The sequence below is a fragment of the Streptomyces sp. NBC_00400 genome (assembly GCF_036048035.1).
In the GTDB taxonomy this organism is placed as follows: domain Bacteria; phylum Actinomycetota; class Actinomycetes; order Streptomycetales; family Streptomycetaceae; genus Streptomyces.
Genome location: NZ_CP107940.1, coordinates 970,363 through 1,084,691 on the forward strand (window position 1 = coordinate 970,363; position 114,329 = coordinate 1,084,691).

The 114,329-nt window shown below is 71.5% G+C and carries 100 protein-coding genes, 1 tRNA gene and 2 pseudogenes (2 of these 103 only partly in view); 51 read left to right on the forward strand and 52 right to left on the reverse strand.

Going from position 1 to position 114,329, the window contains the following annotated elements; genetic code table 11:
• From egtB to OHS81_RS04365, 5 genes are all read left to right on the forward strand, one after another.
• Positions 1-1,162, forward strand: the 3' portion of a protein-coding gene (gene egtB, locus OHS81_RS04345; protein WP_328382587.1) for an ergothioneine biosynthesis protein EgtB. 161 nt of this gene lie to the left of the window's left edge; 1,162 of the gene's 1,323 nt are visible here — the last part of the coding sequence; the start codon falls outside the window, past its left edge; it ends in the stop codon at positions 1,160-1,162.
• Between the two features lie 37 nt (positions 1,163-1,199).
• Complete coding sequence (egtC, locus tag OHS81_RS04350) at positions 1,200-1,955, forward strand: ergothioneine biosynthesis protein EgtC (RefSeq protein WP_328382589.1); 756 nt, start codon at positions 1,200-1,202, stop codon at positions 1,953-1,955.
• The gene (egtD, locus tag OHS81_RS04355) at positions 1,952-2,914 is read left to right on the forward strand and encodes an L-histidine N(alpha)-methyltransferase (protein ID WP_328382591.1); all 963 of its coding nucleotides are present in this window, start codon (positions 1,952-1,954) and stop codon (positions 2,912-2,914) included. Before egtC ends, egtD begins: the two co-directional genes overlap by 4 nt.
• Before the next feature lie 147 nt (positions 2,915-3,061).
• Positions 3,062-3,991, forward strand: coding sequence for a phosphatidylinositol-specific phospholipase C (locus OHS81_RS04360; RefSeq protein ID WP_328382593.1), 930 nt, complete (start codon positions 3,062-3,064; stop codon positions 3,989-3,991).
• 346 nt (positions 3,992-4,337) lie between these two features.
• Positions 4,338-5,477: a trypsin-like serine peptidase gene (locus tag OHS81_RS04365; protein ID WP_328382595.1), complete on the forward strand. Its 1,140-nt coding sequence runs from the start codon at positions 4,338-4,340 to the stop codon at positions 5,475-5,477.
• On the opposite strand, the gene OHS81_RS04370 is transcribed toward OHS81_RS04365, so the two are convergent.
• Positions 5,449-6,483 carry a phosphatidylinositol-specific phospholipase C domain-containing protein gene (locus OHS81_RS04370; protein ID WP_328382597.1) on the reverse strand — a complete coding sequence of 345 codons (1,035 nt, stop codon included), beginning with the start codon at positions 6,481-6,483 and terminating at the stop codon, positions 5,449-5,451. The two genes, OHS81_RS04365 and OHS81_RS04370, sit on opposite strands and share 29 nt — an antisense overlap.
• A gap of 174 nt (positions 6,484-6,657) precedes the next feature.
• On the opposite strand from OHS81_RS04370, the gene OHS81_RS04375 reads away from it, so the two are divergent.
• Complete coding sequence (locus OHS81_RS04375) at positions 6,658-7,197, forward strand: DUF2165 domain-containing protein (protein ID WP_328382599.1); 540 nt, start codon at positions 6,658-6,660, stop codon at positions 7,195-7,197.
• 98 nt (positions 7,198-7,295) lie between these two features.
• Here OHS81_RS04375 and OHS81_RS04380 read toward each other — a convergent pair whose 3' ends face one another.
• On the reverse strand, positions 7,296-10,475 hold the full coding sequence (locus OHS81_RS04380; RefSeq protein WP_328382601.1) for a bifunctional cytochrome P450/NADPH--P450 reductase: 3,180 nt from the start codon (positions 10,473-10,475) through the stop codon (positions 7,296-7,298).
• Between the two features lie 104 nt (positions 10,476-10,579).
• On the opposite strand from OHS81_RS04380, the gene OHS81_RS04385 reads away from it, so the two are divergent.
• The 4 genes from OHS81_RS04385 to OHS81_RS04400 all read left to right on the forward strand — a co-directional run bounded on the left by OHS81_RS04385 (position 10,580) and on the right by OHS81_RS04400 (position 13,736).
• Positions 10,580-11,293: a PAS domain-containing protein gene (locus OHS81_RS04385; protein WP_328382603.1), complete on the forward strand. Its 714-nt coding sequence runs from the start codon at positions 10,580-10,582 to the stop codon at positions 11,291-11,293.
• A 93-nt stretch (positions 11,294-11,386) separates the two neighbouring features.
• The gene (locus tag OHS81_RS04390) at positions 11,387-11,848 is read left to right on the forward strand and encodes a universal stress protein (RefSeq protein WP_328382604.1); all 462 of its coding nucleotides are present in this window, start codon (positions 11,387-11,389) and stop codon (positions 11,846-11,848) included.
• A gap of 107 nt (positions 11,849-11,955) precedes the next feature.
• Entirely contained in the window at positions 11,956-12,171 is a 216-nt protein-coding gene (locus OHS81_RS04395) for a dodecin (protein ID WP_328382606.1), read from the forward strand.
• Between the two features lie 125 nt (positions 12,172-12,296).
• Entirely contained in the window at positions 12,297-13,736 is a 1,440-nt protein-coding gene (locus OHS81_RS04400; RefSeq protein ID WP_328382609.1) for an amino acid permease, read from the forward strand.
• A 59-nt stretch (positions 13,737-13,795) separates the two neighbouring features.
• Here OHS81_RS04400 and OHS81_RS04405 read toward each other — a convergent pair whose 3' ends face one another.
• Together OHS81_RS04405 and OHS81_RS04410 are read right to left on the reverse strand one after the other, a co-directional pair.
• Complete coding sequence (locus OHS81_RS04405; RefSeq protein ID WP_328382611.1) at positions 13,796-14,272, reverse strand: hypothetical protein; 477 nt, start codon at positions 14,270-14,272, stop codon at positions 13,796-13,798.
• Positions 14,273-14,587: 315 nt separating this feature from the next.
• The gene (locus tag OHS81_RS04410; RefSeq protein WP_328382613.1) at positions 14,588-14,977 is read right to left on the reverse strand and encodes a VOC family protein; all 390 of its coding nucleotides are present in this window, start codon (positions 14,975-14,977) and stop codon (positions 14,588-14,590) included.
• A 204-nt stretch (positions 14,978-15,181) separates the two neighbouring features.
• On the opposite strand from OHS81_RS04410, the gene OHS81_RS04415 reads away from it, so the two are divergent.
• Positions 15,182-16,039 (forward strand): maleylpyruvate isomerase family mycothiol-dependent enzyme, encoded by an 858-nt coding sequence (locus OHS81_RS04415; protein WP_328382615.1) that lies wholly within the window; start codon positions 15,182-15,184, stop codon positions 16,037-16,039.
• Positions 16,040-16,089: 50 nt separating this feature from the next.
• Here the strand turns inward: OHS81_RS04415 and OHS81_RS04420 are convergent, their stop codons facing one another.
• Complete coding sequence (locus OHS81_RS04420; protein ID WP_328382617.1) at positions 16,090-16,971, reverse strand: alpha/beta hydrolase; 882 nt, start codon at positions 16,969-16,971, stop codon at positions 16,090-16,092.
• Positions 16,972-17,364: 393 nt separating this feature from the next.
• Here OHS81_RS04420 and OHS81_RS04425 point away from each other — a divergent pair, with 393 nt between their 5' ends.
• Entirely contained in the window at positions 17,365-18,156 is a 792-nt protein-coding gene (locus OHS81_RS04425) for a bestrophin-like domain (protein WP_328382619.1), read from the forward strand.
• 34 nt (positions 18,157-18,190) lie between these two features.
• Here OHS81_RS04425 and OHS81_RS04430 read toward each other — a convergent pair.
• A pseudogene (locus OHS81_RS04430) lies at positions 18,191-19,470 on the reverse strand (RNA-guided endonuclease InsQ/TnpB family protein).
• 124 nt (positions 19,471-19,594) lie between these two features.
• On the opposite strand from OHS81_RS04430, the pseudogene OHS81_RS04435 reads away from it, so the two are divergent.
• Positions 19,595-19,684: pseudogene (locus tag OHS81_RS04435) on the forward strand (transposase); the annotation flags it as partial.
• Between the two features lie 162 nt (positions 19,685-19,846).
• Here the strand turns inward: OHS81_RS04435 and OHS81_RS04440 are convergent.
• Entirely contained in the window at positions 19,847-20,269 is a 423-nt protein-coding gene (locus tag OHS81_RS04440) for a hypothetical protein (protein ID WP_328382620.1), read from the reverse strand.
• Between the two features lie 637 nt (positions 20,270-20,906).
• On the opposite strand from OHS81_RS04440, the gene OHS81_RS04445 reads away from it, so the two are divergent.
• Complete coding sequence (locus tag OHS81_RS04445) at positions 20,907-23,291, forward strand: GH92 family glycosyl hydrolase (RefSeq protein ID WP_328382622.1); 2,385 nt, start codon at positions 20,907-20,909, stop codon at positions 23,289-23,291.
• Here the strand turns inward: OHS81_RS04445 and OHS81_RS04450 are convergent.
• Positions 23,256-23,894 (reverse strand): LysE family transporter, encoded by a 639-nt coding sequence (locus OHS81_RS04450; protein ID WP_328382624.1) that lies wholly within the window; start codon positions 23,892-23,894, stop codon positions 23,256-23,258. The two genes, OHS81_RS04445 and OHS81_RS04450, sit on opposite strands and share 36 nt — an antisense overlap.
• Before the next feature lie 97 nt (positions 23,895-23,991).
• Between OHS81_RS04450 and OHS81_RS04455 the strand changes: the two genes are divergently transcribed.
• Positions 23,992-24,915 (forward strand): LysR family transcriptional regulator, encoded by a 924-nt coding sequence (locus OHS81_RS04455; RefSeq protein ID WP_328382626.1) that lies wholly within the window; start codon positions 23,992-23,994, stop codon positions 24,913-24,915.
• Positions 24,916-24,934: 19 nt separating this feature from the next.
• Here the strand turns inward: OHS81_RS04455 and OHS81_RS04460 are convergent, their stop codons facing one another.
• The 7 genes from OHS81_RS04460 to OHS81_RS04490 all read right to left on the reverse strand — a co-directional run bounded on the left by OHS81_RS04460 (position 24,935) and on the right by OHS81_RS04490 (position 33,188).
• Positions 24,935-25,147, reverse strand: coding sequence for an EF-hand domain-containing protein (locus tag OHS81_RS04460; RefSeq protein WP_086719256.1), 213 nt, complete (start codon positions 25,145-25,147; stop codon positions 24,935-24,937).
• 82 nt (positions 25,148-25,229) lie between these two features.
• Positions 25,230-27,686: an excinuclease ABC subunit UvrA gene (uvrA, locus tag OHS81_RS04465; RefSeq protein ID WP_328382631.1), complete on the reverse strand. Its 2,457-nt coding sequence runs from the start codon at positions 27,684-27,686 to the stop codon at positions 25,230-25,232.
• A 102-nt stretch (positions 27,687-27,788) separates the two neighbouring features.
• On the reverse strand, positions 27,789-29,213 hold the full coding sequence (locus OHS81_RS04470) for an NAD(P)/FAD-dependent oxidoreductase (RefSeq protein ID WP_328382633.1): 1,425 nt from the start codon (positions 29,211-29,213) through the stop codon (positions 27,789-27,791).
• Positions 29,210-29,404 (reverse strand): ferredoxin, encoded by a 195-nt coding sequence (locus OHS81_RS04475; RefSeq protein ID WP_328390895.1) that lies wholly within the window; start codon positions 29,402-29,404, stop codon positions 29,210-29,212. Before OHS81_RS04475 ends, OHS81_RS04470 begins: the two co-directional genes overlap by 4 nt.
• Before the next feature lie 132 nt (positions 29,405-29,536).
• Positions 29,537-30,601, reverse strand: coding sequence for a protein kinase family protein (locus OHS81_RS04480; protein ID WP_328382635.1), 1,065 nt, complete (start codon positions 30,599-30,601; stop codon positions 29,537-29,539).
• 17 nt (positions 30,602-30,618) lie between these two features.
• Positions 30,619-32,697 (reverse strand): restriction endonuclease, encoded by a 2,079-nt coding sequence (locus tag OHS81_RS04485; RefSeq protein ID WP_328382637.1) that lies wholly within the window; start codon positions 32,695-32,697, stop codon positions 30,619-30,621.
• A gap of 104 nt (positions 32,698-32,801) precedes the next feature.
• Positions 32,802-33,188, reverse strand: a complete 387-nt coding sequence (locus OHS81_RS04490) for a DUF1330 domain-containing protein (protein ID WP_328382639.1) — start codon at positions 33,186-33,188, stop codon at positions 32,802-32,804.
• 241 nt (positions 33,189-33,429) lie between these two features.
• Here OHS81_RS04490 and OHS81_RS04495 point away from each other — a divergent pair, with 241 nt between their 5' ends.
• Together OHS81_RS04495 and OHS81_RS04500 are read left to right on the forward strand one after the other, a co-directional pair.
• Entirely contained in the window at positions 33,430-33,633 is a 204-nt protein-coding gene (locus OHS81_RS04495) for an SCO3870 family protein (RefSeq protein WP_328382641.1), read from the forward strand.
• 164 nt (positions 33,634-33,797) lie between these two features.
• Positions 33,798-34,232 carry a VOC family protein gene (locus OHS81_RS04500; protein WP_328382643.1) on the forward strand — a complete coding sequence of 145 codons (435 nt, stop codon included), beginning with the start codon at positions 33,798-33,800 and terminating at the stop codon, positions 34,230-34,232.
• 24 nt (positions 34,233-34,256) lie between these two features.
• Here the strand turns inward: OHS81_RS04500 and OHS81_RS04505 are convergent, their stop codons facing one another.
• On the reverse strand, positions 34,257-35,819 hold the full coding sequence (locus OHS81_RS04505; RefSeq protein WP_328382645.1) for an AMP-binding protein: 1,563 nt from the start codon (positions 35,817-35,819) through the stop codon (positions 34,257-34,259).
• Positions 35,820-36,130: 311 nt separating this feature from the next.
• Here OHS81_RS04505 and OHS81_RS04510 point away from each other — a divergent pair, with 311 nt between their 5' ends.
• Positions 36,131-37,960 carry an alpha-L-fucosidase gene (locus OHS81_RS04510; protein WP_328382647.1) on the forward strand — a complete coding sequence of 610 codons (1,830 nt, stop codon included), beginning with the start codon at positions 36,131-36,133 and terminating at the stop codon, positions 37,958-37,960.
• Positions 37,961-38,214: 254 nt separating this feature from the next.
• Here the strand turns inward: OHS81_RS04510 and OHS81_RS04515 are convergent, their stop codons facing one another.
• Positions 38,215-38,385: a hypothetical protein gene (locus tag OHS81_RS04515; protein WP_158686011.1), complete on the reverse strand. Its 171-nt coding sequence runs from the start codon at positions 38,383-38,385 to the stop codon at positions 38,215-38,217.
• A 390-nt stretch (positions 38,386-38,775) separates the two neighbouring features.
• Here OHS81_RS04515 and OHS81_RS04520 point away from each other — a divergent pair, with 390 nt between their 5' ends.
• On the forward strand, positions 38,776-40,200 hold the full coding sequence (locus tag OHS81_RS04520) for a lipase maturation factor family protein (RefSeq protein ID WP_328382649.1): 1,425 nt from the start codon (positions 38,776-38,778) through the stop codon (positions 40,198-40,200).
• Here the strand turns inward: OHS81_RS04520 and OHS81_RS04525 are convergent.
• Complete coding sequence (locus OHS81_RS04525; protein ID WP_328382651.1) at positions 40,094-41,182, reverse strand: tetratricopeptide repeat protein; 1,089 nt, start codon at positions 41,180-41,182, stop codon at positions 40,094-40,096. The two genes, OHS81_RS04520 and OHS81_RS04525, sit on opposite strands and share 107 nt — an antisense overlap.
• 299 nt (positions 41,183-41,481) lie before the next feature.
• Between OHS81_RS04525 and OHS81_RS04530 the strand changes: the two genes are divergently transcribed.
• Together OHS81_RS04530 and OHS81_RS04535 are read left to right on the forward strand one after the other, a co-directional pair.
• Entirely contained in the window at positions 41,482-42,717 is a 1,236-nt protein-coding gene (locus tag OHS81_RS04530; protein WP_328382653.1) for a lactonase family protein, read from the forward strand.
• 155 nt (positions 42,718-42,872) lie between these two features.
• Positions 42,873-44,324 carry an amino acid permease gene (locus OHS81_RS04535; RefSeq protein ID WP_328382655.1) on the forward strand — a complete coding sequence of 484 codons (1,452 nt, stop codon included), beginning with the start codon at positions 42,873-42,875 and terminating at the stop codon, positions 44,322-44,324.
• A 94-nt stretch (positions 44,325-44,418) separates the two neighbouring features.
• On the opposite strand, the gene OHS81_RS04540 is transcribed toward OHS81_RS04535, so the two are convergent.
• Both OHS81_RS04540 and OHS81_RS04545 read right to left on the reverse strand, forming a co-directional pair.
• The gene (locus tag OHS81_RS04540) at positions 44,419-45,567 is read right to left on the reverse strand and encodes an ABC transporter substrate-binding protein (RefSeq protein WP_328382657.1); all 1,149 of its coding nucleotides are present in this window, start codon (positions 45,565-45,567) and stop codon (positions 44,419-44,421) included.
• Between the two features lie 325 nt (positions 45,568-45,892).
• Entirely contained in the window at positions 45,893-46,684 is a 792-nt protein-coding gene (locus OHS81_RS04545) for a PaaX family transcriptional regulator C-terminal domain-containing protein (RefSeq protein ID WP_328382659.1), read from the reverse strand.
• Between the two features lie 128 nt (positions 46,685-46,812).
• Between OHS81_RS04545 and OHS81_RS04550 the strand changes: the two genes are divergently transcribed.
• Positions 46,813-48,483 carry an acyl-CoA dehydrogenase family protein gene (locus tag OHS81_RS04550; protein WP_328382661.1) on the forward strand — a complete coding sequence of 557 codons (1,671 nt, stop codon included), beginning with the start codon at positions 46,813-46,815 and terminating at the stop codon, positions 48,481-48,483.
• Positions 48,483-49,298: a crotonase/enoyl-CoA hydratase family protein gene (locus tag OHS81_RS04555; RefSeq protein WP_328382663.1), complete on the forward strand. Its 816-nt coding sequence runs from the start codon at positions 48,483-48,485 to the stop codon at positions 49,296-49,298. Before OHS81_RS04550 ends, OHS81_RS04555 begins: the two co-directional genes overlap by 1 nt.
• 303 nt (positions 49,299-49,601) lie before the next feature.
• Here OHS81_RS04555 and OHS81_RS04560 read toward each other — a convergent pair whose 3' ends face one another.
• Positions 49,602-50,498, reverse strand: coding sequence for a hypothetical protein (locus OHS81_RS04560; protein ID WP_328382665.1), 897 nt, complete (start codon positions 50,496-50,498; stop codon positions 49,602-49,604).
• Between the two features lie 137 nt (positions 50,499-50,635).
• Between OHS81_RS04560 and OHS81_RS04565 the strand changes: the two genes are divergently transcribed.
• From OHS81_RS04565 to OHS81_RS04600, 8 genes are all read left to right on the forward strand, one after another.
• The gene (locus OHS81_RS04565) at positions 50,636-51,802 is read left to right on the forward strand and encodes a CapA family protein (RefSeq protein WP_443058830.1); all 1,167 of its coding nucleotides are present in this window, start codon (positions 50,636-50,638) and stop codon (positions 51,800-51,802) included.
• Positions 51,803-51,982: 180 nt separating this feature from the next.
• Positions 51,983-54,223, forward strand: coding sequence for a HAMP domain-containing protein (locus tag OHS81_RS04570; RefSeq protein ID WP_328382669.1), 2,241 nt, complete (start codon positions 51,983-51,985; stop codon positions 54,221-54,223).
• Positions 54,224-54,229: 6 nt separating this feature from the next.
• Positions 54,230-55,594: a poly-gamma-glutamate synthase PgsB gene (gene pgsB, locus OHS81_RS04575; protein WP_328382671.1), complete on the forward strand. Its 1,365-nt coding sequence runs from the start codon at positions 54,230-54,232 to the stop codon at positions 55,592-55,594.
• Positions 55,591-56,073 (forward strand): poly-gamma-glutamate biosynthesis protein PgsC/CapC, encoded by a 483-nt coding sequence (locus OHS81_RS04580; RefSeq protein WP_328382672.1) that lies wholly within the window; start codon positions 55,591-55,593, stop codon positions 56,071-56,073. The genes pgsB and OHS81_RS04580 overlap by 4 nt, the downstream gene beginning before the upstream one ends.
• A gap of 23 nt (positions 56,074-56,096) precedes the next feature.
• On the forward strand, positions 56,097-57,182 hold the full coding sequence (locus OHS81_RS04585) for a C40 family peptidase (protein ID WP_328382674.1): 1,086 nt from the start codon (positions 56,097-56,099) through the stop codon (positions 57,180-57,182).
• Between the two features lie 95 nt (positions 57,183-57,277).
• Positions 57,278-57,784 (forward strand): DUF1990 family protein, encoded by a 507-nt coding sequence (locus tag OHS81_RS04590; protein ID WP_328382676.1) that lies wholly within the window; start codon positions 57,278-57,280, stop codon positions 57,782-57,784.
• Positions 57,785-58,008: 224 nt separating this feature from the next.
• Positions 58,009-59,229, forward strand: coding sequence for a metallophosphoesterase (locus OHS81_RS04595; protein ID WP_328382678.1), 1,221 nt, complete (start codon positions 58,009-58,011; stop codon positions 59,227-59,229).
• A gap of 700 nt (positions 59,230-59,929) precedes the next feature.
• A complete protein-coding gene (locus OHS81_RS04600; RefSeq protein ID WP_328382680.1) occupies positions 59,930-62,080 on the forward strand; it encodes a SpoIIE family protein phosphatase in 2,151 nt (716 codons plus the stop codon).
• A gap of 185 nt (positions 62,081-62,265) precedes the next feature.
• Here the strand turns inward: OHS81_RS04600 and OHS81_RS04605 are convergent, their stop codons facing one another.
• Positions 62,266-63,663, reverse strand: coding sequence for an NADP-dependent succinic semialdehyde dehydrogenase (locus OHS81_RS04605; protein WP_328382682.1), 1,398 nt, complete (start codon positions 63,661-63,663; stop codon positions 62,266-62,268).
• A 601-nt stretch (positions 63,664-64,264) separates the two neighbouring features.
• Between OHS81_RS04605 and OHS81_RS04610 the strand changes: the two genes are divergently transcribed.
• The 4 genes from OHS81_RS04610 to OHS81_RS04625 all read left to right on the forward strand — a co-directional run bounded on the left by OHS81_RS04610 (position 64,265) and on the right by OHS81_RS04625 (position 66,136).
• On the forward strand, positions 64,265-65,059 hold the full coding sequence (locus OHS81_RS04610; RefSeq protein WP_328382684.1) for a L,D-transpeptidase family protein: 795 nt from the start codon (positions 64,265-64,267) through the stop codon (positions 65,057-65,059).
• 69 nt (positions 65,060-65,128) lie between these two features.
• Positions 65,129-65,455, forward strand: coding sequence for a PadR family transcriptional regulator (locus OHS81_RS04615; protein ID WP_328382686.1), 327 nt, complete (start codon positions 65,129-65,131; stop codon positions 65,453-65,455).
• Positions 65,452-65,808, forward strand: a complete 357-nt coding sequence (locus OHS81_RS04620; protein WP_328382688.1) for a DUF1048 domain-containing protein — start codon at positions 65,452-65,454, stop codon at positions 65,806-65,808. Before OHS81_RS04615 ends, OHS81_RS04620 begins: the two co-directional genes overlap by 4 nt.
• 1 nt (position 65,809) lies before the next feature.
• Positions 65,810-66,136 carry a DUF1048 domain-containing protein gene (locus OHS81_RS04625; RefSeq protein ID WP_328382690.1) on the forward strand — a complete coding sequence of 109 codons (327 nt, stop codon included), beginning with the start codon at positions 65,810-65,812 and terminating at the stop codon, positions 66,134-66,136.
• A 23-nt stretch (positions 66,137-66,159) separates the two neighbouring features.
• Here OHS81_RS04625 and OHS81_RS04630 read toward each other — a convergent pair whose 3' ends face one another.
• The 5 genes from OHS81_RS04630 to OHS81_RS04650 form a co-directional block, all read right to left on the reverse strand.
• Entirely contained in the window at positions 66,160-67,107 is a 948-nt protein-coding gene (locus OHS81_RS04630; RefSeq protein ID WP_328382692.1) for an SDR family NAD(P)-dependent oxidoreductase, read from the reverse strand.
• A 240-nt stretch (positions 67,108-67,347) separates the two neighbouring features.
• Positions 67,348-68,619, reverse strand: coding sequence for an MFS transporter (locus OHS81_RS04635; RefSeq protein ID WP_328382694.1), 1,272 nt, complete (start codon positions 68,617-68,619; stop codon positions 67,348-67,350).
• A gap of 212 nt (positions 68,620-68,831) precedes the next feature.
• Positions 68,832-69,974 (reverse strand): amidohydrolase family protein, encoded by a 1,143-nt coding sequence (locus OHS81_RS04640; RefSeq protein WP_328390897.1) that lies wholly within the window; start codon positions 69,972-69,974, stop codon positions 68,832-68,834.
• Positions 69,968-71,365, reverse strand: a complete 1,398-nt coding sequence (locus tag OHS81_RS04645; protein ID WP_328382695.1) for a glutamine synthetase family protein — start codon at positions 71,363-71,365, stop codon at positions 69,968-69,970. Before OHS81_RS04645 ends, OHS81_RS04640 begins: the two co-directional genes overlap by 7 nt.
• 84 nt (positions 71,366-71,449) lie before the next feature.
• Complete coding sequence (locus OHS81_RS04650) at positions 71,450-73,513, reverse strand: SpoIIE family protein phosphatase (RefSeq protein WP_328382696.1); 2,064 nt, start codon at positions 73,511-73,513, stop codon at positions 71,450-71,452.
• 206 nt (positions 73,514-73,719) lie between these two features.
• Here OHS81_RS04650 and OHS81_RS04655 point away from each other — a divergent pair, with 206 nt between their 5' ends.
• The 6 genes from OHS81_RS04655 to OHS81_RS04680 all read left to right on the forward strand — a co-directional run bounded on the left by OHS81_RS04655 (position 73,720) and on the right by OHS81_RS04680 (position 78,493).
• On the forward strand, positions 73,720-74,589 hold the full coding sequence (locus tag OHS81_RS04655) for a TetR/AcrR family transcriptional regulator (protein WP_328382697.1): 870 nt from the start codon (positions 73,720-73,722) through the stop codon (positions 74,587-74,589).
• A 98-nt stretch (positions 74,590-74,687) separates the two neighbouring features.
• On the forward strand, positions 74,688-75,575 hold the full coding sequence (locus tag OHS81_RS04660) for a 3-keto-5-aminohexanoate cleavage protein (RefSeq protein ID WP_328382699.1): 888 nt from the start codon (positions 74,688-74,690) through the stop codon (positions 75,573-75,575).
• A gap of 75 nt (positions 75,576-75,650) precedes the next feature.
• The gene (locus tag OHS81_RS04665) at positions 75,651-76,640 is read left to right on the forward strand and encodes a 3-hydroxyacyl-CoA dehydrogenase NAD-binding domain-containing protein (RefSeq protein ID WP_328382701.1); all 990 of its coding nucleotides are present in this window, start codon (positions 75,651-75,653) and stop codon (positions 76,638-76,640) included.
• Positions 76,637-77,119, forward strand: a complete 483-nt coding sequence (locus OHS81_RS04670) for a thioesterase family protein (protein WP_328382703.1) — start codon at positions 76,637-76,639, stop codon at positions 77,117-77,119. The genes OHS81_RS04665 and OHS81_RS04670 overlap by 4 nt, the downstream gene beginning before the upstream one ends.
• 192 nt (positions 77,120-77,311) lie before the next feature.
• A complete protein-coding gene (locus OHS81_RS04675; RefSeq protein ID WP_328382705.1) occupies positions 77,312-77,644 on the forward strand; it encodes a DUF427 domain-containing protein in 333 nt (110 codons plus the stop codon).
• A 258-nt stretch (positions 77,645-77,902) separates the two neighbouring features.
• Positions 77,903-78,493, forward strand: a complete 591-nt coding sequence (locus OHS81_RS04680; RefSeq protein WP_328390898.1) for a DUF309 domain-containing protein — start codon at positions 77,903-77,905, stop codon at positions 78,491-78,493.
• A 133-nt stretch (positions 78,494-78,626) separates the two neighbouring features.
• Here OHS81_RS04680 and OHS81_RS04685 read toward each other — a convergent pair whose 3' ends face one another.
• The 6 genes from OHS81_RS04685 to OHS81_RS04710 all read right to left on the reverse strand — a co-directional run bounded on the left by OHS81_RS04685 (position 78,627) and on the right by OHS81_RS04710 (position 84,753).
• Positions 78,627-79,793: a D-alanyl-D-alanine carboxypeptidase family protein gene (locus OHS81_RS04685; RefSeq protein WP_328382707.1), complete on the reverse strand. Its 1,167-nt coding sequence runs from the start codon at positions 79,791-79,793 to the stop codon at positions 78,627-78,629.
• A gap of 209 nt (positions 79,794-80,002) precedes the next feature.
• Complete coding sequence (locus tag OHS81_RS04690) at positions 80,003-81,244, reverse strand: cytochrome P450 family protein (RefSeq protein WP_328382709.1); 1,242 nt, start codon at positions 81,242-81,244, stop codon at positions 80,003-80,005.
• A gap of 183 nt (positions 81,245-81,427) precedes the next feature.
• A complete protein-coding gene (locus OHS81_RS04695) occupies positions 81,428-82,648 on the reverse strand; it encodes an MAB_1171c family putative transporter (protein ID WP_328382711.1) in 1,221 nt (406 codons plus the stop codon).
• Positions 82,641-83,252, reverse strand: coding sequence for a hypothetical protein (locus OHS81_RS04700; protein ID WP_328390899.1), 612 nt, complete (start codon positions 83,250-83,252; stop codon positions 82,641-82,643). Before OHS81_RS04700 ends, OHS81_RS04695 begins: the two co-directional genes overlap by 8 nt.
• Positions 83,253-83,331: 79 nt before the next feature.
• The gene (locus tag OHS81_RS04705) at positions 83,332-83,820 is read right to left on the reverse strand and encodes a helix-turn-helix domain-containing protein (RefSeq protein ID WP_328382713.1); all 489 of its coding nucleotides are present in this window, start codon (positions 83,818-83,820) and stop codon (positions 83,332-83,334) included.
• A 186-nt stretch (positions 83,821-84,006) separates the two neighbouring features.
• Complete coding sequence (locus OHS81_RS04710) at positions 84,007-84,753, reverse strand: AraC family transcriptional regulator (RefSeq protein ID WP_328382715.1); 747 nt, start codon at positions 84,751-84,753, stop codon at positions 84,007-84,009.
• Positions 84,754-84,807: 54 nt separating this feature from the next.
• Here OHS81_RS04710 and OHS81_RS04715 point away from each other — a divergent pair, with 54 nt between their 5' ends.
• Positions 84,808-86,037: an MFS transporter gene (locus tag OHS81_RS04715; RefSeq protein ID WP_328382716.1), complete on the forward strand. Its 1,230-nt coding sequence runs from the start codon at positions 84,808-84,810 to the stop codon at positions 86,035-86,037.
• A gap of 151 nt (positions 86,038-86,188) precedes the next feature.
• Here the strand turns inward: OHS81_RS04715 and OHS81_RS04720 are convergent, their stop codons facing one another.
• Together OHS81_RS04720 and OHS81_RS04725 are read right to left on the reverse strand one after the other, a co-directional pair.
• Positions 86,189-86,344, reverse strand: coding sequence for a hypothetical protein (locus OHS81_RS04720; protein ID WP_328382717.1), 156 nt, complete (start codon positions 86,342-86,344; stop codon positions 86,189-86,191).
• A 60-nt stretch (positions 86,345-86,404) separates the two neighbouring features.
• On the reverse strand, positions 86,405-87,256 hold the full coding sequence (locus tag OHS81_RS04725) for a helix-turn-helix transcriptional regulator (RefSeq protein WP_328382719.1): 852 nt from the start codon (positions 87,254-87,256) through the stop codon (positions 86,405-86,407).
• Between the two features lie 169 nt (positions 87,257-87,425).
• Between OHS81_RS04725 and OHS81_RS04730 the strand changes: the two genes are divergently transcribed.
• Complete coding sequence (locus tag OHS81_RS04730) at positions 87,426-88,604, forward strand: MFS transporter (RefSeq protein WP_328382721.1); 1,179 nt, start codon at positions 87,426-87,428, stop codon at positions 88,602-88,604.
• A gap of 171 nt (positions 88,605-88,775) precedes the next feature.
• Here OHS81_RS04730 and OHS81_RS04735 read toward each other — a convergent pair.
• Positions 88,776-88,849: transfer RNA gene (locus OHS81_RS04735), tRNA-Pro, on the reverse strand.
• Positions 88,850-89,013: 164 nt separating this feature from the next.
• On the opposite strand from OHS81_RS04735, the gene OHS81_RS04740 reads away from it, so the two are divergent.
• Complete coding sequence (locus OHS81_RS04740; RefSeq protein WP_328382723.1) at positions 89,014-89,307, forward strand: YiaA/YiaB family inner membrane protein; 294 nt, start codon at positions 89,014-89,016, stop codon at positions 89,305-89,307.
• 77 nt (positions 89,308-89,384) lie between these two features.
• Here the strand turns inward: OHS81_RS04740 and OHS81_RS04745 are convergent, their stop codons facing one another.
• Complete coding sequence (locus tag OHS81_RS04745; RefSeq protein WP_328382724.1) at positions 89,385-90,308, reverse strand: alpha/beta hydrolase; 924 nt, start codon at positions 90,306-90,308, stop codon at positions 89,385-89,387.
• Positions 90,309-90,531: 223 nt separating this feature from the next.
• Between OHS81_RS04745 and OHS81_RS04750 the strand changes: the two genes are divergently transcribed.
• Both OHS81_RS04750 and OHS81_RS04755 read left to right on the forward strand, forming a co-directional pair.
• Positions 90,532-93,756 (forward strand): amidohydrolase family protein, encoded by a 3,225-nt coding sequence (locus OHS81_RS04750; protein ID WP_443058650.1) that lies wholly within the window; start codon positions 90,532-90,534, stop codon positions 93,754-93,756.
• A gap of 299 nt (positions 93,757-94,055) precedes the next feature.
• Positions 94,056-95,381 (forward strand): acyl-CoA dehydrogenase family protein, encoded by a 1,326-nt coding sequence (locus tag OHS81_RS04755; protein WP_328382725.1) that lies wholly within the window; start codon positions 94,056-94,058, stop codon positions 95,379-95,381.
• Positions 95,382-95,554: 173 nt separating this feature from the next.
• On the opposite strand, the gene OHS81_RS04760 is transcribed toward OHS81_RS04755, so the two are convergent.
• The 7 genes from OHS81_RS04760 to OHS81_RS04790 form a co-directional block, all read right to left on the reverse strand.
• Positions 95,555-96,157, reverse strand: a complete 603-nt coding sequence (locus OHS81_RS04760; RefSeq protein WP_328382727.1) for a GAF domain-containing protein — start codon at positions 96,155-96,157, stop codon at positions 95,555-95,557.
• Positions 96,154-96,774, reverse strand: a complete 621-nt coding sequence (locus tag OHS81_RS04765) for a GTP-binding protein (RefSeq protein WP_328382729.1) — start codon at positions 96,772-96,774, stop codon at positions 96,154-96,156. Before OHS81_RS04765 ends, OHS81_RS04760 begins: the two co-directional genes overlap by 4 nt.
• A complete protein-coding gene (locus OHS81_RS04770; protein WP_088801078.1) occupies positions 96,752-97,150 on the reverse strand; it encodes a DUF742 domain-containing protein in 399 nt (132 codons plus the stop codon). Before OHS81_RS04770 ends, OHS81_RS04765 begins: the two co-directional genes overlap by 23 nt.
• A 2-nt stretch (positions 97,151-97,152) precedes the next feature.
• A complete protein-coding gene (locus OHS81_RS04775; RefSeq protein WP_328382733.1) occupies positions 97,153-97,602 on the reverse strand; it encodes a roadblock/LC7 domain-containing protein in 450 nt (149 codons plus the stop codon).
• Complete coding sequence (locus tag OHS81_RS04780; protein ID WP_328382735.1) at positions 97,592-99,709, reverse strand: sensor histidine kinase; 2,118 nt, start codon at positions 99,707-99,709, stop codon at positions 97,592-97,594. Before OHS81_RS04780 ends, OHS81_RS04775 begins: the two co-directional genes overlap by 11 nt.
• Before the next feature lie 220 nt (positions 99,710-99,929).
• Positions 99,930-101,105, reverse strand: a complete 1,176-nt coding sequence (locus tag OHS81_RS04785) for an MBL fold metallo-hydrolase (RefSeq protein ID WP_328382737.1) — start codon at positions 101,103-101,105, stop codon at positions 99,930-99,932.
• A gap of 261 nt (positions 101,106-101,366) precedes the next feature.
• Positions 101,367-101,657, reverse strand: a complete 291-nt coding sequence (locus OHS81_RS04790) for a hypothetical protein (RefSeq protein WP_328382739.1) — start codon at positions 101,655-101,657, stop codon at positions 101,367-101,369.
• Between the two features lie 680 nt (positions 101,658-102,337).
• Here OHS81_RS04790 and OHS81_RS04795 point away from each other — a divergent pair.
• A complete protein-coding gene (locus OHS81_RS04795) occupies positions 102,338-103,366 on the forward strand; it encodes a carbohydrate kinase family protein (RefSeq protein ID WP_328382741.1) in 1,029 nt (342 codons plus the stop codon).
• A gap of 44 nt (positions 103,367-103,410) precedes the next feature.
• Here OHS81_RS04795 and OHS81_RS04800 read toward each other — a convergent pair whose 3' ends face one another.
• From OHS81_RS04800 to OHS81_RS04810, 3 genes are read right to left on the reverse strand one after another with little or no spacing between them, the layout of a single operon-like run.
• Entirely contained in the window at positions 103,411-104,316 is a 906-nt protein-coding gene (locus OHS81_RS04800) for an SAM-dependent methyltransferase (RefSeq protein WP_328382743.1), read from the reverse strand.
• Positions 104,313-104,591 carry a DUF397 domain-containing protein gene (locus tag OHS81_RS04805; RefSeq protein WP_328382744.1) on the reverse strand — a complete coding sequence of 93 codons (279 nt, stop codon included), beginning with the start codon at positions 104,589-104,591 and terminating at the stop codon, positions 104,313-104,315. Before OHS81_RS04805 ends, OHS81_RS04800 begins: the two co-directional genes overlap by 4 nt.
• Positions 104,592-104,594: 3 nt before the next feature.
• Positions 104,595-105,461: a helix-turn-helix domain-containing protein gene (locus OHS81_RS04810; RefSeq protein ID WP_328382746.1), complete on the reverse strand. Its 867-nt coding sequence runs from the start codon at positions 105,459-105,461 to the stop codon at positions 104,595-104,597.
• A gap of 137 nt (positions 105,462-105,598) precedes the next feature.
• Between OHS81_RS04810 and OHS81_RS04815 the strand changes: the two genes are divergently transcribed.
• Positions 105,599-106,060 carry an ATP-binding protein gene (locus OHS81_RS04815; protein ID WP_328382749.1) on the forward strand — a complete coding sequence of 154 codons (462 nt, stop codon included), beginning with the start codon at positions 105,599-105,601 and terminating at the stop codon, positions 106,058-106,060.
• 96 nt (positions 106,061-106,156) lie between these two features.
• Here OHS81_RS04815 and OHS81_RS04820 read toward each other — a convergent pair whose 3' ends face one another.
• Positions 106,157-106,957 carry an SGNH/GDSL hydrolase family protein gene (locus tag OHS81_RS04820; RefSeq protein ID WP_328382751.1) on the reverse strand — a complete coding sequence of 267 codons (801 nt, stop codon included), beginning with the start codon at positions 106,955-106,957 and terminating at the stop codon, positions 106,157-106,159.
• A gap of 247 nt (positions 106,958-107,204) precedes the next feature.
• Here OHS81_RS04820 and OHS81_RS04825 point away from each other — a divergent pair, with 247 nt between their 5' ends.
• Positions 107,205-108,014, forward strand: coding sequence for a tyrosine-protein phosphatase (locus OHS81_RS04825; RefSeq protein ID WP_328382753.1), 810 nt, complete (start codon positions 107,205-107,207; stop codon positions 108,012-108,014).
• A gap of 73 nt (positions 108,015-108,087) precedes the next feature.
• Here OHS81_RS04825 and OHS81_RS04830 read toward each other — a convergent pair whose 3' ends face one another.
• On the reverse strand, positions 108,088-110,040 hold the full coding sequence (locus OHS81_RS04830; RefSeq protein ID WP_328382755.1) for a hypothetical protein: 1,953 nt from the start codon (positions 110,038-110,040) through the stop codon (positions 108,088-108,090).
• Positions 110,037-110,450 carry a hypothetical protein gene (locus tag OHS81_RS04835; RefSeq protein WP_328382757.1) on the reverse strand — a complete coding sequence of 138 codons (414 nt, stop codon included), beginning with the start codon at positions 110,448-110,450 and terminating at the stop codon, positions 110,037-110,039. The genes OHS81_RS04830 and OHS81_RS04835 overlap by 4 nt, the downstream gene beginning before the upstream one ends.
• A 734-nt stretch (positions 110,451-111,184) precedes the next feature.
• Between OHS81_RS04835 and OHS81_RS04840 the strand changes: the two genes are divergently transcribed.
• Both OHS81_RS04840 and OHS81_RS04845 read left to right on the forward strand, forming a co-directional pair.
• On the forward strand, positions 111,185-111,730 hold the full coding sequence (locus OHS81_RS04840) for an RNA polymerase sigma factor (protein ID WP_328382759.1): 546 nt from the start codon (positions 111,185-111,187) through the stop codon (positions 111,728-111,730).
• Entirely contained in the window at positions 111,730-112,380 is a 651-nt protein-coding gene (locus OHS81_RS04845) for a hypothetical protein (protein WP_328382761.1), read from the forward strand. The genes OHS81_RS04840 and OHS81_RS04845 overlap by 1 nt, the downstream gene beginning before the upstream one ends.
• Positions 112,381-112,540: 160 nt before the next feature.
• Here OHS81_RS04845 and OHS81_RS04850 read toward each other — a convergent pair whose 3' ends face one another.
• Positions 112,541-113,926 carry an aspartate aminotransferase family protein gene (locus tag OHS81_RS04850; protein ID WP_328382763.1) on the reverse strand — a complete coding sequence of 462 codons (1,386 nt, stop codon included), beginning with the start codon at positions 113,924-113,926 and terminating at the stop codon, positions 112,541-112,543.
• Positions 113,923-114,329 carry the 3' end of a 1-deoxy-D-xylulose-5-phosphate synthase gene (gene dxs / locus OHS81_RS04855; RefSeq protein WP_328382764.1) on the reverse strand. 1,474 nt of this gene lie beyond the right edge of the window, so 407 of the gene's 1,881 nt are visible here — the last part of the coding sequence; the start codon falls outside the window, past its right edge — the gene reads right to left on this strand; the stop codon is at positions 113,923-113,925. Before dxs ends, OHS81_RS04850 begins: the two co-directional genes overlap by 4 nt.

Sequence of the window (114,329 nt, forward strand, 5' to 3'; positions counted from 1 at the left end):
CAACCAGGAGGAGCAGTGGCTGCTGCGCACCGTGGGCGGCCGGGACGCGCTGCGCCCGGACATCGACTCCGTCTACGACGCCTTCGAACACCCCCGTGCCCGGCGCCCCTCGCTTCCGCTGCTCGCGCCCGACGAGGCGCACGGCTATGTCGCCGAGGTCCGCGGCCGGGTGCTGGACATCCTGGAACGCACCGAGCTGCACGGCGGTCCGCTGCTCGACTCCGGCTTCGCCTTCGGCATGATCGCGCAGCATGAGCAGCAGCACGACGAGACCATGCTCATCACCCACCAGCTCCGTGCGGGTCCCGCTGTGCTCACCGAGGCGGAGCCGTTGGTGGTCTCCGCCGCAGAGATCCTGCCCGCGGAAGTCCTGGTGCCCGGCGGGCCGTTCTCCATGGGCACCTCCACCGAGCCCTGGGCGCTGGACAACGAGCGGCCCGCGCACCACCGGCTGGTGCCCTCCTTCCTGATCGACACCACACCCGTCAGCAACGGCGCCTACCAGCGGTTCATCGAGGCCGGCGGCTACGAGGACCCGCGCTGGTGGGCCGCGGAGGGCTGGACGCAGGTGCAGGAGCACAAGCTGCACGCACCGCTCTTCTGGAAGCGCGACGGGGGCCAGTGGCTGCGCCGGAGGTTCGGGGTGACCGAGCCGGTGCCGCCGGACGAGCCCGTGCTCCATGTGAGCTGGTACGAGGCGGACGCCTATGCACGCTGGGCCGGCCGGCGGCTGCCGACCGAGGCCGAGTGGGAGAAGGCCGCCCGGCACGATCCGGCGACCGGGCGGACCAGGCGCTACCCCTGGGGCGACGAGGACCCCACACCGGCGCATGCCAACCTCGGCCAGCGGCATCTGCGGCCCGCGCCCATCGGCAGCTACCCGGACGGGCAGTCCCCGCTGGGCGTGCGGCAGCTGATCGGCGATGTGTGGGAGTGGACGGCGAGCGACTTCCTGCCGTACCCGGGCTTCGCCGCCTTCCCCTACCGGGAGTACTCGGAGGTGTTCTTCGGCGACGAGTACAAGGTGCTGCGCGGCGGCTCGTTCGCCGTCGACCCGGTCGCCTGCCGGGGCACCTTCCGCAACTGGGACCTGCCGATCCGCCGGCAGATCTTCTCCGGGTTCCGGACCGCCCGGGACGCCGAACCGGCGGCGGGCGCATGACGGCCGCGGCCCGCCCGGCCCGGGAGGCCGATGCCTGATGTGCCGTCACCTTGCTTATCTGGGACCCGAAATCCCCATCGGACAGGTGGTCCTGGCCCCGCCGCACAGCCTGTACCGGCAGTCGTGGGAACCGCGCCGGCAGCGGTACGGGACGGTTAACGCCGACGGGTTCGGTGTCGGCTGGTACGCGCCGGGCGATCCGGTGCCCGCCCGCTACCGGCGGGCCGGGCCGATCTGGGGCGACGATCTGCTGCCCGACCTGGGGCGGGTGGTGCGCACCGGCGCGCTGCTGGCCGCGGTGCGCGATGCCACCGTGGCCGGTGCGGACGCCGAGGCCGCGGCCGCGCCGTACGCCGAGGGGCGCTATCTGTTCAGCCACAACGGCGCGGTGTCCGGCTGGCCGGACTCGCTCGCCCCGCTGGCGGCCGAGCTGCCGCCGGGAGAGCTGCTGCGGCTGCCGGCCCGCTGCGACGCGGCGTTCCTGTGGGCGCTGGTCCGCCTCCGGTTGGCGCGCGGCGACGAGCTCGGCGAGGCGCTGGCCGGCACGGTGGCGGCGGTCGCCGCGGCCGCGCCCGCCTCCCGGCTCAATCTGCTGCTGACCGACGGCACCGCCATCGCCGCCACCACCTGGGGCGACACGCTGTGCCACCTGGCCGTTCCCCAGGGCGGCACGGTGGTCGCCTCCGAACCGTACGACGATGCCCCCCACTGGACCGAGGTCCCGGACCGCACCCTGCTGCGCGCCACCGGTACCGAGGTCCGCCTCACCCCGCTCAAGGAGCCCGCCACGTGAGCCCGCTCAGCATCACCCGCACCCTCCCTGCCGACGCCACCGCGGCCGCGCTGCGCGCCGATGTCGCCCAGGGCCTGTCCCGTACCCCCAAACAGCTGCCGCCCAAGTGGTTCTACGACGCCCGCGGGAGCGAGCTGTTCGAGGACATCACCAAGCTGCCCGACTACTACCCGACCCGCGCCGAGCGGGAGATCCTGCTCACCCGTGCCGATCACATCGCCGCGGCGACCCGGGCCCGCACCCTGATCGAGCTGGGATCGGGCTCCTCCGACAAGACCCGCCATCTCCTCGGCGCGCTGACCGAACTGCACTCCTATGTACCCATCGACGTCAGCGAATCCGCGCTGGCCGTGGCGGGTGAGACGCTGCTCGCCGAGCATCCCGGCCTCACCGTGCACGCGCTGGTCGCCGACTTCCAGCAGGGCATCGAACTCCCCGGCACGCCCGGCCCGCGGCTGCTCGCCTTCCTCGGCGGCACCATCGGCAATCTGCTCCCCGAGGAGCGCGCCGCGTTCCTGCAGTCCGTGCACGCCATGCTCTCCCCGGGCGACGCCCTGCTGCTCGGCACCGACCTGGTCAAGGACGAGGCCACGCTCGTCGCCGCCTACGACGACCCGCAGGGCGTGACGGCCGCGTTCAACAAGAACGTCCTGGAGGTCATCAACCGCGAACTGGGCGGCGACTTCGACCCGGCGGACTTCGACCATGTCGCCCTGTGGAACGACGGGCGCGAGTGGATCGAGATGCGCCTGCGGGCCCGCAAGGACCTGACCGTCAAGATCCCCGGAGTGGACCTGGCGGTGAGCTTCACCGCGGGCGAGGACCTGCGGACCGAGGTCTCGGCCAAGTTCCGCCAGGAGGGCGTACGGGCCGAACTCAAGGCGGCCGGGCTGCAGTTGAGCAGCTGGTGGACGGACAGCACGGACCGCTTCGCGCTGTCGCTGTCCTTCCGCGTCTGATTTCCGCCCCTTCCCGGCCGGCGCGCCCCCCGGGCCCGCCGGCCGGGTGCCGCTCGTACGCTCCCTGTGGTTCGATGCCCCGATCGCCGGTGCGCACCGGGGCTGCCGCTGCGCACCCACGCAGACTCGACGGACAGGGGAAGCGGCATGGGGCTGGGACTGGATCGACGGGGTTTCCTCCGGGGCGCGGCCGGGCTGTCGGCCGCCGGTGTGCTGGCGGGTGTGGGCAGCGGGCAGTACACGGCGGACGCGGCCCAGCGCCGGGCGCCCCGGCTGTCCGTACAGGACTGGATGTCGGCGCTCGGCGACGCCACCCCCGTCCAGCGGCTCACCATCCCCGGCACCCATGACTCGGGCGCCCGGGTGGGCGGCCCCTGGGTCGCCTGTCAGAACACCCCCGTCGACGCCCAGCTGAACAGCGGTATCCGCTTCCTGGACGTCCGCTGCCGGGCCATCGACAACGTCTTCGCCATCCATCACGGCGCCTTCTACCAGGAGTTGATGTTCGGTGATGTGCTCAACGCCTGCCGGGCGTTCCTGCAGGCACATCCCTCCGAGACGGTGCTGATGCGGGTCAAGCAGGAGTACTCGGAGGTCAGCGCGGAGGAGTTCCGCCGGATCTTCGGCAGCTACCTGGACGACAAGGGCTACCGGTCGCTGTTCCGGCTGGACGCCGGGCTGCCGACGCTGGGTCAGGCCCGCGGCCGGGTGGTCCTGCTGGCGGACTCCGACGGTCTGGGCGGCGTCCGTTACGCCGATCCTCAGCTGTTCGACATCCAGGACGACTACATGGCGGAGCCGTTCGGGAAGTACCCGAAGATCGAGGCCCAGTTCCGCAAGGCCGTCACCCAGCCCGGCAAGCTCTTCGTCAATTACGTCAGTACCGCGGCGCTGCTTCCGCCCCGCTCCAACGCGGACCGTCTCAACCCGCAGGTCAAGCGGCTGCTGGAGGGCCCGGAAGGGAGCGGCTGGACGGGCCTGGGGATCGTCCCGATGGACTTCCCGAACGAGGCCGGCCTGACGGAGACGCTGATCCGGCACCAGCTCGCGGGGCAGGGGGTGCGGCTCGCGGCGTGAGCGGGAGCCACGGGGCACGTGGCCGTCCGGCACCCGCCCGTCCGGCACGCCGCGGAGGGCCGGGGCCGGCACCCGGCGGGTCACCCGACCGGCCCAGCGGGCCGCGTTCCGGCGGCGCGGCCGTCCCGCTCGCCGCGGCCTGACCGCCGGGCCCCTCGGGTGGCGGGTGCGCCGGGGGTTCCAATGCGGCTTTTTGTTCGTGATCTTCGTCGCCTGAGCGGAATGTTGCGCCAAGTGACCGAACCACGGCACGCATCCGTGCATCAGACTGGGTGAAATGTCTGGTTCCGGTGTCACCCCAGCATCCGACGGGGTAATGCCGGCTGATGCGGCGAGGCGGCGGCTGGTGAAGACGAGCGCACGCGGGACCGAGCCGGCGGACCACGCCGGCGGGGCGGACCGGAACGCCGGGGCACCGGCGGCCGAGGACTGCCTCGGTCCCGGCGGCCCGGCCTGCACGGGCCGCGGCCGGGCCGGCGTTCCGCTGCGGGCGACCCTGGCGCTCGGGGTGCTGACCGTGGTCGTGGGCAGCACCGCGCTGGCTCTGGGGCCCCCGTCACGCGATCCGTTCCTCGCCGCCGGGGACACCGCCACCGGCTCCTATCTCGCGACCCGGGCCGACGGCGAGCAGGCCGCCGCCGCGGTGCTCGCCGGCCCCTACGAGGAACGGCCGGGGCCGCCGGTGACGGCACAGTACGGCGGTGGGACGGCGGCCCCGCCGGCACCGGTACCACTGACGGCGTCCCGGCCCCTGCGGGCGGTCCCGGCGGCGCCCGCACCGGCGATCGGTGCGCTCTTCTCCCCCGGCGACGACGGCGCCCCGGTCCACCACTGCACGGCCAGCGTGGTGCATGCCCCCGGCGGTGACCTCATCGTCACCGCGGCGCACTGTGTGCACGACGCCGGCTTCCGTACCCGGCTGGTGTTCGCGCCCGGCCTGCACGACGGGATCGCGCCGTACGGCCTGTGGGTGCCCACCCGGATCCATGTCGACCCGCGCTGGATCAGCGACCGGGACCCCGACCACGATGTGGCATTCCTGCGGGTGCGCCGGGCGGGGCAGCCCGGCGGCCGGATCGAGGAGGTCACCGGCGCCGAACGGATCCGGTTCGGCGCACCGGCCGGACGCCCTGCGCAGCTGACCGGTTACCCCGAGGACCAGGACACCCCGGTCAGCTGCCGGCATACGGCGGACGCCCAGGGCCCGGCCCAACTCCGGTTCATCTGCCCGGGTTTCCCGAACGGGACGAGCGGCGGGCCGATGCTCACCGACCTCGACCCGGCCACCGGCACCGGGTCGCTGATCGGCGTGATAGGCGGTCTCCACGAGGGCGGCGACGACTTCGTGTCGTACAGCAGCCGGTTCGGCGCGGATGTGGCCGCGCTCTACCGGCGGGCGACCACGGAGCCGGACCCGCGGGCCGCCCAGCCCGGCTCCCGGGCCGCCGCGTCCGGTGTCATGCCCCGCGCGGCACCACGGTCTTGAGGACGGACGGCAGCGGGTACCAGTCGGCGGTGGCGAAGCTGGCGTGCGCCGCGGCGAGTTGCCGGACCCGGGCCAGTGCCTGCGCCTCGGTCGGGCGGGTGCCGTCGATGACCGGCGGCACATTGTGGGCGTCGGTCATGATGAGCAGGTAGTTGCGGGTGTCGTACCAGGAGGTGTCGATACTGCCGTTCAGATAGGTCGCGGCGTCGCCGTCGAAGACCACGAACCAGGGACGCAGCGCCGGGTCGGCGTAGCGCTCACGGGGGTCGCCGGGAGCGGCCCCGTGCACCGCGGGGAACGCCGTCGACTGCGCCAGCTTCCCTTGTGCCGCAAGGTCTTTGAGGTGACCGGCGTACTCGACGTCCGTCCACAGCTTGTCGAACGGGTTCTTCTCCTCGACCGTGCCGGGTATCAGCTCGAACAGGAACTTGCCCGCCAGGTCGGCCCGGGAGGGCCAGCCGCCGGCCCGCACCGCCTCGTCGGCGGTGGCGTGCCGGCCGGTGAGGTCCCCGGGGCCGTAGACCGCATCGCCCAGCTTCTGCCTCACCAGCCCATCGAACTCGGCGGGCCCGCGGCCGCCCTTGGCGTTGAAGCCGTCCTTCATCTCGACCTTGAGCAGGATCGGGCGGTGGCCGGGGTGGGCGTCGTGCCAGGCCTTCATGTCGGCCAGGCAGCCGGCGAAGTCCTGATCGCGGTTCTTGGTACGCAGCTCCGAGGCGTTCGCGGCGCCTTCGCAGTTGCTGTTGTTCCCGAGCGGGTTGCTGTGCGAGACGCGCCAGGACCGGCCCAGTCCGTTGGACCAGAGGTCGAGTTCGAGCAGTGCGGCGCCGGAGTCCAGGGCGTCCGCGAAGTAGTGGTACTTCTCCTTGTCATAAGCGTTGTGGACACCCACGGACGTGCTGGTGCCGTATGTCGTGGCGGCCGGCTCGGCGCCTGCGGGTCCGCTCACCGCGATCACTGCCGCCGCCGCGGCGGCCACCGTCCCCACACACCGCTTTCCGTTCATGTGCCCCGCTTTCCTCTAGGTCTTCGGCCGCCGGCACTGCTCCCGAACGCCCCTTCGGCCGGTGCCTCCCCCGGCCGACCGGGGAGCAGCGTACGGGAGTTCGGCAGATGAGGGACCATAAGGGCCGCGACAGACAAGGAAACAGCAGATGACAGGAACCGCCGTGGAGGGCGCATGACCGACAGACACCCCACCGAACTCGCACCACGTACCGGAGTGCCGCTCGCCGCGGCCGTGCTCACCGGGACGGTCGCGCTCTACATCACACTCGTCGCCTTCGGCAACATCACCGACTTCGGCACCAACCGGGACTTCGTCCGCCATGTGCTGGCCATGGACACCACGTTCAAGGACCCGGACCTGATGTGGCGGGCCCTCACCTCGCAGGCGGTGCAGGACACCGCGTATTTGGCGATCATCTCCTGGGAGACGGTGACCGCGGTGGTGCTGCTCGCGGCCACCGCGCTCTGGTTCATCGGGGCCCGGCGCGGCAGCATCGCCCGTGCCCGGCAGCTGAGCACGGTCGGGCTGCTGATGATGGTGCTGCTGTTCGGGGTGGGCTTCCTCGCGATAGGCGGCGAGTGGTTCTCGATGTGGCAGTCCAAGCAGTGGAACGGCTTGGAGGCCGCGACCCGCAACCTCACGGTCGCCGGGATCGCGCTGGTGGTGGTCCATCTGCCGGGTGCGGCCGGGAAACAGGGAAGCGGGGAGTAGCGGGCACCCGGCCCACCACTCCCCGCCACGCCCTCTTACCCCCCATCTCTGCCGGCGGGCCGGAAAAGTCCGGCCCGTCGGCAGAAGGGCACCAGGCCTCAGCCCGCCGCGTAGACGTCCTCGATGTAGCGTCCTGAGGCGGTCAGTTCGCGCAGCCAGGCCTCGGACTCCTGGGGCGAGGCGCCGGTGCTCGCGCCGTGCAGGTCGCGGAAGGCGGCCCGTACCCCGGGTGCCATCCGGCTGCCGTCCCCGCAGACGTACACCCGCGCGCCGGCCTGCAGCAGCTCCCACACCTCGGCTGCCTCGGCGGCGATCCGGTGCTGGACGAAGCGGTGGCCGTTCTCGGGGCGTTCGCTGAAGACGGGGCGTACGGAGATGACGCCGGCGGCTTCGGCGGCGGCGAACTCCGCGGCGTGCAGGAAGTCGGCCTCCGGGTCGTCGCAGCCGAAGTAGAGCCGGGCGGGGGCCTGCTGGCCCGTGGCGAGGCGGTCGGCGACGGCGCCGCGGAACGGCGCGAGACCGGTACCCGCGGCGATGAGGATGACGGGGGTGTCATCGGCCGCATCGAGCCGGAAGGCCTCGCGGCAGGGCTGGACGCGGGCCAGGACGGTGTCGCCGGGCCGCACACCGTGCAGGTAGGACGAGCCGGTGCCGCCGGGCAGCAGCGAGACCATCAGATCGGCGTGCCGGGCGTCGGCGGCGGGTGAGGACGACAGGGAGTAGTGCCGGATGCGCAGGGCCGGCAGCAGCTCCAGGACCGTCGGCCAGGGCAGCGCGCCGCGCAGCGCCGGGTGGGCCTCGATCAGGTCGATCAGGGTGCGCGGGTCGTCCTCGGCGAGGTTCTCCAGGGCGTGGCGCTCGGGCGGGCAGGGGTTGAGCGCGGCGAGCACGGCAACCTGCTCCGGCGTGGGCCGCATGCCCAGCTCCAGGTGGTGCGTCAGCAGTTCGCGCACCGTCAGGGGCCGGTCGACGGGCAGGGTGTCGCGCCCGGCGCGGCGGCCGGAGTGCAGCGCGAGGACGGTGTCCGGGTCGGCGCCCAGGGCGCGGGCGGCCCGCTCGACGGCGGCCGGGGCGTTGGCCGGCAGCACCGCGAGGTGGTCGGCGGTGCGGTAGCCGGCGCCGTCCGGCAGGGCGATGCGCAGGAAGCGCTTGGGCCGCGGCCAGCCCTCGGCGGTGAGGTCGTGGGCCTCGGTGACGGTCATCGGGACGAGGCCGTGGCGGGCGGCGAGCGCGTCCAGCGGGCCGCCGGTGACCTCGGTGACGGTGTAGTCGGTGTCCTCCGCCGCGGCCGGTTCGGCGGCGCCGATGCTCGCCGGGTCGCCGTAGCGCGTCAGCAATTGAGTGCGCAGCGCCGCGGTGAACTCCTTGACGGTGCCGCTGAGGTCGCCGGAGGCGTCGGCCTCGGCGCGCGGCAGCAGCCGGTCGCCGCCGAGTGCGTCGAGCCGGTCGTCGATGAGGGTCGGTATGTGCTGGTAGGTGGCGGCCCAGTTGCGGTCGCCGACGCCGAGGACGGCGAACGGGAGACCCGCGGCGGCGCCGTCCTGCGCGGTGTTCAGCCACTCGACGAAGGCGGCGGCGTCGTCGGTGGGCCGGCCGTTGTAGGAGGCGGCGACGATGACGACGGGCCGGTCGGCGGGCAGCGCACCGGCGTGGGCGTCCAGCGGCGCCACATCGGCGGCGAAGCCGAGTCCGGTGGTCTCGTCGGCGAGCCGCTCGGCGAACTCCCGGCAGGTGCCGTAGTTGCTGCCGTGCAACAGCAGCAGGCCGGTGCCCTGGACGGCGCGGGTGGGCAGCCCGTCGTCGGTCGCGGTGTCGTCCGCGGTGCCGGCGCCGCCGCCGGGGAGCACGGCCAGCGCGGCGCGGACCGCGGCCCGGTCGGCGGGCGTACGGGCGGCCAGGGTGAGGGTGAACCCGTCGGGCTTGAGGGTCAGCGTCTCCTTGATGCGCAACTGGTAGTCGTGGTGGTCGATCAGGCGGTAGCGGTGGGCGAGGAGAGCGAGCAGCATGGTCGCCTCGTGGAGCGCGAACTGCCGCCCGATGCAGGCGCGTTCACCGGTTCCGAAGGGCTTGTAGGCATGCGGGGAGCGGGCCGCCTCGGCCTCCGGGCTGAAGCGGGAGGGGTCGAACAGCTCGGGGTTGTCGCCCCAGACGGGATCGCGGTGCAGCATCGGGGTCAGCACCGTGACCAGTTCCCCCGCCTTCACCGGCCAGCGGCCGCCGAGCAGCGTGTCCTCGCGCGCCTGCCGGGTGAAGGCTGCGGCGGTGGGCCACAGCCGCAGCGCTTCGTTGAGGACCTGCCGGGTGAACGGCAGCCGTCCGATGTCCTCGAACGAGGGGTCGGGGTCGGCCTGGTCGCCCCACAGCTCGTCGGCCTCGCGCTGGACCATGCGCAGCGCGAGCGGGTCCTTGAGCAGGTGGTAGAGGGCGAAGGAGAGCGCGCCCGAGGTGGTCTCGTGACCGGCGATCAGGAAGGTGATGACCTGGTTGCGGATGTTGGCGAGGTCGAGGGACGGCGTGCCGTCGCCCTGGCCGCCGGCGCCGAGCATCAGGCCCAGCAGGTCGTCGTCCCCGGTCTCGCCGCTTTCGGTCCGGGCGGTGATGACCTCGTCGACGACCGAGGCGAGATAGTCGGCGTCGGCCTGGAACGCCGCGTCCGCCGCGGAGTGGTCCGCATCCGGATCCCGGGAGAACTTCGTCATGCTCCATTCGAGGCAGCGCACCATCGCCTCGACGAACGGATGCGCGCTGTCGCCGCGGGAGAACGACTCGAAGTCGAAGCCGAATCCGGCCAGCCCGATGGTGTCCAGCGTCATCCGGGTCATGTCCTCGGCGACCTGGACGGGCGTGCCGTCGGCCACCCGCCGGTCCCAGGCGGCCATCACCCGGCGGGCGACCTTGAGCATCGCCGGGTGGTAGGTGCGCATCGAGCCGAGCGCGAAGGCCGGCATCAGGACCTCGTGTGCCTTGGCCCAGTTCGGCTCGTCGTTGTAGGCGGTGAACAGACCGTCACCGGCGAACTCTCTGACGTTCTCCAGGACGACCGAGACGCCCTTGGCGAAGCGTGACTCGTCGGCGACCTCGGTGACCAGGTCCAGCGAGGAGAGGAACAGCGTCTCGCGCTCGCCGAACTTGCGCTTGAAGACCGGGCCGTGGAGCCGGGCGAGTTCCATGGACTGCTGGATGGGCGTGTGGGTGAGCCCGACAGTCGTGAGGTCGGCCACCGGAATGCCGTCATCGACGGCGCGTTCGTCGCTGTGGAGCGCGATGGTGTCGGTCATGTCTCCAGCGTGCAGGCCCCTACGTACAGGTCACGCCCGGACAACTGCATGATTGTGCAGTGGTTTTTCGGTGCGCGCTCTTGCGCACGGACTGAGAAGGAGCAATGGACAACGGGACTGCCGACGGAACGCCGGACGCGGACGCAGCCGCGGGCGGAGGGGGCAAGGCGCCCTGTGAGCGCGCATACATCGACCCCGCCGGGCCGTACGCGGGCGGCCCGTGGCGCAACTACTTCCTGATCCTGCTGGACCGCATCCCCACGCCGATCGCGGTGTGCCGGGCCCACGGCGAGGTGCTGATCGCCAATCCGGCGATGGCCGAGCAGTGGGGCACGGCCCCGGGAGCGCTGCGCGGCCGCAACCTGCTGGACCTGTTCCAGCCCCGCGCGATGGCCCAGATCGACCGGCTCACCGAAGCCCTGCGCCTGGGACGCCGTTCCCGCTATCCGGTCGAGGTGCGCTGGCGCGCCGGGACGGACGGGGCCGAGCGGGAAGGGGAACTGACCATCGACCCGGTGGGTGACCCCTCGGTGAACCCGCCCGCCCTGCTGGCGCTGCTGCGGGTGCGTGAGGACGCTCCGCAGCAGACACCGCGCGGTGCGGTGAGCCCGGTGGAGGCCCGGATCCTGGCGCTGGCCGCGGGCGGCGCGACGACGGCGTCGATCGGTACGGCACTGGGGCTGACGGTCGACGGGGTGAACTACCACCTCACCCGGCTGGCCCGCCGCTGGCGGGTGCAGGGCCGTACCGCGCTGGTCGCCAGGGCGTATGTGCTGGGAGTGCTGTCCCCGGACAGCTGGCCCCCGGCTCCCGCCTGACCGGGCCGCAGCCTGCACGGGGCCGGCAGCGCGCGACCAGCGGTACCTGGCCCGGCACTCCGTCGGCACATCTGTTCGGATAGCCTCCCTGGTGTGGAGGAGAACGCAGCCGCGCCGTTCGAGCGCGGAACGGACGGCCCGAAGGTCATCGTCGTCGGCATCGACGGCTCCGACTCGTCGTGGCGTGCCGCCTCGTACGCGGCGGGCCTGGCCAGGCGCCAGTCGTCGAAGCTGGTGCTGGTCTACGTCCAGCCGGTGCTGCCGGCCGGGGCCGCGTTGGGTGCCCCGGTCGCGGATGCGACCGACCAGGTCGCCGAGGAGCTGATGGCCGAGATCCGCAAGGCGACCGAGCGGCTGGCGGGGATGTACAGCCTGCGCTGGGAGTTCCACACCCTGCGCGGCGACCCGTACAACGGCATGGTGCAGATGGCCGACGAGCTCAAGGCCGACGCCGTGGTGGTCGGCGCCTCGGAGCAGGCCGGGCACCGCATCATGGGCTCGGTCGCGGTGCGCCTGGTCAAGGCCGGGCGCTGGCCGGTCACCGTCGTCCCCTGAGCCGGACACCCCAGGGCCCGCCCCTGCGCTCCGCTGGTGGGGCGGGCCGCCCTGAGGCACGGTGGACAGTGCACGGGCGGAGCGCCGCCCCGGCCAGGGAGACCACCGTGACCGACCGCACGTATCGCGTGACCGAGATCGTCGGTACGTCCCATCAGAGCGTGGACGCCGCGATCGAGAATGGCATCAAGCGCGCCTCGCAGACCCTGCGCAACCTCGACTGGTTCGAGATCAGCCAGGTCCGCGGGCATATCGTCGACGGCGCGATCGACCATTACCAAGTCGGCCTGAAGGTCGGATTCCGGCTCGAGGACGCCGATTGACGCCCCTCCCGTGTACGTCTCCCGGCGAGTCCCGGCAGTACTAGGGAGTCGCCTTCCCTAGTGGCCCCCAAGGGGCCATGATGATCCGCCGTCGGACCACGACGGAGCGTACGGAGGGATGACGTATGGGGCTGCGTGCGGGGCAGGGCATTTTGCGCCGTAAACCGATCGAACACATTCAAGAGGCGGAAGGCACCGCGAGCGAGCAGCTCACCCGGGCGCTCGGCCTGTGGCAGCTGACGGCCATCGGCGTCGGCGGCATCATCGGCGCGGGAATCTTCACGCTGGCCGGCACCGTCGCGAACGGGAAGGCGGGCCCCGCGGTCCTGATCTCCTTCCTCATCGCGGGCATCGCAAGCGCCGCGGCCGCGTTCTCCTACGCGGAATTCGCCGGGCTGATCCCGAAGGCGGGCTCGGCCTACACCTACGGTTACGCGGTCCTCGGCGAGGTGGCGGGCTGGTTCATCGGCTGGGACCTGCTGCTGGAGTACACCGCGATCGTGGCCGTGGTCGCGATCGGCATCTCCGGATACTTCGGCTTTCTGCTGGGCGAACTGGGCCTCGATCTGCCCGCCTGGATGCTGGGCGCGCCGGGAACGGGGCCGGGACACCAGGTGGACCTCTTCGCCGCGGTGCTCTGCCTTCTGATCGCCTATCTGCTGACCCTGGGCATCAAGAACGCCGCACGCTTCGAGACGATCGTGGTGGCCCTGAAGGTCCTGGTGGTCATCGTGGTGATCGCGGTCGGCTTCTTCCACATCAAGACCTCGAACTACACGCCGTTCTTCCCGTTCGGCGTGAGCGGCGCCTTCACCGGCGCGGCCACCGTCTTCTTCGCGGTCTTCGGCTATGACGCGATGAGCACCGCGGCCGAGGAGTCCAAGGACGCCCAGCGTCATATGCCCAAGGCGATCATGTATTCGCTGGCCATCTCGATGGTGCTGTACGTCCTGGCCTGCCTGGTCCTGACGGGTATGCAGAACTACAAGGACATCGACCCGGAGAGCGGCTTCTCCTCGGCGTTCAAGTCGGTGGGCCTGAGCAGCCTGGCGGATGTCATCGCGGTCGGCGCGATCATCGGCATTCTGACCGTCATGTTCACCTTCATGCTCGGCGTGACCCGGGTGTGGTTCTCGATGAGCCGGGACGGACTGCTGCCGAAGTGGTTCGCCAAGACCAGCCCCAAGCACCATGTGCCGACCCGGGTGACCTGGATCGTCGGCATCGCCTCCGCGGTCATCGCGGGATTCCTCCCGATCGGCGAGGCCGCCGAGCTGACCAACATCGGCATCCTGCTCGCGTTCGCGGTGGTCTGCACCGCGGTGATCGTGCTCCGTTACAAGCGTCCCGAACTACCGCGGACGTTCCGTACGCCGGGGATGCCGGTGGTGCCGGCCATCGGGGTGTGCTTCTCGATCTGGCTGATCACGTTCCTGGAATGGCAGACCTGGGTGCGGTTCGTGGTCTGGTTCCTTATCGGCATGGTCATCTACTTCACCTACTCCTACCGCCGCTCGAACCTGGCACGGGCGGAGCGGGCGAGCGCCGGCGGGAAGAGGCCGTGAGCCGCGGCGGATGACGGACGGGCGGGGCCGGCGGACGACGGCCCCGCCCGTCCGCGGCATCAGAAGACGAACGGCCCCGGAGACTGCGGCGACGTGGCGTTGCAGGTGGCCGTGATACCGAAGACCACGACCTTCAGGGACTTGGCCGCCAGCTTGTCGCCCGCGGCGACCGTGCCGCGGAGCGGACCGGTGGAGACCTGACTGCCGGCCGGGATGGCCGGGTTGGAGCTGCCGGTGAACGTCGTGCTCCCGGAGCCGTTCTTGGTGAGGGTCAGCGTGGAGCTGACCGTGTTCGCGCCGACGTCTATCGGCGAGGTGATCGCCGACGTGGAAAGGCTGATCGTCGCGGCCGTGCCGTTCTGGGTCGCGGTGAGCGTCGCCTTACCGGAGCCGAATCCACCGCAGTCGAACGAGACGGTGGCGGTGCCGGGGGTCACCGCGGCGGCGGCCGGAGCCATCGCCAGTGTGCCCGCCGCGGCGAGGGCGAAGCCAAGCGCCGTACCGAGTCTGAGCGTGCCTGGTCCGAGGTGTCTCATGGGGGAGTACCGCCTTCTTGAGGGGGGTGCAGGCCCATGGCCCCGGCCGTCGGGGGGACGCGCGGGAACGGCCGGCGGCCACGCGGGAGGCCGCGGTCGGCCCCCCGTGCCGACCACCGTCCAGATCTGACGGATGGTCAGCGACCTGAATCGCTGACCATTGAGGCACGCACGCCTGAAGAGAGCAAGAAAGCCACCTCATGATTTTTGACGTGCCTACACCAAAACGAGCCATGGCCCGGAGCCGCTTCCTCGGGTGCTGCTGACAGTTGAGGGCCGCACCCCGCGCCGGAGTGCAGCCCTCGGATCAGGCGCCTACGACAGCCGGCCGCCGTACGGCACGGTGATCAGTTCCATGGCGTGGCCGGCCGGGTCCATGAAGTACACCCCACAGCCGCCGTCATGGTGGTTGATCTCGCCGGGATGCTGCCGTTGCGGGTCGGCGTAGTGCTCGATGCCGCGCTGCATGATCCGCGCGTATGCCGCATCGAACTCCTCCTGGGAGACCAGGAAGGCGTAGTGCTGCGGCGTGATGCTTTCCGCGGGAATCGTGGCGAAGTCCAGCGTGACGCCGTTGCTCAGGCCGACGGCGATGAAGGGGCCCCACTCCGCGGTGATCTCAAGGTCCAGCAGGTCCACGAAGAACTCGGCGGACTCCCGGTTGTTCCGGGCGTGGATGATCGTGTGGTTCAACTCAACTGACAAGGAATGCCTCCAGGGGCATCTCCCGGACACCTCCATGCCTCACCCAGCCGGTGACCGACACGCGATGTCGCTGCGCATCCTAAGGCGTGTCTGATGAATCTTGGTCCGGCGGTGCCCTGACGCGGGCAGGCGGGAGCACGGCATGATCGGCCCCGAACGGTATATCCGGTAGCTATCAGGGCATTCGGTTGGCAGGCTTGAGCCATGAACTCCCAGCTCAATGACGTGCCCGGTCATTCCTGGCTCGGTGCTCCGATCGATGCCCGTTCTCTGTTCGCCCCTGAACAGGCCGCGCTGATGGCCACGCTGCGCGGCCTGGCATCCGCCGACTGGGGCAAGGAGGCGGTGCCTGGCTGGACCGTCCGCGAACTCGCCGCACACATCCTGGGCGACTTCTACGGACGCCTCGCCCGGGACCGGGACGGCCACCGGGGCGGTCCCGGTTTCGCGCCGGGCGAGACGCTGGAGGCGTTCATCCACCGCATCAATCATGAGTGGGTCGATGCCCACCGCCGGGTGAGCCCGGACGCACTCACCGACACCCTTGACCTGGTGGGCGGGCAGGTTTCCCGGTTCTTCGAGGCCGCCGACCCCGATGCCCCGTCGCTGGGAGTGTCCTGGGCCGGCGTCGACCCGGCGCCCCTGTGGTTGGACAGCGCGCGCGACTTCACCGAGTTCTGGACTCACCGCCAGCAGATCCGCCACGCCATCGGCCGGGACACCGACGCCGATCCGCGGTTCCTGGCCGTGGTCCTGGACACGTTCATGCGGGCCCTGCCGCACACTCTGCGCGAGGTCACCGCGCCGGTCGGCACGCAGGTCCAGGTGTTGACCGACGGGCCGGCCGGGGGCGTCTGGTCGGCGACGGCCACCGAGGACGGCTGGTCGCTCGCCGAGCCAGATGACGAACGTCCCGACGCGGTCGTGCGCTTGGATGCGGAGACCGCCTGGCGCCTGTGCACTCGCGGCATCCAGCCGGGCACCGCCCTGGCCCGCGTCCGTATCGACGGGGACCGTCAACTGGCCGAAGCGGTCTGCCAGATCGTGTCGATCGTCTACTGACATCCATAGCCGGCACCATCACCGCCACCGCACGCCTCGTCCGGCACGGATCACGATCCGTCAGACACCTCCAGGAGTCCGGCGAGTTCCCCCAGAACCCGGGCCGCCGGCGCCGCCTCGATCAGCCACTTCAGATGGCTGCTGTCGAGCGTGCGGACGTCGTACGGGTTGTCCGGTGTCAGCTCGTTGCCCTCGCCGATCAGCCGGTCCTGCAGGGCGGGCGGCAGACTCACATCGCGGGCCAGGCGGACAAAGGTCTTGGGTATCCGGCCCCAGGTCGCGGCCTGCGCCCGGTCGGCGGAGGTGCCGGCGTCCAGGTTCTCGTCGGGCTGGAAGGTGTTCAGGAAGGTCAGGAGCTGCTCGTCGGTGCCGTCGGCGAGGAAAGCCGCCTTGAACGCCGAAAGGACGTCCGCATCCGCTGTGCGGAAGTTGGTACGGAGCAGGCCGAGTTCGGCCGGGTTGCCGACCATCGCCGGGGCCAGGGCGGCGACGTCGACCGTGGCCATCTCCGGCTCGGCGTAGTAGTCGCCGGCGTCGAGCTCGACCGGGCACCAGGCCGAGACGTAGACGAGGCGGTCGATCAGGTCCGGCCGGGCATTGGCCGCGGCCGTGGCCGTCATGCCGCCGCGACTGTGCGAGACGAGGATCACGGGGCCGTTCCGCTTGGCCCGTTCCAGGATCCCGATCAGGTGCGCGGCATTGTCGGCGAGCGTCACGCCCTTGATCGAGCCGGGCTCGGCGGCGAGCCCTTCGAGATCCTGCGGTGCCTGATAGGCGTGCGGGTAGGACGCCCCGAATCCGTGGCCGGGCAGGTCGACGGCGACCGAACGGTGTCCGAGGAGGCCGAGTTCGGCCTGAAGCGGCGCGAAGGAGAAGGAGTTCGCGAAGGCTCCGTGAACCAGTACGAACGTCGGTTGCAGCTGTCTACTCACTACTACTCACTTTCCGGCCTTCGCGGCATCGGCGGCACGCGCGGCGCCGGTCCCTGCGCCGCGAGCCACCTTGTGGCCGAGGAACGGGCCGCCGTCCCGCGGCGCACCGTCCCCACCGCAGGGACGTCTTGGTGCGTGGCAAGCGCCACGCGGTCAAGCGCGGAGTCTTGAGGGCGGCGTGCGAACAGTTGCCCGGTGCCCGATGGCCCACATTACCCAGCGGAAGATCATCCGCACTACCTGTATGAGCCCCTCCGCTTTCCGCGGGTGGCTTCCGATCATGTGTGGTCGTCTCTCGCCGAAGAGGTGGCGAGGGCGTGTCCGCAGCCCGGTGCGTTCGTTGGCCACCGCGCCGGTGGTGGCGGGTGTGGCATACGTCAGGAGCGTGGAACAGTGACCCGTTGGTTCGTGAACAACGTCCCGTCCTGGTTGCTGCTGGCAGGGCTCATCCTCGTTATCGGCGGCGGGACAGCAGTCGTCCAGGCGTTTGTCCGGCACCGTTTCCCTCGCCTCAAGCACGGCGAGCACAACGAGCTCGCCACGTTCGTCTTCCCCGTCATCGCCGTGGTCTACGGGTTCCTCATCGGCTTCATCGTCCTCGCGCTCTGGGGCCAGGTGAACGTGGCGGACCAGACGACACGGACCGAGGGCGCCGTGGCGGTGCAGATGGCCAGGGGCCGCAACGCATTCGGCAAGGCCGAGAGCGCACAGATCCGGCAGAGCCTGATGGAGTACGGACGCGCGGCGGCGGACGAGTGGACCCGCGCCGCGGGCGGCCGTGCCACGCCCGAGGCCGAGAACGCGCTGACCCGCCTGCACCGCGTCTACGAGAACATCAAGCCCCGAAACGATACCCAACGGGCTTTCCTCACCAATGCGCTCGCGTCCCTGAAGGAATTGAGCCTCGCTCGAACGGAACGGCTGCTTCAGGCACGCACCAACATCGGCCCACCCCTCTCCTTGTGGCTGGTGGTCTTTCTGACCAGCGGACTGGTCCTCGGGTTCTCCCTCGTCTTCGGCTCCGAGCAGGCCCGCATGCACTTCGGGATGGTTGGGGCGGTGAGCGTCCTCGTCGCCGCCAACCTGTTCCTCGTCACAGAGCTCTCCTACCCCTTCCTCGGCGAGTTCTCCACGTCGCCGGAGCCACTGAAGGTGCTGATCGAGGTCCTGTCGTCGCCTCATTGAAGTACTCTCCCGGCTGAAGCCGGGAGATTCCTGCTTACCTTGCGGCAGCGGGCTTGACGCGCTTCGCGCGCCTGACGACTGCCCTCCCGGCAGCCGGGATGAGCGCGAGGCCCATCCGGTACAGGTGCAAGACGTTCCGGGCTGCGTTGTGGTCGGCGTTGCCCGACCAGCCGCAGTCCGGGTTCTTGCACACGAACACGGCCTGGCTCTCCCGGTTGCCGGGCGTGGTGAAGCCGCACGCTGAGCAGCGCCTGGAGGTGCCGGGGGCGGGGACCTTGTGCAGGGTGCCGCCGAGCTGGGCGGTCTTGTACGTCAGCACGGTGACCGTCCGGCCCCATGCCTCCCCGCTGATGGAGCGGTTCAGCCCGGACTTCTGGGCGACGTTCTTCCCCGGCTCCTCGATGGTTCCCCTGGCCGACTTGACCATGTTCGTGATGGTGAGCCCTTCGACCACGACGGTGCCGTATGTGCGAGCGATGACGGTGGTCGTCTGGTGCTGCCAGTCCAAGGCCCGCGCTTGGCTTTCGCGCGGAGTCCTGCGATCTGGTCGTAGGTGCGGTGCAGCCGGCGGCTGGTGCGCTCGCCGGGCTTGCGGTGCTGCTTACGCTGCGCTGCGCGCTGCTCCAGGTGCAGAAGCCTGGCCTTCTCCTTGCCGGTCAGCCATTCGCCATGCTCGTACGTTTCGCCGTCCGAGAGGGCTCTGGGCACGGTGACACCCACGTCGATGCCGACGTCCGGCCCCTGGTGGGGATCGGGCTTGACCTCCAGGGCCTGAACACGGAAGGCGATGTGCCGGCCGAGCGCGTCCTTGATCAGTCGTGCCCCGGTGATCCGGTTGTTGGCATTGGCACGCTTGCCGACCGGAAGGCCTTTGGTCCACCGGAAGCGGACCCGGCCCACCTTGGGAATGTTGACCATGCCCCAGCGGCGGTGCACGCGGGTGATGTCCAGGTCGCGGCCCTGCGGAATGTCCACGGACATCACCGTGCGGAACCGGCCCTTGAAGTTCGGGGCGTCGGCGCGGCCCTCCCAGCAGTTCTTCCACGCCCGGAAGTACGTCTTGAGTACCGCTTGCGCGGCCTGGGCCGGGAGGGCGGCCAGGAAGTCGATGTCCTCGCGGGCCTGTCGGATCGCGGCGTCCGCGTTCGCAAGAGTCCGCATTTCCTTCGGCATCATCCGCCACCACGCGTGGAGAAGATTCCACATCGTGCGGGCCGCGTGCGCCTGATCATCCGCCGCGCGAACCCCGGCAGGAAACAGCGAGAGCCGGGCACGGTGCCCGAACTTCCGCTTGACCAGGGCGTCTTGACTCACGACCGAGAGCATAGCATTGGTTTATGTCACCGCGCTGGAATCCTAATCCCGACGTACGCACCGGACGTCACGTCGTCTACAACCTGCATGTTCATTTGGTTTTCGTCACGAAGTACCGGCGTTCTGGTCCGGTTCCTACTTCGCAGGATCATGCGGCGGGGCACCCCTGACCGTCGTCAAGCAGTACATCGAAAACCAGCAGCGTCCCGTCTGACCGTCACCCCGGAGCCACAGAGCACTCCGGCGCTCCGCGCCTCCAGGCCAAGGATGACCTCCACCCCCGTCCTGAAGGGCGGAGCACTGGCCAAGATCAGAGGTAGACCGCAGAACCGGCTGAGGCCGACGGCCATACGACTGCCGAGGGCGAATCGCCGTCTCAGTCACCGTCTGAAAGCGGCTCTCTTCCGCCCCAGTTGAAGGTGTATGCGGAGAGGCCCGGATCATAGTTGCACCGAACTCCGAAGTCTGGCAGTTCACATTCATCATGAAGCCAGCCGACCATGGTGACCGCGGCGACTTCCGGGCGATAGTCAGCGATGGGGTAAGTCAGGCTGCGAATCTTGATATACATCCCTTCGGGATGCATCGAAGAAATCAACTCGCCGGAAAGCGACGCGCCAAAGCATAGCCAGGCCAGGTCGGTCCAATAGATACCTTCATGGGGCAGGATCCAGAAATTCCTATAGATCCGCACGCCGCTACTGGGCGGAGTCGCCAATCGAAGGCTTTCCGCGGTCAATTCTGCCGCAAGCCCACCCGAAGGGGAAATTTTGCTGCGATATTTGAACACACGCTCCATGAGGTGACCCGTCAGCCGAATTTCAAGAGATGGGACATGCGCAATTCAAGTGGTTCGCGGGGCACATTCCGGCGGGTCCGCGGCGGAACGGGACGGCGGGATGCCACGCACGACACCAGCTCTGCCCCCGGATCCGGGCGCATGACGCAGCGTCAGCCCGTCCGGCAGAGCCTCCGCACCGCCGATCGCGTCCCCTCCCCGAACTGATGGCGCCAGAGCCACCACGGCAGCCGGCGGTGGGGCACGTACCCCCACAGATCGCCCTCGGCGCCGGCGCCTGTGACGCCCCCAGCTCCGCTCCAGGTGGCCCCAGACCTGCCGGGCGTCGTCCACGGCGTTGCCCAGGACCTCCCGGCGCACCGTACCGAGTTCCGGCGCGTCCGGTCCCTGCTCGTGGATCCGGGCGAACTCCTCACCGCGTGACCCGAGATCGCAGCGCCGCAGGAAGACGATGCCCGCACCCGACCTCGCAGCAGGTGCCGCACACGCCCGAGTTGGCGTTACCGTGCCTCTTGACGTGGACCTGACCGGTGCCAAGAATGAGCGCGTTCTGACAACGTTGTCGACACATGGGTCGCAGAGGGGCCTCCGTATGCCCTCAGAGGCCTCAGCGACCCGGTCCCGGAGGTCTGGAACCATGCCATGGCTCAGTCGCACCCGGCTGCGTGCCGCGGGGGCGGTGCTGGCGGCCGCGCTCATCGGGGGCGCGTTCGCGGTCCCCGCCGCGCAGGCCGAGTCGCCCGGTGGCCCGCTCACCGACCTGGTCAACCCGTTCATCGGCAGCCGGAACGACGGCAACACGTACCCGGGTGCGGCCGTCCCGTTCGGGATGGTGCAGCTCTCCCCGGACACCGGTCATGCCACCGGCTACAGCTACGACGACGACCACATCCGGGGCTTTGGTGCGGTGCACCTCTCCGGTGTCGGGTGCGGACTCGGCGGAGATCTGCCGGTGCTGCCCACCACCGGCGACATCACCGAGACCGACTATGCGAAGTACGCGGCCGGCTACGGCCATGACGACGAGTCGGCCCGGCCGGGCTACTACCGCGTCGGCCTGACGTCCTACGGCGGGATCACCGCCGAGCTGACCGCCACTGCCCGCACCGGCAGGCAGCGCTACACCTTCCCGGCCACCGACAAGGCGAATGTGCTGCTCAATGCGGGCCAGTCGCTGCACAGGACGGTCTCGACGCGGGTCGAGGTGCTGGATTCCCGTACCATCCGGACCGCCATTACCGGACGCGGCTTCTGCCAGGACACCGAGCCGTACACCGTCTACACGATCACCCGCTTCGACCGTCCTTTCGCGTCGTACGGGACCTGGGACGGCGACAAGGTGACGGCCGGCTCCACGGAATCCACCGCCACCGGCCGGCACGGCGCCTATGCCCGGTTCGACACCCGCAAGGACCGGACCGTCGAGGCGACCACTGCCCTCAGCTATGTGGACGCGGCCGGCGCGGCAGCCAATCTCCGGGCGGAGGGCGGCGGTTCCTTCGACCGCGCGAGGGCGGCGGCCGATGCCGCATGGGAGCGGCGGCTGGGGCTGGTGCGGGCCCAGGGCGGTGACACGACGCTGCGCCGCACCTTCTACTCCTCCCTCTACCGGTCCTTCCTCGCGCCGAACATCGGCAGTGACGTGGACGGCCGCTATACCGGCTGGGACCGGAGGACCCATCGCGCCAAGGGGTTCACGTACTACCAGAACTGGTCGTTGTGGGACACCTACCGCACCCAGGCGCAGTTGCTGGCGCTGCTGGCACCACAGGAGTCGCGCGATATGGCGCTGTCGGTCCTGCGGATCGGCAAGGAGAGCGGCTGGCTGCCCAAGTGGGGTTACGGAACGGTCGAGACGAACATCATGACCGGCGATCCGGTCACGCCGTTCCTCACCAACGCCTACCAGCAGGGGCTGCTCAGAGGCCATGAGGAGGAGGCGTACGCGGCCCTGAAGAAGAATGCCGACGGGGTGCCGCCGGCCGGTTCGCCGGCCCTCGGGCGGGAGGCCAACGCGCAGTACCTGAAGGACGGTTTCGCTCCGTACATCAAGGGCCGTCCGCACACCAAGCCCGGTGACTCGGACTTCGACCACGGCGCCTCGGCCACCCTCGAATACGCCCTGTCGGACGCGATGCTGGCACAGATGGCACGCGATCTGGGGCACGGCGGGGACGCGGACCGTTATGCGGCCCGCGCGCAGAACTACCGGAAGATCTTCGACGGTTCGACCGGCTTCTTCCGGGCCCGCGACGCGATGGGCATCTTCACCGGGCCCGCCGATCCGGCCAAGAGCGAGGGCTTTCACGAGGGCACGTCCTGGCAGTACCAGTGGCTGGTACCGCAGGACCTGCCGGGGGTGCTGCGGCTGATCGGCGGCAAGGCGAAGGCCGAGGAGCGTCTGGACGCTTTCTTCGCCTACCGGAAGCTGCTGCAGGATCCGGAGAAGACGGCCCGGGAGGTCTGGGTCAACGGCCCGTACGACTACTACAACGCGGACAAGTACAACCCGCAGAACGAGCCCGACCTCATCGCCCCGTACACCTATCTCTCCACCGGCCACCCCTGGAAGACCACGGATGTGGTGCATGCGGCGCTGACGTTGTTCACCGACGCACCGACCGGTATGACCGGGAACGACGATCTGGGGACGATGTCGGCGTGGATGGTGCTCTCCTCGATCGGGGTGTTCCCGGTGCAGCCGGGCGCCGGCACCTGGGGGCTGAGCACCCCGGTCTTCGACCGGGTGGAGCTGACGCTGGACCGGCGCTACTACCCGGCCGGGCACCTCACCGTCACCGCGCCCGGTACGTCCGCTGCCCACCGCTATGTGCAGTCGGTGCGTCTGGACGGCGCCTGCCACGACCGGACGTACCTCACCACCGATGAGCTGCGGTCGAGCCGTGAACTGGCCTTCACCGTGGGCACGGAGCCGTCCGGCTGGGGCACCGGCGACCATGCCGCGCCACCGCCGGTGGGCACGTCCTCAGCCGCGCAGCAGCAGTCCGGTCGCCAGCGCTGAGATCACCGCGGCGGAGAGCAGGGAGGTGACCAGCCGCCCCCGTGGGCCGGTGAGCGCCCTGCCCAGTACGGTCCCGCCGGCAGCCAGGCACAGTTGCCAGCTCACGGAGGCCAGGGTCACCGCCGTCACGAAGGCGGCGGGGCCGGCGACGCCGGAGCCGGGCGTGCCCGCACCGCCGGCGAGGACCAGCGCCGAGAAATAGAGGACCGCCCAGGGGTTGACCAACGTCAGCCCCAGGAAGGCGAGATAGGCCCGGGCGGGGCGTTGCAGGACGTCCCGTTCCGGGCCGTTGTGCGTGCGGCGGTTGCGCAGTGCTCGGACGGCGGTGCGTAACGCCATGCCGAGCAGGAGGACGGCGGCGAGCACGCGCAGGGGGCCCGCGACCGGTGCGACGGCACGGGAGAGGGCGGCGCCGCCGGCCACCGCGGCCAGCGCGTAGAGGCCGTCGGCGGTCGCCACCCCGAGCGCCGCAAAGGCGCCGACCCGAAAGGAGGTCCGGGCGGTCACGCTCACCAGCAGCACGGCCAGCGCACCGACGGGAACGGCCAGGGCGTAGCCCGCCCACAGTCCCGGCAGAAAGGCATCGGTCAGGATCTCGTTCATGCCGTCCAGCGTCGGGCGCGGCAACCGTGCGGGTCCATCGAAAGTTTCCGCAGGGAATCGTGTGGTAGCTCCGCATGGTTGCCCCTACGCTGCGCGCATGATCGATCCCAGGCTCCAGACCCTGCGCGTGCTGCACACCCAGGGCACCGTCACCGCGACCGCCGCGGCGCTGCATCTGACGCCCTCAACGGTCTCCCAGCAACTGCGTCAGCTCTCGGCCCGGCTCGGGCTGGAACTCCTGGAGCCGGCGGGCCGCAAGGTGCGCCTGACGCCGGCCGCGCTGGCGCTGGTGGAGCACGCCGATGCGCTGTTCCTGCGCTGGGAGGAGGCCCAAGCGGATCTCGCGGGGTACGCGGACGGGGTGGCGGGGCGGCTGCGGATCACGGGGGTCGCGACGGCGATCACGGGGGTGATCGCACCGGCGGTGGCCCGGCTGCGCGCCGAGCTGCCGCGGCTGGCGGTGGAGATCGGGGAGGATCCGGACGTGAACCGGTTCGAACTGCTGCTGGCCGGGCGGGCGGACATCGCCGTGGTGATCGTGGCGGACGGCGCCCCGGCACCTGACGATGCGCGCTTCGTCCAGCAGCCGGTCCTGGAGGAACCGCAGGATCTGCTGGTGCCGGCCGGGCACCGGTTCGCCGGGCGTGCGGCACGGGGCGTGGCACTGGCCGAGGCGGGCGAGGAGAGCTGGATCCGCGCCGGCGATCCGGCCGATCAGCACCGGCTGCTGCTGACCGCCTGCGCCTCGGCGGGCTTCGCCCCGCGGGTGAAGCACCACGCGGTCGACTGGTCCGCGGTCGCGGCGCTGGTCGCGCACGGCTTCGGGATCTGTCTGGTGCCGCGGCTGGCACCGGTGCCGGAGCGGCACCCGGTCGTCAGAGTGCCGCTGCGCGGGGAGCCCCTTCCCGTACGGCGGTTCGTGGCTGCCGTCCGTCGCGGGAGCGAGCGGCAGCCCCCGGTCGCCCGCGGGCTGGCGGCGCTGCGCGCGGCCGCGGGCGAAGGGGAGGCGAAGGGGGTGTGAGAAAAGGCGGGTGCGGACGTCAGTCCTGCAGGGCCTGCCAGAACTCGTCGAAGGACATCCGGCCGTCGCTGTCGGTGTCCTTGGCCCTGATGACCGCCTCGGCGACCGGGCCGGTGACGAACGGGTCGCCCATCTCGGCCATCGCGTGCTTGAACTCTTCCGGCGTGACCTGGCCGTCGCCGTCCGCGTCGAACCGGGCGAACGCCGCCCTGGCCTTCTCGATGTCTGCCATGAGAGGTGCCCCCTTCGTGGTGCTGCGCAGTGCTGCGCGGTGCTGTTGCCTGCTGATCTGACCTGCGTACATTAGCGGACCGTCACGAGGCGTCCGGCCGCGCCCTCCGCCGGGCCAGGTAGGGCGCGGTACGGCTCTCCGGTGCCGCCGCGACCTCGTCCGGGGTTCCGGCCGCCACGATCCGGCCGCCGTCCGCGCCACCGCCGGGGCCGAGGTCGATGACATGGTCGGCGCCCGCGACCACCCCCATGTCGTGCTCGACGACCACGACGGTGTGCCCGGCGTCGACCAAACCGTGCAGCTGGCGCAGCAGCACCTCGGTGTCGGCGGGGTGCAGTCCGGTGGTGGGCTCGTCGAGGAGGTAGAGGGTGTGGCCGCGGCGGGTGCGCTGGAGTTCGGTGGCGAGTTTGATGCGCTGGGCCTCGCCGCCGGACAGCTCGGTGGCGGGCTGGCCGAGCCGCAGATAGCCGAGGCCCACGTCCTGGAGGGTGCGCAGGCTGCGGGCCGCCGCGGGGAGATCGGCCAGGAAGCCGGCGGCGGCGTCGACGGTCATCGCCAGGACGTCGGCGACGGTCCGGTCCCGGTAGGTGATCTCCAGGGTTTCGGGGCGGTAGCGGGCGCCGTGGCAGTCGGTGCAGGGGGCGTACGTACCCGGCAGGAAGAGGAGTTCGACGGCGACGAAGCCCTCGCCCTGGCAGGTCTCGCAGCGGCCGCCGGCGACGTTGAAGGAGAACCGTCCGGGCGTGTAGCCGCGGGCGCGGGCCTCGTCGGTGGCGGCGAAGACCTTGCGCACCGCGTCGAAGAGTCCGGTGTAGGTGGCGAGGTTGGAGCGCGGGGTGCGGCCGATCGGCTTCTGGTCGACGCGGACCAGCCGGTCGATCGTCTCCAGCCCCTCGGCGGCGGTGAGCCGGGCGCGGGCCATCGGCCCGGCCGCGTCGCCGTCGGCCGCTCCCTGCTGGTCCTCGCCCGCGCCGAGGTGGTCCCGTACGGCGTCCGCGAGCACGCGGGTGACCAGCGTCGATTTACCCGAACCCGCGACACCGGTGACGGCGGTGAAGACGCCGAGCGGGAAGGCCGCGTCCAGGCCGCGCAGATTGTGCAGGGTGACGCCGCGCAGGGTGAGGGTGCCCGAGGGGCTGCGCACCGGGCGTGCGGCGGGTGGTGCGGGCTCGAAGAGGAACCGGCGGGTGGCGGAGGCGGGGGCGTTTGCGAGCGCGGCGACCGGGCCGCTGTGCAGGACCTGCCCGCCGTGTTCCCCGGCGTGCGGGCCGACGTCCACGATCCAGTCGGCGCGGCGCACCACGTCCATGTCGTGCTCGACGACGAACAGCGAGTTGCCCGCTTCCTTGAGCCGTCCCAGGACCGTGAGCAGGGACTCCGTGTCGGCGGGGTGCAGGCCGGCGGACGGCTCGTCCAGGACGTAGACGACGCCGAAGAGACCGGAGCGCAGCTGGGTGGCGAGCCGCAGCCGCTGGAGTTCGCCGGCCGACAGGGTGGGCGCCGGCCGGTCCATGCTCAGGTACCCCAGGCCGAGTTCGGTGAGGACGTCGATACGGGCCACCAGGTCACGGGCCAGCACCGGTGCCACCTCGTCGTCGGCGCGCCCGGCGGTGGGCTGCAGCAGTTGGGCGAGGGCGCTCAGCGGCCGCCCCGCGAGGGTGGCGATGTCGTGGCCCTCGAAGGTGACGGCCAGCGCCTCCGGGCGCAGCCGCCGCCCGTGGCAGACCGGGCAGGGCTCGGCGACCATGAACCCCTGGACGCGCCTGCGCAGGGTCTCGCTCTTGGAGTCGGCGAAGGTGTGCAGCACATAGCGCTTGGCGCTCATGTACTGGCCCTTGTAGGGGCGTTGGATCCGTCCCACGTCGCGGACCGGGTGCACGGTGACGACGGGCTGTTCGTCGGTGAACAGGATCCAGTCCCGGTCGGTCTGCGGCAGCTCGCGCCAGGGCCGGTCGAGGTCGTACCCGAGGGCGTCGAGGATGTCACGGAGGTTCTTGCCCTGCCAGGCCCCGGGCCAGGCGGCGATGGCGCCCTCGCGGAGGGTGAGCGAGGGGTCGGGGACGAGGGAGTCCTCGGTGACGCGGTGGACGGTGCCCAGCCCGTGGCACTCCGGGCAGGCGCCGGCCGCGGTGTTGGGCGAGAAGGCGTCGGAATCGAGCCGTTCCGTCACCCCCTCCGGGTAGTCGCCGGCGCGGGAGAAGAGCATGCGCAGGGTGTTGGAGAGGGTGGTGACGGTGCCGACCGAGGAGCGCGAGGTGGGCGCGGAGCGGCGCTGTTCCAGGGCAACGGCGGGCGGCAGGCCGGTGATGTCCTCGACCTTGGGCGCGCCGACCTGGTGGATCAGCCGCCGGGCGTAGGGGGCCACCGACTCGAAGTAGCGGCGTTGCGCCTCGGCGTAGAGGGTGCCGAAGGCGAGGGAGGACTTGCCCGATCCGGACACCCCGGTGAACGCGACCAGCGCGTCCCTCGGGATGTCCACATCGACGGAGCGGAGATTGTGCTCACGGGCGCCGCGCACCCGTACGTACGAGTCGGCCATGCCTCCATGATCGGGCACGGTCCTCCGTGATCGCGCACCGTCTCCTCCGTGGTCGGGCGCGGTCAGCCGTGGTCGGGCGTGGTCAGCCGTGGTCGGGCGCGGTCAGCCGGCCGCCGTGGCGGCGGCGATCCGCTCGCGCGCCTCCTCCCAGGGCAGCGGAGCGGCGATGACCGCGCGCAGCGCCCTGACCTGGCGGGGCGGGAGCCCGGCCGCGAGCACGCCGACGGCACTGCCGTCCCGGCCGTAGAGCGCAAGGGCACGGCGTGCCGCCCGGTCCAGGACGGTGGTCTCGACCCGGTCGGCGCCCGCCGTCAGCCCGTATGCCTGGATCTTGACGGCGTACTGGTCGGACCAGAAGTACGGCACGGGGGCGAACGGCCGGCGTTCCGGGGCGGGGCCGGCGTCCTCGGCCCCGGCGGCGGCGTCCTCGGCCCTTGCCGGGCCGGACGCCTCCGCGGCGAGTTCGGCCAGGAGGTTGCGGGCCGCGGCCATGCCCTGTTCGGTGGCGTTCATCCGGTGCTCGAAGCGCAGCGGGCGGCCGTGGACCGGATGGTCCCAGCGGGCCACATCGCCCGCGGCATAGACGCCCGGGGCGGCGGCGCAGTACGCATCGCAGCGCAGCCCGTCGCTGGTGTCCAGGGCAGGGTCGTCCAGCCAGTCGACGGCGGGCCGGGAGCCGATCGCCAGCAGCACGAGATCGGCCGGCAGCCGGCTGCCGTCAGCCAGTCGTACGGCGGTGACCTGCGGGGCGGCACCGGGCAGGTTGTCGGCAGCAGCCATGTCGCCGCCACCGGCCGGGTCCGCGGGCGCCGTCTCGAAGCCGTCCACCGCTCCGGTGAGCAGCCGGACGCCGCGGGCGCGGTGCTCCTCGGCGAGCAGTTCGCCGACCTCGGTGCCGACGGCGGCGGCCATCGGTGTCGCCTCGATGCCGACGAGGGTGACCTCGTGCCCCAGTTCCCGTGCCACCGCGGCGGCTTCACAGCCCAGTACGCCGTTTCCGACGATCACCAGCCGCCGGCCGCCTCCCCCGGCGGCTACGCCCTCACTGCCGGGGGTACCCCCCTTGGCCAGCCGGCCTCGCAGGGCCAGCGCGTCGTCGAGGGTGCGCAGGGTGTGCACTCCGGCGATGCGGTCGGCGCCGGGCAGGGTACGGGCCGCGACACCGGTCGCAATGATCACGCCGGCGCAGCGGAGCGTCTCCCGCTCCCGGCCTTGCGCGAGCGGGGAAACCCCCACGCCACCGTCGAGCGTGAGGGCGCGGCCGGCCACGTCGAGCCCGGTGGCCCGGGTGCCGAGCCGCAGGTCGAGATCGAGCGGAGCGAGCTGCTCCGCGGTGCGCAGCAGCAGCTTCTCCGGTGTCCAGGCGCCGTGCAGCAGCTGTTTGGACAACGGCGGCCGGTCGTACGGGAGATGGGGCTCGTCGCCGATGAGGGTGAGCGGGCCGCGCCAGCCGAAGCGGCGCAGCGCCTCGGCCGCGGCGAGGCCGGCCGCCGAGGCGCCGACGACGGCGATCGGCAGGCCGGTCATGCGTCCAGCTCGATCACGGCGGCCGGACAGATGGCGGCCGCCTCACGGACCGCGTCGTGCGCTCCGGCCGGCGGTTCGGCGTCGAGCAGCACGACTACACCGTCCTCGTCGCGCTGATCGAAGACCTCGGGGGCGATCAGCACACACTGGCCGGCGGCGCAGCACTTGTCGGCGTCGAGGGTGATCTTCACGTCAGTGGGCTCCATTGCTGTGAGGTGACGTGGGGACAAACGGCCGGGACGCCCCAGGAGTGCCCGGCGGCGGGCCGGTGCCTCCGGGGGACGGGCAGAAAGCGGCTTCCGTGGAATCAGCCCCAAGGGCCGTCAGCCGAGGGACGCGCCGTACCTCCCGCCGGCCACCCGGCGGATCTCCTCCAGCGGGTACGGGGTCCGTCTGCTCTCCTTCTGCACCGTGCGGAAGAACTCCGCCATCACCGCGGCGAGCGGCGCATGCCGGGCGATGAGTTCCGCGGCCGGGACCGGGATTCCCGAGGGGGGCTCGCCGCCGGCGCAGGCGCGCACCCACGCGTCGCGTTCGTCCCTGCCGTACCCGTACAGAGCGGTGACCAGCCACTGCACCAGGTATGTGACGGTGTAGCAGCGGTCATAGGTCCGATGCCGGTCGAAGAAACCGGCCTCGTCCCGTGACAGCTCGAAGCGGGAGGAGACCGCGAGGCCGTAGTCCGTGAAGAAGAGGCGCCGGCCGTCGGTCAGGATGTTCTCGAAGTGGGCGTCGAAGTGCAGGAGTCCGCGCGTGTTCATGAACGAGGTGCCGGCTTCCAGCTCCCTCTCCACCATGGCGCATGCCCGGCCGGCCGCCTCGTCACCGGCTTCGAGCTGCCCGCCCATCCAGTCGTGCAGGTTCTGCGGGATGTACTCCAGGAACAGCGCAACCGTCGCCGAGGATCCCTGAAGCGCTTCGATACGGCTGCGCACCTCCGGTCCGCCGCCCCAGTAGGCGACGGCCCGTTCCACGTCCGCCAGTTCCCCGGGAAGCGGCGTCGCCGGTTCCGGCAGCACCCGCCAGTGATACATCAGGGGGAAGCCCTCGTACTCCCCCGCCAGCACCCAGTTCGTCGTCATGGTGTGCACGGCCAGTTCCCGCCAGGCCCCGAACCCCGGGCTGCCGATGCCGTACTGGAGGAAGGGCGGCAAGCCGAACACATTGGCCGTGGACCGGACGTTTTCCGGCTGTCTCTCCCGATCGGTGAGGGGCACCTGCTTCACGAAGACCGGAGTTCCGGAAACGTCCAGCAGCGCCGACTTTCCACCGATGCCGGAGCCGAGCGGCGGGGCCGCGTCCACGAGCTCGCGCAGTCCGCGGTCACTGCACAGGGCCAGGGAGGTGGAGACACCGCTGTGGGCGGCCAGACGCGCACCATGGGACATGTCGGGGAGCCTCACCCTCAGGCGACCTCGATGCCGTACTCCTGCACCAGCGCTTCCAGGCCGCCGGGGAAGCCCTTGCCGCCGATCACGAAGTCCCAGTCGCCGCCCGCCCGTTGGCGGAACGAGCCGAGGACCAGAGCGGTCTCCCCGCGCCGCCCGTCCGAGACCTCCAGGCGGCCCAGCTCGTCCCCCGACGCGTCCAGCAGGCGGACCCGGGCGTCGGTGAAGCCGGAGAGGTCGGCGTCGGGGTTGACCTGGGGGTCTATCGCCGCGACCAGGACCAGCCGGTCGGCGGCCGGTGGCAGCGCCTCGAACCGCACCTGCATCGCGGCCCGGTCGGGGGCGAAGCCGGGCAGCATCCGGACCGAACCGTCCGGGCTGCGGGGGTTGTTGTAGAAGACGAAGTGATCGTCGCTGAGCACGTCGGTCCCCTTGCACACCAGGGCACAGACATCGAGGGCGACCTCCCCGGACCAGTTCATACCGAGGATGTTGTGGTCCGCCGCCTCGTCGGCGGCGGCCGAGCCGGACGTGGCGTCCCCGCCGAGCCGTCCGCGCAGCCCGTAACGGCCGAGCAGATCGACGAGTTCGGGGCCGGCGATGAGGCTGAGCGGTTTGCCGTTGGCGAAGGTGTGGGCGCCGGGACCGAACCGGGAGGTGGTCACCAGCACGCCCTTGTTGGCGCCTTCGGACTGGACGGTGCCGTACAGGTCGCGGACGGCGGTCGGCGGGACGGTGTTGCGGTAGCGCTTGACCTGCACGACGATCTTGCCGCCGCGGATCGGGTCGGGGTCCAGCGCATCCACATCGACCCCGCCGTCGCCGGACCGCTGGGTGGTCACGGCCTGCATGCCCATGGCGCGGAACAGCTCGGCGATCAGGTTCTCGAACGCGATGGGATCCATCTCGTACAGATCCGGTTCGCCCTCCGTGCCGTGCGAGACGACGCCGCCGCCCGCCTCTCCCGGCAGGCGCACCGGGCGTACCGCGGTCCGCTGGTCGGGGCGGGCGGCGAGCTGCCCGCGCAGCCCGTCGGTCAGACACTCCACCGCGCTGACCTGCTCGAGGCGGAAGGTGTCGAAGGAGCTGCGGGGGGCCATGACCGTCGCGAGATACACCTGCGCAGGGCGGCCGGTCACCGGGTCCACATCGTCCACGAAACCGTTCAGCGCCACCGAGTCCAGCGTGCCGTAGCCGTCGGCGGCGAAGAGGTCGCGCAGCACCAGCAGCACGCTCTGGGCCAGCACTTCGCGGTAGAGCGCCCGTCGCTGCGCAGCCGGCCTGGCGGTCTCCTTCTCGCGGTCGGCGGTGGGCATATAGCGGACGGACTTGGTCTCCGGGACGATGTCGTAGCCCGGGAGCTCCCAGTCCAGGACGAGCTGACGTGCCGTCGGGTCGTAGGCCGCCGCGACCTGCCGGGGAAAGCCCTCCGGCCAGGCCGTGGAGGAGTACAGCGCGGCGGAGAAGTACTCGACGGCCGCGTCCGCGTCACCGCCGCGCAGGCCCGACAGCAACTCCTCTATGCCGGAGTTGTGCTGCCGGATCCCGGCCAGGGCGCCCGCGGCCCACTGGTCGTACTGCTGCCGGTAGGAGGCGAGTTGGGCCTGCCGGCGGCTCTCCGCGGCCTGGGCCGTGTACCAGTCCTGCTCGTAGCGGGCGCGGGCCTCTTCCTGGGCACGGTCACGGCGGGCGCCGAGGTGCCAGCCGCCCGTCGGTGCGTGATAGCGGGCCGGATCAGGCATCGGTACCGGCGTGGCGAGGGCGCCGGGCGCGAACTCCTCGATCCGCTCGGGGCGCAGCAGCGCGGCGGCGGAGAAGGCGGGGGCGCGGCAGCCGTCGGCGAGCAGGCCGGTCAGGGCGGTGACGCGGGCGTCCAGTTCCTCGGTCCGACGGCGGGCGTCGGCCTCGCGTTGCTGCCGGTAGGCCGTCTGCCGCTCACGGTGCATCCGCGCCATGGCGCGTTCGGCGTCCCGTGCCTGCCGTTCCTGGTCGCGCTGCTGCTGTGCTCGCGCGCGGCGCTGGGCTTCCTGCTGGCGCTGCTGCTGACGCTGCGCCTCGGCCCAGACGGCCATTAATCCATGGGAACGGCGGCTCATATCGCTGTGTGTCCTCCCCCCGGGGTGGACTGCCCCCGGAACCCTGTGGAAGCGGTTTCACCTGCGTTGTTGGGTGAGACTTTAGCGGGGGAGCGAGAGGCTGGTCACGGTTGGGGAGGAAGATTCCGCGCCCTTCGTGCGGTGCCCGCCGGCGTCGCCGCCGCCCGCAGCTTCGCCGCCGTCACGGCCGGGTCGTAACCGTCGGGCACCCCTGGCACCAGCACCACATCACCGTCGATGTGCCGGGTACGCAGCGGCAGGATCTCCCCGTAGGCAGGCGAGTCGTACCAGCCGCGAGCCCGCGCCAGGTCGGGGAAGGCGATGACGACCACGGATCCGGGCCAGTCACCTTCTGTGACCTCCACTTCGGAGCCGTGGACGAGAAAGTGACCGCCGAAGGGGTCCAGGGTCGCCTGGATCTTCTCGATGTAGTCGAAGATCTCCGGGTGGGGGGCGGTGGGGCGAAGGTGAGCGATGGCGTATGCCGTCATGGGACCGACTGCCTTTCCGGCGGGTGACTGGTGCATCGGCGTCCACGTTTCCAGTCCTCGCGGTACGGGTCGATTACCTCCGGGGTAAGACGGCAGGCACCGGGCGGGGGGCGCCAGTTGGCGGATAGTGAACCAGGGCCTTTGCACAGCCGCGCCGTTGTCCACGTCTGATCACCGCATGACGGGATCGCCTTAGACTCGACGGACACCGTGCCGGATCACAGTGAAGAGAGGAGATGAAATGAAGCAGCCACCACCCTTCGCCTCCCTGTCCGCCGCACTTGCGGCGCTCGGGACGGTGCTGGGCTTTCTCGCGGTCCAGTTGCGTACGGACGGTTACGAGCAGTACGTCGAGTCCGTCGCCACCGCCAGCGTCGTGATGTGGACGACCGCCTGCCTGACGGTCGTGACCTGGTCCCGCTGGCGCCAGGGGAAGTCGAGCTGAGCTCCCCGCACGCCGACGGGCGCCGGGGCATCAGCCCTGGCGCCCGTTGCACGCGGCTCGGTCCCGCCCTCACTGCCACACCGGCACACCCGGCCGTACGGAGCTGAGCGCATTGCCGACAGTGCATGCCGACGCGCCGTGCACACCCTCGGTAGAGTCCGGCCATGGCATACACCTTCCAGGTAACCGTTGACTCGGCCGCCCCGCACTCCCTCGCCGACTGGTGGGCCGACGCTCTCGGCTGGGAAGTGGAGCCGAGCGACGAGACGTTCATCCGCCGGATGATCGCGGAGGGCCGGGCGGGCGAGGACGACACCACCACCCACCACGGCACCCTCGTATGGCGGGTCGGCGCCGCGATCCGCCATCCGGAGGGACTGGACCGGGCGCCGCGCATCCTCTTTCAGCTCGTGACGGAGCCCAAGGTGGTCAAGAACCGCGTCCACCTGGACGTGCGCACGGGCCCCGACGATCCGCACACCGTGGTCGAGCGGCTGATCGCCAAGGGGGCCACGCTCCTGCACCACGGCAAGCACGGGCCCTTTGCCTGGACCACACTCGCCGACCCGGAGAACAACGAACTCTGCGTTTCGTCGTGACGCAAGGACGGGCGGGCCCGAGGCTCAGATCGCGCGGTGGTGCTCCGCCCAGTACGGGTCCCGCAGCTGCCTCTTGAAGAGCTTTCCCGACTCGTCCCGCGGCAGCAGCTCCTCGAAGACCACGGCCCGGGGCACCTTGTACCCGGCAAGCCTCTCGGCGACATGGGCGCGTACCTCCTCGGCGCTGAGCAGCACACCGGGTTCGGTCTGCAGATGGGCGGCGAGTACTTCGCCGAACTCCTCATCGGGGATACCGAAGACCGCCGCGTCACGGACCCCGTCGAGGGCGAGCAGGCAGCCTTCGATCTCCGCGGGGTAGATGTTGACGCCGCCCGAGATGACCATGTCGTTCCGCCGGTCGCTGAGGAAGAGATAGCCGTCCGTGTCGAGATGGCCGATGTCTCCGATGGTGACGTATCCGGGCAGGCCCGGTACTTCCATGGCGGCGCGCCGGCCGGGGTCGCCGAGGTAGGTGAACGGGGGCCAGCCGTCGCCGGGTTTCAGGTAGATGTCACCGGTGGCTCCGGCCGGCAGCGGCTCCTTGCCGGGGCCGATGACCGCCACCTCGCAGGTTCCGGTGGCGCGTCCGACGGTGCCGGGGTGGGCCAGCCACTCGGCACTTTCGCACCAGGTCACGGCGCCGGTCTCGCTGCCGCCGTAGTACTCCCGCAGTACCGGCCCCAGCCAGTCGATCATGGCGTACTTGATATGCGGCGGACAGGGCGCCGCGGCGTGTACGACGGAGGTGAGCGAGGACAGGTCGTAGCGCTCGCGTACGTCCTTCGGCAGCCGCAGCAACCGTACGAACATCGTCGGCACGACCTGCACCTGCTCGATGCGGTGGCGGGCGATCAGCCGCAGGAACTCCTCGGCGTCGAAGCGCGGCATGAGGGTGATGTCCAGGCCGGCCGCGAGGGCGAGGACGGCGTGCTGGCTGGGAGAGGCGTGGTAGAGCGGCGCGGGGATGAGCGTGCGTCCGCCGGGGGCGACGGCGAAGCGCTCCAGGAATAACCGCACCCCTTCTTCGAGCTGGTCGGGAGCGACGGGCTCGCGCAGAACTCCCTTGGGGAGCCCGGTGGTTCCGGAGCTGTAGATCACGGTGGGCGGGCGTTCCCCGGCGGCCTGGTCCAGCGGGGCAAAGCCTTCCAGCCACCGGTCGAGCAGCGGGTGCTCTCCCGTGACGGGCGGTACGGCGATCTTGCAGGCAGCCGCGACCCCGGCGGGAAGGGCGGCCTCGACGATCCGTACGCCGTCGGGGAGCACAGCGGTCACCGCGTCCAGCATGTCGCTGTGCGCAAAGACGACCTTGCTGCCGCTGTCGGTGAGCACATGCCGCAGGTCGTCCTGGCGGAAGTGCCAGTTGACGGGGACCGCCGAGGCGCCCAGCAGGGCGGCCCCGGCGGTGATCTCCAGATGGGCGGGCTCGTTGCGCATCACGACGGCGATCCGGTCGCCGGGCCCGACTCCCGCCGCCCGCAGCCCGGTGGCGATCCGCGCCGCACGGTCGAGGAAGGACGGATAGTCGCGCTCATGGCCCGCGCAGCGAATGGCCGGGGCGCCGGCGACGGGCGGGACGACGGCTTCCATGGTGCCTCCAGTGAATGCGACCGGAAGGCCCATTGAACCGACAAGTCCGGTGGTTATCCAGAGCGCCCGCCGCAGGCCGGCACTCCCCCGGGCCCTGGACGGCGTCTCTTCCGGCCGCTCTCCCCCGACGTTCCTCTTAGATCCGAGGTCTTGCGCTTCTCCGGCCTTCTCCATCCCCAACTTCCGTCCCGTTTCCGGAAGATGCTCCGATGTTTGTCGCGTCTGCGGTCTTCCGGTCCGGGTTCGGGCGCTGCACCATGCGGGGTGGCACAGGAGGCACGTACGTGACCAACTGACCCGAGGAGCGAGCGATGCACAGCCGCACCAGACCGTTCCGGCTGCTGGGGCTCATGGGGGTGCTGGGCGCCCTGCTGCTGGCCGCAGGCAGCCCCGTGGCCGCCGCAAAGCCCCCGCCGCGGCCCGCCGCCGGCCCCGGAACCAACCACGCGACCGACGATCCCTTCACCTCGTCGCGCACCTCGTGGTGGCGTCAGGGCCGCTTCGGGATGTTCATCCACTTCGGCGCGTACTCCAACCTGGAGGGCGAGTACACCCGGCCCGACGGCACGGTGTGCCGCAACGCGGAGTGGATCAAGCGCGAGTGCCGGATCCCGGACGACGTGTACGAGAAGCAGGCCGCCGCCTTCAACCCGTCCGCCTTCGACGCCGGGGCGATCGTCCGGGCGGCCAAGGACGCCGGCCAGCGCTATATCGTCATCACGGCCAAGCACCACGACGGCTATGCGATGTGGCCGACGCGGCAGAACACCTGGAATCTGCGCGACCACTCGTCCTTCGACCCGCACCGCGACATCCTCGCCGAGCTGAAGAAGGCCGCCGACGCCGCCGGGATCAAGCTCGGCTTCTACTACTCGATCTGGGACTGGCACGACCCGGACTTCGCCGGCCCGGCGACCTTCCCGCGCTACAAGAAGCGGATGTACGGCCAGCTCAAGGAGCTGATCGACAACTACGACCCGGCGCTGTTGTGGTTCGACGGCGAATGGGACGCGGACAACCCCACCAACCGCTGGTCGCGTCAGGACGGCGCCGACCTCCAGGCATATCTGCACGGAATGAACCCCCACCTGATCGTCAACAACCGCGTCGGCAAACGCGAGGTGGTCGACGGGGACTTCGGCACGCCGGAGCAGGAGATCCCGGCGGAGCCCGTCGACGGGCAGCTGTGGGAGAGCTGTATGACGCTGAACGACCACTGGGGCTTCGCCAGGTACGACACCCACTGGAAGCCGGCGGCGACGGTGGTGCGCAACCTACTGGAGGTGGCGAGCCGCGGCGGCAACTATCTGCTCAATGTGGGCCCCGACAAATCCGGGCGCATCCCGCAGCCGTCCGTCGACCGGCTGCGCGAGACCGGCCGGTGGCTGGGCGCGCACGGCCAGGGCGATGCGGTCCACGGGGCCGGACACACCGGGCTGGTGGCGGCCCCGTCCTGGGGCACGGTCTCCCGGCGGGGCGACACGCTGTACGCCGCGGTCACCTCCTGGCCGGCCGCCGGCGCGCCCCTGCACCTCACCGCCAAGGGGCGGTTCGAGATCACCGCCGCCCGGGTGCTGGGCAGTTCTCAGCAGGTGAAGGTCGCCCGGACCGGGGACGGCTTCGACGTCACCCCGTCCGGCACCGCCACCGGTCCGCTCGCCACCGTCATCCGGCTCACCCTCACACCGCCGGCCGCGGCACCCGCCGGCACCGGAACGGGGCTGACGGCGCAGAGCTGGGCGAACGGCTCCTTCACCGGCCCGCCCGCGGTGACGACCGTCGACCCGACGGTGAACAAGGCCTACCGCTTCGACGGCTCACCGGACCCGTCGATCCCCGCCGATCACTTCAGCACCCGCTGGACCGGCAGCATTCAGCCGCGCTTCGACGAGACGTACACCTTCACCACCGTCTCCGACGACACCGTGCGGCTGTGGATCGACGGCAAGCCGGTGATCGACAACACCACCCCGCACGGCCCGAAGGCCGACAAGGGGACCGTCACCCTGCGGGCCGGTCACCGGCACAGCATCCGGCTCGACCACACGGAGCAGACCGGTGAGGCCTATCTGAAGCTGCTGTGGTCCAGCCCGAGTCAGCCCCAGCAGATCGTGCCGCAGCGGCAGCTCTACGCCGACTGACCACGGCCGTACCGGCCGGCCACGGGCGGGCGGAGGGCGGAGGGCGGGCAGAGACGGACGGGCGGGAAAAGTTCCACCCCGGGTTGGGCCGTCCGGGTCAGTCCGAGCCCCCGGGGGTGCCCGGTCCGCCCCCCGCGGTGGCGCCGTCGGCCGATGCCGGCGGGCTCACCGGCCGCTGTGTCTGCTCGGGCGCCGGCCCTGACCCCGGAGGAGGAGGCCCACGGGTCAGGGCCGACGCCCGAGCGATCGGTGATTCAGTCGATGCCGCGGAAGATATTCGGTTCGGCGGGATCGTCATCGCAGCCGGCGAGACGCACAGGGGCGCAGCGGTCCCAGACTTCCAGATTGCGGACTTCCTTGATCCGGCCGGGCCGCTCGCCCTGCTTCAAACGGGGCTGCTTGTGTTGAGCCTTGTGCAATGCCACCACGCACTCCTTCATCTGAGGTATTGGTCCGACGCGGTGGCGCCTTTTTCACAAACCGGGAGGTCGGCCAAGGTTTGTGGCGTTCCCGCGACGGGCCAATGGTGTTGGCGTCTCCCAGAAAGGTCGTCCGTCGCCCCTCAGAGTAACGACGCCGCACTCCGCGCGCTCGACGTTTCCCGGCGGCACCGGCACGTCATCGGAAGATGCGGATACGAGGCCCCTGAACGAGGGGAAAACGGGCGGAATGTGTGACGCACATCACTCACTCCAATGGCCCTCAGGTTGCTGCATTCGCCCCGATCCCTACGCTGAAGAGTGACCGGCGGATCCGGCTCCCGTCGCCGCGCGCCCTGCTGCGGGGCACCCGGCGGCAGTGCTACCCATGGGCGGGTGGCATGGTTCTCGGATTCCGGTTACTGGCTCGGGCGGCTGGTTTTCCAGCGCATGCTGGCCGTTCTCTACGTGGTCGCGTTCGTGGCGGCGGCCCGGCAGTTCCGGGCACTCATCGGCGCGCGCGGCATGCTGCCGGTGCCCGCCTTCGTGGCGCGGGTGCCGTTCCGCGCGGCGCCCTCGGTCTTCCACCGGCACTATTCGGACCGCTTCTTCGCCCTCTGGTCGTGGAGCGGGGCGCTGCTGGCCGCGGCCGTGGCGGCGGGGGCGGCGGATGCCGTGCCGCTGTGGGCGTCGATGGCGCTGTGGGCCGCACTGTGGGCGATGTATCTGTCCATCGTGAACGTCGGGCAGACCTGGTACAGCTTCGGCTGGGAGTCGCTGCTGCTGGAGGCCGGTTCGCTCGCGGTGTTCCTCGGGAACGGCGAGATCGCTCCCCCGGTGCCCGTGATGTGGCTGCTGCGCTGGCTGCTGTTCCGGGTGGAGTTCGGGGCCGGGCTGATCAAGATGCGCGGCGACCACTGCTGGCGGGATCTGACCTGCCTGTACTACCACCACGAGACGCAGCCGATGCCCGGCCCGTTGAGCTGGTTCTTCCACCATCTGCCCGGGCCCCTGCACCGGGTCGAGGTGGCAGCCAACCATGTCGCCCAACTCGCCGTGCCCGTCCTGCTGTTCACTCCACAGCCGATCGCCGGATGGGCCGCGGTCGCGATGGTCGTCACCCAGCTGTGGCTGGTGCTCTCGGGCAACTTCGCCTGGCTGAACTGGGTGACCATCGCGCTCGCCGTCTCGGCCGCGGCCCCGCTGTGGGGGCCACCGTCCACGCCGCTGCCCGCGCCCCCGGTGTGGTTCGAGGTCCTGGTTCTCCTCGCCACGGCCGGGGTCCTCGTCCTCAGCTATCGGCCGGCACGCAATCTGCTGGCCCGGCAGCAGATGATGAACACGTCCTACGAGTCGCTGCATCTGGTCAATTCGTACGGGGCCTTCGGCAGTATTACGCGAGTGCGCCGGGAAATCGTCGTGGAGGGGACCGCGGACGCGGTGACCGGGCCGGAGACGGCCTGGCTCCCCTATGAATTCCGTGGCAAGCCGGGCGCGGTGGGGCGACTGCCGCGCCAATTCGCGCCGTATCACCTGCGACTGGACTGGCTGATGTGGTTCGCCGCGCTGTCCCCGGCCTATGCGCGGTCGTGGTTCGTCCCGTTCGTCGCACGGCTGCTGGAGAACGACCGGGACACGCTGCGGCTGCTGCACCGCAATCCGTTCCCGGATCTGCCCCCGGCCCGGATCAGGGCCAGGGTCTTCCGTTACCGCTTCACGACCTGGCGGGAATTGCGGGAGACGCGGGCGTGGTGGCATCGCACCGAGGAGCGGGAGTTTCTGGCGCCGATTGCGCGGTCAGCTCTGCACGGAAGGCGATGACCATGTCCCGGGCGTGGCGCAGTCCGATACGGGTGAAGTCCGCTTCCAGGGAGGAGAGTTCGGCCAGGGTCTCGTCCCGGTCGCGGCCGAGGCGGGCACGGGACTTCGCCAGGCCGAGCCGGGAAAGCGCCTCCCCGCGGGGCTCCTGCATCTCGCGGAACTCCCGCAGCGAGAGGGTGTACGTCTCGCGCGCCGAATCGTAACGGCCCGCCCGGTAGAACACATTGGCGCGCATCTTGTGGTTGTACGCGAGCGCACTGGCCAGGTCCATGGTGCGGCAGATGGCCTCCGCCTCGGACAGCAGCGCCAGCGCCCGCTCCGTCTCGCCCTGGACGGACAGGACATCGGCGACGCCCCGCAGCGACCAGGCGCGCCCCCGGAAGTCGTCGGCCTCGGCGGCGATACGGGCGGATTCCTCGAACAGCTCCAGGGCCTTGTCGTAGCCGCCGGTGTTGCGGTGCATCTGGGCTATGCCGGACATCGCCCAGACCATGTGCCGGGCCTCGCCGTGCGCCCGGCCCTGTTCCAGCAACTGCTCGTGGAGCTCGGCGACCGCTTCGTAGTCGCCCTGTATGCGGCCGGTCTCGGCGAGGCCGGCGAGCGAGTAGCCGTGGGCGAGGCGGTCGCCGCTGCCGTCGGCCAGCGCCACGGCATGGGTGAGCAGCCGGCGGGCGAGCGGCAGGGAGCCGCACTGGCGGGCCAGAGTGCCGCCGCTCCACAGCGCCCAGGCCATGGCACCCCGGTCACCGGCACCACGGGCACTGCGGTAGCTCTCCCGCCAGGCGTCGCCCGCCTGGGTCACCCGGCCGAGCCGCCGGTTCGCCTCGGCGACCGCGAGCGCGGCCCGGGACCGCTCCAGCGCCGTGCCGGCCTCGGCGTGCGCGCGGCTCGCCGTCGTCAGCACCTCCTCGTACGAAGAGTTCACACCCAGTGCCGTGCCCAACTCGCCCTGATATTCCGGGGCGAACGCCTTGCCGTACATAGATACCCGTGGCCTCTCGATGATCCTTGCGCCTTGATCAACAACCTACGAGCAGTGGGGGGTGCGGCGAATCAGTCCGCGTATGGGTTGTGCTGTACGACTGTGGTGCTACGGGAGGGGGTCGTGGTCATCATGGGGATGTAGGGGGACGTCAGGGTCACCCCTGACGGGGTACCGCCATGGCGTTGCACCTCACGCCCCTCGGGTGGCGTCACTTGCCGGAGCGGGCGCGGGCGGGCGACCCTGCTGCCACGACCACCCGATCACGGACCACCGACCGCCGAGCACCGAGGTGTGGCATGAGCGCAGCGCGTACGGGAACGCAGGCCGGGACGGGGAGCAGCCGCATCGACCGCAGGCGGTTCCTCGGCATCGCGGCGGGGCTGGCCGCGGCGGGCGGGGCAGGCGGGGCGGGTCTGCTGACAGCGGCGGATCCGGCTCCCGGACACCTCACCCACCACTCCACCCGCCACGCCGCCGGGCACCGCCGGCGCCGCCTCCGGCCGCTCTTCCTGGGGACGTACACCTCGGCCGCGGGCGGCGGGGCCGGGGTCGGACTCGGTACGTACGACACCGTGACCGGCCGGATCACCCGCACCGGTGTCGTGGAGGGGGTCGCCGACCCCTCCTACCTCGCCCTGGCGCCGTCCGGCCGTACCCTCTACGCGGTCGACGAGCAGGAGCGGGGCGAGGTGACCGCGATGGCGCTGACGCCGGGCGGACCGCCCACGGTGCTGGGCAGCCGGTCCACCGGCGGCGCCGGTCCCTGTCATCTGTCGGTGCACCCGAGCGGCCGCTGGCTGCTCAGCGCCAACTATCTGTCCGGCAGCGTCGCCGTGCATCCGGTCGACCGCGCCACCGGCTCCCTGGGCGCGCGCACGGATCTGGTCACCCACACCGCCCCGCCGCCCGGTCCCGGCCAGGACGGGCCGCATGCCCACCAGATCATCACCGCCCCGGACGGCCGGCACGTACTGGCCGTCGATCTCGGCAACGACACCGTCTACACCTACCGGCTGGACGAATCGGCCGGAGAACTCACCCAGGTGTCGTATGCGTCGCTGCGGCCCGGCGCGGGCCCCCGGCATCTGACGTTCCACCCGTCGGGTGCGTTCGCCTATCTGGCGAACGAGGTCGACAACACGGTCGTGGTCTGCCGCTACGACCGGAGATCCGGGCGGCTGACACCCGGTGCGCCGCAGTCCACGGGGACCGGCCCGGGCACCAGCTATCCGGCACAGCTCCTGGTCACCCGCGACGGCGGCTTCGCCTTTCTCGCCAATCGCGGTCACAACAGCCTCACCCGCTATGCCGTGGAGGCGGCCGGGGCACGGCTGCGGCTGCTGGACACCGTGCCGGTGGGCGGGGACTTCCCCCGGCAGATCGCCTTTTCGCCGGATCAGCGGTGGCTGTTCGCGGCGCACCAGAAGTCGGGGTCGGTGACGGTGTTCGCGGTGGATGCCCGGACCGGGGCGCTCCAGCGCGCGGGCGCGCCGTTCCCGGCTCCGGTCCCGGTGTGCGTCCTGCCGCTGTGAGGGCGGCTCCGGTCCCTCCGCGGCGTCCCGGGTACCGAAGCAGCCCAGGTCCTGAAGCGTCCCGGTTCCTGAGGCATCCCGGGTCCTGAAGCGTCCCGGGTACTGAAACACCGCGGCAACAGTCCTGCACGGTTGGCCGATTAGCGTCGGCTTGCATGAGCACGGGAACGGTACCGACGGTACGGGACGACGGCACGACGACGACCGGGGCGGCGACGGGGCCGGGCGGACTGCAGCAGGGGCTCCACCGCCGCCATATGCGGTTGATCGCGCTGGGCGGGGTCATCGGGGCCGGGCTGTTCGTGGGCAGCGGGGTGGTCGTGCGGTCCACCGGCCCGGCCGCCGTGCTGTCCTTCCTCGCGGCCGGCGTGCTCACCGTACTGATCATGCGGATGCTGGCCGAGATGACCGTCGCCCGCCCGGCGCTGGGGTCCTTCTACGCCCATGTCCGCGAGGCCCTGGGGCTGCGTGCGGGTTTCACGGTCGGCTGGCTGTACTGGTACTTCTTTGTGATCGTGGTCGCCGTCGAGGCGGTGGCCGGCGGCCGGATCGTCCAGCTGTGGATTCCGGGCGCCCCGTTGTGGGCGGTCAGTCTGGTGCTGATGACGCTGCTGACCGCGACCAACATGGTCTCGGCGCGCTCGTACGGCGAGTTCGAGTACTGGTTCTCGTCGGTGAAGATCCTGGCGATCGTGGTGTTTCTCGTGCTCGGCGCCCTGTTCGTGCTGGGGCTGTGGCCCGACGCCCCCGGCGGGCTGGGCAACCTGACCGCGCACGGCGGGTTCGCGCCCGAGGGCATCGGCGCGGTGCTCGCCGCCGTCGTGCCCTGCATCGGATTCTTCACCGGCGCGGAGATCGTCACCATCGCGGCCGCCGAGTCCGTCGAGCCGGAGCGGGCGGTGGCGGGGGCGATCCGGTCGATCGTGCTGCGGGTGGTGGCCTTCTACGTGCTGTCGGTCTTCCTGGTCGTCGCGGTGGTGCCCTGGACGTCGAAGGCGATCGAGGTGAGTCCGTACGCGGCGGTGCTGGACCGGCTGGCGGTGCCCGCGGCGGGGACGGTGATGAACGCCCTGGTGCTGGTCGCCGTGCTGTCCTGCCTGAACTCCGCGCTCTACACGTCCTCCCGGATGCTGTTCGCGCTCACCCGGAACGGGGATGCGCCCCGCGGATTCGCCAAGGTCAGCGACAGCGGGGTACCCCGCCGCGCGCTGCTGGCCGGAACCTCGGTCGGCTATCTGTCGGTGGTCGCGGCCTGGCTCTCGCCCGATGTCGTCTTCGAGTTCCTGATCAACTCTTATGGCGCCATCGCCCTGTTCGTCTACCTGGCGATCGCCCTCGCGCAGGTGCGGTTGCGGCGGAAGCTGGAGCGCACGGAGCCGGAGCGGCTGACCCTGAAGATGTGGCTCTTCCCCTGGCTGAGCTGGGTGACCATTGCGCTGATGGCGTCGGTGACCGGGGCGATGGCGTTCCTGCCGGAGCGCCGCTCGCAGTTCTGGCTGAGCCTGCTGACGGTGGCCGTGGTGCTGGCCGGGTACGAGCTGCGCCGCAGGAAGGGCCCGGACGGTGTGCCGCGGCCGGAGGACCGCCGTCCCGCGGCCCGGCGGTGAATACAGGTCCCGGGGAAGCGGGCCGCCCGGCCGCGCGGTGCCGCCGCTGAGAAGAAGCGGCGGGCACCACGTCGGTCCGGGCACGAGCCCCCGGTCACTGGGAAGCGGACCCGCCCCAGCTCTGGGTGATGGCGAGCTTGGCATTGCTCTGCTGGGTCTCGGTCGGGAAGCTCGGCGTGCCGGAGACCTTCGGCAGCTTCGCCGCCGCGGTCTTGTCGAGCTTGCCGGCCTTCTTCATGGCGTCCATCAGCGCCGGGCGGGCGAACCCCTTGAGTCTGAGGTTCTGGCCCTCGGGGCTGTAGAGGAACTCCTGCCACAGGCGCGCGGCCGCGGGGTGCGGCGCATCCTTGTTGATGGCCTGCGAGTAGTACTGGGAGAACTTGCCGTCCGAGGGGACCGTGACCGTCCAGTCGACGCCCTTGGACTTGAACGCGTCGGTGTACCCGGCGTTCAGGTAGTCCCAGTCGACGCTGATCGGCGTCCGGCCCTTCGCGATGGTGGCCTCGGTGGATTTCACGGGCGCGAGAATGCCGTCCTTCTTCAGCTTGGTGAAGAAGTCGATGCCGGGCTGGATGTCCTCGAAGGAGCCGCCGCGGGCGAGGGCCGCCGCGTACACGGCGCCGAAGGCCGAACCCGAGGTGGTCGGGTCGCCGTTGAGCGCGACCTTCCCCTTGTACTGCGGCTGGAGCAGATCCTTGAAGCTGGTCGGGCAGGTCTGCACCCGCTTGGCATCGCAGCCGAAGGAGATATAGCCGCCGTAGTCGTTCGCCCAGCGGCCGATCGAGTCTCTTTGGACATCGGGGATGTCGGCGAAACCGGCGACCATGTACGGCGCGAGCAGCCCGTCCTGAGCGGCGCTCTGCGCGAAGGAGCTGCCGAGGTCGAGGACGTCGGGCGCGTTGTCCTGGCCCTTGCGCGAGGTGACCGCTTTGATCTCGTCCTGGCTGGCGCCCTTCGGGTTCTCGACCTCGACCTTGATGCCGTACTTCTTGGTGAAGCCGTCTATCAGGGCGCCGTAGTTGGCCCAGTCGCGGGGCAGCGCGATCGCATGCAGGGTGCCTTCCTTCTTGGCCGCCTCGGCCAGGGCGTCGACGCCGCCAAGGGCCTCGGCCGTGGTCGCGGTGGCCGCGTTCTTTCCGTCGGTGTTCGCGTCGGAGGCCCCGCCGCATGCGCTGAGGGCGAGTGCGGCGGGGATGGCGAGGACGCCGGTGAGGACGGCTGTCCTCGGCGGGAACACGGTCACGGTCACTCCAGGGGTACGCGCAGAGGGTTGAGGGGGATTCATGCGGGGCCACACAGGGGATGCACGTGGGGGGTAAGCACCTGCCCAACGGGCTGTCTGACAAGTTGGGCCTCAGTAGGCCCAACTATGGTGTCCGGCAGGTAAACATTGGTAAAAGTACTGACTCCGATTCGCTCGCAATCGCAGCTCGCGGGGGTCACGACGGCACCTCGTCCGGGCCGGCCGCGCTGCACACTCCGCACACAACTCCGCGCTCGGGAAACCGGGTGGCGCGACGCCAGGCGAGTACCGACGAGACGGGGCGGACTGCTCCACAGGACACTCCCTAGCCGGCCAGGTACTGCCGCAGCAGATCGCGCAGGTCGGTCTCGAAGGCGGCGTACCGGCGGCGGAGCCGGTCGCCGGGCCAGGCCTTGGGCAGGAGCTCGGCGGGGAGCAGGGGGTCGGAGAGGAGATGGCGGAGCGCGGCCGCGGCGATGGTGAAACGGTCGGCGGGGGCGTCGGCGCGGTCCAGTGCACGGGCCAGGGCGCGGGCGCGGTGCGCCCACCCGGTCAGGTCCCACAGCCGGGCGGCGAGCGCGGCCGGGTCGCCGTCCGGGGCGCCGGTGAGCCAGGTGCACTGCTCGGTGACGACAGCGGGGCGGGGGCGGTCGAGGTTGGCGGGGCGCAGCCAGCTGCCCTCGCGGAGCTCGGCCAGCCGCAGCGCAGCCATGGCCTGGCGCAGGGCGGTACGTTCGGCCGGCGGCCGGCCCTCCGCCGTGGCGACCACGGCGATCTCCCAGTCCCCGCTCCAGGGCCGGGTCCTCGGTGTGCGGCTCTCGTCCTGCCGGGCCTGGCGCGCCAGAAGGCGGGTGGTGAGGGCATAGGAGCCGTCGTCCTGCCGCAGGTCGTCGGCGGCCACCATGCGGGAGAGCGCGACCCGGACGGTGCCCTCGGCGATGCCGAACAGCTCACCCACCCGTACCAGGGCGCGCGCGGGCAGCCGTGGCGGGTGGTGACCGAGAAGAGTGCTCAGCACGATCGAACGTGCGGTGAGCGGCCGCAGTGCCAGGGCGGCGGCCTCGGTGGCGTCGGAGGTACCGGTGCCGTGGGGGGTGCCGGTGTCGTCGTCGTTCATAGGTGCAGGAGAGTCTAGCGACGCCGGTCAACAGGACACCCTTGCCCGTTACCGCGCATGACAGCGCATGACCATCTGCGTCACATTACAGTCTTCCCCCGGTTGTCCTGATTCTGTAATGTCAAGGTATGACCGTCACTCATGAAGTCGTGAATCAGGCCCCGCCGCTGACCGGGTTCAGCACGGCGGACGAACCGGCCCTGAGGGAGGCGCTGGTCCGGGACGGCGCCGAGTGGGGCACCCGGGAGGTGGCCGGGCTCGGCGCGCTGGCCGGTTCCCCGGAGGTGCAGGAGCAGGCGCGCTGGGCGGAGGAGCAGCCGCCCCGGCTGCACACCCACGACCGCTTCGGGCACCGCATCGACGAGGTCGCCTTCCACCCTGCCTGGCATCAGCTGATGACCGTCGCGGTGGAGCACGGTCTGCACGCCGCGCCCTGGACCGACGACCGCCCCGGGGCGCATCTGGTGCGCGCCGCGAAGTTCTACGTCTGGTCGCAGGCAGAGGCGGGGCACGGCTGCCCGGTCTCGATGACGTACGCCGCCGTCCCCGCGCTGCGCGCCGCGCCGGACCTCGCCGCGCAGTACGAGCCGCTGCTCACCGCCCGCAGCTACGACTTCGGGCTGCGGGCGCCGCTGACCAAGTCGGGCCTGATCGCCGGCATGTCGATGACGGAGAAGCAGGGCGGCTCCGACGTACGGGCCAACACCACCCGCGCCGTCCCGGCCGGCGACGGCACCTACCGCCTCACCGGCCACAAATGGTTCACCTCGGCGCCGATGAGCGATGTCTTTCTGGCACTGGCACAGACCACAGAAGGCCTCAGTTGCTTCCTGGTCCCGAGGGTGCTGCCGGACGGCACGCTCAACGGCATGCGGCTGATGCGGCTCAAGGACAAGCTGGGCAACCGCTCCAACGCGTCCTGTGAGATCGAGTACGACGAGGCGGTGGCCTGGCCGGTCGGTGAACCGGGCCGCGGGGTGCGGACCATCGTCGAGATGGTGAACATGACCCGGCTGGACTGTGTGCTGGGGTCGGCCGCCGGGATGCGGGCGGGGCTGCGCCAGGCGCTGCACCACACCGCGCACCGGCAGGCCTTCGGACGGGAGCTGGACCGGCAGCCGCTGATGCGCTCGGTGCTCGCCGACCTGGCGGTCGAGTCGGAGGCGGCGACGGTGCTGGGGATGCGGCTGGCGACGGCGGTGGACCGGTCGCAGGCCGGGGACGCCGGCGAGACGGCGCTGCGCCGGCTGGCGCTGGCGGCCGGGAAGTACTGGGTGTGCAAGCGGGGCAGCACCCATGCGGCGGAGGCGCTGGAGTGCCTGGGCGGCAACGGCTACGTCGAGGATTCCGGCATGCCGCGGCTCTACCGGGAGGCGCCGCTGCTGTCGATCTGGGAGGGCTCGGGGAATGTCGCCGCGCTCGATGTGCTGCGGGCGCTGGGCAAGGAGCCGGCCGCGCTGGACGCGTTCTTCGCGGAGGTGGAGACCGCGGCCGGTGCGGACCACCGGCTGGACGCGGCGGTGGCCGGGGTCCGCAAGATGCTCGGCGGGCTCGCCGATCCGGAGCGGGCGCAGTTGATGGCGCGGTCGCTGGCGGAGCGGATGGCGCTGGTGCTGCAGGGGTCGCTGCTGGTGCGGTACAGCCACCCGGCGGTGGCCGACGCCTTCTGCGCCTCGCGGCTCGACGGGGAGTGGGGCCATGCCTTCGGCACCCTGCCGGCCGGCGCCGGCCTGACCGCGATCCTGGAGCGCGCCCGGCCGGGCACACCGGATGCGGATACGGCCGGGAGCGGGGCCTGATGTCCGTACGGGTGGAGCGCGCCGGGCCGGTGACGACCGTGGTGCTGTCCCGGCCCGCGTCGCGCAATGCCGTGGACGGCGCGACGGCCGCCCGACTCGCTGCCGCCTTCCGTGAGTTCGACGAAGACGACGGCGCACGGGTCGCGGTGCTGTGGGGTGAGGGCGGGACGTTCTGCTCCGGCGCCGACCTCAAGGCGGTCGGCACCGAGGACGGCAACCGGGTGGCCCCGGACGGGGACGGGCCGATGGGGCCGACCCGGATGCGGCTGGGCAAACCGGTGATCGCGGCGGTGGCCGGCCATGCGGTGGCCGGCGGCCTGGAGCTGGCGCTGTGGTGCGACCTCCGGGTGGCGGAGGAGGACGCCGTCTTCGGGGTGTTCTGCCGACGCTGGGGCGTACCGCTGATCGACGGCGGCACGGTACGGCTCCCCCGGCTGATCGGCGCGAGCCGGGCGAGGGACCTGGTGCTGACGGGCCGCCCGGTCCCGGCCGCCGAGGCACTGGACATCGGCCTCGTCCATCGCGTGGTACCGGCCGGGACGGCCCGCGCCGAGGCGGAGCTGCTGGCGGCGGAGATCGCCCGCTTCCCGCAGGCGTGCCTGCGCAGCGACCGTGCCTCCCTGCTGGACCAGGAGGGCCGGGACGAACAGTCGGCAATGGCCGCGGAACTCCGCCACGGCCAGGCGGTGCTGGCCGAGTCGATGGAGGGCGCGGCCCGGTTCGCCGCGGGGGCGGGGCGGCACGGGGCGCCGGACGGGGGGCCGGAGACACCGGACGGGAGTCCGGGCGCGCCCGGCCCGGCCCAGGAGTCGTGAAGATATTGGGTTCCGGCCCCGCCGGTGAGCGGCGGGGCCGGACTCGTTTGTGTGGTGATGCGGGGATGGGCCGGGGAGACGGCCGGGCCGGATGTGCGGGAGCGTGCCGGGAGTTGATTCCGGCGGGGAGTGTGTCCGCGTTCCTGGCCGGGCACCGCGGCGAGCTGTCCCCGGCGGTGATGTCCGGCCCGCAGCCGAACAGCCCACAACAAGACCTTCATCAGCCTTCCGGACCGGGCTTCGGCCGGATGGCCGGGGTCCCCGGCACGGACCGCCAGGCCCCCGGTGGCGGCGTCCGCATCCTCACTGCCGGGTGGTGTTCCAGGCCTGTGTCGCTGTTCTTGCTGCGTCGGCAGCCTGGGAGATGCGCTTGCTGCTCCCTCGGACGTGGCGGCTGAATTCGATGTGCAGGAAGGGGACTCCGGCGGCAGCCGCGGCACGCCCCTGCATGTTGGTGCGGCCCTCCAGGGGACAGTCACGGGCCCAGGCGCGGCAGGCGTCGATGCCCCGGTCTTCCAGGGCGTCGGCCACTGCGCGGCCGGTGGCGCCGCCCCGGTCCCCGGCGCCGGTCGAGGTGACCGCGTCGAAGCCGGGTGCGGAATCGTCGGCGAACCCGTGCACCTGGATGCCCGGAAGGCGTCGTTTCAGCAATGCGTCGCAGACGGCGTGGAAGACCGTGTCCCTGCGGTGCGCGACGTCGGCTGCGATGCCCCGGCCGGCTGCGCGGTGGGCACCCGCCAGGACCAGGACCCCGCCGGGCGTTCCGCGCAGTATGGCGACGCCGAGATCCTCGCTGTGCGCGTCGGCGACCGGATGCGGAACCTGCACCGACCACCGCGAGGGGGCGCTCAGGTCGACATAGACGCGCCCCCAGCCGCGGGTGGCGGTGCCGGTGTGCGCGGTGTCGGCGAACTCGGCGTACCGGCGGCCGGTGACCCGGTCGGTCAGGGTGCGGATGCGGAAGCCGACCTCGGCGAGGCGCTGTCCGGCCTGTGCGCGATGGCCGTCGAGGAACAGACCGACTCCGTCCGCCACCGCCCGCTGCTGTTGCCCGTTGGGTGCGCGGTAGCCGCGGCGCGGTCCCATCCCGGAGGTGAAATCGGCGATGTGCTGCTTCAGGTCAAGGGTGCTCCGCGTGGTGGGGGCCGGATGGCCAGGCTTCTCGGGAGGTTGCCCGCTGCATGCCGTGATGATCACCATGCTGAGTACGATCATGGCTTTGACCAGCAACGTTCTCGGAAATTTCATCTTTGCGGGGAAAGTGTCGGCCATAGCTGCATGACAATACTTGAGTGCATATAACCCTTCGTGCGGGCTTCGCTGCTCGCACCACTGCGCTGGCATTGCTCGCGGTGTGCGCCGCAGGATGTGCCGGCCCTGGAGAGAGCAATCCGCCCAGGGCGGAAGGACGTTCGTTCACGGTGGCCGCGGCAGGAGACATCCTGATTCACCCGCAGCTGACGGAGCAGGCGAAAAGAGACGCCAAGAGAACGGGCCATGGGGTCAAGGGGATTGACTTCAACCCGATCATGGCAGGAATCAAACCGGTCATCAGCAAGGCGGACTTGGGCATCTGCCACTTCGAGCCCGTCGTGGGCAAGCCGGACGGTCCCTTCCGGTCCTACCCGGACTTTCTCGTCCCCCCACAGATCACCACCACGATCAAGAAAGTCGGCTACGACACCTGCTCAACCGCCTCGAACCACACCCTCGACCACGGTGCGGCAGGGGTGCGACGGACCTTGGACGCCATGGACAAGGCCGGTCTGCGGCACACCGGTTCGGCCCGCAGCGGGGCGGAGGCGGGCAAGCCGCTCATCATGGACGTCAAGGGCGTCCACGTCGCACAGATCTCCTTTGCCTACGGCTTCAACGGCCGCAAAGCGCCGAAGGGCAAGCCCTGGTTGGTCAACCGGACCAGCATCGAGCAGATCGCAGCAGCGGAGCGGGCCGCCCGCAAGGCCGGGGCCGACGTGGTGATCCTCAGCATCCACTGGGGCCAGGAGCACCGGCCCGACCCGAGCACCCCACAGCTGGCCCTGGGCAGGGAGATCGCCGAGAAGACCGGCATCAACCTGGTGATCGGCCATCACGCCCATGTCGTGCAGCCGATGGAGAAGGTGCACGGAACCTGGATCGCGTATGGACTCGGCAACCAGCTTGCCCGCCACGAGACGCCGACCGGCCTGTCAGAGGAAGGCGTGATCGGCTGGTTCAAGTTCACCGAGCGGGGCGGTGACTGGGACGTCCGGGCCCGCTATGTGCCGACGCTCGTCGACATTCCGCCGGAGGAGAAGGATCCCGTCACCGGCGGGAGCGGCGAGGTGGGCGGGCAACGCGACAACCGGTTGGTGGACGTGGCCGCTGCGCTGCGTGGCCACAAGAAGCTCACCGCGCAGCAAAGGGCCCGCTACCTGCTCGCCTTCGAGCGGACCCGCGGCACGATGCTGAACCGCGGCGCCGCCGAAGGCGCTCTCAAGCCGCTGAAAGACATCCCCGGCTGATTCGCCGTCACGCTCCATCACTGCCGTACCACCAGACGCTCTCAGCCGTCTGGATCTCAGGAAGGGCTGCCCCACGTGCCCCCGCACCACCCACACACCACCGGCTCACTCCAGGAGGGGAGTTCCCCGTCGGCCGCTCCGCCGACGAAGCTGCGGCATACGGCTCGGCGCAGAGCCGATATGTCACTGCTCGGCGGCGTACGCCCGCCCATTGCCGTCCTGTCGGCCCTGCTGCTCACCCTGGCCGCCGTCACGGCCCTCGGCCTCGGCAGGGTCGGTCACGACAGGATTCCCGAGGCGGTGCTCACCTCTCAGCAGCAATTCGCCGAGGACGGCGCCATCGCCATGCGCGCCTCGGTGGACGAGAGCGTCACCGACCTCCATCGCGCGGCGGGACTCTTCAGTTCGGGTACCCCGGTCCCGGCCGATGCCGTGCTGGACAAGGTCGGCAGCGTCTACCAGAAGTGGCGCGGCACGGCCGTCATCGAGATCGGGTCGGGCAAGCTCCTCGCCGCACGGGGCGAGAACCTGCCACTGGCGACGATCGACCGCGGAAAGCTGTCCGAGAAGGGCGGGCTCGGCCCGCGCATGGTCCGCCTGGCGAACGGTGAGACCCGCCTGCTCTCCTTTGCGCTGCTCTCCTGGGACGGCCGGCCGCAGCAGCTCCTCGTCGCATCCCGCAGCCTTCGTGTCCCCGGCATCAGCCTCGGCCAGTTCCGGACCATCGCCGTGCTGGACCCGACGGGCGCGATTCTCAGCCGCGGTGGCAGCCGCGAGTCCGAGCAGGACCTCGACGACCCGCAGCGGAAGGCGGCCAAGCGGGCGGACGGCCAGCTGAAGGCGTTCGCAAGGACGGCTGCCGAGAAGGCCCGTCAGCACCCTCTCAAGGCCAGGGAACCAGGTTCCGGGGGCTTTCCGGGGGTGAGCGGGAGCCTCACCGGCGGAGCGTCCAACGGCGAGCGCGCCGCAGCCGGTTATGCCACCCTCGCTCCCGCCCAGCCCGGCGAGAGCACCGGCGCCGGCAGTCTCGGCCTGACGGTCGTCACGATGGTCGACGTGGCCGAGGCCCCCTCCCGGGGCGCCGACCCGCTCTTCGGTATCGCCGCGGCCGGCGCGCTGCTCGTCATCGGCGCGGCTGTCGTGGCCCTGCTTCTCGGCCTCGTGCAGCGCCCGCTGCTCCGGCTCTTCCTGGAGAGCCGCCGACTCACCCGGGGCGAGCTGCAACGGCCGGTGAGCGTACCCGCATACGGAGAGGCGGCCCGGGTCGGCCACGCACTGGAACGTCTGCGGCGCCAGCTCCTCGGCGCACCGCAGGGGACGGGCGGCCCCGCCACCCCGCGCCGGCTGCGCCGTCTGCGCCGGATCGGTACCCGAGGGCTGACGGCCGCGTGTGCGGTACTCCTGCTCGCCTGGTCCGCCCCCCTGGCGCTGTCCCTGAACCACGCCGACTCGAAGGCCGTCATTCCACAGCAAATCGTCAACGACCAGCGCGAGCGCACCGACACACTGGCCGACCGGGTCCGGCGAGCCCTCGACGAAGGCCATACCGACCTCGTCTCGGTGGCGTCCCTGATCGGCGACCGCACCTCGCCGGACCAGATGGCCACGGTCCTGGAGCGCACCCTTCAGGAGCACCCGCGTTACGCGTCGCTGTACCTCCTCGGTGCCGACGGAAAGGTACTGGCCCGGGCCGGCGGCACTCCGCATCACCCGGCGGGCAAGGGCCCGGGGACCCGAGCGGTCACCGTGCTCAACGAGGGGGGCAAGGAGCCGGTCGTGGCCGGCTATGCCGGAGTGCCGGGCCGCAAGGGTGCCGCCGTGGCCGGTGAGTTCCGGGTCGACTTCTTCAATTCACTGCTCAAGCGGCCCGGCCTCGGTGAGGTCCGGGTGGTCGACGACAAGCGCCGGACACTCGGTGGCAACACCGGCTACCGCGCCTTCGAGAAGCTGCCCTCCGAGCGGCTCGACACCCTCGTGCAGGGGACGGGCGCCAGAGCCGGCGCGAGCCTGCGGCCCGGCGCGCTCCTCGACCGCGACGGCAGCGGCGTCCAGATCGCGGCGGCGGCCCCGTTCAACGGCGGCGGCGTGGCGAAGTCGCTGAACTGGACCGTGGTCAGCTGGAAGCCCGCTGAAGGGCTTGCCATCCCCGAGTACACCGTGCAGAACCACACCGTGCTGGCCGGGCTGCTCGGCCTCACTGCTGCCGCCGCCTGTCTCGGCTGGCTGCACATCGTGGTGACGCGCCCGCTGCGCACGCTGGCCGCGCAGGCCGAGGCGCTCGCCGACGGGGAGCGTCGCACGGTGCTCTACCCACGCCATCACGACGAGGTCGGCGCCGTCGTCCGCAGCCTGGAGCTGATCCGGCAGCAGCTCCAGGAGCAGCGCAAGCGGGACAGTGCCCCTCTGGCCGGAAGGAACTGACGGACCGTGCTCTTCCTCTACACCGTTCTCGTCGTGTGCTGCGCGATCCTGCTGATCGCCGGAATCATCGAGCAGCGACGGCACTTCAGCAATCTGGAGCACATACCCACCCGGGTGCTCGTCAACGGCATCCGCGGCAAGAGCTCCATCACCCGGCTGTGCGCGGGTGCGCTGCGGGGTGGCGGCCTGACAACCGTGGCCAAGACGACCGGTACCGCGGCCCGGTTCATCCATCCGGATGCCACCGAGGAACCGGTCTACCGCAAGTTCGGCATCGCCAACGTGGTCGAGCAGATCGGCATCGTCCGGCGGGCCGCCGCGTACCACCCGGACGCCCTGGTGATCGAGTGCATGGCCGTCATGCCGGCACTGCAGGAGATCAACCAGTCCAAGCTGATCCGGTCCACCATCGGTGTCCTGTGCAATGTCCGCGAGGACCATCTGGCCGAGATGGGGCCCACCCTCGACGATGTCGCCCGTTCGTTGTCCCGGTCCATGCCGGAGGGCGGTATCTGTGTGACCGCCGAGCAGGACCGGTTCCACATTCTCCAACAGGAGGCGGGCGCCCGCGACTGCCGGCTGATCTACGCCGACCCCGGGACGGTGACCGACGAGGAGTTGCGCGGCTTCAGCTGGTTCACCTTCAAGGAGAACGTGGCCATCGCGCTGGCCGTCGCGGAACTGCTCGGTGTGGACCGGGAGATCGCGCTGCAGGGCATGTACGACGCTCCCCCGGACCCGGGGGTCCTCTCCGTCGAGCGGTACCGCACGCCCGACGGCAAGCGGCTGCGGTTCGCGAATGTCTTCGCCGCGAACGACCCCGAGTCGACGCTGATGAACATCCGTCAGCTGCTCGATCTGGGCGCGGTCCACCGCCCCCTGAACGTCGTGATCAACTGCCGCCCCGACCGTGTCGAGCGCAACGGCCAGATGGGCGAGATCATCCCCGAGCTCGAACCCGACAAGGTCTTCGTGATCGGGCATCCGGCCAAGAGCGCGATCGATGCGATCCCCGCCGCGTGGCGCTCCCGTGCGGTGGACCTCGGCGGCGACCGCCGCAGCCCCGAGGAGTTCATGGCTGAGATAGTGCACCACCTCGGTCCAAATTCGTCGCTGGTCGCCGTCGGCAACATCCACGGCCAGGGCGAGCACCTGCTGGAGCAGCTGGCCGAACTTCCCGCGGACGAAGGGCCCGACGGCGTTCCGCAGCACACCCAGGACGGCCCGGCGGACTCCGCGGAACGCCCCGCGCCCCCTGGCGACCGGTCCACGGGCCACCCACCGGTCCACGAGTCCGGCCCTCACCAACCGTTCGTACCGCAGCAGCGCCCGTACACCGATTCGTGGCAGAGCTCAGGAGACCACCCTTGATCCCCGCCGTCCTCACGCCCGAGATCGCCGCTATCGGCATCGCCCTCGGGCTCATGTTCTCGCTCGTCTGCTATCTGACGACCAACCTCTCACCAGGCGGCATGATCACCCCCGGCTGGCTTGCGCTGACCCTGGTGGAGGATCTCCAGCGTGCCGCGATGGTCGTGGGCGTGACGGTCCTTACCTACCTCGCCACGCTGTGGGTGCAGCGGGTCGCGATCCTCTACGGCAAGCGGCTGTTCGCGGCCGTCGTGCTGATCGGTGTCGTGATCAACGGCACGCTGATGATCGTGCTGCAACTGGAGTTCCCGCTGATGTACACGAATCAGACCCTCGGGTTCATCGTCCCCGGTCTGATCGCCTACCAGCTGGTCCGCCAGCCGAAGGGACCGACCGTGCTGGCCACCGGCTCGGTGACGCTCATGGCCTATGTCGTGCTGGCCGCCGGAATTCTGCTCGGCGTCATGCCGTCCGCCTGACCGAACGATTCGGAGCCGATCCCATGAGCGCCAAGATCCAGCGCGGCCGTCGCCGCGTTCTGCACGCCGTGATCGTGACCGCCCTGCTCGCCGGCAGTGCGTACCTGACCGTGGCACTTCGCAAGGAGGAGCAGAGCACGACACCTGCCATACCGGCGGTCACCGATGAAGCCGGCCTCAAGTCGTCGCTTACCAGAGGGCTCTCCGGAGACCTGACCTGGGAGCGGCTCCGGAGTCCGGCCCGCTCCGTGCTGCGCGGCAAGAAGGGCGAGGTGTTCGCCACCTTCACCGACGGGGCCCGCACCGCCACTCTCACCGGCCGGAGCCGCACCTTCACCGAGCCCGCCGCCACCACGTCCCGGATCGTCACCGACAACTGGGTCCGGATGATGCCGGAACCCTGGCGGAAGGGCGCCGAGAAGGAGAAGTGGTTCAAGGACTGGTTCAAGGACAACTTCGGCAGCGAGAAGGACGATCTCTTCGCGATGGCCTTCCAATACGTCGCCCAGGCCCCGGCGAAGCACAACGCCGCAGGGGTCAGATACGCGGGCGACGCGAACTACGGGCCGATCGATGCGCACGGCGGGTCCGGCGCCGGCCGGCGGCTGGAGGAGTCCGACTTCTACGACTACCTGGGCATCCCGTACACCTTCGGGGACGGCACCTCGATGCAGCCCGAGAGGGCGCGGGCGCGGTCCATGGACTGCTCCGGCTTCATCCGGGCGGTGCTGGGCTATCGCGCCGGCTATCCCCTGAGGGCCGACGACAGAAGGGGCGACGGCCTGCCTCGTACGGCCAACGGGATGGCCCGCTCCGGACTCGGCGCAGAGGTCGTGCCGCTGACCGGTTCCGCGCCGGCCTTTGCCAGACCGGCCTCGATCGATGTGCTCCAGCCCGGCGACCTGGTGTTCTTCAAGCTGGAGGCCCGGACCGAGGAGCGTCTCGACCACGTCGGGATGTACCTGGGCAACGACTCCGACGGGCACCAGGTCTTCATTTCGAGCCGGCAGGAGGTCAACGGCCCGACCATCGGAGACAAGGGCGGTACGTCGCGGCTGGACGGAAACGGCTACTACGCCAGGGCGTTGCGCAGCGCCACGCGCCTGTAGTGCAAGCAGACGAGACCGGCGTCCGTGAGCGGGGCTGATCGCTTACGGTTCTCCCCATACCGTCGCCTCTCCCGCCCGCCCGAGGAGCGCACCCCATGACCGACCTGAACTACCCCGAGGAGGGCGGCACTCGGCACACCCCTCTGCCGCCCGGATACCACCACCTCCACGAGGAGCTGCCGATCGGTCGCGGCCGGGCGGTGCTGGCCGCGGCGGGCGAGGCGATCACCACCTTCCGGATGCATCGCGCGGCCGGGACCCGCATCCGGTCCGATGCCCCGCGGGCCGCGCCGGGGGTGGGCGTCGAGGTGTCGCTGGGTATCGGTCCGTTCCGGCTGCGGGCGCCGTGCAGCGTGGTGTGGACGGTCACCGAGGAGGACCGGATCGGCTTCGGGTACGGGGCGAGGAAGGGGCATCCCGAGTGCGGCGAGGAGGCGTTCGTCGCCGAGCTGCGCCCCGACGGCTCGGTGTGGTTCACGGTGACCGCCTTCAGCCGGCCCGTCCGGGCGGTCACCCGGCTCGCCGGCCCGCTGGTGCCCGTCTTCCAGCGTCAGTACGTCCGCCATCTGGGCCGGACGCTCCGGCGCCTGGCGAACCCGTGAGGGTGCGCTGGGACCGCCCTGCCGGGTGAGGTCCGGGCATCCCCTTCACAGAGGCCGGGTGCACGCGCTCACCGTCCGGCCCGGCGATCCGCTCACCGCCTGATGGCCCCTGGAATACGCTTTGTTACCGGCGCGTAGCGATAGGGCCCGTGATCGCCATACGTCCACCTCGGCTTCATCATTTCGTCACCATCACCTCTGCCGGTCGTGAAAGAAAACCAGGCATGTGTGAAGACGAAATGATCCCGCCGCAGGCGGACATGACCGAGCGGGAGTGGCTGCGGACCGGCTCGGCGACCGCGGCCGGTGGGACGCCGGTGCGTACGACGGGGCGCGTTCCGCAGTGGGTGAACCGGCGGACCCTGCTGGGTGGTGCGATGGCCGGTGCGGCGCTTGCGGTGCTGCCGTCTCCGGCCCAGTCGCCCGCGTCCGCCGCGCCCCGCCGCCAGGCCCCCGGGGCCTTCCCGTTCCCCGAACGCCCCAATGGCAAGGGTGAGTTCGCGATCCTGGTCACCGGTGACGCGGGGACGGGGGACGAGGCGCAGTATGCGGTGGCGTCCGCCGCGCGGGATATCTGCAAGACCGAGGGCATCGGCCTCGCGGTGGGACTCGGCGACAATATTTACGAGAACGGCCCGGAGTCCGATGATGACTCCGAGTTCCAGGACAAGTTCGAGAAGCCGAACAGCGGCATCGATGTGCCCTGGCTGATGGTGCTGGGCAACCACGACTGCTCGGGACTGATCCCCGGCAGCGGCGGCGACCCCTCGCGCGGTGACCGCGAGGTCGCCTATGCCGCCACCTCACGGCGCTGGTACATGCCCGGCCGCTACTACAGCGTGCCGCTGCCGGCCGCCGATCCGCTGGTGGAGTTCTTCGCGATCGACACCATCCCCTGGTCGTCGTATGTCGCCCAGCTCGACCCGCACTACCGGTGGGACGGGCCGTACATGCGCGAGCAGCGAAGCTGGCTGGAGGGTGCGCTGCGCGCCTCGCGGGCCCGTTGGAAGGTGGTGATCGGACATCACCCGTACCTCAACAACGGCAAGCACGGCAGCGCCGGTTCCTATGACGGTTTCGAGATCGGGAACTACACCAGCGGTGTCCATCTGAAGGACATGTACGAGAAGGTGGTGTGCGGACGGGCCGACCTGATTCTGTCCGGCCACGACCACACGCTGCAGATCCTGGAGCCCACGGCCCGTACGGGCGGCACCCGGCAGGTGGTGTGCGGTGCGTCGGCCAAGACGGAGGACGGAACGGCGCACTTCCCCAACCCGGCGGCCTGGCAGAACTTCTCCGACCACGGGTTCATGGTGCTGAAGGTGTCCGGCGCGGGGCTGACCATCGATGCGTACACGGTCGATGTGGCCACGCGGAAGGCCACTCTGCGGCACCGCGCCCGGCAGACCCGCCCGGTCGCGTCGGTGCCGGCACACACCTGAGAGCGCGAGCCGTCCCGGGGTGACGCGCGCCCGGGACGGCTCACCGTGCGGGACGGGACCGGACGGGGCCGTACGGGGCCGGATGCCGCGGGCGCCGCCCGGGGCGCAAGGGAGCGGGGCCTGCTCCTCCCGTCCCTTGACGACCTGCCGCCCGCCGGGGTCGGGCGTGGTGGTGAGGTAGACGGCCCGGCGCCCCGTGTCGGCCCGTCAGGCCGGGCCTTGAACGTACGCGACAAGAGCCGTGCTCGGTGGCGGAGTTACCGGGGCGTAACGCCCGGCTCCGGGTCTCCATCGGCGCGCACCCGCCGTGGCCGGCGGCGGACGGCCGCCGAACGGTGGCGGCACAGTGGCCCCACCGGCGCGTTCACCCCTCTTCCGTACCCCTGGACGGCATCCGGAGCAGCGGACATGCGGGCCTTCCGGCCCGCGCCTAGGGTGAGCGCATGGCCGCGTTCCGGTGGATATCGGCCCCGGTCAACGGCCCGCGACCGTGGGCACGAGGCAGGCTCGGCCCGGCGTCGCCGGCCGCTGCCGCGATCCGCCGATGCCGCGGACGCGTGCGTGCGGAGGTTCTGCAACGCGTGCATGCGGAGGTTCTGCAACGTGTGCGTGCGCAGGTTCTGGGACGCGTGCGTGCGCAGGTTCTGCAACGTGTGCGTGTGGAGGTTCCGCACCGCCCGGCGCCCAGGCGTGGCACGCCATGACCGACGTCCCCCCGCACCCGTTCGACGAGGGCTACGACCCCCGGACCAACCGGGACTGGCGCCTCGTCGAGGAGGACGCGCCCGGGGTGTCGCACCATGAGCCGATCGGACTGCGCGAACGGCTCTCGCTCAACCGGATGGGCACCTTCGACTGGGACCTGGACCGCGGCTTCATGGATCTGGACCCCGGTGCCATGGACGTCTTCGATCTGCGCCCGGACGAATACGACGGCACGTCGGCGTCCCTGGTCACGCGGGTGCCGCCGGCGGAGGGCCGCCGGCTGGACGAAGCGCTTTCCCAGGCCCTGCTGGACGGTCACTCGTCCTACGGCGCCTACTTCCGGGTCCAGTGCCGCGACGGCACCCAGCGCTGGACACACTCCCAGGGCCGGATTCTGCACACCGCGGACGGGGTGCCGTACCGGGTCATCGGCATCGTCCGGGAGGCGACCAGCGAACTGGCGGACTCCGCGCTGCTGCGCTCGCTCCAGCAGGAGCGGCAGCGGCAGACGGTGATGGTGCAGCAGACCACCGCCGCGCTGGCCCGTGCGCTGTCGGTCAAGGACGTGACCCGGGTGCTCACCGGCACCGGCGGCGCCCGGCGGTTCGGCGCGGACGGGCTGGTCCTCGGCCTGGTCGCGAACGACCGGTTCGAGGTCATCGCCACCGCCGGGCTGGAGGGCGAGGTGCCCGACGACATGATGACCTCGCGGCTCGACGACCCCCTGCCGCTGGCGGACGCGGCGCGCTCGCGGCGCCCCATCTTCCTCGGCACCCGCGGCGAGCTGATCGCCCGCTTCCCGCGGCTGCGCCCGTTCACCGGGGCGCTGCCGGCGGGCAGCGCGGCGTTTTTGCCGCTGATCGCGCAGAACACCGTCATCGGGGCGCTGGGGCTGTTCAACGCCGAGCCGGCGGTGCAGTCGCCGGAGGCCAGGAACCTGGCACTGGCGCTGGCCGGCGTCGTCGCGCAGTCGGTCCAGCGGGCGACCCTCTTCGACCAGGAGCGGGAGTTCGCGACGGGGCTGCAGGCGACGATGCTGCCGCGCCGGCTCCCGCCCATCGAGGGCGGCGCGGTCACCGTCCGCTACCACCCGGCGAGCGTCGGGCGGGACATCGGCGGTGACTGGTACGACGTGATCGCACTGCCCCAGGGGCGGACCGGGCTGGTGGTGGGCGACGTACAGGGCCATGACACCCATGCGGCCGCCGTGATGGGCCAGCTGCGCATCGCCCTGCGGGCCTACGCCAGCGAGGGGCACTCACCGGAGACCGTGCTGGTACGGGCGTCCCGGTTCCTGGCGGAGCTGGACACCGAGCGGTTCGCGACCTGCACGTACATCCAGGCAGATATGGAATCGGGCGCGCTGCACCTCGCCCGGGCCGGCCACCTCGGCCCGTTGATCAGCAACAGCTCCCGGCACATCGACTGGCCCGAGGTCCGCGGTGGGCTGCCGCTCGGCCTGGCCACGGTCTTCGGGCACGACCACTTCCCGGAGACCCAGCTGTTCCTGGAGCCCGGGTCGACGCTGCTGCTGTGCACCGACGGCCTGGTCGAACAGCCCGGCCAGGACATCTCCCGCGGTATCGACGCGCTGTCCGCGGCGGTCCGCACCGGGCCCACGGATCTGGAGGCGCTTGCCGACCGGCTCTCGGACCATCTGTGGGCCGACCCCGGCTCGGAGGACGACATGGCCCTCCTGCTCCTGCACCGGCTGCCCGGTTCCGGCGCCGTGACCACCCCACGGCTGCGGCTGCACGTCCATCAGGCCGACCCGTCGGGCACCGCGGAGGTCCGCTCCGCGCTGCGCCGCACGCTGGACCAGTGGCGGGCGGGCGCCGTCATGCACAACATCGAGGTCGCCGCCTCCGAGCTGATCGCCAACGCGCTGACCCACACCGAGAGCGGCGCCCTGGTCTCCATGGAGCTGCTGCCGGGCGCCCCGCGCCGGATCCGGCTGGAGGTCGAGGACCGTTCCAGCCGGTGGCCGCGGCGGCGCAGCCCCGGCGAGACCGCCACCTCCGGGCGCGGGCTGATGCTGGTCGAGGCGCTGGCGGACGCATGGGGCGCCGAACCGCGCGGCGCGGGCAAGGCGCTGTGGTGTGAGTTCGCGGTACCGGACGGCCAGGAGGCGGCGCGGCCGGGGTGACGGCGGCCCGTCAACTGACCTGCGGAAGAAGGCGGATGCGCCCGTGCGCCCCGTGAACGGCAAGGGCCGAGCCGACCAACCTGGCCGTTGGCCGGCTCGACCTGACCGGAACGTACACCCTCACATCCGTCACGGAAACCGCCCTGGCGCATGCGCACACCGGGAGCGCTTCTTTCCGGCCCGGTTCAGTCCTCCGGGCCGTACCAGAGCGTCGTCATATTGCAGAACTCCCGGATGCCGTGCCCGGACAGCTCCCGCCCGTAGCCGGAGCGCTTGGCCCCGCCGAAGGGAAGGCCCGGATGGGAGGCGGTCATCCCGTTGAAGAAGACACCGCCGGCCTCGATATCGCGGGCGAGGCGCTGCTGTTCCTCGGGGTCCCGGGTCCAGGCGTTGGAACTGAGGCCGAACGGGGTGTCGTTGGCGAGGCGCACCGCCTCGTCGAGGTCGGCGACGCGGTAGAGCGTGGCGACCGGGCCGAACGCCTCCTCCTGGTGGATGCGCATCCCCTCGGTGATGCCGGACAGCACCGTCGGCTCGTAGAACCAGCCCGCGCTGTGCTCGGGCGGCCGCCGGCCGCCGCACAGCCCGGTGGCGCCCTGGTGGACCGCGTCGTCGACAAGCTCCTCCAGATCGGAGCGGCCCTGTTCGCTGGAGAGCGGTCCGACGTCGGTGTGCTCGTCCATCGGGTCGCCGACGGTCAGCGCGGCCATGCGGGCGGTGAACCGCTCGGCGAAGGCGTCGTAGATGTCCTGGTGCACCAGGAACCGTTTGGCCGCGATACACGACTGTCCGTTGTTCTGGACGCGGGCGGTGACCGCGACGCGGACCGCCTTGTCGAGGTCGGCGGAGGGCAGGACGAGGAAGGGGTCGCTGCCGCCGAGTTCGAGGACGGTCTTCTTGACCTCGTCACCGGCGATGGACGCCACCGCGCGGCCGGCCGGCTCGCTGCCGGTCAGCGTGGCGGCGACCACCCTCGGGTCGCGCAGGATGTCCTCCACCGCACCGGACCCGACCAGCAGGGTCTGGAAACAGCCCTCGGGGAAACCGGCGCGGCGGAAAAGCTCCTCCAGGTAGAGCGCGGTCTGCGGCACGTTCGAGGCGTGCTTGAGCAGCCCGGTGTTACCCGCCATCAGGGCGGGCGCGGCGAACCGTACGACCTGCCAGAGCGGGAAGTTCCAGGGCATCACCGCGAGGACGGGGCCGAGGGGGCGGTAGCGCACCACGGCACGGATCGCGCCGGAGTCGCTCACATCGGCCGGATCGGGGTGCTCGTCGGCGAGCAGCGCCTCGGCGTGGTGGGCGTACCAGCGCATGGTCTTGGCGCACTTCGACGCCTCCGCACGCGCCTGGGCCAGTGGTTTGCCCATCTCGGTGGTCATGGTGCGGGCGATGCCGTCCTGGTCGGCATCGAGCAGGTCGGCGGCCGCGAGCATCCGCTCCCTGCGGTAGCCGAAGCTGGTGGTGCGGTGCTCCTGGAAGGCCTGGTCCGCCCGGACCAGATGATCTTCGATCTCACCCCCGTTGAGGGCGTCGAAGGTCTTCAGGGTCTCGCCGGTGGCCGGGTTGACCGTGGCGATGGCCATGATCAGCACCTCCTTGGTGGGCGCGGGAGCGGGGTACCCCCGGTGGAGAGGGCGACGGGTCCGGGCGGCTCTCCTAGGAGAGCGGCGACGGCTGCGGGGACGGCTCCGGGACCGGATCGGGATCGGGGCCGGGCGGACGGGGTATCGGCGACGGCTCCGGCGGAATGGGATCCGGCTGCCCAGGCGGGCCCGGTGGGCCGGGAAGCGGGTCCGGGACGGGCGGCGGGCCTCCCGGATCCGGGGGCGTGGGCTGCGGATCGCGGTCGAGCGTGCGCTCACTGCGCGTATGCGGTTGCCGCTGCACGGTGGGCCTCCAGACTGAGACGGCTAGTGGCACATGAGCCCCCGTACCCGAGTTTCGCCCGTCCATGGCCCCCGCGCACGGCGGATTGCCGCGGACGGGTTGCGCACGGCCCGGGGGCGGCGTATGTGACCTGATCGGGCGGCGCCGGGCGGGCCGGTCCCGCTCTACATTGCGGTCATGCCCATGATGCGTACGAGGATGATGCGTACGAGGACGACGCGCCTGATGACGGGCGGGAGCACGGCCGCAGCCGGGCGCGTGGTCCGGGCGGTGCGGAGGGTACGGACGGAGCGGGCGATGCGGAGGGTGCAGACGGTCCGGACGGTGCGGGGCGCGGTCCGGCGCCGGGCCACCGCATCGCTGTCCGCGGTCGCCCTGGCGCTGCTCGCGCTCGCCGCACCCGCCCCGGCGGCCGCCGCGTCCGCCGCCGCTCCCGTCGACCGCATCCCCCTCCCCGCCCATCGCGTCCCCCTTCCCGCCCTCCTGGCCGACACCGGCGGCGCCGAGCAGCTGATCACCGCCCGTGCGCCCACGGCGCGCGCCACCACCGGGACCGTGCAGTGGTGGCAGCGGCACAACGGCCGCTGGCGGCAGGCGGGTTGGGCGCCCGCCCGCTTCGGAGCCGGCGGGCTGACCGAGGGCAGTACCCGGGTGCAGGGCACCTCGACCACCCCGACCGGGCTGTACGACCTGCCGTTCGCCTTCGGGACCACCCCGCCGCCTCCCGGCACCGCCGTGCCGTACCGCCGGGCCGGCGCGGACTCCTGGTGGTGCGAGGACAACGCCTCCGCCTCCTACAACCGCTGGGTGGCGCCGCTGCCGCCGGACTGCGCGGCGGGTGAGTCCGAGCGGCTGGCGGACCATCCCACGCAGTACTCCCGGGCCCTGGTCATCGGCTTCAACTACCACCGTCCGGTGCACGGCCGCGGCGCCGGGATCTTCCTCCATGTCAACGGGAAGGGCGCCACGGCCGGCTGTGTCTCCGTACCGGCCGGGGCCATGGCACGGATCCTGTCCTGGATCCGGCCGTCCGCGCACCCGCACATCGCCCTCGGCGCGGCGTACGGGCCGACCGCCGTCACCCGTTACTGACCCACTACTCCGTGATACTGTGTAGTGGTACTTGGTACTACGCAGTACCGGAGATGAAGAGGACCCGCGATGGACGATCTGACGGAGATGCTGAAGGGCACGCTTGAGGGCTGCGTGCTGCACATCATCGGCAGCGAGGAGACGTACGGGTACGCCATCACGCGTCGGCTGAACGAACTCGGCTTCGCCGACGTCGCCGAGGGGACGATCTACACCATCTTGGTGCGACTGGAAAGGAACGGGCTCGTCCAGGTGACGAAACGACCATCCGGACTGGGGCCACCACGCAAGTTCTTTGCGCTCAACGACGCAGGGCACCGAGAACTCGCGAAGTTCTGGGCGAAATGGGAGTACCTCTCCGCACGAATCGACATGCTCAAGGAGGACGGGCGATGAACTTCTGGGAGACCATTACGGGCAGCGACCTCACGAGGGAATGCAAGGCGTTCGAAGCCCGGGCCGAGGCACTGCCGGCCGACTACCGGGCGGCGTGGAAACAGATCAAGGTTCGCCTCTCCCCCCACTCGGACTTCACGGGTCGCAACCTGATGCGGATTCTTGATGGCGTCCTGGGGCTGCTCGAAGAAACAGCGGCGGACGGGCAGAGCGTTCACGAGGTGCTGGGCGACGACATCGACGGCTTCTGCACGGCGCTGACCGGCGGAGAAGGAGCCCGGAGCCATCGCGACCGGTGGCGCGAGCAGTTGAACAGGAACGTCGCAAAGAAACTGGGCCGGCTAGGGGGCTGACGTGGGCATCCAAGAGATCATCCAGGGCAAGAAGCAGTGGCGGGCTCACCTGACACGGGTCCGGGCGCTGCCGCCGGACTACCAGATCGTCTACAAGGAGATCCAGAGGTACCTCTTCAAGGTCGGACCGGTCGACTTGCCTGACGGGCAGCTGCTCTCAGGGATTGTCGATTTCTTCGAGGAGGGCGTGGCGGCCGGCAAGGGAGTCCTGGAACTCATCGGCAACGATGTCGCTGCCTTCTGCGACGACCTGGTCAAGGACTCGCGCACCCACGCGGATGTCTCTCAGGATTCCCTCAGGGGGGAGCACGGCACGGCCGGGAAGTGACACCCGTCGATTCGGCCGCTGGCTCAGCGCATCCGACCGGGGTCGACCCCGGTCAGATCACAGCTCGCGTCCCAGAGCCGCGCCGCTGGGGAGGGGTCGGCGAGATGGTTCCACACCGGTTCCCGTCGGGGCTCGCCGCGCAGGCCGAAGACGCGCGGTCCCCACAGCTGGCCGCCGCGCACGGCCGGGTCGAGCACCGCCCGGACCGCGGGCCACGCGCCGGCGTGCTTGCCCTGGAGGAGGAGAGCCGCAGGTGCCACGCTCAACCGTGCGCCGGTGGTTCGCACATGGACCGGCGGCCGTGCGGGGGTGAGGGAGTCCAGCGCGCCGCCGGGGTGGACCACCACGCTCGCCACCGTGCTGCCGGCAGCGCGCAGGCGGCGGTCGAGTTCGACGCCGAAGTACATCTGAGCCAGCTTGGAGCGTCCGTAGGTGCGCTTGGGCCGGTAGTCCTTCCGGGACTGCAGGTCGTCCAGGTCGAGCCGTTCGGACTTCGCCGCGAAGCTGCCCATGGTCACGACGCGGGCCGCCGGCGCGGCCGACAGCAGCGGCATCAGCCACCGGGTCAGCGCGAAGTGCCCGAGGTGGTTCGTGCCGAACATGAGCTCGTGGCCGTCCCCGGTCTCCTCGCGGGGCGGGTCGTCAAGCGCGACGCCGGCGTTGTGCACCACGGCGTCGAGGCGTTCCGCCTCCAGTGCGTCCACAACTGTGCGCAAGGACGAGAGATCCGCGAGGTCCAGCCGTACGGCCCGCACCCGCGCACCCGCAACACGCGCACGCAGGGAAGCCGTGGCGGCCTCGGCCCTGGCGGGATTCCGGCTGCCGAGTACGACGGTCGCTCCGGTTGCCGACAACTGCTCCGCGACGAAGTACCCGATGCCGGCGTTGCCGCCGGTGACCAGGAAGACGCGGCCCTCGGCACGCGGCAGCCGGTGGACACTCCAGGGCGGGGTGGGGGATGCGGAGGACATGGCGACGGGGCTCCCTTGCTGGTGAAGGCGGCTGCGGCTGCTTGCCGGGCCACTCGGCACCCACGGTTCCAGCGGCCACCGACACCTCGCCCACGGACCGCCGACAGTCCCGCCGGACGGCCGATATCCCACCGACACGGTGCCGGCCCGTCGCCGCACCCTGCCGGTGAACGTCGCGTCGGCCCACCGGAGCGCTCACAAGCCACCCGGGACGCTCGGCCACCAGAGTGAAACGGCAGGCTAAGGCTGCGGGTCCTGTGCGTCGTAGCGGGCGAAGGCGCGGCGGCCGAGGCCCAGGCCGGTCACCACCAGGACACAGGCCAGGCCGCCGCCGGTCACCGCGGTGGCCGGGGAGGTCAGATCGGCCATGGATCCGGCGAGGAAGTCGCCCAGCCGCGGCCCGCCGGCAACCACGACGATGAAGACGCCCTGGAGCCGGCCGCGCATCGCGTCCGGCGTCGCGGCCTGCAGCATGGTGCTGCGGAACACCATCGAGACGGTGTCCGCACAACCGGCCACGGCCAGGAAGAACAGGCCGAGCCACAGCTGCCGGGAGAGGCCGAAGGAGGCGATGGCCGCGCCCCAGGCGGCCACCGCGATCAGGATGGCCAGGCCGTGCCGGCGGATCCCGCCGAGCCAGCCGGAGAACAGCCCGCCCAGTACGGCGCCCACCGCGGGCGCGGCCACCAGGAGGCCGACGGTCTTGGCGTCCCCGGCGAACCAGAGCACCGCGACCGCGGGAAACAGGGCGCGCGGCTGGGCGAGCACCATCGCGGCCAGGTCCGAGAAGAACGTCATCCGCAGATTCGGCCGGGTGGCGAGAAAGCGCAGGCCGTCCAGTACGGAGGCCCGGCGCCGTGGTCCCTCCCCCTCGGGCCGCATGGACGGCAGCCGCCACATCGCGTACAGCGAGCCGCTGAAGGCCGCCACATCGATCAGATAGGCGGCCTGGTAACCCCACAGACCGACGATGACCCCGCCCAGCATCGGCCCGCCCATCAGACCGAGGTTGCCGGTCAGGGAGTTGAGGGCGTTGGCGGCCGGCAGCTGTTCGGTGGGCAGCAGCCGCGGGATCATCGACGAGCGGGCCGGTGAGTTCATCGCGAAGCAGACGGCCTGGAAGGCGACGACGGTGTAGAGCAACCAGACCCGGTGGTATCCGGCCAGGGCGGCAGTGGCCAGTGTGAGGGACATCGCGGTGGCGCCCGCGGCGCTGTAGAGGCCCAGTTTGCGGCGGTCGACGGTATCGGCGATGGCGCCGCCGTACAGCCCGAAGACGACCAGGGGGACCAGTGAGCACAGGCCCACCAGGCCGACCGCGAAGGTGGAGTGGGTGAGGGTGTAGACCTGCAGGGAGACCGCGAGCGCGGTCATCTGCTGGCCCATCCAGGAGATGGTGTTGCCGCACCACAGGCGGCGGTAGTCGGGGGAGACACGCAGCGGGGTCAGATCGGCGAATATCCGGGAGCGCAGGGGTATTTCGCTTTTCCCGGAGGTCGTTGTAGGGGCCACGCGGCGCAGTAAAGCACGTGGTAAGGGCGTGGTGGACGGCAGGTCGGAAGCGGCGCTCGGGCGGATCGCCCCTTACCCGCCCGGTGTTCGGGGCGCTCGGTGTCCGGGGCGCTCGGTGTCCGACGCGCTCGGGGCGTACGGCCAGGGCGGGCGCGTCCGGACGTGACGGTCTCGTGCCGCCGTGGCGGACGCGTCCGCCCCCGCCTGCCCGTTCAGCCGTCCGGAAGGCCGTACACCCTGCGGGCGTTGTCCGCGGCGATCATCGCGCCGACCCGCCGGGCGTCCGCCTCGGACCACGCCCCGGAGGCCGTCCAGTCGCCGAGGACGGTCGCCAGCGCGGTCCGGAACAGTGCGCTGCCGACGACATACAGCTCCGGCAGGCCGTAGGCGTCGGTGGAGAAGAGCAGTTTGCCGAAGGGCGCGAGCTCCAGGAATTCGGCGAGCACGGCTGCCGCGCGCGGGCCGGTGTGGGTGAGCGTCAGCCCGATGTCGGCGTAGACGTGCGGGAACACGGCCGCCAGGTAGGCGGCTTGTCGGTGGTACGGGTAGCAGTGCAGCAGCACGAGGTCCGTACCGGTGTCGGCGGTGGCCCGCACCAGGTCGGTCAGCAGCGCCGGGTCGGCGTGGTCGAGCCGGAGGTCGGGGTCGCCGAAGCCGGTGTGGAGCTGGAGGGGGCGGCCGGTGGCGACGGCCAGCTGGACGAGATGGCGCAGCAGGACCGGGTCGGTGAGCCGGGGCGCGCCCGCGGCCAGCCAGGAGCGGGCGGCGGTGTGCACCGCGCCCGGTGCGGGCGGCGCGGGATCCAGGGCGAGACCGTGACGGTAGGCGGCGACGGATTTGAAGGCGACGGCGGTGCGCGCGGCGTCCCGGACCGCGCGGGCGAGGGTGTCGGTGAATTCCTCGGCGTCGCGGGCCCCGGCCGCGGTCCGTTCGGCCAGCGTCTCCAGCCGTACGACCTCGAAGCCGGCCCCGCCCCCGTCCTCGGCGGTCCCGTCCGGGCCCGTCAGGTCGCCGGGCAGCCCGGTGTCCAGGAGGTAGGCGCCGATGCCGGTGGCACGCAGCAGACGGCGGCGGGTCTCGTCCGGGCCCAGTTCGGCGCGGCGGGCCAGATAGCGGTCGGGCGGGCAGTGCGCCGGCAGGTCCAGCAGTGGCGGGCACCAGCGGCGTACCGCGAAGCCGGCCTGGGTGTCGAAGAAGGTGGTGCCCGCCGCGGGCGGCCGGTCCGATTCGGTGAGAAAGGCGGCGAACGCCCCGGGGTCCGGGGCGTGCCGGAGCACTCCGTGGCAGTGGTGGTCCACCAGCGGCGGCAGGCCGTCGCCGGGGACGCTGCCCACGGCGTCCGCGGGCCTCACCAGCGCCAGCGGGTGGCGGCGGCGATCTCGTCGTCCTCGCTCCCGGCGAAGTGGGCCTCCTCCGCGCGCCGGACGGCGAGCACGGCGCCGTGCAGCACCTCGCCCATCGCCTCGTGCAGCGGAGCCGACTTCTCCAGCCGGTCGGCAGCCTCCGTGACGGTGGCGGGCAGCCGGACGATGCCCCGCCGGGCGCGCTCGCGGACGCCGAGCACGCCCGGGTCACCGGTCTGCGGCTCCGGCAGCCGGTCCCCGGACTCGATGCCGTGCAGTCCGGCGGCGATGACCGCGCCGACCGCGAGGTACGGGTTGGCGGCGGCGTCGAATGTCTTGATCTCGGCGTGGCCGCCGTCCGGGTCGTCGGGGGCGCCGGTGATCAGGCGCAGCGCCGCCTCCCGGTTCTCCACGCCCCAGCACTGGTAGACACCGGCCCATTGGGAGGGCTGCAGCCGCAGATAGCTGGCGGGTGAGGGGCAACCGACGGCGAGCAGGGCGGGCAGGGCGCCGAGGACGCCGCCGAGGAAGGCCGCCGCGTCCGGCGCCAGGCCCCACGGGGCGTCGGGGCTGCGGTGCAGGCTGGTGCCGTCGCGGTACAGGCCGAGGTGGAGGTGGCAGCCGTTGCCGACCGCTCCGGCGACGACCGACGGGGCGAAGGAGGCGCGCAGTCCGTGCCGGACGGAGACGGCGCGGATGGTCTCGCGGACCAGCACCACATCGTCGGCGGCGCGGACCGGATCGCCGGGGGCGGTGGTGACCTCGAACTGGCCGGGGGCGTACTCGGGGTGGAGCTGGAGGACGTCGATGCCCTGGACGCTCAGCGCCTCGGTGACATCGCGGAGGTAGTCGGAGAGTTCGACGACCCGGGTCATGCCGTACGCGGGGCCCGCGCAGGGGTAGTCGAGCGGTTCGTCCGCGCCGGTGGCGGCCTGGTGCCCCGCGGGGGCGCGGGCGACCACCCACTCGGTTTCGAAGCCCATCCGCAGTTCCAGGCCGGCGGTGGCCGCGTGCTCCGTCATCCGCCGGGCGAACTGCCGCTGGCAGGCGGGGTGCGGCAGCCCGAGCTGGTCGTAGCGGTCGGCCGGCGCCCAGGCCCAGCCGGGCTGTGCGGCGAGCGTGGTGACACGGTCCAGGTCGGGGAAGAGCCGCAGGTCGCCGTCGGGTCCGCCGAGGTGGTCGGAGGCGGTGATGGCGTCGTCGGAGGTGAACACGTCGAAGACGGGCGACATCCCGACTCCGCGTTCCGCCGCGGCCGCGAGCCGTCCGGCCGGCACGGTCTTGACGCGGGCGATACCCGCATTGTCCACCCAGGTCAGCGCCACATTCCGGACGCCTTCCGCGGAGAGACGTGCCGCCAACTGGCGGGCTTCCTGGCGCTGTTGTGCAGCCCGCGATCCCATAGAGCCGTCCTCACTGACCGTGCCGATGCCTCGGCGCCCGTTCGCGCTGTGTGTCCTTCCCGGTACGGTGCGACGCCTTCCCGGTCAGGAGCAGTTGAACTCGCACCATACGCACTTTCCGCTGCCGCGCGGTTCCACACCCCAGACATCGGCCAGGCGGTCCACGAGCAGCAGCCCGCGGCCGGAGACACCGGCCTCCCCCGGCTCGCGGCGCCGCGGCAGACTGCTGGAGTGGTCCTCGACCTCCAGCCGCAGCAGCCGCCCGACGCTGTGCGGCATACGGATGTTGACCACGGCCTCGCCGTCGGTGTGCAGCAGCGCATTGGTGATCAGCTCATCGGCGACCAGCTCGATCTCCTCGGCGCGCTCCGCCGCGCCCCAGGCGCGTACCGCGGCCCGGATCATGTGCCGGGCGGCGGACAGGCCGTCGGGATCGGCGGGCGCGATGTGCTGGCGGAACCGTCCGACGATGTCGTGCTCGGGGGCGCCGAGGCGGCGCAGCAGAAGCAGCGCCATATCGTCCTCGCCGGTCCGCTCGTCCGCCGACTCGCACAGCCGGTCGGCGAGTTGCTGGACGTCCTGGGGGCCCTGGCGGACCTCGCGGGCGAGGTGGCGCATCCCGTCGTCGATGTCGGTGCCGGGCTGTTCGACGATGCCGTCGGTGCACAGCAGCAGGGTGTCGCCGGGGGCGAGCAGGACGGTGGTGACCGGGTAGTCGAGCCGCCGGAATTCGGAGGCGATTCCGAGCGGCAGCCCGCCGGCCACCGGCAGCCTGCGGCAGATCCCTTCGGCGTGGCGCAGAAACGGGTCGATATGGCCGGCCCGGACGATCCGGGCCGCGCCGGTGCTCAGATCCGCGTCGACGTAGGTGCAGGTCGCGAAGCGGTCGGTGTCGAGTTCGTTGAGGAAGGCGGAGGCTCGGGCCATGACGGTGGCCGGGGCGTGCCCTTCGGAGGCGTAGGCGCGCAGCACGATCCGCAGCTGGCCCATGAGCGCGGCGGCCTGGGTGTCGTGGCCCTGGACGTCGCCGATGACGGCGGCGACCCGGCCGTCGGGCAGCGGAATCACGTCGTACCAGTCGCCGCCGATGTCCCCGCCCATCCGGGCGGAGCGGTAGCGGACGGCGATCTGCGCACCGGCGACGCCGGGGATCCGGCGCGGCAGCATGGCCTGCTGGAGGCCGGCGGCGAGATCGTGCTCCTGGTCGTAGAGCATGGCGCGGGCCAGGCTCTGCGCGATGCTGCTGCCGAGCGCCACCAGGACGTTGCGCTCCTGGTCGCGGAAGTCGCTCTCGCGCTCGAAGAAGAGGCCGATCACACCGATCGGGCGGCCCTGTGCGATCAGCGGCAGGTAGGCCGCCGAGTGGACGTTGAGCGGTTCGATGGCCGGCCACAGCCGTGGGTAGTTGCGCCGGAATTCCGCACGGCTGCCCACATAGCGCGGAGTGAGGGTGCGGACCACTTCGCTCATCGGGAATTCGTCCCCCACCCGGGTGTATTCGAGATCGGGTACAAAGCTGCCCGCCTTGCCCTCGGAGACCAGCCGGATGCGCCCCGCCTCGACCAGCCCGAGGATCACGTTCTCGGCACCCAGCCGGCTCAGCCCCTGCTCGTCGGCGAGCACGGCGATCACTTCGCCGACCGTTCTGGCGTGTGCCAGGGCGGCGGTGGTGCGCTCGACGACGCTGGTGTGCCGGCGGCGCTCCTCGTCGACGGCAAGCCGCTCCGCCGCATGGGTGTATTCGTGGCTGGCGTCGCGGACCACGCCGATGATGCGGCGGGGTTTGCCGGTGCTGTCCCGGCGGATGCTGCCCTGGCTGTGGGTCCAGCGCAGCTCGCCGTCGCGCAGCCGGACGCGGAAGTAGGCGCCGTAGGAGTCGCTGCCGTCCTTGAGCGCCCGGGCGACCGAGGCGTCCAGGCGGGCCGCCTCATGGGCCGGGACGCGGCAGCCGAGCGTGGCCGGACGGTCGTCGTACTCCTCCGGCAGCATGTCGAACACCTCGAGGGCGGGCGCGTCCATGTGCATCAGCCCGCTGTCGAGGTCCCAGTCGAAGCCGCCCATGCCGTTGAGGGCCAGGGTCAGGTCCGGGTGGGCGGGCCAGTCGTCCGGCACCGACACGGTGGGCTGCTTCGCTCCCCGGTCAGCCATGTCGTCACTTTGCCACATTCACCTGAATTGCGGCGGTTCAGCCCGTTTCACCCGTCCCTGCTCCGGCAGCAAGGGCCACCGAACTGACTCAACCATCAGCAATCCCGCAACGCCTTCCCTTGAACCCCGCCAGAACCGGCATCCCCGGGACTCCACCCTGACCGATCCGTTGCGATGTTCTCAACACGCTGTTACGGTCCCTGACCATGAAGGACACCCCCGGAACCCGGGTCACCGACGACGCCGGAGAGGTCACGGACCGCGTCCGCGAGGTGATCGGCCGGCTCGGCTGCAGCCACCGCGAATTCGCCCGCCGGATCGTGATGGACCCGTCGAAACTGTCCAGGTCACTGGGGGGCACCCGGCGTTTCACCCTGGCCGAGATCGTCCGTATCGCCGACATCGGCGAGGTCGGCACGGGCTGGCTGCTCGGCGCCCCCGAGCCGCCCTCGGCACCGCCGGACCGCGCGCCGGCGGCCGTCCCCGAGGGCGGCCGGCCGCTGCAGATCGTGCGGGAAACCGTCCGGCTGATCGCCGAGCACGGCTTCCACGGCGTACGGGTCGCCGATATCGCCGCCGCCTGCGGTACCAGCCCGGCCGCGGTGCACTACCACTTCCCCGGCCGCGACGAACTCCTGGAAGCGGCCGTGCGCTGGTGCATGGACGAGGACACCGAACGCCGCGCCGCGGGCCTGGCCGCGGCCCCCGACGCCCGCGGCGAGCTGCTGCATCTGATCGCGCTGCAGACGCCGCGCACCGAGCAGCAGCGCCGGCAGTGGCTGGTCTGGCTGGATCTGTGGGCCCAGGCCGCCCGCTCCACGGCTGTGGGGCGGCTGCACGAGCACTACTACCGGCAGTGGCGCACCACCGTCGCCGATGTCGTGCGCCGCGGCGTCGGCCAGGGTGTCTTCCGCGCCGTCGATCCGGAGTTCGCCGCGCTGCGGCTGACCGCCCTGATCGACGGCCTGGCCACCCAGGTGCTCGCCACCGCGCCGGACAGCACCGGCCCCGACACGATGCACGCCGCGCTGCTCGCCTTCGTCGACGGCGAGCTCACCGCCGCCCCCGCGGGCTGAGGGGCCACTCTCCCGCCGCGACCCGCCACTCCGCCGCCGCCCACCGGACCGAGCCCCGAGGCACGACACGAGGCACGACACCCACCGAAGGGAACCCCGTGAACACCGAGGTCATCATCACCTGCGCGCTCACCGGCGCCGGCGACACCGTCCACCGCTCCCCGCATGTCCCCGTGACGCCCGAGCAGATCGCCGCGTCGGCCGTCGAGGCGGCCTCCGCGGGCGCCGCCGTGGTGCACATCCACGTACGCGACCCCGAGACCGGCGCCCCGTCACGCGACGTGCGGCTGTACGCCGAGGTGGTCGAGCGGATCAAGGAGACCGGCACCGATGTCGTCATCAACCTCACCGCGGGCATGGGCGGCGACCTGGTCATCGACCCCGACCGGCCGCTCCGGCAGCTGCCCGGTACGGACCTGGTGAGCGGCCTGGAGCGGCTGCCGCACGTCGAGGAACTGCTGCCCGACATCTGCACGCTGGATTGCGGCTCCCTCAACTTCGGGGACGGCTCCAACCTCTACGTCTCCACCCCCGACATGCTGCGGACGGGCGCCCGGCGCATCCAGGAACTCGGCGTACGGCCCGAGTTGGAGATCTTCGACACCGGTCAGCTGTGGTTCGCCAAGCAGCTGCTGGCCGAGGGGCTGCTGGACGACCCGACGGTCTTCCAGCTGTGCATGGGCATCCCGTGGGGCGCGCCGGCCGACCCCGGCGTCCTGCAGTCGATGGTGAACCTGCTGCCCGACGGCGCCCAATGGGCGAGCTTCGCGCTCGGCCGCATGCAGATGCCGTGGGTCGCCCAGTCGATCCTCCTCGGCGGCCATGTGCGGGTCGGCCTGGAGGACAACCTCTACCTCAGCAAGGGCGTCAAGGCCACCAACGGCCGGCTCGTCGAACGCGCCGTCCGGATCACCGAGTTGCTGGGGGCCACGGTCGCCGGCCCCGACCGGGCACGTGCCCTCCTGGGCCTGAAGCCGCGCGGCTGAGCCCCGTCGCGCTCATTCAGCTTCCCTCTCCCCCTCTCCGCCTATCGCCCCCTCTCCACCAGGAGTCGCTTCCCCATGCCCGAAAGCACCTCCGCACCCAGTGCCCCCGTTGCCCCCTGTGCCCCCGAGGACGTACGCCGTATCGCCTGTATCGGCGCCGGAGTGATCGGCGGCGGCTGGGTCGCCCACTTCCTCGCCCGCGGCTACGACGTCACCGCCTGGGACCCGGCCGACGACGCCGAGGAAAAGCTCCGCCGTCTGGTCGCCGCCGCCTGGCCCGCGCTGGAACAGACAGTCCTGGCCGACGGCGCCTCACCGGACCGGCTGACGCTCGCCCCCACCCTCGCCGAGGCGGTCGCCGACGCCGATTTCGTCCAGGAGAGCGCCCCCGAGAACCTGGAGTTGAAGCGCTCCCTGCTCGCCGAGCTCGCCGCCGCGACCCGCCCCGGCGTGGTCATCGCCTCCTCCACCTCCGGCTACCCGATGACCGATATGCAGACGGCGGCCGGGGACGCCGGCCGCCTGGTCGTCGGCCACCCCTTCAACCCGCCGTACCTCATCCCGCTGGTCGAGGTCGTCGGCGGCGAGCGGACCGACCGGGCGGCCGTCGAGTGGGCGTCGCGCTTCTACGACCTGGCGGGCAAGTCCGTGATCACCATGGACCGCGAGCTGCCCGGCTTCATCGCCAACCGCCTCCAGGAAGCCCTCTGGCGCGAGGCGCTGCACATGGTCGCGAACGGCGAGGCCTCGGTCGAGGACATCGACGCCTCGATCACCGAGGGCCCGGGACTGCGCTGGGCGTTCATGGGCCCCTGTCTGACCTTCGCGCTGGCCGGCGGCGAGGGCGGGATGGCCCATATGCTCGACCACTTCGGCCCGTCCCTGAAGTCGCCGTGGACCCGGCTGGCGGCTCCCGAGCTGGACCGCGAGCTGCGCGACGCCATGGTCGACGGGTGCGCGGAAGCGGCGGGCGGCCGCACGTACGCGGACCTGGTCGCCGAACGCGACCAGGGCGTCATCGACGTCCTGCGCGCCACGGGCCGGCTGGGGAGCACCCGCCGATGACCGGCGGCACGGCGGGTGGCCTCCCGCTCTTCCACCAGACCGTCCGGGACGACTGGATCGACTACAACGGCCACCTCAGCGAGGCCTACTACGTCCTGGTCTTCGGCTTCGCCACCGACGCCCTGATGGACGCGGCCGGCCTCGACGCGGCCTACCGGGGCCGCACCGGCTGCTCCCTGTACACGGTCGAGGCCCACGTCCGCTACCTCCACGAGGTCGCCCGCGGCAGCGAACTCACCGTCCGCACGACCGTATTGGGCGTGGACGACAGGAAACTGCGCCTCCTCCACGAGATGTTCACCGGTGCGCCGTCCGGCTCCGCGGTGGCCACCGAGGAGCTGTTCGCCCTGCACGTCGACCAGGCGGCCGGGGGCGCGGCACCCCTGCCCGACGCGAGCCGGGAGTACTTCGCGGGGCTCCTGGCGCCGGCGCCCCCGTGGGCGGGCAACGGGATCCGCGCAGTGCAGCCGCGCCGGTAGAGACGCAGGCACGGCCGGGGTGACGCCGCGGCCCCGGCCGTGCCTGCGCCACGTACCTCGGCCGCCTCTCGCTCTCACCTCTCGCTGTCGCCTCCCTCCGCCACGTGCCTGAGCCGGCCGGGCCCGCCGCGTCGTTCCGGTGCCATCCTGGAAGGAGCGAGGATCTTCACCACTCACCGAGGGGAAGCCACCATGACCGCCACCAAGGGCCATCACATCGAGGTCAGGCAGGGCACCGACCACGTCCGCGTCACGGTCGGCGGCCGGCTGCTTGCCGACAGCCGCCGCCCGCTCCTCCTCCAGGAGACCGGCTACCCCGTGCGCTACTACCTCCCGCCCGAGGACGTCCGCACCGATCTGCTGACACCGTCCGAAACGCACACCGTCTGCCCCTTCAAGGGCACCGCCTCCTACTGGTCGCTTCCCGACGGTCCCGAGGACATCGCATGGGCCTACCCGCAGCCGCGTCCCGCGGTGGCGCAGATCAAAGATCACTTCTGCTTCTACGAGGTCGACCCGGACTGAGCCGGGTGCGGGAGCGGGCCCCCTCCCGCGCCGCGGAACCCCACCACGGCGCACAATCGAAGGGTGAACGACGCGGAGCGACCCCACGACGAGCCCGGCACCTCCCGCGAGCCCGGCGCGCCGCCACCGCACGAGGGCGGCGACCCGGCCTGCTGGCTGGACCAGGTGTGCGACGCCTGCGGCCGGATCCGCGAACGGCCCCGCAGCGCAGTCTGCGCGCACTGCGGGGCCGGGCCGGACGGGACGACGGCGGGGACGGTGGGGGCGGCGCCGGGCGGGGCGGGCTCATCCGCCACCGGCCGGCGGGCCCCCCGCCGGGATCGCGACGAGGAAGGCCGGGCCCGCAACGCCCGCCCGCGCGACGGCCTCGGCCGGCCGCTGCCGTACGGCTCCCCGGGCGTGGCACGGCAGCCGGAGGGGGTGTCCCGTACGCCCGCGCAGTCGCTGGCCGAGGCACAGCGGCTGCTCGACGACGGGATGCCGTTCCACGCCCATGAGGTGCTGGAGGACGCCTGGAAGGCGGCTCCGGAGGCGGAGCGGGAGCTGTGGCGGGGGCTCGCCCAGCTCGCGGTGGGCCTCACCCATGCGGCGCGGGGCAATGCCGTGGGCGGTACGGCACTGCTCGACCGGGGTACGGCGGCCCTGGCGCCGTATGCGGACGCCGTCCCGTACGGGATCGATATCGCGGGACTGATGTCGTGGGCCGGGAAGCTGACCGGACGTCTGACCGGCACCGGGGCGGCCGTACCGGCGGCACAGACCGCGCCCCGGCTGTGCGCCACCGGGCACGACGCCGGGGACCGCCCCACCGGCAACGGGACCGGCGACCGCCCCGGCGCGGCCGGCTGACGCCGGGCTCCGCCGGGACGAGCGGAGCTGCGGCCGCACTGTCGTACGCCACAGGCCACCGGACACGGCAAGCGACCACCGGCCCCGGGACCACCGGTCAGGGCGATCGCTCACCGGCCCCCGGCCCAAGGGCCTACACCGCGCCTCGCCCCTGTCCGCGGCGCCCGCGGGCCTGGCGCCACCGGCCGAGCAGCGCGCCCAGGCCGAGGGCCGCGACGCAGGCAGAGCCCGCGCCCAGGACGAGGGTGGAGCGCCTGGGCGGACCGCCGCGTGCTTCGGCCCCGGTGACCTCGGCGGCCGCCGGGTGGAGCGGGGCGCCGCCTTCGTAGGAGGTGCGGACGGCGTGCAGGGTGCCCACCGGCTGGGTCTTTCCGGCGGTGTCGAAGCCCCAGTCCAGCAGCGAACCGGCTTCCTTGTAGACGGCGTTGTTCTCGTTCGACTGCGGGTTCAGCACGGTGACCAGCAGGGTGCGGCCGTTCCGCCGGGCGGCGGCGATCAGGGTGTTGCCGGCCTTGCTGGTGTAGCCGTTCTTGACCCCGATGATGCCGGGGTAGCGGGACAGTCCGTGCGAGCCCACCAGTATCCGGTTGGTGTTCTCGATCATGGTGGTGCCGCCGCCGGGGAAGGCAGCGCGGGTGGTGGCGCAGTAGCGGGCGAAGTCGTCGTTGACGAGTCCGGCGCGGGCGAAGACGGTCAGGTCGTACGCCGAGGACACCTGGCCGGGCGCGTCATAGCCGTCCGGGGACTTGACGGTGGTGTCGCGCGCTCCGAGTTTGGCGGCGGTCTCCTGCATCTCCTGCGCAGTGGTCCGCCAGCCGCCGTTCATCGCGGCCAGCACGTGCACCGCATCGTTGCCGGAGCGCAGGAAGACGCCGCGCCACAGGTCGGCGACGGAGTAGCGGCGGCCCTCCTTGACGCCGACGACGCTGCTGCCGCTCCCGATGCCCGCCAGGTCCGCCGAGCTGACCCGGCGTACGGCGCCGGCCGAGAACTTCGGCAGGACGGTGACCGCGAACAGCGTCTTGAGGGTGCTGGCCGGGGGGAGCTTGCGGTGGGCGTTCTTCGCGGCCAGCACGCTGCCGGTGTCCGCGTCGGCCACCATCCAGGACAGGGCGGACAGACCGCCGGGCAGCCTCGGTGTGCCGGGGGCGGCGACGGCCTGCACCCCGGTCCCGGCCGCGGCGGGCTGACGGGACGTCGAGTCGTGCGCAGCGGCCGGTATGGACGTGAGCGACACAGCGGCGGCGGCGATCAGGGTCATCGCCGCTGCCTTCTTGGACACACGCGCGTCAATTGCCATGCCGTCACGCTAAGAAGCGGCGCCGCGGGCCGCAGCACAGTTGAGCCAGACGGACCACGCGGCGTGCCGTGCACCCGGCGTGTCGCAACTGCAACGGCTGCAAAGAGGGACCCGCCCGGTGCGACGGGGGATGCACACCGGGCGGGTCTCAGGAACCTTTCTACCTCATGAGCGAACGGTTATGCCTCAAAAACTTGTTCGTTCGCCGTTCAGAAGGCGACGGGGAGCGAAATCAGGCCACGTGACCGCAGGGACCGGCGATGCCGCAAATGGCCACGCGGGACGTCCAGACGCAGCCCCGGAAAGCGGTCGAGGAGCGCTTCCAGCGCGATGGCCGCCTCCATACGGGCCAGCGGGGCGCCGAGGCAGTAGTGGATGCCGTGTCCCAGTGCGAGGTGCCCCGAGAGGTCCCGGCCGCGGTCGAAAGTGTCCGGATCCGCAAAGCGCGCCGGGTCGCGGTTCGCGGACGCTATCGACAGCAGCACACTCTCCCCGGCCGCGATCCGTACGCCGCCGATCTCCAGGTCCTCCTTGGGGAAGCGGCGGATCGACAGGGGGCCGGGCCCGTCGAAGCGAAGGAACTCCTCCACGGCGGCGGGGAGTTCGGCCGGATTGTGCTGCAGCCGGCGGAGCTGGTCGGGGTGGTCGAGCAGGGTGAGCACGGCGTTGCCGATGAGGTGGACGGTGTTCTCGTATCCGGCGAAGAGGATGAGGAAGGCGAGCGAGGTCAGCTCGTCCTCGGTGAGCCGCACGCCGCCCGCTCCGTCACCCCCCTCGCCACCGGTCCGGTCGTCGCGTACCGCGATCAGATCCGAGAACAGATCGTCGCTCGGCTCCGCGCGCTTGGCCGCGATCAGGCCGGTGAAGAACTCCCACATCGCCCCGATCGCCTCCTTCATCAGCTCCGGCCGGCTCGGATCCGGTGTGAAGAGTGCGTTCGACCAGGCCAGGAAGTCGCGGCGGTCGCGGTGCGGGATGCCGAGCAGATCGTAGATCACAGTGATCGGCAGCGGACCCGCGTAATCGGTCATCAGATCCGCCCGGCCGCGCTCCGCCATCGCGTCCAGCAACTCGTCGGCGACCTGCCGTACGGGCACCCGCAGCGCCTCGACCCGGCCCGGGGTGAAGGCCTTGGCCACCAGGCGGCGGATCCGTGTGTGGTCCGGTGGATCCATGTTCAGCAGATTGGCGTCCAGCGCGGGCGGCAGCGAGAAGCCGCGGTAACCGCCGGGCGCGGCATGTTTCTTGTCCAGGGAGAGCCGCGGGTCCGCGAGAGCCCGACGGACGTCGTCGTAGCGGGTGACGAGCCAGGCGGGGTGCCCGTCGGCGCCGGTGATCCGGTGCACCGGGCCGGCCTCGCGCAGCGCGGCGTAGGCAGCGTACGGGTCGCCGTCGAGGAGCGGCGTCACGTCGACGGGGGCATCGGATCCGGTATCGGCGGTGTTCGGCATGATCCCGACCTTAGGCCCTTACCGCCCCTACCCCCTCCGGCGGACCGTGCGCCAACCCTCCCAAGTCCCCGATTTCACAGGCCTTCTGGGGGCAGCGGCACCGATCCGCCGGACCGGTGCCGCCTGGGTGGTTCGGGCGGCCCGGACCCCCGTACCGGGCCACCCCGTCTGTGGGGTGCTTCCTCAGCGACGCGCCAGCGCGCTCCGCTGCCGCAGCTCGGTGAGCACGGTCTCGATCAACGGTGAGTGGTAGACGTCCGCGACCAATGCCAAGTGCTCGTACTCCGCGGTGAGTTCAGCCGGATCCGTGCCGCTGGAGACCACCACGCTGTCGGCCCCGTGGACGGGGACATGGCCCACCGCGCGGTTCTCCAGACCACGGCGGAGTGCGGCGGCCTCGGCGACAGCCGCCAGCTGCCGGTCGTCCAGGGCGACCGCACGGGCGCGTTCACGGGCGATGTCGAGGGCGTCGGACTCCACATGGCGGCGGATACCGCGCTGTACGTCCCGGATCTCGGCCATCTGGCGGTTAGCCCGCCACTCCAGATCCGCGAACGGCCACCGTGCCGCCCACGCCGAGGCCTCCATCGTGACCTCCGGGGAGCGGGCGGTGACGGTCCGCCAGAGCGGGGAGAGCCGTCGCAGCCGGCGCCAGGCGGCGACCCGGGGGCCGGCCGCCGGCAGCGCGAATCCGGCGAGGACCATGAGCGCCGCGACCGAGGCGCTGAGCGGGGCCACCCCGTTGGAGAGCCACAGCGCCGGGTGGCCCGTCCAGCACAGGACAAAGCCGATGACCTTGCAGCCGCAGTAGCCCAGGCCGAGCCAGCAGCCCGCGGCCAGCAACCGCAGACCGCGGGCCAGATACGTCGTGCCGAGCCGGGCGGCGAGCCGCGGGCACAGCGTCCCCAGGGCCGCCGAGCTCATGCCGAAGATGGCCAGATACAGCACCAGGAAGAGCATGACTCCGGGCGAGTCGGTGTAGGCGGTGCTGAAGTCGCGGGGGTGCTCGACGGCGTCCGGCCTGCCGACCACGAACCCGGTGATGGCCACCGCCCACAGCGCGGCCACGGCCCCGACGGCGGCGCGCGCTCTGGTCCGCGCACGGGCTCGCGCGGCCGCGCCCTCGCCCGCCGTCCAGCGCAGCAGCAGTACCAGCGCGCCCGCGGCGAACACCACGACGGAGGAGTAGAGGAAGACCATGGCGAGGTTGGCCACGCCGGCCAGCCGGTCGAAGGCGCGGTAGAGGCTCGGCGCGGAGAAGAGGAAGACCGTGGCCACACCACCGGTCATCAGGCAGGCCAGCCCCAGGTCGGCATTGCTCCGGTCGCGGAACCAGGCCCGGGACTTGTACCCGACGATCGCCCACGCCGCCACGCCGAACGACAGATAGATGACATCAAACACGCGGACCCCCGTCCCCTGCCGCGCCGGCACCGACACCGTCGCGCCCCGTACCGCCGGACGGCGCTTCCTCCCGCCGCCTGAGGTGCTGCAACGCAGGCCCGAGCGCCGCCGCCAGCTCGGCCGCCTGCCCCTCCAGAGGGAGTTCGCGCTCGCCCGCGGACGGCGCCACCCGTTCCATCAGCAGCGTGCCGAGCACTTCGGTCTCCCGCTCGGCGAGGTTGTCATAGCCGTGGTGCCGCGCGAAGCCCATGGTCAGCCCCATGCGCCGCATGGCGGTGGCCACATCGACCGAGGGCGTCCACAGCTTCAGCGCGTCCTCGGTGACCGCGGGGTCCTGGCCGTGCCCCAGAAGCAGATGACTCAGTTCGTGCAGCACGATGTGGGCCTGGTGCCAGGGAGAGGTCTTCAGCTCGTAGAAGACCCAGTAGCCGTCGTCGGTGACGGCCGTCATCCCCGAGACCACCCCGCCCAGGCTCATCGGCACCAGATGGACGGGCCGCGCCACCCGTGCGGCGACGATCTCGCACATCCCCCGTAGGTCGGTCGTGGCGGGCAGCGCCAGCTCCTTGATGAGCCGCTTGCACCGCCTGCGTATCTGCCCCACTCGCATGCTCGTCCCGTCCTCGTGTCCGGCCCGCTGCCAGGAAGCGAAAATCCGGCCGCGCTCAGCGGTCCGCGTCGGCTCACTCACCGTGCCGGTCACCGCCCTGCTCCGGCGGATCGGCCGGCAGGTTCATCTGCTGCCGGAACTGGGAGATGATCGTCGTCAGGCTGTCCTGCACCTCCGGCGGCAGCCCCACGGAGCGCAGCGCGATAGCGCGCACCCGCTGGTCCCGCATGGCGGCGAGGAAGCGGACCTCTTCCTCCACCCGCGCGGCCTGCGGCTGCGAGAGGTCCCCCAGCAGATAACCGACCGGTACGGCAAAGAACTTGGACAGCGCGCGCAGCAGCTCCGGGCTCGGGTTCGTCCGCCGGCCGTTGCGCAGCATCGACAGATACTGCTCGGTGACCTTGACGTCGCCGTACTCCTCGTCCCCGGCGCTGATCTCCTCGGCCACAAAGGCGTTGGTATACGGGGCCCCCGGCGGGTGCATATTCGCGAAGAGATGGCTCAGCCGCTCCGCGAGCGTGCTGCCCGCCTCGTCGCGCCGGCCGTCGTCCCCCACGCTCATGCCCACCGTCCCCCATCGATCGGCCCCAACGAACAGTTAAGGCGCCGTCACCGCCGTTCTCATCCTGGCACGGAGGGCACGCGGCGCACCAGTCCACTTACGGACAGTAGGGACCGCTGCGGCTTAACCAGGAGTTGAGCTGGATTTGAGGTTCGCCGCTAACCGGGGCGGCCGGCCGCCGCGCGGCTACTCCCGGCGGTGGTGAGTGCCCGGGGTGTATCCGTAGGCACGGCGGAAGACATCGATGAAGGCACTGGTGGAGGACCAGCCGCAGCGACGGGCGACGGCGGTGACAGATGTGCCGTCGGCGAGCATCTTCAGGGCGTGGTACAGCCGCAGTTGGGTGCGCCACTGGGGGAAGGTCATGCCGAGTTCGGAGCGGAAGAGGCGGCTGAGGGTGCGCTCCCCGGTGTGCGTGTGGGCGCCGACCTCGGCGAGGGTGCGGGGTTCGGCGGGGTCGTCGCGCAGGAGTGCGCAGACGGCAGCCAGCCGCGGGTCGGCGGGGGACGGCAGCTGTACGGGCTGCTGCGGCGAGGCGCGGAGCTGATCGAGGAGAACGGCGCGCAGGCGGCGGCGCTCCGGGCCGCTCTCGATGGGGTCGCGGGTGTAGGCGAGGATCAGCTCGCGCAGGAGGGGGCTGACGGCCAGGACGGTGGGCGCGTCCAGGCGCAGGGGGTTGTCGCCGACGGGCAGGCCGAGGGTGTGCAGATCGAGGTGGCCGTAGGCGCGGTGGGCGTGGACGGTGCCGGCGGGGACCCAAATGGCGCGGGTGCCGGGGGCGAACCAGGTGCCGGCGTCGGTGGTGACGGCGAGGACGCCGGAACCCGCGTAGACGATCTGGTGGTTGTCGTGACGGTGGGCCTCGATGCGTTCACCGGCCGCCAGCGCCAGCGTGTGGGTCGGCGCGGCAGGCGTGTGGCGGATATTCGGCATACGTTGGCACTTTATCGGAAGCGGGACAGCCGACGCGGCGGTGACGATCGGTGGGTGTCCACCAACCAGCTCCCAGCGCGCTCCACCGCCTCCCTCAAGCTGCTGTCCCTGAGCCACGCCTGCGTCGACATCTACCAGGGTGCCGTGGCCGCGCTCGTGCCGTTCTTCCTCTCCGAGCGGGCCTACACCTACGCCGCGGCCTCCGGCATCGTCCTGGCCGCCTCCCTGCTCTCCTCGGTGGCGCAGCCGTTGTTCGGCGCACTGACCGACCGACGGGCGATGCCCTGGCTGCTGCCCGTGAGCGCCCTGACCGCGGGCGTCGGCGTCGCCCTCAGCGGCATCGGCGGGTCCTACGCACTGACTCTGGCCGTCATCGCCGTCGCCGGTGTCGGGGTGGCGGCCTACCACCCCGAGTCCGCCCGTATCGCCCGTATCGCGAGCCGCGGCAGCCACACCGCCATGGGCCTGTTCTCCCTCGGCGGCAACATCGGCTTCGCGACCGCGCCGCTGATGGTCTCCGCCACGATCGCCACCGGCGGTCTGCGCGCCTCCCCGCTGCTGGTCGTCCCGGCCCTGGCCGGCGCCGCCCTGTGCGTGGCCGCGCTGCGGACCGTCCGCCTCCCCGCCCCGGCCGCAGCCACCTCCGGCGCCGGAGGCCGTCCGGCGGGCAAGGATGACTGGCCGGCCTTCCTCATGATGTCCGGCGCTGTCGTGTGCCGCTCGATCGTCTTCGTCGGCCTGAGCGCCTTCCTCTCCCTGTACGCACGCCAGCGCACCGGAGGAGGGGAATTCGCGGGCACCGCGGCCCTGTTCGTGCTCTACCTCGGCGGCGCGATCGGCACCGTCGCCGGAGGCCGGCTCGCCACCCGCTACGGCCGTATCACGGTGGTCCGCTGGTCCTACGCCCTGACCGTCCCCGCCGTCGCCGGCGTCGTCCTGGTCCCCGGCCCGCTCCTGTACCTGTTCACCGCCCTGACCTCGGCCGGCCTGTACGTGCCCTTCTCCCTGCACGTCACCCTCGGCCAGGACTACCTCCCGCGGCGCGTGGGCACCGCCGGCGGCGTCACCCTGGGCCTGACCGTCAGCGTCGGCGGCCTCGCCGGCCCGCTCATCGGCGCCGCCGCCGACGCCACCTCCCTGCAGACCGCCCTGACCCCGCTCATCGCCTTCCCCGCCCTGGGATGGCTGCTGCTGCGCACCCTGCACGAACCCGAGATGCCGGAAAACGTGTCGGCCACCGCCCCCGGCCCGCAGGGCAACACCACGCCCGTTTCCCGTTCGTGAGCCGGCTTTCCCAGACATATCCGTACAGCCGCCGCGGGGTGCCGTACTCGGCCGGGAGCCCGGGTGTCCGGCCGAGGGCCAGGTCCACAGCGGCCCCGCAGAGGTCGGCCCCAGGGGTGGCGGCCCGGAGCAGGTAAGGCCCGGACCCCGGTCATGGAGCGGCGGTGCCGTAGAACGCCTCGCTGACATAGGGGACTTCGATCCGTCCACCGTCCGCGTGACGCCTGCCCAGCTCGCGCACGCGGTTCAGGAACTCCGGGCCGACGGCAGCGAGGGCACACTGCGCCCGGGTGGAGGAGGCACTCATGGTGACGAACTCCTCGGCCGTCAGCGGCCGGCGCCACCGGGCCCTGACCGGACCCGACGTTCACCCGCCCTCGATGAGCCTGCGCACGGCCGCCTCGGCGTCCCGGTCATCGGGCAGGTAGCACAGCAGGTGATGACCGGGCTCGTCGACGGCCGCCAACTTGACGTAGCGCAGGCGCAGTTCGCCCGCGGTGGGATGTCTGAAGTGCCGCACGGCGGGACGGTAGACCGCCGTCTCCCGCCCGCCGTACCAGCGGGCCGCGTCCGCGTCCTGGGTGATCTCGGCGACGATCTCGGCGTACCGCCGGTCCGCGGGGTGGCGGGCCGCGTTGGCGCGGAACTGCCCCAGCAGATAGCGCGCCTCGGCCTCCCAGTTGACGATCAGGCTACGCGTGGGGGCCCAGCGGAACACCAGCCACGGCAGGTTGCGCCGCTTGGGCGGCAGCCGCGCGGGGTCGGTCAGCAGCGCCGCATAACCGGCGTTCCAGGCCAGCAGGTCCCAGTGCGGGTCGATGACCGCGGCCGGGTTGGGCGAGACCGACTCCACCAGCGACAACAGGTTGCGCGAAACCCAGCCCGGCGGCTCCCCTGCCGGTGCCGGGTCCTCGGTGAACGACAGGACGTGCGCGGTCTCCGCCTCGTCCAGCCGCAGGGCCCGCGCCACCGACCGCAGCACCTGCTCGGAGGTGCGCACCCGCCCCTGTTCCAGCCACGCGTACCAGGAGCTGCTGATGCCGGCCAGGTCGGCCACCTCGCCGCGGCGCAGCCCCGGGGTGCGGCGGCGCGGCGCCACCGGCAGGCCGAGCTCTGCCGGAGAAAGCCGTTCCCGGCGCGAACGCAGGAACGCGCCGAGCTCCCGGCGCAGAGCCTGCGCCGTACCGCCCTCGCCGGACGGCCGCTCCGCCCCGCCCATCACGCGCCCCCTTCCCCTCTCCGCCGGGCCACGGTGTTCGCACAGCGGCACACGGCCAAGGGTGTGAGCGATCGTAACCGCTTACGGCGACCATCCGGACGGCCCGGGTGGTGATCTTGAGGGGACCCGGTACCACCCGGGCACAGAACGGAAAGGAGCCTGGCTTCCCGTGACCACCGTCCCCACCACCGCACCCCCCAACTCCGTTTCCCTGTCCCCCCGTTCACTCCGGCTGCTGCGTTCGGCCGGATTCGTCAGCAACTTCGACCGCTTCTGCATCACGCCCATGCTGGTGCCCATCGCCGCCCAACTCGGCGCCGGCATGGCCACGGTCGTCCTCACGGCCAGCGTCTACTTCCTGTGCTACGGCCTGATGCAGCCGGTGTGGGGGCTGGCCAGTGACCGCCTGGGCCGGGTGCGGGTGATGCGGCTCTCGCTGTCGGCGGGCACCGTCTCCTCACTGCTGTCCGCCCTCGCCCCCGACCTCACGTTCCTGATCGTGGCCCGCGCCCTCGCCGGGGCCTGCTTCGCCGCCTGCGTACCGGCCTCGCTGAGCTACGTCGGTGACGTGGTGCCCGCCGAGGTCCGCCAGCGCCCGCTCAGCGACCTGATGACCGCCTTCTCCCTGGGGACCGCGCTGGGCACCGTGGTGGCCGGGGCGCTGGCGCACTACGCCGGCTGGCGCACGGTGTTCCTGCTGCCGGGCCTGGTCGCGGCCTACCTCGCCCGGGCGCTGCGACGCCTGGCCGAGCCCGAGCGGGAGCCCGCCGGATCCCTGCTGGCGCCCTTCCGCATCGTGCTGGCCTCGCGGTGGATGTGGTTCGTCATGGCGCTCGCCTTGGCCGAAGGCGCCGTACTGCTGGGGTTCTTGACGTACCTGGCGCCCGCGCTGGAGGCCCGGGGCGTGCCGACCGCCGTGGCCGGGGCGGTGTCCGCGCTGTACGGCGCGGGGGCGATGGCTTTCGCGCAGATGGTCAAGCGACTGGTGGGACGGTGGAGCCCGGCAGTGCTGATCCTGGCCGGCGGGGCTGCCGCGGCCGCGGCCTACGCCGCCGCAGCGACGAGCCGGTCCCTCCCGGCACTGGCGGTCACCGCACTCCTGCTGGGCGGCAGTTGGTCGTTCATGCACACCACGTTGCAGTCGTGGGCGATCGCCGTCGCCCCGGCGGCCAGGGCCACCGGCGTGGCGATGTTCGGGGTCAGCCTCTACGGCGGCAGCGCCCTCGCCAGCGGCCTGACGGCCACCACGGCGGCGGACCACAGGTACGGGCAGCTCTTCCTGATCGCCATGCTGTTGACGGTTCCGCTGACCCTCGCGGCGGTGGCGGGGCGCAGTCGGTACCGATGACCGGAGAACGCCGTGCCGGACGTCCGCCCCGGACATTCACCCGGGGGAGCCACCCGGCCGACCATGATCATTACCCGTGCGAGGCGCCGAAAGGGACCCGGGAACGATCAAGAGCCCTGCTTCACTCTCGTGAAACAAGGCTCTGACCTGCGACGATGGAGAGAACTCCCGTCGGGACGACAGGATTTGAACCTGCGACCCCTTGACCCCCAGTCAAGTGCGCTACCAAGCTGCGCCACGTCCCGGTGCCCGTTTCGGCCGGGAATCCCCGGCTGACCGCGCACGAGAACAATACCGCATGTCAGAGGGTGGGTGCTGCCATATCCCCGGGTCGGCACACGTACGGCCGACGGACGAGATGAGTACCCGTACTCATGCACCGCCGTCACGGCGCCGTCACGCTACGCGCATGACTACTCCATCGATTCAGCGGCCGACGACCACGGCCTTCTTCGTACAGGCCGCGATCTCCTTCGGGCTGTCGCTGGTGGCACTGGTGATCGGGATCATCAAACTGCCGGTGGGGCCCTGGGAGCGCGGCTTCCTCGCCATCGGCCTGGTCTTCGTCGTGTCCTCGGCGTTCACCCTGGCCAAGTGCATCCGCGACCGCCAGGAGGTCGAAGAGGTGACGAACCGGGTGGACAAGGCCCGGATCGACAAGATCCTCATCGAGCAGGACGTCTTCAAGCCGGGGCAGGTCTGACCCGGCGACCGGGGCCGCGGCCCTGACGTCCGGGCCGCGGCCCCGGTTCCGGGCCGCGGCCCGGGCCCGGGCGGTGCTCAGACGTGCTTGTCGAGCCAGGCCAGCAGGTCGTCCTGGACCTCGTCACGGTTGGTCTCGTTCAGGATCTCGTGGCGGGCGTCCGGATAGGCCCGCCAGGTCAGATCACGGGTGCCCAGATAGCGGAAGTCCTCCAGGATTTCATGGACCAAAGTCATCCGCTGATGACAGGGGTCCTGGTCGCCGACGGCGAGGTGGACGGGCAGTCCGCGCGGGATGCGGCCGAGGTGTGCCGGGTCGTTGATCTTGCGGATGGCGCGCACCCAGTCGACGGTGAGACCGGCGCAGAACGGGAAGCCGCAGTCCTCGTCGGCAACGTAGGCGTCCACCTCGGCGGCGTCGCGGGAGAGCCATTCGAAGCCGGTGCGGTGCGGAAAGGCGTCGTTGAAGGAGCTGAAGGTGCGCGGAATGAAGGAGGAGAGCGCGCCACGGCCGTGCCGGACGATCTCCTGGTCCAGTTCGTCGACGGCGCCGTCGAGGTCCAGGCCTGGCAGGGTGCGGAAGGCGCCGGTGAGGATCAGTCCGGCGAGGTCGGCGCCGTACTCCTCGGCGTAGTCGCGGGCCAGCATCGCGCCCATGCTGTGGCCGAGCAGCACCAGCGGGACGCCGGGGTGGGCGGCGGCCGCATGGTTGCCGACGCCCTTGAGGTCGCTGACGATCGCCCGCCAGGCGTCCTCGCCGACCACCCCGCGGCCGCCGGTGGAGGCGGCAGTGGCGCCGTGGCCCCGGTGGTCGGAGGCGAGGACGGCATAGCCGTGGCCGGTCAGGAAGCGCGCGAAGCGGTCGTAGCGCCGGCCGTGTTCCGCGGCGCCGTGGGCGATCTGGACCAGGGCGCGCGGGTGACCGGACGGCGGGAGCCAGGTGTAGGTGGCGATACGGGCGCCGTCCGGGGCCTGGTGGAAGTCCTGCTGCATGGCCTGCATGGCGTCGTCTCCTGACTGCCGGGGCGGTGACTGACGGGCGGTGACTGACGGGCGGTGGCTGACGGGCGGTGGCTGACGAGTCGTCGGCGCCCACTCTTGCGCGCGGGGCGGCGGTGCGCCATGGGGCGCGCGTGGCGTGGTTGCCCCCGTCCCCGGGCGGCGTGACACGATCGGCCGGTTCTTTGATGACTCTGTGCCGCAACCCCCCTTCGCAGGAGGAACGTTGGACACCACGGATCGTTTCGCGGACCGTTTCGAGGATCATTTCGAGAACTCCCCCCTTCCCCCCGCGCCGCTGTCCCGCCGCAGATTTCTGCAGGGCACCGCCTCGGCCGCCGCGGCGGCGGGTCTGGCGGGCGTCACGGCTCCCGGCGCCTGGGCGCAGGACGCCGGCGCAAGCGGCGCCGCACTGTCCTTCACGGCCGCGACCAATGGCGCCGCCTCGCTCTCCCCGGCCGGTGACCGGCTGGTCGCCGAGGTCCAGAACGTCCTGTGGTCCCTGCCGCGGGCCGGTGGCGACGCGGTGGCGCTGACCCCGCCCGACCTGGAGCCCACCCGTCCGGTGTACTCCCCCGACGGCCGCCGGATCGCCGTCTGCGCCTACCGGGGCGGCACCTTCCATCTGTGGACGCTCGCCGCCGACGGCTCCGGTCTCCGGCAGCTGACCGACGGCCCGTGGGACGACCGCGGCCCCGCCTGGTCACCCGACGGCACCCGGATCGCCTTCGCCTCGGAGCGGGGCGGGGACGCGGTGGCCGGCAGCCCGTACCGGATCTGGGTGCTGGAGGTGACGACGCAAAGGCTGACGCGGGTGACCGGGCTGCCCGGTCAGGAGGGCCCTCACCAGGACGCCGCCTGGGAGGACTTCGACCCCTGCTGGTCGCCGGACGGCGCACGGATCGTGTTCGTACGGGGGCGGGTGACGGGCGCGGCGCTGGTCTCCCGCACCGTCGCCTCCGTGCCGGCCGACGGGCGGGGCGCGGTGCGCACCGAGCACACCGAGACGGCGACCGCGCAGGTGATGGCGCCGGCGCTGTCCCCCACGGGACGGCTCGCCCACCTGCGGACCACGGACTATCCGGGGCCCACCTGCGCGCTGGTGGTGGACGGCGGGAGGGTCGCGGTCGACGGCGATGTGGAGCCGGTGCCGCCGCGCTGGGTCTCGCGGGACGAGCTGCTGCTGACGGTCGGCGGACGGTTCCGGATCGTCCGGCCCGATGCCCCGCAGCACGCCGAGACCATCCCGTTCGCCGCGCGGCTGCCGCTGGACCGCCCCCGCTACCGCGTCAAGGACTACGGCTTCGAGCGGACGGCCGCCGGTCCGGTGCGCGGGGTGCACCTGCCCGCGCTCTCTCCCGACGGCCGCAAGGTCGCCTTCGCCGCGCTCAACGGGCTCTGGATCGCGCCCACTTCGGGCGGCGGCGCCCCGCGCAGGATCGTCCGGGCCGACGCCACCCGCTACGTCCTGGCGCCGAGCTGGTCGCGCGACGGGCGGGCGCTGCTCTACGCCGACGACCGGGACGGACTGTTCGCGGTGCGCCGCCGCGATCTCGCTTCCGGCGAGGAGACGGTACTGGCCGCCGGCGGCCGGGTGCAGCCCGCGCTGTCGCCGGACGGCGGACGCCTGGCCGCCCTGGACATGTCCGGAAATCTCGTTGTACGAACGCTGTCCGACGGCCAGGAGAAGGTACGGGCCGCACCGATGGGCGCCGGCGGACTGCCCGGCCGTCCCAGCTGGTCACCGGACGGGCGCTACCTCGCGTACTGCGACCGCATCCGCCTCAACCGCCGCTTCCGCGAGGGCTACAACGTCATCCGGATCGTCGACACCGAGACCGGCAAGGACCGGCTGCACCCGGTCGCCGAGCACGTGTCGATCGCCGACCGCTATGACTCGGGGCCGGTCTGGTCGCCCGACGGGCACTGGCTGGCCGTGATCGTCGAGTCCGCCCTGTGGGTGCTGCCGGTGCGGCCCGACGGCACGCCGGAGGGTGCGCCGCGGCAGCTGACGGAGGAGAGCGCCGACCATCCGTCGTGGTCCGGGGACTCCGGCACGCTCCTGTATCTCTCGGCCGGGAAACTGCGGCTGATCGGGGTGTCCGGCGGCGTGGCACGGACCGTCCCGGTGTCCCTGGGGCACCGGCCCGCGCGCGCCCGGGACACCGTGGTGCACGCGGGCCGGTTCTGGGACGGCACCGGCGACGAGGTGCGCGAGGACGTCGATGTGGTGGTGCGGGACGGGCGGATCACCGCGGTGGAGGCGCACCGCCCGGCCCGGTCCGGCGCCGCCCGCCGGGTGGACGCCTCCGGGCAGACCGTGCTGCCCGGCCTGTGGGACGCCCACACGCACCCCTGGCAGGTGACCTACGGCGGGCGGCAGACCGCGCTGCAGCTCGCCTACGGCATCACCACCGCCGTCTCCTGCGGGGGCTTCTCCTATGAACAGGCCCGCCTCCGGGAGGCCGTGGCGGCCGGCGCACTCGCCGGGCCCCGCCTGCTGACCTGCGGCGAGCTGCTGGACGGCGCCCGGGTCGCGTACAGCATGGGGCGGGCGCACCGTACCCGTGCGGGGCTGCGCCGCTCGCTGGAGCGCGGCGCGGCCCTGGACTGGGACTTCGTCAAGACCTATGTACGGGCGCCGGGCTGGGTGATGGAGGAGGCCGCCCGCTTCGCCCACCAGCGGCTCGGGGTCCGGGCGGGGAGCCATCTGCTCTCCCCCGGAGTCCAGCTCGGCCAGGACCTGACGACCCATCTGCAGGCCACCCAGCGACTGGAGTTCGGCCATGCCGTCAGTGGCTCCGGGCACGCTTACCAGGACGTCGAGGAGGTCTACACCGGCACCGGCTTCCACCTTCTCGCCACGCCGTTCTCCGCGGCCGCGCTGCTCGGTGACGATCCGGCACTGGCCGACGATGTGCGGGTCACCCGGCTGATGCCGCCCTGGGACACCGCACTCGTACGGGAGAACGCCGGCCATCGCCCCACCCCGGCACAGTTGGCCGACATCGACACCGAGGTCGGCGTCTACCGGCGGGTGCTGGAGGGCGGCGGGCTGGTCGCGCTGGGTACGGACCAGCCCCTGGTGCCGGTGGGACTGGGCCTGCACCTGTGCCTGCGGGCGCTGCACCGCGGCGGCCTCAGCGTGAGCCGGACGCTGCGCACGGCGACCGCGCTGCCCGCCCGGGTGTTCGGCGCACAGCGGGATCTGGGGACCCTGGAGGTCGGCAAGCTCGGCGATATGACCCTGGTGGACGGCGATCCGTTCCGGGACTTCGACTCGCTGGTGCGGACCTCGGCGGTCCTGCGCGGCGGACGGCTGTTCGCCCAGCGGGAGCTGACCGGCTCCTTCCCGGCCCCCGCCGCCCGTTCGCTGCGATCGGCCGGCACCGACTGGCTGGAGGTGGGCCGGCAGCAGCGCCGCGAGTCCTGCTGCAACGTCTCACACTGATGCGCAAAACCCCGCCGCGGCCGGGTGGGAGGCGTGGGGTGGCGCGGTTCCGGAGCCCTCGGAACCGCGCCACGGTCGTCCTCGCATCCGGGGGTGGTGCGCATCTGCTTCGCGCTTCAACTCTTCACTTAAATGCACCCAGTTGATGTTTTATGCGCCCCGCAGTAGGTATGCCAACGGGTATTGCACGGGGTAAGCGAAAGATCACTTTCCGGAACGTTCGCTGCGACGACACCACCGGGTGCCGTCCGAGGCGTGATGCGACCAGCACGGGGGAGATCGCGAAGGAGGGGCTCGTCTTGCACCGCTACTTCACGGACCAGCGGCATGAGGTACTCCGGCACCAGGTGCGGGAGTTCGCCGAGAGGGAGGTCCGCCCCCGGGTGGCAGAAATGGAGGCGAACCGTTCCGTGTGCCATGACCTCTCGCGCCAGATCGCGCGGCAGGGCTGGATAGGCGCGACCGTGCACCGCGCCTACGGCGGAATGGGAGCCGGCCATGTCGCCAAGACCCTGATCATCGAAGAGCTCTCCCGGGTGAGCGCCGCGATGGGCGCCATGGTGCAGGCGTCGCAGCTGGGCGTCGCAAAGATCGTCCACTTCGGCAGCGAGGAGCAGAAGAAGACCTGGCTGCCCGCCATAGCCTCCGGCGACTGCCTGCCGACCATCGCGGTCACCGAACCGCAGTCCGGCGGCCATGTGCTGGGCATGACCACCACCGCCGTCCGCGACGGCGACGACTACGTCCTCAACGGCCGGAAGATCTACGTCGGCAACAGCCATGTCGGCGACCTCCACGGCGTGGTGGCCCGCACCGGCGAGGGCTCCAAGGGCCTGTCGGCGTTCCTCGTCGAGTCCGACAGACCGGGCTTCCGGGTCGGGCCGCAGCAGCCCGCGATGGGGCTGCACGGCTTCAGCTTCGGCGAGCTGTTCTTCGACAACTGCCGCATTCCAGCGGCGAATCTGCTGGGCCGGGAGGGCGACGGCCTGTCGGTCGCCTACTCCTCCAGCGTGCTGTACGGACGGCCGAATCTGACCGCCGTATCGCTGGGCATCCATCAGGCGGTGCTGGACGAGACCACGGCGTTCTGCGCCGAGCGGCAGCGCTACGGCAAACCGCTGGCCGACCTCGGCAACATCAAGCTCAAGCTCGGCCGCATCCAGTCGCGGCTGCTGCTGTCCCGGCTGTCCGCGTACCACGCGGTACACCTCCTGGACCAGGGGCTGCCGTGCGATGCGGAGCTGATGAACGCCAAACTGGTCAATGTGGAGTCGGCGCTGGAGTCGGCGCGCGACGCGATGGACATCCACGCCGCCTGCGGGCTGTTCACCGACCGGCCGGTGGAGCGCTTCCTGCGCGACGCCCACCACATCTTCGCGCCGGCCGGCACCTCCGACATCCAGTTGCTGCGCCTGGGCGAACTGGCCCTGGGACGGGCACGGGGCGAGTGGTCCAGCCGGCTGGCGGATCTGCTGCGGCTGGAGCCCTCGGAGTGGCCCGAGGAGGGCGACGCCCCCGCGGACGTACCGGCTCCCGCCGGGCGGGGCGAGGACACCCCGGCCACGGTGCCGGGCCAGCGCACCGGCCCGGTGTCCGGGCGCTCGTGGTGCGTCCGGCCGAGATGAGCGGCAGCCTCGGTCATGGGGTGCGCGGTCACCGGCAGCCGGCCGATGCCGCGGCCCCGGGCCGGGCGTCCGGCTCCAGGGGATGTCTCCTCTGAAGCCGGACGCGCCGGGCACCGGGGCCGGATTCCGTACCGGGGAGGCGCCCTTGGGGAGGCCTCCCCAAGGGCGCCTCCTCAGGCGTCGCTCTGCTGCTTCTCCATGCGGTTGATCTGCTCGACGAGTTCGGCGGCCATCGCCTTGATGGTCTCCAGCCCTTCCCGGCCCCAGGGGCGTGGTTCGAGGTCCACGACGCAGACGGTGCCCAGCGCCATCCCCGTACGGTCGATCAGCGGCGCCCCGAGGTAGGAGCGGATGCCGATCTCGTCCACGACGGGGTTGCCGGCGAACCGCGGATAATCGCAGACGTCCTCCAGCACCAGGGCCTTCCGGCGGACGATGACATGCGGGCAGTACCCGTGGTCTCGGTCCATCACCCGGCCCGGCTGGGCGCTGGCGGGCGCAGGACCCAGCTCGACGGCCCGGTCCTGCGCGGGGGTGTAGAGGCCGGCGAAGTACTGCCGCCGCTCGTCGATGAAGTTGACCATCGAGTACGGCGCCCGGGTGGTCCGGGCGAGCTTGCGGGCGAACTCGTCGAAGGCGGGCAGCGGCGACTCCCCGATCCCCAGGGCGCGCAGCCGGGCGACCCGCGCCGGGGCCTCGTCGTCCTGCGGGGTGAGCAGCAGATGGCGCGTCGGATCGTAGGAGAGGTACGGGACGCGGGAGGCGGGGTGGTTCACGGCAGCTCCGGGGTCGCGGCGAGGGCGGGGGTGAGCAGATGCTGGACGAGCGAGACCAGGACGTGGGTGGCCGAGCTGCACCGGCGGGCGTCGCAGAGCACGACGGGGATGTGGGGAGAGATGTCCATGGCGGTGCGGACCTCGTCCGGGTCGTAGTGGTAGGAGCCGTCGAACTCGTTGACGGCGACGATGAATTGGATACCGCGCCGTTCGAAGAAGTCGACGGCCGCGAAGCACTGGTCCAGGCGCCGGGTGTCGGCGAGGATGACCGCGCCGAGCGCACCGTTGGACAGCTCGTCCCACATGAACCAGAAGCGCTGCTGCCCCGGCGTCCCGAAGAGATAGAGGATGTGCGCGGGGCTGAGCGTGATCCGGCCGAAGTCCATGGCGACGGTGGTGGTGTCCTTGTTCTCGACACCCGCCAGATCGTCCGTACCCACGCTGATCTGGGTCAGGAGCTCTTCCGTGCTCAGCGGCTCGATCTCGCTCACCGCGCCGACAAAGGTCGTCTTGCCGACCCCGAAGCCCCCCGCGACCAGGATTTTGAGCGCGGTGGGGAAGAGGTCGGCCGAGGGGTCCCCCGGGGTGTGGGGGTCACAGTCGTTTGCGAAGTCCATTCAGCACCGCCTCCAGCAGGGCTCGGTCGGTACGGGACGCGGGCCCTGCCGAAACGGCTGCGGGGGCCCGCGCGGTGAGCGCCCCGCAGTCGACGAGGTCGGCGAGGAGCACTTTGGTGACCACGGCGGGCAGCCGTATGTGGGCGGCGATCTCCGCGACGGAGACCGGCCCGCCGCACAGCCCCAGCACCTGGGCGTAGTCGGGGCCCTGGCAGGAAACGGGCCGTCGGCCGGTGGCCATCACCATGGTCAGCAGGTCGAAGTGCGCCGTCGGACGGGTCCGGCCGTTGCTGACGGTGTACGGGCGGACCAGCCGGCCCGCCGCGTCGTCATACCACGGCTCCCCGCCCTGCCGCCGTCGGCGACGCACGGTCATGGTCAACGACCGCCCGCGGGCGTCTGGTGGCGTGCGGGGGTGGACAGATAGGGCCGGACGCTCTTGACCAGCATCGACATCTCGTAGCCCAGCACCGCCACATCGGCTTCGCGGCCGGCGAGCACGGCCAGGCACGCGCCCGATCCGGCGGTGGAGACGAACAGGAAGGTGGACTCCAGCTCGACGACCACCTGCAGCACCTCGTCGCCCTCCCCGAAGCGCACACCGGCGCTGCGGGCGAGGGAGTAGAGGCCGGAGGACAGGGCGGCCATGTGGTCGGCGCTGTCCGGGTCGAAGCCGTGGGCGGCCTTCACCAGGCCGTCCGAGGACAGCAGCAGCGCACTCCGGGCGTGCGGCACCCGCTGTACGAGCCCGGTCAGCAGCCAGGACAGATCGGTGTGCTGGCCTCCCTGCAGCTGCGAATGCGCCTGCGCACGCACATCACTCACCATGGTTGCGGTCGTCTCCTCGGGGGCGGGCCATCGTGGCATCGTGGTCACGGTCGTAGAGCAGGTCGTTGCCGGCCGGGCTGCTGGTGTCGCCGCCGTGGGCCGTGGTGCCGTTACCGCCGGCGGTGTCGCCGGCATAGGTGTCGTCGGCGAGGCTGAAGCCGCGCCGGAAGGCGGCCATCAGGCCGGGGTCGTGCTCGGGCTCGGGCCCCGTACGAGGGGTCGCGGACGGCAGGATCGGGTCGCCGCGCAGCTCGGGAACGAGGTGCGTCTGCTTGCGCCGCCGGGGCAGCCGCGGGCGGGCGCTGTTGTCCACGGCAGGCGGCGCGGGCGGGAGCACGACCGGGCCGGGATCGGCGGGGCGGTCGGCGGGAGCGGCGTCAGGGGTGTGCGGCTCGGGCAGCCGCGCGTCGGGCAGGCGGACGTCGGGAGTGTAGGCGCCCGTGGCGCGGACCAGCCGGCGACGAGCGGCACCGGCGTCGGGATCGGAGACGGGATCGGTGTCCGCGGTGAGGCGGCTCGGGGCCGGAACCGGGGCCGTACGGTCGCCGTATCCGCGCGGTGCCATGTCGAGCGTGTCGGGGGCGGGCGCGGGGCTGGGGATGGCCACGACGGTCCGGTGGCCGGGACCCAGACCGGGGTCATGGCGCTCGGGAGTCTCCACGGGGGCGTGATGCCGGGGGCGTTCGTGACGCGCAGGGGTCCCTTCGGGGACGCCGGGGTCGTCGACGAAGCCGCCGGCGTAGCCCCCGTCGTGCTCGCGCACCGGGTCGGTGTCCGGCGACGAGGCGCGCGGCCCCTCCGCTCCGTCCGCTTCCCCCTCGGCCGGTTCCTCGCCGAGCAGTTCCTGGGGCACGATCAGCACGGCCTGCACGCCGCCGTAGATATTGCTCTGCAGCCGCACCACGATGCCGTGCCGCCGGGCGAGCGAGGAGACCACGAACAGTCCGATCCGGCCGTCGCTCAACAGCTCGGCGACATCGATGTGTTCGGGGTCGGCCAGCAGGGCGTTCATCCGCGACTGCTCGTCCGCCGACATGCCCAGGCCGCGGTCCTCGACCTCGACCGCGAGCCCCGCGGTGACGAGCTGGGCGCGCAGCAGGACCGGGGTCTGCGGCGCGGAGTAGATCGAGGCGTTCTCGACGAGTTCGGCGAGCAGGTGGATGACGTCGGCGACGGCATGTCCGTGCAGGGTGCCCTCGATCGGCGGCACCAGCTTGATCCTCGGGTACTGCTCGACCTCGGCGATCGAGGAACGCAGCACCTCGGTCATGGACACCGGGCGGCTCCACTGGCGCCGCGAGATGGCGCCGCCGAGCACCGCAAGGTTCTCGGCGTGCCGGCGGATCCGGGTGGCCAGGTGGTCGACGTGGAACAGGCCCTTGAGCAGGTCCGGGTCCTCGACCTGGTTCTCCAGCTCGTCCAGCAGCTCGATCTCCCGGTGCACCAGGGACTGCAGACGGCGGGCGAGGTTCACGAACACCTCGACCTTCTGCTCGCTGCCGCTGGCGTTGCTGCGGGCGATGGCAACCGCGTCGATGACGGCGGACTCGGCGGCCCGGCCCGCGGCGGCCACCTCGTGGACGAGCAGGTCGAGCGTGTCACCGGTGGGCACCGCGCCCTGTTCGGGCTCGCGGCGCTGGATCCACTCGCCCTGCCGTACGCGGTCCAGCAGGTCGTACAGGTCGGACTGGCTGCGGGCGCAGACCTGGCGCAGCCGGGCGTAGCGGGTGACGGTGGCGCGGGCCTCGGCGTTGGCGGCGGCGCTCGCGGTGAGCACGATGACGCAGACCAGCGCGAGACCGCCGCACAGCACCACCCACTCGCGGCCGGTGAGCCGGGCGCCGCCGGTTTGCACCACGAAGGCGGCGGCGGCCGTGCAGATGACGGCGACGAGGAGGCAGGGGACGGCGGCGAGCCGGACCAGGCGGGCCCGTATCGCCGAGTCGGCAGCGGATTCGGGGAACGAGGCCCGGCCGTGTCGTCCGCCCTCACGCTCCCGCCGCCGGGCGGAGGCGGGGACGGGGACGGCCCCCGGGGAACCCTGGGGCCCTGGGGATCTGTGAGCCTCCTGGAACGTCTGGTTCCCCTGGGGGAATGCGGTAGGCATCGGCGCCCTCCGGATCGGCCGTGGCAGTTCGCGGAGCACGCACGCTAGTTGTTGCACGGGTGGGGTCCGGGCCCACTTCAGGGTTTCGCTACCCCTCGCCACCTCCTTGAGTGGGCGCCTCGCGTACACCAGTACGAGGCAATCCGAACTCCCGTTCATGGAGGGTCAGTTGGAAGGCATTCGAAAGGCCAGTCCCACAGGGCGGCGTCCCGCTGCCGCCTCAGCGGTCCGCGACGAGATCCACGTCGGTGGGGGAAACCGCCGGCGGCCAGGTGGGCCATCCATGGACGGGGGGCACGGCGATCGCCCGCCACCACGGATAGACGGCCGGAGGGTCGGCGGGCTCGAACGGCTCTCCCGGCCGGGGGTGGGCGCTGGTGACCCCGGCCTTCTGGGCAGCGGTCAGGGTCCACTCGGCGGGCTCGGCCCACGGGTGCGGTGCGAGGTTGAAGGTGCCCCAGTGGATCGGCAGCAGCACGCCGCCGGGCTCTTGGCCCTGCAGGTCGAGGTGGGACTGGACCCCCTGCTCGGGGTCCATGTGAATGTCCGGCCAGAAGTCACTGTAGGCGCCGATCTGGATCATCGTCGCATCGAACGGGCCGTACGCCGCGCCGATCTCCGCGAAGCCGGAGAAGTAGCCGGTGTCGCCGCTGTGGTAGATCCGGTGGTCGGGTCCTGCGACCACCCAGGAGGCCCACAGGGTGTGCTGCGGGCCGCGCAGACCGCGGCCGCAGAAGTGCTGTGCGGGGGTGGCGGTGAGGGTCAGCCCGCCCACTCGGGCGGACTCGTGCCAGTCGAGCTCGGTGATCCGCTCCGCGGGCACACCCCAGAATTCCAGGTCGGCACCGACGCCGAGCGGGACGACGAAGGCCGCGCCGGAGCCGGTCAGGCCCTGGACCGTCGGCATGTCGAGATGGTCGTAGTGGTCGTGGGAGATCACCACGACATCGACCGGCTCCAGCTCGTCCAGCCCGATGGGGACCGGGTGCATCCGCTGGGGGCCCGCCCAGGTGAACGGTGAACAGCGCTCGCTCCAGACGGGGTCGAAGAGCACCCGCTGACCGTCTATTTCGGCCAGCACGCTCGAATGACCCATCCAGGTGAGCCGCAGCCCGGAGGCGGGCGGCTCCGTCCCGTCCGCGGCGGTCGGCCGGTAGACCGGGATCGGGCCGACCGGCGCCCGGCGCAGCCGCCCCTCCCGGCTCAGCTGGGTACGCGCCATCGGCAGCGCGGAGCCGTGGAGCAGCTGCCTGGTCTCCACGGGATTGCGGAACTGACCGTCCACGAACTGGGGCGACCTGCGCAGCCTGGCCAGCCGCTCCCCGGTGGGCACGGCGCCGAAAGCCGCCGGCCGCAGCGCGGAGAGTCGGGTGCGACGGGGTCTGGAACCGGTCACGGCACCTCCATGGTCGGGGTAGTCGCGAAGTGAACGGGCCGCGTGAGCGGCGGGTTCCGGTACGCCGCGCCACACGGCGCCGCCGTACGGTTTCCGCACCACGACACCCGGACTCTCCACACCATCACCCGCAGACAGCAACGGCGCGACCGGCCGTGACATTCCGGAGTAAGGGTGTGACCTTTCCCGGGCGCCACAGCAGATGCCGGCCGGCCCGGCAACTCGAACGCGTCCGTGGGAGCGGGGCCGGGCAGGCCGCCCTCACACCCCTTCCACGACCGCGGGCGGACCGGGGAGCCCGGGGCGGCGGGGCAGAAAGACCGTGCGCAGGAAGATCCGCGGAGCGACGAGACGGGTGGGCGGCGCGGTGAGACAGAAGACGTCCCGGAAGGCCGCCCCGACGACGGGGTCGATCGCGGCACGGGCGAAGAGCCGGTCGAGGTACCACGTGGTCAGCCGCTCCCCGAGACCTGCCGTGGTGCCGTCGGGGCTCGCGTAGGGGCGGTCCGAACCGACCGCGGCGAGCCAGGCGGGTTCCACGGCACGGGCCACCGCCCGCTGCGCCTCGGCGGTGATCCCCGGGCGCGGTGGAGAATGTGCAGGTGGCGGGCGTGCGGGACGCCCTTGCGGAAGGCCCGCCCCGCCGGGTAGCGGTCGCGCTCGACGACGGTGATCGCGTCGACCTGTCCGACCAGGGCGGTAACGGCCGGCATCCCGGCCGGCCCGCCACCGATCACGATCGCGGTGCGCCCGCCATGGGAGTTCTCCGCCATGTTCGCCATATCCGCCTCGCTCCCCCGCCGGCCGTCCGGCCGCCGACACCCCGCGCGTCACTGCCCCGGATCCGCTCTTCCCACCGGGATCCGTACCCCGCGCCCGGTTTCCGCTCGCCGGCCCAGCCGTCCACGCCGCTCTCCCCACGCACGGAACCTGATCACGGAGGGCCCTCAGGCTTCAGGGCTCTCACCATCCATGTCGACGGCCCTTTCCGCTCACCGCTTCGGGGGACATCCCTGCAGTCCCACGGGCCGCGCTCCCCGCCCGTTCCGCACCGGCCACTGATCACCGGCGCGGCTTCTTGCGGCCCCTTTCCTCCCTCGTGTCACCGGAGTCCCTGACATCCCGTGATGAGCCGAGTGTGCGTCTAGACTCCCGGCAGCGGACGCACATCGTCCGCAAACGGTTCCACCAGCAAGGGATTCGTCTCACCAGCAAGGGATTCAGGGACGCTTGTGACATTCCAGCAGGTTTCTGAGCCGTATGACGCATACGACGTACTCGTCGTCGGCGGGTCGGGCGTGGACACCACCGTGTCGGTTGCCGCGCTGCCCGTACCGCTCGCCGACTCCTATGCGGTCCCCCCTCTTCACGAAGGGGCGGGACACACCGGCACCGGCGTCGCGCTCGGCTGCGCGGCGCTCGGGCTCACCACGGGATTCGTGGATTTCCTCGGCGACGACCATCCGGGCAGTCTGGTCCGTGAACGGCTGGCCGGTACCGGTGTCGACTTCCGGCCGCTGCTCTCGCCGCACGGCACCCGGCGGGCGGTCAACCTCGTGGCCTCCGACGGCCGCAGGATGTCGTTCTACGACGGCCGTGACCCGCTCGATCTGCGGATGCCGCCCGAGCACTATCTCCCCCCGCTGCGCCGCACCCGGCACGTCCATCTGTCGATCATGCACTTCGCCCGGTTCCTCTACGACGACATCGAGGCTCTGGGCATCCCCGTCTCCACGGATCTGCACGACTGGGACGGGCTGACGGACCATCACCGCGAGTTCGCGCTCCGCTCGGACCTGGTGTTTCTCAGTACGGCGGGGGCGGGGGAACGGATCGGCTCCGTCATGCGGGAGATCCTGCACGAGGGACGTGCCGAGGCAGTGATCGCGATGGCCGGGGCGGGCGGCGCCTACCTCCTCACCGCCGACGACCGCACCCCGCGCCTGGTCCCGCCCGCGGTCCCGCCCGGCCCCGTCGTGGACAGCAATGGCGCGGGTGATGCCTTCACCTGCGGGTTCCTCTACGGCCGGCTGGCGGGCCGGGACCTCGACGAGTGCGCGCGCCTGGGTGCGGTCGCGGGGGCGTACGCCTGCACCTCACCGGGCACCCACACCCGCCTCGCCGGACCGGAGGACCTGCGCTCGGCCCTCACCACGACGGCGCCGCCCCTCACCACGGCGGCGCCGGCCACCGCACCGCCCGGCGACGGGCAGCGGCTCGCGGGTCCGCCGGACGCCCGGGTCTCCCCTGCGGGCGCGTAACTCGCCGGCCGGGAACCTCCGGCCGGGCCCGCGGGCCCGGCCGGTCAGCCCTTGCGGCCCACCCCGCCGTAGAAAATGGTGTTGTTGAGCTCCTGCGCACCGGGCACCGGGCCGTCCGGCCGCCACAGCGGCACCCGCACCACTCCCGGCTCCAGCAGGGCGAACGGCCCGAAGAGCGGCGCGATCTCGGTCTTCGACCGCAGGTTGAGGGAGGCGGTGGCGCTCTTGTAGACGTTCACCACGCCGTCGCGTGCCTGCTCGTCCGTGCGGCCCTCCGCATAGGCCTCATAAGGCTCACCCGTCGCATGCGACAGGACGAGGTGGCTGCCCGCGGGAAGCGCCTCGGCAAGGGTGGTGATGAGGCCGGCGGGGTCCTCGTCGTCCCGGATGAAGTGGAGTACGGCGACCAGCAGCAGCGCCACCGGCCGGTCGAAGTCGATCAGTTCCCGGACGGTGGGGTGGCCGAGCAGCGCCTTGGGGTCGCGGACGTCGCCGAGCACGAAGCCGGTGCGTTCGGTGTTGGTCAGCCGGGCGCCGGCGTGGGTGGCGACGATCGGGTCGTTGTCGACGTAGACGACGCGGGTGTCGGGAGCGGTCTCCCGGGCCACCTCATGGGTGTTGGGCGAGGTGGGGATGCCGGTGCCGATATCGATGATCTGGCGGATGCCGCCGGAGACCAGTTCGCGCACCGCCCGCCGCATGAAGGCGCGGTTGGCGCGGGCGCTGAGCCGGACCTGCGGGTGGACCTCGATGACGCGCTCCGCGGCCACCCGGTCGACCTCGTAGTTGTCCCAGCCGCCGAGGTAGTAGTCGTACATCCGGGCCGGATGCGGCCGGCTGGTGTCGATCTCCTCGGCCGCGAAGCCCGAGGGCTCCGGCCCCTGGACGTACGGTCCGATCTCATGGACCGTGCCCTCCGGCGCGCCCGGGGGTATGTCCTGCTCGCTCATGCCGTCCTCCGCTCGGTGCGCCGGCCCGGCGCCGCCGAGAGCAGGAAGTCGGCGTGGCCGGCCTTCGCGCCCTCGATGAAACTCACCATTTCGTGGTGGGTGTAGATCAGCGCCGGGCCGTCCGGGTCGGTCGACTGGCGCAGCGCGATCCGGCCGTCGCCCAGCCGCATGGCCTCGACGCACTCGCCGCCGTTTCCGCCGCTCCACGGCTTGTGCCAGCCCTCAGTGCCCAGTTCCGTGGCGGGCATGCCGTTGTAGATGCGTATGCGATCCATGGTTCAGATCTCCTTGCGAAAGCCACCCAGAATGGCCTCGGTGGTGTGTGCCGGCGCGGCCTGCGCACACATCCGGTCCAGGGCCTCCAGGAACTGCGAGACGTCGTTGCGCTGGTCGAAGTACACGGCTCCGACGAGGCTTTCCGCGTAGGCGATGTCCGGGAGTTCCGGAATCGGGAAGCGGAAAATGTGAAAGGGGCCGTACATGGCGGGGTGCGGGCCCGCGGCGAAGGGCATGACCTGCAGCCGGACGCTCGGCAGTGCGGTGGCCTCCATCAGCCGGGTGATCTGGTCGCGCATCACCTGGGCCCCGCCGATCGGCCGCCTCAGCACGGTCTCGTCCATGACCACCCACAGCATCGGTGCGCCCTCACGGGTCAGGAGCGACTGCCGCTCCATGCGCAGGGCGACGATGCGGTCGATGTCCGCCGCGGAGGCGTGCGGCATGCCGGCCCGCAGGACGGCGGCGGCGTAGTCCTCGGTCTGCAACAGGCCAGGGACGTAGTGCGGTTGGTAGGCCCGGATGAGGTTGGCTTCGCTCTCCAGGCTGACGAACGCGCTGAACCACTCGGGAAGGACGTCCCGGAAACGGTGCCACCAGCCGGGCTTGTTGGCCTCGCGCGCGAGGGAGAGGAAGCCCTCGATCTCGTCCTCGTCGGTGACGCCGTAGGTCGCCAGCAGCTTCTCGACGTAGGGGAGTTTGAGGCCGACCTCGGCCTTTTCCATGCGTCGTATCGTGGCGTGGGTCACATCGAGGGCCGCGGCGGCCCGTTCGAAGGAGATCCCCGCCTTCTCGCGCAGGTCCTGCAGTCGCTTGCCGAGCACCACCCGCAGGACGGTCGGTGCACCTGCCGACCGTGGGTCCGCCACGTCCGATCGCCTCCAACTGACTTCAGTGGTCAGCAGTGTGTCATGCCGTCAACAGCGCGAACAGACTGCACCTTACGATTCTGCAAATTGCAGAGTGATCCTTGCCATCGGTGACCGGCATCGCACATAGTTACGGCGTGGCTTCCTCCAACAACGCTCCCTCGTTAGGGCGCTGTGGCGGCTTTGTCGCCCAGTACCCGCAGGACGCGTTCCACTTGCCGGCGCGACGCACGTCCGTTCCCGAGGCGCGCAGACGCGTCAGTGCGCTGCTGCACGAGTGGGGCGCGGCTCAACACGTCCGCGACGACGTGGAGTTGGTGGTTTCCGAGCTGTTCACCAACGCGGTGCGGCACACCGACAGCGAGAAGGTCGGCTGCGAACTCGCCCTCTTCGGGGCGCACATACGCATAGAGATCACGGACCAGGGCGGCCCGGAGGATTCGGCGCCGCACGTCCAGCCCGGCAGCGTGGACAAGGAGTGCGGACGAGGGCTGTTCCTCGTCGGCGCGCTCTCCGACAGCTGGGGATCACGGCCCGCCGACAGCGGTGGGGGCCGGGTCGTCTGGGCCGACCTGCCGTACTCCTCGCTCGGCCACTGAGGCCCCGCTCCGCATCGGCGGAAACGGGGCCTCCGGCACGCCTTGGGCCACCGACGACCCTGGCCGCCCAGAGAGAGACCTCCAGACGGGTTTCCCTCAGAGCGGCAGCAGATCGGGCCGCTTGGGCTCGACATGGTCACCGGACGACTCACCGCGCAGCCGGCGCCCGATCCACGGGACAAGGTGCTCCCGCGCCCAGTGGATGTTGTCCCGCCGCGCCTCGGCGGCCGAGCGCTCCGTCTCCGGCGGCCACGGCTGGTCCGGGTCGGCCGGCACCCGCAGCCCGAGCACCTGCCCCGCGCGCAGCGCCACCCGGGTGTGACCGTCGGCGGACAGATGCAGCCGGTCGTCGCTCCACGCCCGCCGGTCCTGCACCGACTTCAGCGACCACAGGTCCAGGACCGGGCAGTTGTGCCGGTCCGCGATGGCCCGGACATGCGCCGTGTACGTGGCGATCTTGCCGCGCAGATGCTTGAGGACGGGGATGCCGCGGGTGTCGAAGCCGGTGCACAGCAGGACCGTGCCGACCTCCTGCCGCAGATCGGCGACCGCCGCCTCGTAGCGCTCGGCGACCGCGTCCGGATCCGAACCGGGCCGCAGGATGTCATTGCCGCCGGCACAGAACGTCACCAGGGCGGGGGCGAGCTCCTTCGCCCGGGGCACCTGCTCCTCGACGATCTGGTCCAGGAGCCGCCCCCTGACCGCGAGGTTCGCATAGCGGAAGTCCCCCTCGGCCTGCTGGTCCGAGAGAAGGACCGCCAGGCGGTCCGCCCAACCGATGTACGCCCCGTCAGGGCCGGGATCCCCGACCCCCTCTGTAAAGCTGTCCCCGACGGCTGCGTACGACCCGATGGCGCCATGGGCACCGTTGCTGAAGTACTTCGAATCGTCTGCCACGTCACGACATACTTCACCTCAAGAAGTGACTTACGCCACCGTAACCAGGGGTTGACGAGGGGTGATTAATGCCACCAAGTCAAATTCTTGTCAAGTTGGAATAAAGATCGGCCGCGACCTGCCCCGCACATTGCGGCGCGTCGGTGTCGTCCATGTCGGCCCGATTGCCTCTTGCCTCAATGTCGTATCGTCGGAAGTGCCCGCCTCGCCGACGAGCGGCGTCGGCGAACGAACCCGAGGAGCGCGCGTGACGCAGCAGACGCCGCAGGTCCCCCAGGCCCAGCCCGAGCTCACGGAGGTCCGCAACTTCCGCGACGTGGGTGGTCTGCCGACCGTGGACGGGCGTCGCGTACGGGAGGGGAGGCTGTTCCGCAGCGGGCACCTCGCCCATGCGACCGAGGCGGATGCCGCGTTTCTGGCCGGCCTCGGGCTGCACACCATCTTCGACTTCCGCAACGCCTCGGACATCAAGCTGGAAGGCCCCGATGTCACGCTGCCCGGCGTGCGCCATGTGAACATCCCGCTCACCGACCCGGCCGACGGCGCGGAATTCTGGGCGATGGTGCGCGACGGTGAGCTGGACCAGCTGCGTTCCGCGCTCGGCGACGGCAAGGCCGCGGCCCGTATGGCCAAGACCTACCGCCACATCATCACCACCCGTACCGAAGACCACAGCAGGGTGCTGAACGCGCTTGCCGAGGACAGCGTCCCGGCGCTGATGCACTGTGCGGCCGGCAAGGACCGCGCGGGCCTGTCCGTTGCCGTGACCCTGCTCGCGGTCGGCGTGGAGCGGGACGCCATCGAGGCGGACTACCTCAAGTCCGACGATCCCCACCGGCGCTACAAGATCCGCCGCTCCGACAACTCCGCGGTCGGGATGTCGCAGGAGGTCATGGAACTGCTCGCGCCGCTGTTCGGGGCGCGCACCGACTACCTCGCGGCCGCCTATGACGCCATCGAGCAGACCTGGGGCTCGACGGAGAAGTACCTCACCGACGGCCTGAAGCTGGCGCCCGCCACCCGCGAACGGCTGCGTGACCAGCTGCTGGCGGACTGACCACCGGCACGGCCCGTCCAGAGCTCCGACGCCCCGCCCCGCGGCCGGCGCGTCGGAGCGCGGGATCCCCGTGTCACTCCAGCACGTTGGAGCAGACCGGGGAGATCTCCTGGGTGTCCTTGATCTCCTCTTGCAGCGCCTTGCTCGCCACGAGCGCGGCCACGACATCGGGATGCATACCCGCATCGTCACCCTCGCGCTCCTTGGCGTCGGCCACGCTGTTCCGCTCGTCCGCCCGGGTCTGGAGGGCGGACTTCACCTTGGCATCGGCCGCCTTTCCGGCCGCGGCATGCAGGCCCGCCGCCACACGCCTGGACCGGTCGACGAAGTCTTTCGTCGTGCGCAGCTCCGTCGGCCGTTGTGTGGGAGCAATGATCTGTTTGGCCTCGGCGCAGCCGGCGGGCACGTCGTTCGCGTTCGTCACCACCAGAACGGTCGTGGCGGCCGCGACCGCCACAGCGGCGGTTCCCGCCGTGGCGGCAGTGTTGGCGGAGGCGAGTTTTGCCAGGTAGCCGAACAGGCTGCCGATCTTCGCCGTGGGGGCGACCGGCGCGGCGAGGATCGCCAGGGCGGCGGCCACGGCGAGTTTGTCGCCCTTCAGCAGATTGCGGATCTGCTCCTCGGTGCTGACGAAGTACCTGAGGTCCTTGCTCATTCCGCCGTGCGTCGCGGCGATCTTGCCCAGCATGTAGAGCTGCAGCGCGATCTGCCCGCGGCCGGCTGCCAGCGCGGCCGGCGCGGCGACCCTGACCAGGCGGGAGAGCAGCACCCACTGCTGCGCGTCGTGCAGGGCGCGTGCGACGGTCAGCAGCAGATACGGGTCCGGCCCCGGCGGCGCGGCCTTCGCCGCGAGCCCCGCCGTCAGGCCTTCAGCGGCGGTGGCCGCCGCGGTGGGGGCCCAGTTCTGGTGGCGGACCGCGGCGAAGGCGTCCTCGGTGATCCGGTAGGTGCCGCCGCTGTAGGTGACCAGGCGGCGGTCGTAGAGTTCCGGCCCGGCATCTGCGGCCTGTGGGTCTCCGGTGACCGGTGCGAACCAGGCATCGGTCAGCGGCACGCCGAAGGTCGCCAGGGCGACCAGCGCGCTGCGGGCCGGTTCGCTCAGGGCGACGGCCAGGGCCTCGGCCTGATGCTGCGGGCTCAGCCGGTCCGGATCGACCGGCGGGGGCTGGTCGTGGGACTCCCTGGCCGCCCTGGCACGCCATTGGTCGGAGCCCTTGATGAACTCCGCGTACTGGCGCAGGCGCTGAGGCTTGCCCTCGGCCATCCGGTAGGCGTGGTCGAACTGCAGGTTCTGCAGGCCGACCGGGCCCAGCGTCAGCCCGAGTTCGGAGCTGAGCAGCTTGATCGCGGCGGCTTGGGTCAAGGGCTCGACGAAGTGCGCCGCCGCCGTGTCCGGCAGGGTCAGGTACGGGGACGTGAAGAGGAACGTGCAGCCGGAAAAGGTCTGCATCAGCCGGGCCACGTCCTCCCGGCTCAGTGCGCAGTCGAAGACGGTGAGGTGTACGTCGGAGACGTGGGCGACGGCCTCGTGCAGCATGGTCTCGTCGACCCCGCGCAGGAAGGTCTTGCCGAAGAACGCCTCGGTGAGCCGCTGGTAGAGGCTTTCCAGCGTGCCGGTCTCCCCGGTCCGGGGCGACAGGACGTGACCGCGCCGCCCCTGCGCCGCCAGTTTCCGGTGCACCTCCTCGGCAATCGCCTTCTTCCCGACGTCCGCAGCCCCGTACAGCTGGACACTGGTGCCCTCGGTCAGCTGCCGGAAGGTCTGCGCCACGAGCTCGTCGCGGCCGAACAGGTCGGCCCGGGCGGGAGCCCGCAGGGGACGGGGCTCGCGCAGCGGCAGTTCCAGCACGCTCTCGGTCTCGACGAACTTGCCGTCGACGTAGACGACGTTGAGGGTGTAGTCACCCGTGCTCACGTTGCCCTGCACATCGCCGTGGACCACGACCGAGCGCCGGGCGGCGGAGCGGGCCGGGTCCTGGGACATGTGGGCCGCAGACCGGTCGGCCGGCCCGGACTCGCCGCTCACCGGCGCTGGATGTTGATCGCGGCGTCCCCGGTCGACACGATCCCGGAAACGCTCCCGCTCACCGCCACGCCCCGGGCACCGTCGGCCTGTGCCGCCGGCGGTGCGGGAAGCAAGGCCGCCAACTCCGCGACCAGCGACGGGTCTTCCGCCAGAACGCCCCTGAGCCGGAGGCGCAGTGCCGCCAGCGCGTCCGGATCTCCGGCTGTTGTCGCCAGGTCGGTCACCGCCGCCTCGATCGGCGCGCGGTCCGGAGTGCGGCGCAGGATCCGGTCGAGCAGTCGCTGGCCCAGCCGTACCGTCGCATCGGCTGCCTGGTCCTCGGCCCGGCTCAGCACGCTGACGCCGTAGGCGCCCACTGCCGCGCCGACCGCGGGCACGATCTGACCGACTAAGGAATTGATGTCGGACACTGTTCTCCCCCGTGGTTGCCCTGATGAACAGCAGTCAGGTCGGCGAGCGCGGCTCATCCCGGGCCGCGCTTCACGCTGACCGCCCTACGTCTTCCCGGAACGCCGCCGTTTACTCCCGTACCCGCCCGTCACTTCGGGCTCGGCAGCAGCACACGTGGCCCGATCGGCTCGCGCGGCGGCGTCGGCCCCTGTACCGGCCACCCCCCGTTTTGCGAGCGTGAACTTGCAGTTTTCGAACGCTAGTTACTGGTCATTAAACATAAAGTCAATGTGTCGTCCGTCACCCTCCACGAGAAAAGTGCAGGTCGCGGCACTGTGCGCAGTTGATCGATCACGTTCGGCTGATTATGTGTGCGTCGCGGTTAACCCTGAGGGGGTCCCCCATCGGTGAGAGGGGCAGGAACGCACGTTCCGCCCCACCCGCCGCAGTGCGGGTGGTCAGCAACTCTCTTGAAGGGAGGGCTCGTGGAGCACTTGGGGCACTCATGGCCCTGGTACGCGCTGGCCGCCTTCGGCGCCTACCGGTTGACCGCCGCAGGACTCGACGCCCTTGTCCGGCGTGTGACCCACACCGCCTCGCAGGTCGCGGTGCACCGACACGTGTGCGGGGGCGCCGCGCCACAACCACGGTCCGGCGCACACCTCGTCCTCCGTCCGGAGCACGGCACCCGCCCCGCCCCCGGCGGCCCGGCGGTGCCGCGGCCGCCGTCGGGCCCGCGCTGCGGGGAGGTCCGGTGAACGAGAACTTCCCCGCGGCCCGGTCCACCGCCGACCTCCCGCTGGACTTCGAAGCGTTCTTCCAGCGCGAGCAGAAATCGTTTCTCGCCCTCGCGTGCTTCAGGCTCCGGGACCGGCGCGACGCGGAGGACGCCGTCCTCGAAGCCGGCCGCCGCATGTACGCGAAGTGGGAGCGGATCCTGGCCCACGTGAATCCGACGGCGATGGCCTACCGGATCCTCCATGGCGTGATCGGCGACTTCTACCGCCGCGAAATCCGCGACGCGCGCGTCCAGGCCTTCGCCGAGCCTCCGGACCGGCCGGACAGCTCGTACCTGAAGGAACTGGGTGACCACGAGCCGCTTGACCTCGCGCTGGACGAGCTGGAGTCCCGGGCTCCTCTCCAGGCCAATTCCGTGCGCCTCTACCACCTGGCGGGACTGTCGTACGAGCAGATCGCCGAACGGCTGGGGACCACTCCCGGCTCGGCGAAGGTCAGCGTGAGCATCGGTCTTCAACGCCTCAAAGAGATCATGACGAAACGTTCCGGAAGGGACGAGTGATGCTCGAAAACGTGCTCCGGCTCCAAGCCGAAAAGATCCGCGACGAGTACGCCGACCACGACGTGGCCGCCTTCACCCGGCGCCTCGCCGAGGCCATCGCCGACAAGGGGTGCCGGTCCCCCGCGCGCGTCACCCGCGCGGCGGCCGGCGGCGGCCGTCCCGTCCCCGTCCGCCCGGCGGTGCTCCGCGGCCGCCGTCGGCGCCGGCCCACGCCTCTCCTCGACCCGGCGGTCGCTCCCGCGGCTGTCCTGGTCGAGGTCCGGCGGCTGTGTCAGACGGTGCTGCGCAGCGATGACGTCGATGCGCTCGGTGCGTTCGCCGCGGACTACGACCCGGTGGGCGCCCGGACATTCGCCTGCCTGCTCTACAGCCTCGACAAGTGGGAGGGCGCGCTGTACTGGTGGCGCTTCGCCGCCGGGGCGGGCGACGAGCTGGCGGCCCATCTGCTGGCGGTTCACCACGCGGCCGTCGGGCCCTGGCCCGAAGCCCGGGTGTGGCGTGCGATGGCGCGCCTGATGGGCTTCGCCTTCGACCGGCATCTGCCGGTGCCCGTACGCGGGTCCTCCGAACTCGCCCAGGGCTTCGCCCGCTCCCTGGACAGGAGCCTGCAGACGTTCCTGACCGACAGCCGGCTGCCGGCCGGCCTCTGACCCCACCCGGTTGTCCGGCGGGCCTCCCCCGCCGGACAACCGGCTTCCCCGCGTATGCGGCCGGGATCCACCGTGCGTCCCGGGCCAGGTCGTCATACGCCGCGTCCCGTCGTCCCCCTGGATCCCCTCGGTCCGGGTCCCGGCCCCGGCCGCCCCCGGCCTACTCGCGGCGCCCCAGGTGCGCCTTGACCAGCGTCCGGCCGAAGTCCCACATCAGGCCGCCGCCCCCGTGGGCGTCGTCCATGACGGCCGTGAACGCCTCGACGAAGCGGTCCACTTCGGGCTCGCCGATGATCAGCGGGGGGATCAGCTTGATGACTTCGAGATGGTCGCCGGAGACCTGGGTCAGGATGCGGTGGCGCTGCAGCAGCGGTACCACGACCATCTGCGCGAACAGCCCCTTGCGGGCTGCCTGCAGCATCGTCCAGCGGCTGCGCAGGCCGAGCGAGGTGGGGCGGCCGAACTCGATGCCGATCATCAGGCCGCGGCCCCGTACGTCGTGCAGCAGCTCGTACTTGTCGACCAGCGCGGCGAGCCGGGAGCGCAGCAGCTCGCCGGTGTGCCGGGCGCCCGCGACGGTCTGCTCGTCCTCCATCACCGAGAGCACCGCCAGACCGGCCGCCATCGCCTGGGCGTTGGCGCCGAAGCTGGCGGAGTGCACCAGCACCCGGTCCATGGACGAGTAGACCTTCTTGAAGATCCAGTCCTTGCCGAGGGTCGCGCCGACGGGGACGTAGCCGCCGGACAGCGCCTTGGCCACACACACCAGGTCCGGCTCGACGCCGTCCTCGTGCTGGTAGGCGAAGAAGTCGCCGGTGCGGCCGAGGCCGGTCTGCACCTCGTCGGCGATCAGCAGGGCCTTGTGGCGGTGCAGCAGCTCCTGTGCGGCGCGCAGGAATCCGGGCGGGGCCGGGTGGACGCCCTTGCCCTGGACCGGTTCGACCACGAACCCCGCCACATCGCCGCGCTTCAGCTCCCGGGCCAGTGCGTCCAGATCACCCATCTCGATGGCGGTGTCCGGCAGCAGCGGGGCGAAGCCGTCCCGGAAGCCGTCCTCGCCGTTGACGGAGAGCGAGCCGGCGGTCAGGCCGTGGAAGGCATGGGTGCAGTAGAGGATGCGGGGTCTGCCGGTGGCGTAGCGGGCGAACTTCAGGGCGGTCTCGACGGCTTCGGTGCCGCTGTTGCCGAAGAAGACCCGGTCCAGGTGGGGCGCACAGGTCAGCAGTTTCTCGGCGAGCAGGCCGGGCAGCGGCTGGCAGTCGAAGCGGGTGAGATCGGCGAGCTGGGCATCCAGGACGTCGTGCAGCGCCTTGCGGACGACGGGGTGGTGCCGTCCGAGGCCCATCACTCCGAATCCCGCGAGCATGTCCAGGTAGTCCTGGCCGTCGGCGTCCCAGAAGTAGGCGCCCTCGGCCCGCTCGTAGACCTTGTCGAAGCCGATGGTGTGCAGCATGCGCGGGAGCTGGTGGTTGAGATGGCGGGCGTGCAGGTCGTAGCGCTCGCCGCCGCGTGCGGCGAGCAGTTCGGTGAGATCGAATCCGGTCACGCGTGGCTCTCCTTACGGGCCAGCGCGGCGCTGATCCGGCCGGCGATCTCGGCCGGGGTGAGGCCGAGGTCGGCCAGCAGCTCACCGCGCTTGGCGTGTGCCAAGAACTGCTCGGGGATGCCGAAGGTGCGCAGCGGCACGTCCACGCCGGCGTCCCGCAGCGCCTGGCCGACCGCCCAGCCCACGCCGCCGGTCCGGCAGTTGTCCTCGACGACCACCACCATGGCGTGGTCCGCGGCGAGCCGGGGGACGGCGTCGTCGACCGGCTTGACCCACCGCGGGTCGATGACGGTCGTATCGACGCCGCGTGCCGTGAGCAGTTCGGCGACCCGCAGACAGACCGGAGCCATCACACCGACCGCGACCAGCAGGACATCGGGATGGGGCGCCCGGTGGAGGACAT

Excerpts from the sequence above, each read along its gene's own strand:
- OHS81_RS04720 (WP_328382717.1), bottom strand. The coding sequence starts at position 86,344 with ATGAGTGCCTCCTCCACCCGGGCGCAGTGTGCCCTCGCTGCCGTCGGC.
- OHS81_RS04370 (WP_328382597.1), bottom strand. The coding sequence starts at position 6,483 with ATGAACGGAAAGCGGTGTGTGGGGACGGTGGCCGCCGCGGCGGCGGCA.
- OHS81_RS04675 (WP_328382705.1), top strand. The coding sequence starts at position 77,312 with ATGACCGCCACCAAGGGCCATCACATCGAGGTCAGGCAGGGCACCGAC.
- OHS81_RS04550 (WP_328382661.1), top strand. The coding sequence starts at position 46,813 with ATGACCGTCACTCATGAAGTCGTGAATCAGGCCCCGCCGCTGACCGGG.
- OHS81_RS04805 (WP_328382744.1), bottom strand. The coding sequence starts at position 104,591 with ATGGATCGCATACGCATCTACAACGGCATGCCCGCCACGGAACTGGGC.
- OHS81_RS04525 (WP_328382651.1), bottom strand. The coding sequence starts at position 41,182 with ATGTACGGCAAGGCGTTCGCCCCGGAATATCAGGGCGAGTTGGGCACG.
- OHS81_RS04800 (WP_328382743.1), bottom strand. The coding sequence starts at position 104,316 with ATGAGCGAGCAGGACATACCCCCGGGCGCGCCGGAGGGCACGGTCCAT.
- OHS81_RS04400 (WP_328382609.1), top strand. The coding sequence starts at position 12,297 with ATGGGGCTGCGTGCGGGGCAGGGCATTTTGCGCCGTAAACCGATCGAA.
- OHS81_RS04510 (WP_328382647.1), top strand. The coding sequence starts at position 36,131 with ATGCACAGCCGCACCAGACCGTTCCGGCTGCTGGGGCTCATGGGGGTG.
- OHS81_RS04740 (WP_328382723.1), top strand. The coding sequence starts at position 89,014 with ATGACTACTCCATCGATTCAGCGGCCGACGACCACGGCCTTCTTCGTA.
- OHS81_RS04620 (WP_328382688.1), top strand. The coding sequence starts at position 65,452 with ATGAACTTCTGGGAGACCATTACGGGCAGCGACCTCACGAGGGAATGC.
- OHS81_RS04450 (WP_328382624.1), bottom strand. The coding sequence starts at position 23,894 with ATGAACGAGATCCTGACCGATGCCTTTCTGCCGGGACTGTGGGCGGGC.
- OHS81_RS04745 (WP_328382724.1), bottom strand. The coding sequence starts at position 90,308 with ATGCAGGCCATGCAGCAGGACTTCCACCAGGCCCCGGACGGCGCCCGT.
- OHS81_RS04615 (WP_328382686.1), top strand. The coding sequence starts at position 65,129 with ATGGACGATCTGACGGAGATGCTGAAGGGCACGCTTGAGGGCTGCGTG.
- OHS81_RS04725 (WP_328382719.1), bottom strand. The coding sequence starts at position 87,256 with ATGGGCGGGGCGGAGCGGCCGTCCGGCGAGGGCGGTACGGCGCAGGCT.
- OHS81_RS04690 (WP_328382709.1), bottom strand. The coding sequence starts at position 81,244 with ATGCCGAACACCGCCGATACCGGATCCGATGCCCCCGTCGACGTGACG.
- OHS81_RS04600 (WP_328382680.1), top strand. The coding sequence starts at position 59,930 with ATGACCGACGTCCCCCCGCACCCGTTCGACGAGGGCTACGACCCCCGG.
- OHS81_RS04605 (WP_328382682.1), bottom strand. The coding sequence starts at position 63,663 with ATGGCCATCGCCACGGTCAACCCGGCCACCGGCGAGACCCTGAAGACC.
- OHS81_RS04495 (WP_328382641.1), top strand. The coding sequence starts at position 33,430 with ATGAAGCAGCCACCACCCTTCGCCTCCCTGTCCGCCGCACTTGCGGCG.
- OHS81_RS04845 (WP_328382761.1), top strand. The coding sequence starts at position 111,730 with ATGCTCGAAAACGTGCTCCGGCTCCAAGCCGAAAAGATCCGCGACGAG.
- OHS81_RS04385 (WP_328382603.1), top strand. The coding sequence starts at position 10,580 with ATGGACAACGGGACTGCCGACGGAACGCCGGACGCGGACGCAGCCGCG.
- OHS81_RS04485 (WP_328382637.1), bottom strand. The coding sequence starts at position 32,697 with ATGAGCCGCCGTTCCCATGGATTAATGGCCGTCTGGGCCGAGGCGCAG.
- OHS81_RS04780 (WP_328382735.1), bottom strand. The coding sequence starts at position 99,709 with ATGCCTACCGCATTCCCCCAGGGGAACCAGACGTTCCAGGAGGCTCAC.
- OHS81_RS04590 (WP_328382676.1), top strand. The coding sequence starts at position 57,278 with ATGACCGACCTGAACTACCCCGAGGAGGGCGGCACTCGGCACACCCCT.
- OHS81_RS04665 (WP_328382701.1), top strand. The coding sequence starts at position 75,651 with ATGCCCGAAAGCACCTCCGCACCCAGTGCCCCCGTTGCCCCCTGTGCC.
- OHS81_RS04500 (WP_328382643.1), top strand. The coding sequence starts at position 33,798 with ATGGCATACACCTTCCAGGTAACCGTTGACTCGGCCGCCCCGCACTCC.
- OHS81_RS04380 (WP_328382601.1), bottom strand. The coding sequence starts at position 10,475 with ATGACCGACACCATCGCGCTCCACAGCGACGAACGCGCCGTCGATGAC.
- OHS81_RS04775 (WP_328382733.1), bottom strand. The coding sequence starts at position 97,602 with ATGGTGAGTGATGTGCGTGCGCAGGCGCATTCGCAGCTGCAGGGAGGC.
- OHS81_RS04670 (WP_328382703.1), top strand. The coding sequence starts at position 76,637 with ATGACCGGCGGCACGGCGGGTGGCCTCCCGCTCTTCCACCAGACCGTC.
- OHS81_RS04655 (WP_328382697.1), top strand. The coding sequence starts at position 73,720 with ATGAAGGACACCCCCGGAACCCGGGTCACCGACGACGCCGGAGAGGTC.
- OHS81_RS04405 (WP_328382611.1), bottom strand. The coding sequence starts at position 14,272 with ATGAGACACCTCGGACCAGGCACGCTCAGACTCGGTACGGCGCTTGGC.
- OHS81_RS04705 (WP_328382713.1), bottom strand. The coding sequence starts at position 83,820 with ATGAGCGTGGGGGACGACGGCCGGCGCGACGAGGCGGGCAGCACGCTC.
- OHS81_RS04360 (WP_328382593.1), top strand. The coding sequence starts at position 3,062 with ATGGGGCTGGGACTGGATCGACGGGGTTTCCTCCGGGGCGCGGCCGGG.
- OHS81_RS04455 (WP_328382626.1), top strand. The coding sequence starts at position 23,992 with ATGATCGATCCCAGGCTCCAGACCCTGCGCGTGCTGCACACCCAGGGC.
- OHS81_RS04710 (WP_328382715.1), bottom strand. The coding sequence starts at position 84,753 with ATGCCGAATATCCGCCACACGCCTGCCGCGCCGACCCACACGCTGGCG.
- OHS81_RS04610 (WP_328382684.1), top strand. The coding sequence starts at position 64,265 with ATGCGGAGGGTGCAGACGGTCCGGACGGTGCGGGGCGCGGTCCGGCGC.
- OHS81_RS04375 (WP_328382599.1), top strand. The coding sequence starts at position 6,658 with ATGACCGACAGACACCCCACCGAACTCGCACCACGTACCGGAGTGCCG.
- OHS81_RS04530 (WP_328382653.1), top strand. The coding sequence starts at position 41,482 with ATGAGCGCAGCGCGTACGGGAACGCAGGCCGGGACGGGGAGCAGCCGC.
- OHS81_RS04645 (WP_328382695.1), bottom strand. The coding sequence starts at position 71,365 with ATGGGATCGCGGGCTGCACAACAGCGCCAGGAAGCCCGCCAGTTGGCG.
- OHS81_RS04445 (WP_328382622.1), top strand. The coding sequence starts at position 20,907 with ATGCCATGGCTCAGTCGCACCCGGCTGCGTGCCGCGGGGGCGGTGCTG.
- OHS81_RS04535 (WP_328382655.1), top strand. The coding sequence starts at position 42,873 with ATGAGCACGGGAACGGTACCGACGGTACGGGACGACGGCACGACGACG.
- OHS81_RS04630 (WP_328382692.1), bottom strand. The coding sequence starts at position 67,107 with ATGTCCTCCGCATCCCCCACCCCGCCCTGGAGTGTCCACCGGCTGCCG.
- OHS81_RS04505 (WP_328382645.1), bottom strand. The coding sequence starts at position 35,819 with ATGGAAGCCGTCGTCCCGCCCGTCGCCGGCGCCCCGGCCATTCGCTGC.
- OHS81_RS04460 (WP_086719256.1), bottom strand. The coding sequence starts at position 25,147 with ATGGCAGACATCGAGAAGGCCAGGGCGGCGTTCGCCCGGTTCGACGCG.
- OHS81_RS04440 (WP_328382620.1), bottom strand. The coding sequence starts at position 20,269 with ATGGAGCGTGTGTTCAAATATCGCAGCAAAATTTCCCCTTCGGGTGGG.
- uvrA (WP_328382631.1), bottom strand. The coding sequence starts at position 27,686 with ATGGCCGACTCGTACGTACGGGTGCGCGGCGCCCGTGAGCACAATCTC.
- OHS81_RS04470 (WP_328382633.1), bottom strand. The coding sequence starts at position 29,213 with ATGACCGGCCTGCCGATCGCCGTCGTCGGCGCCTCGGCGGCCGGCCTC.
- egtC (WP_328382589.1), top strand. The coding sequence starts at position 1,200 with ATGTGCCGTCACCTTGCTTATCTGGGACCCGAAATCCCCATCGGACAG.
- OHS81_RS04650 (WP_328382696.1), bottom strand. The coding sequence starts at position 73,513 with ATGGCTGACCGGGGAGCGAAGCAGCCCACCGTGTCGGTGCCGGACGAC.
- OHS81_RS04570 (WP_328382669.1), top strand. The coding sequence starts at position 51,983 with ATGTCACTGCTCGGCGGCGTACGCCCGCCCATTGCCGTCCTGTCGGCC.
- OHS81_RS04685 (WP_328382707.1), bottom strand. The coding sequence starts at position 79,793 with ATGGCAATTGACGCGCGTGTGTCCAAGAAGGCAGCGGCGATGACCCTG.
- OHS81_RS04415 (WP_328382615.1), top strand. The coding sequence starts at position 15,182 with ATGAACTCCCAGCTCAATGACGTGCCCGGTCATTCCTGGCTCGGTGCT.
- OHS81_RS04595 (WP_328382678.1), top strand. The coding sequence starts at position 58,009 with ATGTGTGAAGACGAAATGATCCCGCCGCAGGCGGACATGACCGAGCGG.
- OHS81_RS04545 (WP_328382659.1), bottom strand. The coding sequence starts at position 46,684 with ATGAACGACGACGACACCGGCACCCCCCACGGCACCGGTACCTCCGAC.
- OHS81_RS04480 (WP_328382635.1), bottom strand. The coding sequence starts at position 30,601 with ATGTCCCATGGTGCGCGTCTGGCCGCCCACAGCGGTGTCTCCACCTCC.
- OHS81_RS04560 (WP_328382665.1), bottom strand. The coding sequence starts at position 50,498 with ATGGTGATCATCACGGCATGCAGCGGGCAACCTCCCGAGAAGCCTGGC.
- OHS81_RS04585 (WP_328382674.1), top strand. The coding sequence starts at position 56,097 with ATGAGCGCCAAGATCCAGCGCGGCCGTCGCCGCGTTCTGCACGCCGTG.
- OHS81_RS04765 (WP_328382729.1), bottom strand. The coding sequence starts at position 96,774 with ATGGACTTCGCAAACGACTGTGACCCCCACACCCCGGGGGACCCCTCG.
- OHS81_RS04490 (WP_328382639.1), bottom strand. The coding sequence starts at position 33,188 with ATGACGGCATACGCCATCGCTCACCTTCGCCCCACCGCCCCCCACCCG.
- OHS81_RS04555 (WP_328382663.1), top strand. The coding sequence starts at position 48,483 with ATGTCCGTACGGGTGGAGCGCGCCGGGCCGGTGACGACCGTGGTGCTG.
- OHS81_RS04770 (WP_088801078.1), bottom strand. The coding sequence starts at position 97,150 with ATGACCGTGCGTCGCCGACGGCGGCAGGGCGGGGAGCCGTGGTATGAC.